The organism is Isoptericola sp. NPDC056134, assembly GCF_042264825.1.
Taxonomy (GTDB): domain Bacteria; phylum Actinomycetota; class Actinomycetes; order Actinomycetales; family Cellulomonadaceae; genus Isoptericola; species Isoptericola nanjingensis.
In genome coordinates, this window is the sequence record NZ_JBHJVM010000008.1 from 1 (window position 1) to 112,070 (window position 112,070).

Annotated in this window: 107 protein-coding genes, 3 tRNA genes, 1 other RNA gene and 1 pseudogene (1 of these 112 running past the window's edge); 57 read left to right on the plus strand and 55 right to left on the minus strand. The window is 74.1% G+C overall.

From position 1 onward, the window contains the following. Positions 1-64: 64 nt before the first annotated feature. The 4 genes from ACFCZN_RS09545 to coxB all read right to left on the minus strand — a co-directional run bounded on the left by ACFCZN_RS09545 (position 65) and on the right by coxB (position 4,236). Positions 65-898, minus strand: coding sequence for an LppX_LprAFG lipoprotein (locus tag ACFCZN_RS09545; RefSeq protein ID WP_430556618.1), 834 nt, complete (start codon positions 896-898; stop codon positions 65-67). A 196-nt stretch (positions 899-1,094) separates the two neighbouring features. After that, a complete protein-coding gene (locus ACFCZN_RS09550; RefSeq protein ID WP_429764282.1) occupies positions 1,095-1,496 on the minus strand; it encodes a cytochrome c oxidase subunit 4 in 402 nt (133 codons plus the stop codon). Then, entirely contained in the window at positions 1,493-3,313 is a 1,821-nt protein-coding gene (ctaD, locus tag ACFCZN_RS09555; RefSeq protein ID WP_430556619.1) for a cytochrome c oxidase subunit I, read from the minus strand. The genes ACFCZN_RS09550 and ctaD overlap by 4 nt, the downstream gene beginning before the upstream one ends. Continuing rightward, positions 3,313-4,236, minus strand: coding sequence for a cytochrome c oxidase subunit II (gene coxB / locus ACFCZN_RS09560; RefSeq protein WP_429764280.1), 924 nt, complete (start codon positions 4,234-4,236; stop codon positions 3,313-3,315). Before coxB ends, ctaD begins: the two co-directional genes overlap by 1 nt. 370 nt (positions 4,237-4,606) lie before the next feature. Between coxB and ACFCZN_RS09565 the strand changes: the two genes are divergently transcribed. Both ACFCZN_RS09565 and ACFCZN_RS09570 read left to right on the plus strand, forming a co-directional pair. Continuing rightward, a complete protein-coding gene (locus tag ACFCZN_RS09565) occupies positions 4,607-5,806 on the plus strand; it encodes a cysteine desulfurase family protein (protein ID WP_430556620.1) in 1,200 nt (399 codons plus the stop codon). Further along, complete coding sequence (locus ACFCZN_RS09570; RefSeq protein ID WP_430556621.1) at positions 5,803-6,075, plus strand: sulfurtransferase TusA family protein; 273 nt, start codon at positions 5,803-5,805, stop codon at positions 6,073-6,075. The genes ACFCZN_RS09565 and ACFCZN_RS09570 overlap by 4 nt, the downstream gene beginning before the upstream one ends. Positions 6,076-6,156: 81 nt before the next feature. Here the strand turns inward: ACFCZN_RS09570 and erpA are convergent, their stop codons facing one another. Together erpA and ACFCZN_RS09580 are read right to left on the minus strand one after the other, a co-directional pair. Then, positions 6,157-6,507: an iron-sulfur cluster insertion protein ErpA gene (gene erpA / locus ACFCZN_RS09575; protein WP_429764277.1), complete on the minus strand. Its 351-nt coding sequence runs from the start codon at positions 6,505-6,507 to the stop codon at positions 6,157-6,159. A 112-nt stretch (positions 6,508-6,619) separates the two neighbouring features. After that, a complete protein-coding gene (locus tag ACFCZN_RS09580; protein ID WP_430556622.1) occupies positions 6,620-7,108 on the minus strand; it encodes a hypothetical protein in 489 nt (162 codons plus the stop codon). Between the two features lie 115 nt (positions 7,109-7,223). Between ACFCZN_RS09580 and nadA the strand changes: the two genes are divergently transcribed. From nadA to ACFCZN_RS09595, 3 genes are all read left to right on the plus strand, one after another. Beyond that, complete coding sequence (nadA, locus tag ACFCZN_RS09585; protein ID WP_429764275.1) at positions 7,224-8,453, plus strand: quinolinate synthase NadA; 1,230 nt, start codon at positions 7,224-7,226, stop codon at positions 8,451-8,453. A gap of 44 nt (positions 8,454-8,497) precedes the next feature. Next, positions 8,498-9,109, plus strand: a complete 612-nt coding sequence (locus tag ACFCZN_RS09590) for a DJ-1/PfpI family protein (protein ID WP_429764274.1) — start codon at positions 8,498-8,500, stop codon at positions 9,107-9,109. Between the two features lie 82 nt (positions 9,110-9,191). Beyond that, positions 9,192-9,728: an acyl-CoA thioesterase gene (locus tag ACFCZN_RS09595; RefSeq protein ID WP_430556720.1), complete on the plus strand. Its 537-nt coding sequence runs from the start codon at positions 9,192-9,194 to the stop codon at positions 9,726-9,728. A 25-nt stretch (positions 9,729-9,753) separates the two neighbouring features. On the opposite strand, the gene ACFCZN_RS09600 is transcribed toward ACFCZN_RS09595, so the two are convergent. From ACFCZN_RS09600 to ACFCZN_RS09610, 3 genes are read right to left on the minus strand one after another with little or no spacing between them, the layout of a single operon-like run. Next, complete coding sequence (locus ACFCZN_RS09600; protein WP_429764273.1) at positions 9,754-10,296, minus strand: hypothetical protein; 543 nt, start codon at positions 10,294-10,296, stop codon at positions 9,754-9,756. Next, positions 10,286-10,792, minus strand: coding sequence for a pyruvoyl-dependent arginine decarboxylase (locus tag ACFCZN_RS09605; protein ID WP_429764272.1), 507 nt, complete (start codon positions 10,790-10,792; stop codon positions 10,286-10,288). Before ACFCZN_RS09605 ends, ACFCZN_RS09600 begins: the two co-directional genes overlap by 11 nt. Then, entirely contained in the window at positions 10,789-13,743 is a 2,955-nt protein-coding gene (locus ACFCZN_RS09610) for a response regulator (protein ID WP_430556623.1), read from the minus strand. Before ACFCZN_RS09610 ends, ACFCZN_RS09605 begins: the two co-directional genes overlap by 4 nt. A gap of 132 nt (positions 13,744-13,875) precedes the next feature. On the opposite strand from ACFCZN_RS09610, the gene ACFCZN_RS09615 reads away from it, so the two are divergent. Both ACFCZN_RS09615 and ACFCZN_RS09620 read left to right on the plus strand, forming a co-directional pair. Then, on the plus strand, positions 13,876-14,262 hold the full coding sequence (locus ACFCZN_RS09615; protein WP_429764270.1) for a response regulator: 387 nt from the start codon (positions 13,876-13,878) through the stop codon (positions 14,260-14,262). Continuing rightward, positions 14,259-14,642 carry an Hpt domain-containing protein gene (locus ACFCZN_RS09620; protein WP_429764269.1) on the plus strand — a complete coding sequence of 128 codons (384 nt, stop codon included), beginning with the start codon at positions 14,259-14,261 and terminating at the stop codon, positions 14,640-14,642. The genes ACFCZN_RS09615 and ACFCZN_RS09620 overlap by 4 nt, the downstream gene beginning before the upstream one ends. A 12-nt stretch (positions 14,643-14,654) precedes the next feature. Here ACFCZN_RS09620 and ACFCZN_RS09625 read toward each other — a convergent pair whose 3' ends face one another. Both ACFCZN_RS09625 and ACFCZN_RS09630 read right to left on the minus strand, forming a co-directional pair. Next, positions 14,655-15,491 carry a hypothetical protein gene (locus ACFCZN_RS09625; RefSeq protein ID WP_429764268.1) on the minus strand — a complete coding sequence of 279 codons (837 nt, stop codon included), beginning with the start codon at positions 15,489-15,491 and terminating at the stop codon, positions 14,655-14,657. Between the two features lie 11 nt (positions 15,492-15,502). Further along, complete coding sequence (locus tag ACFCZN_RS09630; protein WP_429764267.1) at positions 15,503-16,927, minus strand: dipeptidase; 1,425 nt, start codon at positions 16,925-16,927, stop codon at positions 15,503-15,505. 30 nt (positions 16,928-16,957) lie between these two features. On the opposite strand from ACFCZN_RS09630, the gene ACFCZN_RS09635 reads away from it, so the two are divergent. The 3 genes from ACFCZN_RS09635 (at position 16,958) to ACFCZN_RS09645 (ending at position 19,169) form a co-directional block, all read left to right on the plus strand. Next, complete coding sequence (locus ACFCZN_RS09635; RefSeq protein ID WP_430556624.1) at positions 16,958-17,572, plus strand: DUF3043 domain-containing protein; 615 nt, start codon at positions 16,958-16,960, stop codon at positions 17,570-17,572. Between the two features lie 26 nt (positions 17,573-17,598). Next, positions 17,599-18,612, plus strand: coding sequence for an aldo/keto reductase family protein (locus ACFCZN_RS09640; RefSeq protein WP_430556625.1), 1,014 nt, complete (start codon positions 17,599-17,601; stop codon positions 18,610-18,612). 95 nt (positions 18,613-18,707) lie between these two features. Then, positions 18,708-19,169, plus strand: a complete 462-nt coding sequence (locus tag ACFCZN_RS09645; protein ID WP_430556626.1) for a GNAT family N-acetyltransferase — start codon at positions 18,708-18,710, stop codon at positions 19,167-19,169. Between the two features lie 42 nt (positions 19,170-19,211). Here ACFCZN_RS09645 and ACFCZN_RS09650 read toward each other — a convergent pair whose 3' ends face one another. Continuing rightward, on the minus strand, positions 19,212-20,153 hold the full coding sequence (locus ACFCZN_RS09650) for a YitT family protein (RefSeq protein WP_430556627.1): 942 nt from the start codon (positions 20,151-20,153) through the stop codon (positions 19,212-19,214). A 60-nt stretch (positions 20,154-20,213) separates the two neighbouring features. On the opposite strand from ACFCZN_RS09650, the gene ACFCZN_RS09655 reads away from it, so the two are divergent. Beyond that, positions 20,214-21,683 (plus strand): PLP-dependent aminotransferase family protein, encoded by a 1,470-nt coding sequence (locus ACFCZN_RS09655; protein ID WP_430556628.1) that lies wholly within the window; start codon positions 20,214-20,216, stop codon positions 21,681-21,683. Positions 21,684-21,714: 31 nt separating this feature from the next. Here the strand turns inward: ACFCZN_RS09655 and ACFCZN_RS09660 are convergent, their stop codons facing one another. The 4 genes from ACFCZN_RS09660 to ACFCZN_RS09675 are packed head-to-tail and all read right to left on the minus strand — an operon-like array spanning position 21,715 to position 23,886. Then, the gene (locus tag ACFCZN_RS09660; protein ID WP_429764261.1) at positions 21,715-21,921 is read right to left on the minus strand and encodes a hypothetical protein; all 207 of its coding nucleotides are present in this window, start codon (positions 21,919-21,921) and stop codon (positions 21,715-21,717) included. Continuing rightward, a complete protein-coding gene (locus tag ACFCZN_RS09665) occupies positions 21,918-23,027 on the minus strand; it encodes a quinone-dependent dihydroorotate dehydrogenase (protein ID WP_430556629.1) in 1,110 nt (369 codons plus the stop codon). Before ACFCZN_RS09665 ends, ACFCZN_RS09660 begins: the two co-directional genes overlap by 4 nt. Next, entirely contained in the window at positions 23,024-23,530 is a 507-nt protein-coding gene (locus ACFCZN_RS09670) for a hypothetical protein (RefSeq protein WP_429764259.1), read from the minus strand. Before ACFCZN_RS09670 ends, ACFCZN_RS09665 begins: the two co-directional genes overlap by 4 nt. After that, positions 23,527-23,886, minus strand: coding sequence for a hypothetical protein (locus ACFCZN_RS09675; RefSeq protein WP_429764258.1), 360 nt, complete (start codon positions 23,884-23,886; stop codon positions 23,527-23,529). The genes ACFCZN_RS09670 and ACFCZN_RS09675 overlap by 4 nt, the downstream gene beginning before the upstream one ends. 63 nt (positions 23,887-23,949) lie before the next feature. Between ACFCZN_RS09675 and ACFCZN_RS09680 the strand changes: the two genes are divergently transcribed. Continuing rightward, positions 23,950-25,440: a leucyl aminopeptidase gene (locus ACFCZN_RS09680; protein ID WP_430556630.1), complete on the plus strand. Its 1,491-nt coding sequence runs from the start codon at positions 23,950-23,952 to the stop codon at positions 25,438-25,440. A 75-nt stretch (positions 25,441-25,515) separates the two neighbouring features. On the opposite strand, the gene ACFCZN_RS09685 is transcribed toward ACFCZN_RS09680, so the two are convergent. Both ACFCZN_RS09685 and ACFCZN_RS09690 read right to left on the minus strand, forming a co-directional pair. After that, the gene (locus tag ACFCZN_RS09685; protein WP_430556631.1) at positions 25,516-26,268 is read right to left on the minus strand and encodes a class I SAM-dependent methyltransferase; all 753 of its coding nucleotides are present in this window, start codon (positions 26,266-26,268) and stop codon (positions 25,516-25,518) included. Between the two features lie 37 nt (positions 26,269-26,305). Next, complete coding sequence (locus tag ACFCZN_RS09690) at positions 26,306-26,650, minus strand: oxidoreductase (RefSeq protein ID WP_430556632.1); 345 nt, start codon at positions 26,648-26,650, stop codon at positions 26,306-26,308. Positions 26,651-26,901: 251 nt separating this feature from the next. On the opposite strand from ACFCZN_RS09690, the gene sucB reads away from it, so the two are divergent. Next, positions 26,902-28,692 carry a 2-oxoglutarate dehydrogenase, E2 component, dihydrolipoamide succinyltransferase gene (sucB, locus tag ACFCZN_RS09695; protein WP_430556633.1) on the plus strand — a complete coding sequence of 597 codons (1,791 nt, stop codon included), beginning with the start codon at positions 26,902-26,904 and terminating at the stop codon, positions 28,690-28,692. A 78-nt stretch (positions 28,693-28,770) separates the two neighbouring features. Here sucB and ACFCZN_RS09700 read toward each other — a convergent pair whose 3' ends face one another. Then, entirely contained in the window at positions 28,771-30,159 is a 1,389-nt protein-coding gene (locus tag ACFCZN_RS09700; protein ID WP_430556634.1) for a hypothetical protein, read from the minus strand. A gap of 55 nt (positions 30,160-30,214) precedes the next feature. Further along, a complete protein-coding gene (locus tag ACFCZN_RS09705) occupies positions 30,215-31,306 on the minus strand; it encodes a Gfo/Idh/MocA family protein (RefSeq protein WP_429764252.1) in 1,092 nt (363 codons plus the stop codon). Between the two features lie 148 nt (positions 31,307-31,454). Between ACFCZN_RS09705 and ACFCZN_RS09710 the strand changes: the two genes are divergently transcribed. After that, on the plus strand, positions 31,455-31,805 hold the full coding sequence (locus ACFCZN_RS09710; protein ID WP_430556635.1) for a hypothetical protein: 351 nt from the start codon (positions 31,455-31,457) through the stop codon (positions 31,803-31,805). Here the strand turns inward: ACFCZN_RS09710 and ACFCZN_RS09715 are convergent. Beyond that, entirely contained in the window at positions 31,786-34,164 is a 2,379-nt protein-coding gene (locus ACFCZN_RS09715; RefSeq protein WP_430556636.1) for an MMPL family transporter, read from the minus strand. The genes ACFCZN_RS09710 and ACFCZN_RS09715 overlap by 20 nt on opposite strands. Before the next feature lie 36 nt (positions 34,165-34,200). Between ACFCZN_RS09715 and ACFCZN_RS09720 the strand changes: the two genes are divergently transcribed. The 4 genes from ACFCZN_RS09720 (at position 34,201) to ACFCZN_RS09735 (ending at position 37,318) form a co-directional block, all read left to right on the plus strand. After that, positions 34,201-34,713 (plus strand): MarR family winged helix-turn-helix transcriptional regulator, encoded by a 513-nt coding sequence (locus ACFCZN_RS09720; RefSeq protein ID WP_429764249.1) that lies wholly within the window; start codon positions 34,201-34,203, stop codon positions 34,711-34,713. Further along, entirely contained in the window at positions 34,710-35,429 is a 720-nt protein-coding gene (gene lipB, locus ACFCZN_RS09725) for a lipoyl(octanoyl) transferase LipB (protein ID WP_430556721.1), read from the plus strand. Before ACFCZN_RS09720 ends, lipB begins: the two co-directional genes overlap by 4 nt. A 117-nt stretch (positions 35,430-35,546) precedes the next feature. Next, positions 35,547-36,557, plus strand: coding sequence for a lipoyl synthase (gene lipA / locus ACFCZN_RS09730; RefSeq protein WP_429764248.1), 1,011 nt, complete (start codon positions 35,547-35,549; stop codon positions 36,555-36,557). A gap of 11 nt (positions 36,558-36,568) precedes the next feature. Continuing rightward, entirely contained in the window at positions 36,569-37,318 is a 750-nt protein-coding gene (locus ACFCZN_RS09735) for a DUF4191 domain-containing protein (RefSeq protein ID WP_429764247.1), read from the plus strand. A gap of 110 nt (positions 37,319-37,428) precedes the next feature. Here the strand turns inward: ACFCZN_RS09735 and ACFCZN_RS09740 are convergent, their stop codons facing one another. Beyond that, on the minus strand, positions 37,429-37,902 hold the full coding sequence (locus tag ACFCZN_RS09740; protein WP_429764246.1) for an RDD family protein: 474 nt from the start codon (positions 37,900-37,902) through the stop codon (positions 37,429-37,431). A gap of 189 nt (positions 37,903-38,091) precedes the next feature. On the opposite strand from ACFCZN_RS09740, the gene glnA (ACFCZN_RS09745) reads away from it, so the two are divergent. Next, positions 38,092-39,516: a type I glutamate--ammonia ligase gene (gene glnA, locus ACFCZN_RS09745; protein WP_429764245.1), complete on the plus strand. Its 1,425-nt coding sequence runs from the start codon at positions 38,092-38,094 to the stop codon at positions 39,514-39,516. 375 nt (positions 39,517-39,891) lie between these two features. Here glnA (ACFCZN_RS09745) and ACFCZN_RS09750 read toward each other — a convergent pair whose 3' ends face one another. The 5 genes and pseudogenes from ACFCZN_RS09750 to glnA (ACFCZN_RS09770) all read right to left on the minus strand — a co-directional run bounded on the left by ACFCZN_RS09750 (position 39,892) and on the right by glnA (ACFCZN_RS09770) (position 46,327). Beyond that, complete coding sequence (locus ACFCZN_RS09750) at positions 39,892-40,185, minus strand: hypothetical protein (RefSeq protein ID WP_429764244.1); 294 nt, start codon at positions 40,183-40,185, stop codon at positions 39,892-39,894. 54 nt (positions 40,186-40,239) lie between these two features. Beyond that, a pseudogene (locus ACFCZN_RS09755) lies at positions 40,240-40,473 on the minus strand (citrate/2-methylcitrate synthase); the annotation flags it as partial. 175 nt (positions 40,474-40,648) lie between these two features. Further along, complete coding sequence (locus ACFCZN_RS09760; RefSeq protein ID WP_430556637.1) at positions 40,649-41,671, minus strand: DUF808 domain-containing protein; 1,023 nt, start codon at positions 41,669-41,671, stop codon at positions 40,649-40,651. A gap of 121 nt (positions 41,672-41,792) precedes the next feature. Next, positions 41,793-44,993, minus strand: coding sequence for a bifunctional [glutamine synthetase] adenylyltransferase/[glutamine synthetase]-adenylyl-L-tyrosine phosphorylase (locus ACFCZN_RS09765; RefSeq protein ID WP_430556638.1), 3,201 nt, complete (start codon positions 44,991-44,993; stop codon positions 41,793-41,795). Then, complete coding sequence (glnA, locus tag ACFCZN_RS09770) at positions 44,990-46,327, minus strand: type I glutamate--ammonia ligase (RefSeq protein WP_429764241.1); 1,338 nt, start codon at positions 46,325-46,327, stop codon at positions 44,990-44,992. Before glnA (ACFCZN_RS09770) ends, ACFCZN_RS09765 begins: the two co-directional genes overlap by 4 nt. A 118-nt stretch (positions 46,328-46,445) precedes the next feature. Here glnA (ACFCZN_RS09770) and panB point away from each other — a divergent pair, with 118 nt between their 5' ends. Beyond that, on the plus strand, positions 46,446-47,318 hold the full coding sequence (gene panB / locus ACFCZN_RS09775) for a 3-methyl-2-oxobutanoate hydroxymethyltransferase (protein ID WP_430545163.1): 873 nt from the start codon (positions 46,446-46,448) through the stop codon (positions 47,316-47,318). Positions 47,319-47,325: 7 nt separating this feature from the next. Here panB and ACFCZN_RS09780 read toward each other — a convergent pair whose 3' ends face one another. Further along, positions 47,326-48,189, minus strand: a complete 864-nt coding sequence (locus ACFCZN_RS09780; protein ID WP_430556639.1) for an alpha/beta fold hydrolase — start codon at positions 48,187-48,189, stop codon at positions 47,326-47,328. Positions 48,190-48,247: 58 nt separating this feature from the next. Continuing rightward, complete coding sequence (locus ACFCZN_RS09785; RefSeq protein ID WP_429764238.1) at positions 48,248-48,445, minus strand: SPOR domain-containing protein; 198 nt, start codon at positions 48,443-48,445, stop codon at positions 48,248-48,250. 28 nt (positions 48,446-48,473) lie between these two features. Here ACFCZN_RS09785 and ppgK point away from each other — a divergent pair, with 28 nt between their 5' ends. Next, positions 48,474-49,241 (plus strand): polyphosphate--glucose phosphotransferase, encoded by a 768-nt coding sequence (ppgK, locus tag ACFCZN_RS09790; RefSeq protein WP_429764237.1) that lies wholly within the window; start codon positions 48,474-48,476, stop codon positions 49,239-49,241. A 28-nt stretch (positions 49,242-49,269) separates the two neighbouring features. Here ppgK and ACFCZN_RS09795 read toward each other — a convergent pair whose 3' ends face one another. Beyond that, positions 49,270-49,659 carry an STAS domain-containing protein gene (locus ACFCZN_RS09795; RefSeq protein ID WP_429764236.1) on the minus strand — a complete coding sequence of 130 codons (390 nt, stop codon included), beginning with the start codon at positions 49,657-49,659 and terminating at the stop codon, positions 49,270-49,272. A gap of 270 nt (positions 49,660-49,929) precedes the next feature. Between ACFCZN_RS09795 and ACFCZN_RS09800 the strand changes: the two genes are divergently transcribed. The 3 genes from ACFCZN_RS09800 to ACFCZN_RS09810 all read left to right on the plus strand — a co-directional run bounded on the left by ACFCZN_RS09800 (position 49,930) and on the right by ACFCZN_RS09810 (position 53,244). Beyond that, a complete protein-coding gene (locus ACFCZN_RS09800; RefSeq protein WP_430556640.1) occupies positions 49,930-50,943 on the plus strand; it encodes a DUF1990 family protein in 1,014 nt (337 codons plus the stop codon). 172 nt (positions 50,944-51,115) lie between these two features. After that, entirely contained in the window at positions 51,116-51,955 is an 840-nt protein-coding gene (locus ACFCZN_RS09805; RefSeq protein ID WP_430556641.1) for an alpha/beta hydrolase, read from the plus strand. Between the two features lie 113 nt (positions 51,956-52,068). Then, on the plus strand, positions 52,069-53,244 hold the full coding sequence (locus tag ACFCZN_RS09810) for an epoxide hydrolase family protein (protein ID WP_430556642.1): 1,176 nt from the start codon (positions 52,069-52,071) through the stop codon (positions 53,242-53,244). A gap of 3 nt (positions 53,245-53,247) precedes the next feature. Here the strand turns inward: ACFCZN_RS09810 and rnpB are convergent. Next, an RNA gene (gene rnpB / locus ACFCZN_RS09815) (RNase P RNA component class A) lies at positions 53,248-53,638 on the minus strand. Positions 53,639-53,694: 56 nt separating this feature from the next. Next, on the minus strand, positions 53,695-54,078 hold the full coding sequence (locus tag ACFCZN_RS09820; protein WP_430556643.1) for a tautomerase family protein: 384 nt from the start codon (positions 54,076-54,078) through the stop codon (positions 53,695-53,697). 78 nt (positions 54,079-54,156) lie between these two features. Here ACFCZN_RS09820 and ACFCZN_RS09825 point away from each other — a divergent pair, with 78 nt between their 5' ends. After that, positions 54,157-54,993 carry a YaaA family protein gene (locus tag ACFCZN_RS09825; RefSeq protein ID WP_430556644.1) on the plus strand — a complete coding sequence of 279 codons (837 nt, stop codon included), beginning with the start codon at positions 54,157-54,159 and terminating at the stop codon, positions 54,991-54,993. Positions 54,994-55,030: 37 nt separating this feature from the next. Continuing rightward, positions 55,031-55,369 carry a TfoX/Sxy family protein gene (locus ACFCZN_RS09830; RefSeq protein ID WP_430556645.1) on the plus strand — a complete coding sequence of 113 codons (339 nt, stop codon included), beginning with the start codon at positions 55,031-55,033 and terminating at the stop codon, positions 55,367-55,369. A gap of 5 nt (positions 55,370-55,374) precedes the next feature. On the opposite strand, the gene ACFCZN_RS09835 is transcribed toward ACFCZN_RS09830, so the two are convergent. Genes ACFCZN_RS09835 through ACFCZN_RS09850 form a run of 4 tightly spaced genes read right to left on the minus strand, consistent with a single transcriptional unit; the run spans position 55,375 to position 59,588 of the window. Next, positions 55,375-56,070 (minus strand): histidine phosphatase family protein, encoded by a 696-nt coding sequence (locus ACFCZN_RS09835; RefSeq protein ID WP_430556646.1) that lies wholly within the window; start codon positions 56,068-56,070, stop codon positions 55,375-55,377. Further along, positions 56,070-56,819 carry a zinc ribbon domain-containing protein gene (locus ACFCZN_RS09840; protein WP_430556647.1) on the minus strand — a complete coding sequence of 250 codons (750 nt, stop codon included), beginning with the start codon at positions 56,817-56,819 and terminating at the stop codon, positions 56,070-56,072. Before ACFCZN_RS09840 ends, ACFCZN_RS09835 begins: the two co-directional genes overlap by 1 nt. A 22-nt stretch (positions 56,820-56,841) precedes the next feature. Then, a complete protein-coding gene (locus tag ACFCZN_RS09845) occupies positions 56,842-57,813 on the minus strand; it encodes a Nif3-like dinuclear metal center hexameric protein (RefSeq protein WP_430556648.1) in 972 nt (323 codons plus the stop codon). A 26-nt stretch (positions 57,814-57,839) separates the two neighbouring features. After that, on the minus strand, positions 57,840-59,588 hold the full coding sequence (locus ACFCZN_RS09850; protein WP_430556649.1) for a bifunctional 3'-5' exonuclease/DNA polymerase: 1,749 nt from the start codon (positions 59,586-59,588) through the stop codon (positions 57,840-57,842). Positions 59,589-59,727: 139 nt separating this feature from the next. On the opposite strand from ACFCZN_RS09850, the gene ACFCZN_RS09855 reads away from it, so the two are divergent. The 7 genes from ACFCZN_RS09855 (at position 59,728) to ACFCZN_RS09885 (ending at position 69,773) form a co-directional block, all read left to right on the plus strand. Further along, a complete protein-coding gene (locus ACFCZN_RS09855) occupies positions 59,728-61,149 on the plus strand; it encodes a dihydrolipoyl dehydrogenase family protein (RefSeq protein WP_430556650.1) in 1,422 nt (473 codons plus the stop codon). Between the two features lie 134 nt (positions 61,150-61,283). Continuing rightward, the gene (locus ACFCZN_RS09860) at positions 61,284-63,026 is read left to right on the plus strand and encodes a protein kinase (protein WP_430556651.1); all 1,743 of its coding nucleotides are present in this window, start codon (positions 61,284-61,286) and stop codon (positions 63,024-63,026) included. Positions 63,027-63,162: 136 nt separating this feature from the next. Next, complete coding sequence (locus ACFCZN_RS09865) at positions 63,163-64,632, plus strand: efflux RND transporter periplasmic adaptor subunit (RefSeq protein WP_430556652.1); 1,470 nt, start codon at positions 63,163-63,165, stop codon at positions 64,630-64,632. Further along, on the plus strand, positions 64,629-65,384 hold the full coding sequence (locus ACFCZN_RS09870; RefSeq protein WP_430556653.1) for an ABC transporter ATP-binding protein: 756 nt from the start codon (positions 64,629-64,631) through the stop codon (positions 65,382-65,384). The genes ACFCZN_RS09865 and ACFCZN_RS09870 overlap by 4 nt, the downstream gene beginning before the upstream one ends. Next, positions 65,381-66,598 carry an ABC transporter permease gene (locus ACFCZN_RS09875; protein WP_430556654.1) on the plus strand — a complete coding sequence of 406 codons (1,218 nt, stop codon included), beginning with the start codon at positions 65,381-65,383 and terminating at the stop codon, positions 66,596-66,598. The genes ACFCZN_RS09870 and ACFCZN_RS09875 overlap by 4 nt, the downstream gene beginning before the upstream one ends. A 66-nt stretch (positions 66,599-66,664) precedes the next feature. Continuing rightward, the gene (locus ACFCZN_RS09880; protein ID WP_430556655.1) at positions 66,665-67,633 is read left to right on the plus strand and encodes a DUF5666 domain-containing protein; all 969 of its coding nucleotides are present in this window, start codon (positions 66,665-66,667) and stop codon (positions 67,631-67,633) included. After that, positions 67,626-69,773: a biotin/lipoyl-binding protein gene (locus ACFCZN_RS09885; protein WP_430556656.1), complete on the plus strand. Its 2,148-nt coding sequence runs from the start codon at positions 67,626-67,628 to the stop codon at positions 69,771-69,773. The genes ACFCZN_RS09880 and ACFCZN_RS09885 overlap by 8 nt, the downstream gene beginning before the upstream one ends. On the opposite strand, the gene ACFCZN_RS09890 is transcribed toward ACFCZN_RS09885, so the two are convergent. Both ACFCZN_RS09890 and ACFCZN_RS09895 read right to left on the minus strand, forming a co-directional pair. Further along, complete coding sequence (locus ACFCZN_RS09890; RefSeq protein ID WP_430556657.1) at positions 69,765-71,333, minus strand: sensor histidine kinase; 1,569 nt, start codon at positions 71,331-71,333, stop codon at positions 69,765-69,767. The two genes, ACFCZN_RS09885 and ACFCZN_RS09890, sit on opposite strands and share 9 nt — an antisense overlap. A gap of 49 nt (positions 71,334-71,382) precedes the next feature. Beyond that, on the minus strand, positions 71,383-72,171 hold the full coding sequence (locus tag ACFCZN_RS09895; RefSeq protein ID WP_430556658.1) for a response regulator transcription factor: 789 nt from the start codon (positions 72,169-72,171) through the stop codon (positions 71,383-71,385). Between the two features lie 193 nt (positions 72,172-72,364). On the opposite strand from ACFCZN_RS09895, the gene ACFCZN_RS09900 reads away from it, so the two are divergent. From ACFCZN_RS09900 to ACFCZN_RS09910, 3 genes are read left to right on the plus strand one after another with little or no spacing between them, the layout of a single operon-like run. Further along, positions 72,365-73,312: a polyphosphate polymerase domain-containing protein gene (locus tag ACFCZN_RS09900; protein ID WP_430556659.1), complete on the plus strand. Its 948-nt coding sequence runs from the start codon at positions 72,365-72,367 to the stop codon at positions 73,310-73,312. After that, positions 73,309-73,980 carry a DUF4956 domain-containing protein gene (locus ACFCZN_RS09905; protein ID WP_430556660.1) on the plus strand — a complete coding sequence of 224 codons (672 nt, stop codon included), beginning with the start codon at positions 73,309-73,311 and terminating at the stop codon, positions 73,978-73,980. The genes ACFCZN_RS09900 and ACFCZN_RS09905 overlap by 4 nt, the downstream gene beginning before the upstream one ends. 18 nt (positions 73,981-73,998) lie before the next feature. Continuing rightward, positions 73,999-75,672 carry a CotH kinase family protein gene (locus ACFCZN_RS09910; RefSeq protein ID WP_430556661.1) on the plus strand — a complete coding sequence of 558 codons (1,674 nt, stop codon included), beginning with the start codon at positions 73,999-74,001 and terminating at the stop codon, positions 75,670-75,672. Positions 75,673-75,715: 43 nt separating this feature from the next. Here the strand turns inward: ACFCZN_RS09910 and ACFCZN_RS09915 are convergent, their stop codons facing one another. The 5 genes from ACFCZN_RS09915 to ACFCZN_RS09935 all read right to left on the minus strand — a co-directional run bounded on the left by ACFCZN_RS09915 (position 75,716) and on the right by ACFCZN_RS09935 (position 79,348). Next, a complete protein-coding gene (locus tag ACFCZN_RS09915; protein ID WP_430556662.1) occupies positions 75,716-76,813 on the minus strand; it encodes a fatty acid desaturase family protein in 1,098 nt (365 codons plus the stop codon). Positions 76,814-76,951: 138 nt separating this feature from the next. Then, positions 76,952-77,173 carry a hypothetical protein gene (locus ACFCZN_RS09920; protein WP_430556663.1) on the minus strand — a complete coding sequence of 74 codons (222 nt, stop codon included), beginning with the start codon at positions 77,171-77,173 and terminating at the stop codon, positions 76,952-76,954. Between the two features lie 28 nt (positions 77,174-77,201). Further along, a complete protein-coding gene (locus tag ACFCZN_RS09925) occupies positions 77,202-77,576 on the minus strand; it encodes a LapA family protein (protein ID WP_429764221.1) in 375 nt (124 codons plus the stop codon). A gap of 103 nt (positions 77,577-77,679) precedes the next feature. Next, positions 77,680-78,687 carry an acyl-CoA desaturase gene (locus tag ACFCZN_RS09930; protein WP_430556664.1) on the minus strand — a complete coding sequence of 336 codons (1,008 nt, stop codon included), beginning with the start codon at positions 78,685-78,687 and terminating at the stop codon, positions 77,680-77,682. Between the two features lie 79 nt (positions 78,688-78,766). Next, positions 78,767-79,348: a hypothetical protein gene (locus ACFCZN_RS09935; protein ID WP_430556665.1), complete on the minus strand. Its 582-nt coding sequence runs from the start codon at positions 79,346-79,348 to the stop codon at positions 78,767-78,769. 86 nt (positions 79,349-79,434) lie between these two features. Here ACFCZN_RS09935 and ACFCZN_RS09940 point away from each other — a divergent pair, with 86 nt between their 5' ends. Then, entirely contained in the window at positions 79,435-79,770 is a 336-nt protein-coding gene (locus tag ACFCZN_RS09940) for a DUF6221 family protein (protein ID WP_430556666.1), read from the plus strand. Positions 79,771-79,831: 61 nt separating this feature from the next. Here ACFCZN_RS09940 and ACFCZN_RS09945 read toward each other — a convergent pair whose 3' ends face one another. Beyond that, positions 79,832-80,383, minus strand: a complete 552-nt coding sequence (locus tag ACFCZN_RS09945) for a GNAT family N-acetyltransferase (RefSeq protein WP_430556667.1) — start codon at positions 80,381-80,383, stop codon at positions 79,832-79,834. Positions 80,384-80,603: 220 nt separating this feature from the next. On the opposite strand from ACFCZN_RS09945, the gene ACFCZN_RS09950 reads away from it, so the two are divergent. Further along, positions 80,604-81,380: a lysostaphin resistance A-like protein gene (locus ACFCZN_RS09950; RefSeq protein WP_430556668.1), complete on the plus strand. Its 777-nt coding sequence runs from the start codon at positions 80,604-80,606 to the stop codon at positions 81,378-81,380. Between the two features lie 18 nt (positions 81,381-81,398). Beyond that, complete coding sequence (locus ACFCZN_RS09955; protein ID WP_430556669.1) at positions 81,399-82,205, plus strand: lysostaphin resistance A-like protein; 807 nt, start codon at positions 81,399-81,401, stop codon at positions 82,203-82,205. A gap of 219 nt (positions 82,206-82,424) precedes the next feature. On the opposite strand, the gene ACFCZN_RS09960 is transcribed toward ACFCZN_RS09955, so the two are convergent. Beyond that, on the minus strand, positions 82,425-83,651 hold the full coding sequence (locus ACFCZN_RS09960) for an FAD-dependent monooxygenase (protein WP_430556670.1): 1,227 nt from the start codon (positions 83,649-83,651) through the stop codon (positions 82,425-82,427). Positions 83,652-83,753: 102 nt separating this feature from the next. Between ACFCZN_RS09960 and ACFCZN_RS09965 the strand changes: the two genes are divergently transcribed. Further along, positions 83,754-84,404 (plus strand): TetR/AcrR family transcriptional regulator, encoded by a 651-nt coding sequence (locus ACFCZN_RS09965; protein WP_430556671.1) that lies wholly within the window; start codon positions 83,754-83,756, stop codon positions 84,402-84,404. Between the two features lie 95 nt (positions 84,405-84,499). Here the strand turns inward: ACFCZN_RS09965 and ACFCZN_RS09970 are convergent. The 3 genes from ACFCZN_RS09970 to ACFCZN_RS09980 all read right to left on the minus strand — a co-directional run bounded on the left by ACFCZN_RS09970 (position 84,500) and on the right by ACFCZN_RS09980 (position 85,536). Beyond that, positions 84,500-84,576: transfer RNA gene (locus ACFCZN_RS09970), tRNA-Val, on the minus strand. A gap of 68 nt (positions 84,577-84,644) precedes the next feature. Continuing rightward, positions 84,645-85,121, minus strand: a complete 477-nt coding sequence (locus tag ACFCZN_RS09975; protein ID WP_429764205.1) for a peroxiredoxin — start codon at positions 85,119-85,121, stop codon at positions 84,645-84,647. Positions 85,122-85,125: 4 nt separating this feature from the next. After that, positions 85,126-85,536 (minus strand): DUF3052 domain-containing protein, encoded by a 411-nt coding sequence (locus ACFCZN_RS09980; protein ID WP_429764203.1) that lies wholly within the window; start codon positions 85,534-85,536, stop codon positions 85,126-85,128. A gap of 378 nt (positions 85,537-85,914) precedes the next feature. On the opposite strand from ACFCZN_RS09980, the gene aceE reads away from it, so the two are divergent. Beyond that, complete coding sequence (gene aceE / locus ACFCZN_RS09985) at positions 85,915-88,662, plus strand: pyruvate dehydrogenase (acetyl-transferring), homodimeric type (RefSeq protein ID WP_430556672.1); 2,748 nt, start codon at positions 85,915-85,917, stop codon at positions 88,660-88,662. A gap of 93 nt (positions 88,663-88,755) precedes the next feature. Here the strand turns inward: aceE and ACFCZN_RS09990 are convergent, their stop codons facing one another. Then, positions 88,756-89,430, minus strand: a complete 675-nt coding sequence (locus tag ACFCZN_RS09990) for a hypothetical protein (RefSeq protein WP_430556673.1) — start codon at positions 89,428-89,430, stop codon at positions 88,756-88,758. A 99-nt stretch (positions 89,431-89,529) separates the two neighbouring features. Here ACFCZN_RS09990 and ACFCZN_RS09995 point away from each other — a divergent pair, with 99 nt between their 5' ends. The 6 genes from ACFCZN_RS09995 (at position 89,530) to ACFCZN_RS10020 (ending at position 101,548) form a co-directional block, all read left to right on the plus strand. After that, positions 89,530-90,762, plus strand: coding sequence for a PucR family transcriptional regulator (locus ACFCZN_RS09995; RefSeq protein ID WP_429764199.1), 1,233 nt, complete (start codon positions 89,530-89,532; stop codon positions 90,760-90,762). Between the two features lie 96 nt (positions 90,763-90,858). Continuing rightward, positions 90,859-91,839, plus strand: coding sequence for an ACP S-malonyltransferase (locus tag ACFCZN_RS10000; RefSeq protein WP_430556674.1), 981 nt, complete (start codon positions 90,859-90,861; stop codon positions 91,837-91,839). Continuing rightward, positions 91,836-92,861, plus strand: a complete 1,026-nt coding sequence (locus ACFCZN_RS10005) for a beta-ketoacyl-ACP synthase III (RefSeq protein ID WP_429764197.1) — start codon at positions 91,836-91,838, stop codon at positions 92,859-92,861. The genes ACFCZN_RS10000 and ACFCZN_RS10005 overlap by 4 nt, the downstream gene beginning before the upstream one ends. A 151-nt stretch (positions 92,862-93,012) precedes the next feature. After that, on the plus strand, positions 93,013-93,264 hold the full coding sequence (locus ACFCZN_RS10010; protein WP_079574895.1) for an acyl carrier protein: 252 nt from the start codon (positions 93,013-93,015) through the stop codon (positions 93,262-93,264). Positions 93,265-93,368: 104 nt separating this feature from the next. Further along, a complete protein-coding gene (locus ACFCZN_RS10015) occupies positions 93,369-94,622 on the plus strand; it encodes a beta-ketoacyl-[acyl-carrier-protein] synthase family protein (protein ID WP_430556675.1) in 1,254 nt (417 codons plus the stop codon). A 287-nt stretch (positions 94,623-94,909) separates the two neighbouring features. Continuing rightward, positions 94,910-101,548, plus strand: coding sequence for a choice-of-anchor G family protein (locus tag ACFCZN_RS10020; protein ID WP_430556676.1), 6,639 nt, complete (start codon positions 94,910-94,912; stop codon positions 101,546-101,548). Between the two features lie 75 nt (positions 101,549-101,623). Here the strand turns inward: ACFCZN_RS10020 and ACFCZN_RS10025 are convergent, their stop codons facing one another. Together ACFCZN_RS10025 and def are read right to left on the minus strand one after the other, a co-directional pair. Next, positions 101,624-102,124: a DUF3145 domain-containing protein gene (locus ACFCZN_RS10025; protein WP_429732474.1), complete on the minus strand. Its 501-nt coding sequence runs from the start codon at positions 102,122-102,124 to the stop codon at positions 101,624-101,626. A gap of 171 nt (positions 102,125-102,295) precedes the next feature. Then, entirely contained in the window at positions 102,296-102,781 is a 486-nt protein-coding gene (gene def, locus ACFCZN_RS10030; RefSeq protein WP_429764192.1) for a peptide deformylase, read from the minus strand. An 81-nt stretch (positions 102,782-102,862) separates the two neighbouring features. Between def and ACFCZN_RS10035 the strand changes: the two genes are divergently transcribed. Beyond that, entirely contained in the window at positions 102,863-104,044 is a 1,182-nt protein-coding gene (locus tag ACFCZN_RS10035; protein ID WP_429764191.1) for an acyltransferase family protein, read from the plus strand. Here ACFCZN_RS10035 and ACFCZN_RS10040 read toward each other — a convergent pair. Continuing rightward, positions 104,008-104,385, minus strand: coding sequence for a DUF488 domain-containing protein (locus ACFCZN_RS10040; protein ID WP_430556677.1), 378 nt, complete (start codon positions 104,383-104,385; stop codon positions 104,008-104,010). The genes ACFCZN_RS10035 and ACFCZN_RS10040 overlap by 37 nt on opposite strands. A 68-nt stretch (positions 104,386-104,453) precedes the next feature. On the opposite strand from ACFCZN_RS10040, the gene ACFCZN_RS10045 reads away from it, so the two are divergent. From ACFCZN_RS10045 to ACFCZN_RS10060, 4 genes are all read left to right on the plus strand, one after another. Further along, a tRNA-Ile gene (locus tag ACFCZN_RS10045) sits at positions 104,454-104,527 on the plus strand. 44 nt (positions 104,528-104,571) lie between these two features. Next, positions 104,572-104,904 carry an STAS domain-containing protein gene (locus tag ACFCZN_RS10050; RefSeq protein ID WP_429764189.1) on the plus strand — a complete coding sequence of 111 codons (333 nt, stop codon included), beginning with the start codon at positions 104,572-104,574 and terminating at the stop codon, positions 104,902-104,904. Between the two features lie 63 nt (positions 104,905-104,967). Beyond that, on the plus strand, positions 104,968-105,429 hold the full coding sequence (locus tag ACFCZN_RS10055; RefSeq protein WP_429764188.1) for an ATP-binding protein: 462 nt from the start codon (positions 104,968-104,970) through the stop codon (positions 105,427-105,429). Positions 105,430-105,480: 51 nt separating this feature from the next. Then, entirely contained in the window at positions 105,481-105,906 is a 426-nt protein-coding gene (locus ACFCZN_RS10060) for a PLD nuclease N-terminal domain-containing protein (protein ID WP_430556678.1), read from the plus strand. A gap of 30 nt (positions 105,907-105,936) precedes the next feature. Here the strand turns inward: ACFCZN_RS10060 and ACFCZN_RS10065 are convergent, their stop codons facing one another. Next, on the minus strand, positions 105,937-106,785 hold the full coding sequence (locus tag ACFCZN_RS10065; RefSeq protein WP_430556679.1) for a hypothetical protein: 849 nt from the start codon (positions 106,783-106,785) through the stop codon (positions 105,937-105,939). 99 nt (positions 106,786-106,884) lie between these two features. Here ACFCZN_RS10065 and ACFCZN_RS10070 point away from each other — a divergent pair, with 99 nt between their 5' ends. Beyond that, the gene (locus tag ACFCZN_RS10070) at positions 106,885-107,397 is read left to right on the plus strand and encodes a hypothetical protein (protein WP_430556680.1); all 513 of its coding nucleotides are present in this window, start codon (positions 106,885-106,887) and stop codon (positions 107,395-107,397) included. A gap of 52 nt (positions 107,398-107,449) precedes the next feature. Then, positions 107,450-107,522: transfer RNA gene (locus ACFCZN_RS10075), tRNA-Asn, on the plus strand. Between the two features lie 55 nt (positions 107,523-107,577). Here ACFCZN_RS10075 and ACFCZN_RS10080 read toward each other — a convergent pair. Continuing rightward, on the minus strand, positions 107,578-108,546 hold the full coding sequence (locus ACFCZN_RS10080) for a nucleoside hydrolase (RefSeq protein WP_430556681.1): 969 nt from the start codon (positions 108,544-108,546) through the stop codon (positions 107,578-107,580). A 99-nt stretch (positions 108,547-108,645) separates the two neighbouring features. On the opposite strand from ACFCZN_RS10080, the gene ACFCZN_RS10085 reads away from it, so the two are divergent. The 3 genes from ACFCZN_RS10085 to ACFCZN_RS10095 all read left to right on the plus strand — a co-directional run bounded on the left by ACFCZN_RS10085 (position 108,646) and on the right by ACFCZN_RS10095 (position 111,445). After that, the gene (locus ACFCZN_RS10085) at positions 108,646-110,094 is read left to right on the plus strand and encodes an MDR family MFS transporter (protein ID WP_430556682.1); all 1,449 of its coding nucleotides are present in this window, start codon (positions 108,646-108,648) and stop codon (positions 110,092-110,094) included. 239 nt (positions 110,095-110,333) lie between these two features. Continuing rightward, positions 110,334-111,125: an alpha/beta hydrolase gene (locus ACFCZN_RS10090; protein WP_429764182.1), complete on the plus strand. Its 792-nt coding sequence runs from the start codon at positions 110,334-110,336 to the stop codon at positions 111,123-111,125. A gap of 71 nt (positions 111,126-111,196) precedes the next feature. Continuing rightward, complete coding sequence (locus tag ACFCZN_RS10095) at positions 111,197-111,445, plus strand: hypothetical protein (protein WP_430556683.1); 249 nt, start codon at positions 111,197-111,199, stop codon at positions 111,443-111,445. Between the two features lie 16 nt (positions 111,446-111,461). Here the strand turns inward: ACFCZN_RS10095 and dnaG are convergent, their stop codons facing one another. Continuing rightward, positions 111,462-112,070, minus strand: the end of a protein-coding gene (gene dnaG / locus ACFCZN_RS10100) for a DNA primase (RefSeq protein ID WP_430556684.1). It continues 1,347 nt past the right edge of the window; the window shows 609 of its 1,956 coding nt (coding positions 1,348-1,956); the start codon falls outside the window, past its right edge; it ends in the stop codon at positions 111,462-111,464.

The window sequence follows — 112,070 nt, forward strand, 5'->3', positions numbered from 1 at the left end:
GGGCCGCGGTGCTGCGGCCACGTCCCGGCCTCTCTATCTCGGCGAGTCTCTCTATCTCGCGGGATCAGCCCTGACCGAACTCCGAGTACGGGATCACGTCGTCCTCGGCGGGCGCCGTGACGTCGACCGGCTCGCCCCACTTGCTGAACGTGGACTCGACGACCATCTCCTGCCCCTCGACCTCCATCGTGATGTCGGCCTCCACGGGCAGGCCCCGTGGGTCCACCTTGTAGACCGCGGAGATCTCGCCGAGCTGGTCAGCGGTCGACGCGTCGATGCCCGCCGTGCCGTCCTTCACCTTGGACGGGTCGATCGTGGCCGTGTAGACCTGGGTCTCGACACCGTCGAGCGTCTCGGTACCGGTGTGCTCGAACGAGGTCACGGCGTCCGCCATCGCCTCTGCCTGCGAGGCCGCGTCCATGGACTCCATCGAGTCGATCGTGCCTGCGAGGGCCGGGTCCTCCGCCATGTCCTCAGCGGTCATCGACAGGTACTTGCCCTGGGTCATCTCCCCCATGGACAGGTAGATCGTGCCGTCGAGCAGCACGATGTCCATGTCCATGCCCATGACCGCCATGGACATCTGCATGGTCGTCTCGTCGAACGTCGGGCCGTAGGCCACGTCGGCCGACGTGGTGCTCTCGGTCATCCCCGCCGACTCGGCGAGCTCACCCGAGTACGTCAGCTCCATGTGCGCGCTCGACGCCTCTTCCTGCGCGGCCTGCATCTGCCCGGCCAGGTCCGTCATCGTCGAGACCGTCGCGATCTTCGCCGCCGGCTCCTCGGCGGCCTGCTCGCCGGCGGCGGGGGCCGCGGGCTCCTCGCTCCCGCAGGCGCTCAGGGCGAGGGCGACCAGGCCCGCCGATGCCAGGGCCACGGTCTTCTGGGGGACGCGCATGATGCTCCTTCTCAGGGAATCGTGAAGTTTCATTGCATCACGGGATGCACTGCACGGTCAGCGGGTCGGACCGCACCGTCGCGGATCGTTGTCGATCCGTGTCCCGCGCCGTCTCGGCCCTAGGACGCCCCCGGGGGGAACGCCGAAGGGCCCCTCACGCGCGTCGCGTGAGGGGCCCTTCCCGGGAGCAGAAGCCTCAGTGGGCGTGCTGACCGCGGCTGAACTCGAACACCCAGCCGACGAGCCCGATGACCCCGAGGATGAAGCCGATGTAGAGCACCCACCAGCCCACGGCAAGCCCGAGGAACGCGATCGCGGCGGCGGCGGCGATCACCAGCGGCCACCAGCTCCACGGCGAGTACACGCCCTGGTCGCCGGCGCCCTGCTCGATCTCGCCCTCCTCGTCGTCCTCCGGACGGGGGTCGATACGACGGGCGGTGAGCGCGAGGTAGGCGCCCACCATCGCGACGAGCGCACCCACCAGCGGGATGCCGAGGTAGCCGACCGGCTCCTGGAAGTGCGTGACGAAGCCGTAGATCACTCCGACGAGCACGAAGAACGGGGCGAGGAACAGGAAGAGCTTGATCTCGATCTTCACTTGCGGTTCTCCTCCTCGTCGTCGATCACGGTGGTGGTCGACTGGGCAGCCGACGACTGCGCGCTGTCGCGACGCTCCTCGACCAGCTGCTGGTGCCCGCGCCGGTCCGGGTCACCGTAGACCTGGACCAGAGGCCCGTGGCCCGGCGCCTGCTCCATCGCCGCGACCTCGGGGTGGTGCAGGTCGAAGGCCGGCGACTCCGAGCGGATGCGCGGCAGCGAGGTGAAGTTGTGCCGCGGCGGCGGGCAGCTGGTGGCCCACTCGAGGGAGCGGCCGTAGCCCCACGGGTCGTCGACGGTGACCTTCGGCGCGTTCCGCCAGGTCGTGTACACGTTCCACAGGAACGGCAGCGTGGAGGCCGCCAGGATGAACGCGCCGATGGTCGACACCTGGTTCTCCCAGGTGAAGCCCTCCTCGGGCATGTAGTCGGCGTACCGACGGGCCATGCCCTCGACGCCCAGCCAGTGCTGGATGAGGAACGTCATGTGGAAGCCGATGAACAGCAGCCAGAAGTGGATCTTGCCGAGCCGCTCGTTGAGCATCCGGCCCGTGAACTTCGGCCACCAGAAGTAGAAGCCGGCGAACATCGCGAACACCACGGTGCCGAAGACCACGTAGTGGAAGTGCGCCACCACGAAGTACGAGTCGGACAGGTGGAAGTCCAGGGCGGGGCTGGACAGGATGATGCCCGTCAGGCCGCCGAAGAGGAAGGTCACGAGGAAGCCGATCGACCACAGCATCGGTGTCTCGAACGTGAGCTTCCCGCGCCACATCGTGCCGATCCAGTTGAAGAACTTCACACCGGTCGGGATGGCGATCAGCATCGTCATGAAGGCGAAGAACGGCAGGAGCACCGCGCCTGTCACGTACATGTGGTGGGCCCACACCGTCACGGACAGCGCCGCGATCGCGATCGTCGCGTAGATCAGGCCCTTGTAGCCGAAGATCGGCTTGCGGCTGAAGACCGGGAAGATCTCCGACACGATGCCGAAGAACGGCAGCGCGATGATGTACACCTCGGGGTGGCCGAAGAACCAGAACAGGTGCTGCCAGAGGATCGCCCCGCCGTTCTCGGGGTTGAAGACCTGCGCCCCGAGACGACGGTCGGCGCCCAGCGCGAAGAGCGCGGAGGCCAGCGGCGGGAAGGCCATCAGCACGAGGAGGCTCGTGACGAGCGTGTTCCACGTGAAGATCGGCATCCGGAACATGGTCATGCCCGGCGCGCGCATCGTGATGATCGTGGTGATGAAGTTGACGGCACCGAGGATGGTGCCGAAGCCAGCCAGCGCGAGGCCGAACACCCAGAGGTCTCCGCCTAGCCCTGGACTGAACGTCGTGTTCGACAACGGTGCGTACGCGAACCAGCCGAACGACGCGGCGCCCTGCGGGGTGAAGAAGCCCGCCGCCGCGATGAGGCCACCGAAGAGGAACAGCCAGTACGCGAACATGTTGAGCCGCGGGAACGCGACGTCGGGCGCGCCGATCTGCAGGGGCATGATCACGTTGGCGAAGCCCGCGAACAGGGGTGTCGCGAACAGCAGCAGCATGATCGTGCCGTGCATCGTGAAGAGCTGGTTGTACTGCTCCTTGCTCTGCACCACCTGCAGGCCGGGCATGAACAGCTCGGCGCGGATGAGCAGGGCGAGGATGCCTCCCACCGCGAACCAGATGAACGACGTGATGAGGTACAGGTAGCCGATCGTCTTGTGGTCGGTGGAGGTGATCCACTTGACCACGGTGCGACCGAGGTTCTGGCGCTTCGGCGCGAGACCGGGGATGACCTCGACGTCGTGCGCGGGGGCAGTCGTGGCCGCCATCAGTTCTCGACCTCCGGGAGGGTGTCTTCCTGCGGGAAGTTCGCGTCGTGCTGCTGGCGGTTCAGGTCGAGCCCGAGCTCGCCGGTCTGGCCCGCGGCCTCGAGGTCGGCCATGTGGGCGTCGTACTCCGCCTGCGAGACGACCTTGACGTTGAAGAGCATCCCGGAGTGGAACTCGCCGCAGAGCTCGGCGCACTTGCCGGCGTACGTGCCCTCACGGGTCGGGGTGACCTGGAAGGTGTTGGTCCGGCCCGGGATCATGTCCTGCTTGTACAGGAAGGCGGGGATCCAGAACGAGTGGATGACGTCGCGGGAGTCCAGCGTGAACTCGACCGTCTGGTCGACCGGGAGGTACAGCGTCGGGACGTCCTTCGACGTGCCCGGGGCACCGTCGACCTCGTCGTCGATCGTCTGGCCGCCGACGTCGAGCAGGTGCTGCCCGGAGTCGTAGACGTCGGAGTCCAGGTAGTTGAAGTCCCAGCTCCACTGCTTGCCGATGACCTGGATGTTCACGTCCGGCTCGGCGCTGGTGTCCTGCACGGCCGACATGTCGCGGTCCGTGTAGAAGAACAGGACGAGGATCATGATCGTCGGCACGGCCGTGTACATGATCTCGAGCGGCATGTGGTAGCGCGTCTGGATCGGGAGCTGGTGGTCGTCCCGGCGCTTGCGGTACGCCGCGACGCACCACAGCATCAGGCCCCACGTGATCACACCGACGATCAGCGCCGCGATCCAGGAGCCGACCCAGAGGTTCGTGATTCGCTCGGTCTGGTTGGTCACCTCCCCGTCGGCGTAGCCGGGCAGGTATCCGCGCTTGACGGAGTCGCTGGCACAACCGGAGGCCAACACGGCGACGGCGCCGGCGATAGCCGTCGCGCGCAGGATGACCCGCCGGGTGCGGGTGGGGCTCTTCGAGTGCAAGGGAGGCCTTTCACGTCACGTCCTGCCCGACCGCCACGGCCCCTCTGGGCAACAGGCACGCGGACAGGACCTTCGTCCTCGATGAGGTGCAGCCTAGCGCGCCCGGAGCAGGTTCGACGCCGCAAAAGCACCCTCGGGGCGTGACTCTTTCCGCACGGGACGTCCACAACTCCTTCTTGCACACAGACCCCAGGAGAGTGTCAGATCGATCCTCGGGAGTGTCAGATCCTCCGGATCGTCCCGGACCCCGACCGACCGGACCTCGACGCCCCGAAGATGGCACGATCGTGCCCCGGGCGCGCAATCCGCGCCCGCCCGACGCGCCTCGACACGGCGTCGGGACGCACGTCAGCCCCCACGGAGCACGCCTGTGACCGACACCACCGAGCCGACCGGGAACCACTCCCCCGCGGCGCCGCCCACGGCGTCCGCCTCGCGGGTGCACCTGGACAACGGCGGCGGCGCCCCGCTGCACCCGCTCGCGCGGCAGGCCCTCCTGCAGGCGCTCGACGACGGCTGGGCCGACCCGCACCGTCTGCACACGGAGGGACGCAGGGCGGCGCGCCTCCTCGACGGCGCGCGGGAGGCGGTCGCCGCAGTCCTGGGGGCGCGTACGGAGGAGGTGCGCTTCACGGCCGGACACGCGTCCGCGCTGCGCGACGCCCTGGTGGGCACCGCGAAGGCCCGGCGCCGCGCGGGCGGGGACGTCGTCGTGGGCGGCACCGAGCGCGCGGCGGTGCTGCACGCGGCAGCCGCCGCCGCACAGGCCCAGGAGGGCGAGCGCGCGGTGGTCGGCGTCGACCGCCACGGTCGCGTCGACGCGGACGCCTTCGCGGACCGCGTCGCGCGCCCCGGCGTCGCGCTCGCGGCGCTCCAGCACGCCAACGGCGAGGTGGGCACGCGGCAGCCGCTGAGCACCGTGCACGAGGCCACCCGGGTCGCGGGGGTGCCGCTCCTCGTGGACGCGGGCGCATCGCTGGGCCACGACGTCGTGCCCGACGCCTGGGACCTCCTCGCCGCCCACCCGGCCGACTGGGGCGGGCCCGCCGGGGTGGGTGTGCTCGCTGTGCGTCAGCGCGTGCGGGCCGTCCCACCCGCGCCGGAGGACGCCGACCCCTGGGCGCCCGGCGGGGTGAGCGTGCCCGCCGCGTTCGCCGCCGCCGTGGCCCTGCAGGCCACGGAGGCCGACCGCGCCGCGCAGGACGAGCGGCGCCGGCTCCTCACGCAGCGCGTGCGGGAGGCGGCCGCAGCCGTCCCCGACGTCGAGGTGGTGGGCGAGCCGGACGACCGGCTCCCCCACGTCGTCACTTTCTCGTGCCTGTACGTCGACGGCGAGGCGCTCGTGACGGAGCTGGACCGGGCGGGCTTCGCCGTCGGCTCCGGCTCCGCCTGCACCGCGAGCACCCTGGAGCCGTCGCACGTGCTCGCGGCGATGGGGGTGCTCACGCACGGCAACGTGCGGATCGCCCTCGACCGGTCGACCACCGAGGACGACGTCGACCGCTTCCTGGCCGTCCTGCCGGGCGCCGTGCGGCGGGTGCGCGACGTGCTCGGGGTGGGCGGGCTGTGAGCGCCGGCGACGCCGTGGTCGTCGACGCCCGCGGCCTGCGCTGCCCGCTGCCCGTGATCCGGCTGGCCGCGGCGTCCCGCGACCTGCCCGCCGGGACGCTCGTGACCGTGCTGTCGACCGACCCGGCGGCCCGGCACGACGTGCCCGCCTGGGCCCGGATGCGGGGGCACGCGACCGTCGCCGAGGCGGAGGTGACCCCGGACGAGGAAGCAGACGGAGGCACCAGGCGCGTGTGGTCGCTCACCGTGCGGCTGGGCGCCGACTCCTGAGCCGCGACGACACCCGGCCCGCCACGACGACGGCCCGGCCACCCCGTGGGGGCGGCCGGGCCGTCGAGGTCGCTCAGCGGCTCAGCTGAAGGAACCGCCGCAGGCGCAGGAGCTGCCGGCGTTCGGGTTGTCGATCGTGAAGCCCTGCTTCTCGATGGTGTCCGCGAAGTCGATCTTCGCGCCCTCGAGGTAGGGCACGCTCATGCGGTCCACGACGACCTCGACGCCGTCGAAGTCGCGCAGGGCGTCGCCGTCGAGGAGACGCTCGTCGAAGTAGAGCTGGTAGATGAGGCCGGAACAGCCGCCGGGCTGGACGGCCACCCGCAGACGGAGGTCGTCGCGGCCCTCCTGCTCGAGCAGGCTGCGAACCTTGTCGGCGGCGACGTCGGACAGGTCCACGGCGTGCGTGGCGATCTCGGTGGTGTCGGTCATGCTTCCTCCAACAGGCGGACCGGTACGGCTGTTCCCGATCCTACGCGCGAATTCCGTGGGCGCGATGACGCGGGTCACAGGCGCGGCGCGGCAGCCGTCGAGGTCGTGGCGGTCATGCCCAGGACGGCGCCCAGGTCCGCGCCACGCGCGCGGTCGCCGGCACGGCGTCGGCCCCCGTCTCGTGCACGCCGCTCACCCCGGCCCCGGACCACTCGCGCCGCGACACCTCGCTGCGCCCGGCCAGCACCACGACCGGGACGGCGTGCGGGGCGGCGGCCGCCACGGCGGCGGGGACGCTCCCCTCGCGCAGGGTCGTGCCGTCCAGCACGGGGACGTGCACGACGACGAGGTCCGCCGCCGCGGCGGGGCCGGCGAGCGGCCCCTCCTCCGGCCCCGCGACGCTCGACAGCCCGAGGGCGTCCAGGGGGACGAACACGCCCGCGAGCGCGGTTCGGGCCTCCCCGGGCGGCATCGTGTCGGACGGGGTGCCGGGCAGGACGACGGCGGTCACGTCGCACGACGGCGCGGCCTCCCGCCACGCCGTCGCGAGCGCGGGGACCAGAGGGCCGGCGTCCTCGCCGACGCAGAGCAGCACCTGCATGCCGCGATCGTGGCACACCCGGCGGCGCCGCGGACGCTCGACGTCCCGGACGCGACGCCGGCGGAGACGCGGACGCACGGCGCGCCGCGCACGGGCGCTGTGGAAATATGGGCGCGTGACCACCCTGCTGAACGACACCGCGGGCACCTCGACCGGCACCACGGCCGGTTTCGCCGAGCCCGCACCCTCCGCGCTGCTGCTCCTCGGCCAGGGCCGCGACCTCGCCTCCGAGCGGGGCGTCGAGTGCACCGGGGCGCTGCCGTCGCCGTCGGACCCGGACCTGGTGGAGCGGGCCCGCGCCGCGCGGGCCGCCCTGGGCGAGCGCGCGTTCGTGCTCGGGCACCACTACCAGCGCGACGAGGTCATCGACTTCGCCGACGTCACCGGGGACTCCTTCAAGCTCGCGCGCGAGGCCGCCGCCCGCCCCGAGGCGGAGTTCGTCCTGTTCTGCGGCGTGCACTTCATGGCCGAGAGCGCCGACATCCTCACGTCGGACGCGCAGCAGGTCGTGCTGCCCGACCTCGCCGCGGGCTGCTCCATGGCGGACATGGCCGAGATCGGCCAGGTCGAGGAGGCGTGGGCGGTGCTGCAGGACGTCGGGATCGCCGACGACACCGTGCCCGTCACCTACATGAACTCGTCCGCCGCGATCAAGGCGTTCACCGGCCGCCACGGCGGCACCGTCTGCACGTCGTCGAACGCGCAGGTCGCGCTGCGCTGGGCGTTCGACCGGGTGGGCGGCGTGGAGGGCACCGGCAAGGTGCTGTTCCTGCCGGACCAGCACCTGGGCCGCAACACCGCCGTCCTCCAGCTCGGCCTGAGCCTGGACGACTGCGTGGTCTACGACCCGCGCAAGCCGCTCGGCGGCCTCACCGAGCAGCAGCTGCGCGACGCGCGCGTGATCCTGTGGCGGGGGCACTGCTCGGTGCACGGGCGCTTCTCCGCGCGCAACGTCGAGGACGTCCGGGCGAGGGTGCCCGGCGTGACGGTGATGGCCCACCCGGAGTGCAAGCACGAGGTGATCACCGCGGCGGACCAGGTGGGGTCCACCGAGTTCATCATCAAGGCCCTCGACGCCGCCGAGCCCGGCAGCTCCTGGGCGATCGGCACCGAGCTCAACCTGGTGCGCCGTCTCGCCAAGGCGCACCCTGACAAGCAGGTGCACTACCTGGACTCGACCGTGTGCTTCTGCTCGACCATGAACCGCATCGACCTCCCGCACCTGGTGTGGGCGATGGAGTCGCTGGTCGAGGGACGCGTGGTCAACCGGATCGTGGTCGACGCCGACGACGCCCACTGGGCCCGCGTAGCGCTCGACCAGATGCTGGCGCTGCCCGGGATCTGACATGACCGTGGGGCCGCGACGGCCCTGACGACGCAGGAGAAGGCATGAGCACCGACGGCGGGCTCCACATCGGCATCCTCGTGTTCGACGACGCGGAGGAGCTCGACGTCGTCGGGCCGTTCGAGGTCCTCGCGGCCTGGGAGCAGCACTCGAGCACCGAGTCGGGGCCGAAGCCGCACGTGAGCACCTTCTCGCGCGACGGCGACGGCGTGCGCCTCGCCAAGGGCCTGCGGCTCGTGCCCGCCCGCTCCGCGGACGACGTCGGCCCGCTGCACGTGCTGGTCTACCCGGGCGGCTGGGGCACCCGCGCCATGATGGCCGACCCGACCCACCTGGAGTGGCTGCGGCAGGTGCGCGTGCAGACGCCGGTCCTCGCGAGCGTGTGCACGGGCGCCCTGGTGCTCGCGGCGGCGGGACTGCTCGCCGGCCGGCCGGCGACGACGCACCGCGACCACTACGACGAGCTGGCGGAGATCGACCCGAGCGTCGTCGTGGACACCGAGGCGAGGTTCGTCGACGACGGGGACGTCGTGACCGCGGCCGGCGTCTCGGCCGGGATCGACATGGCCCTGCACCTGGTGGCCCGGCTCGAGTCGCCCGAGGTGGCGCGCGCGGTGCGCCGGGGGATCCAGTACGACCCCGCTCCCCCGGTCTGACCCGCGGGTCGTCCGCGCGCGCGGCCGGGCGAAAGGTATCTGATACCGCCGGTCGCCGATATAGCCTGCGCGGGTGACTCGAATGATCCAGCTCACCTGGGCGTCCCTGCGCCCCCGCAAGCCGGTGCCCGGCCAGGGCCTGCTCGACCCGTCCGTGACGCGCATGCGCGTGCACCCCGGCGACCTCGACCTGTACCTGCACGTCAACAACGGCTCGTACCTGCAGATGATGGACGTGGCACGGTCCAACTACATCGCCGACCTCGACGGCTTCGCCAAGATCGGCGACCGCAGGTGGTACCCGGTGGTCGCGGCGTCGACGATGACGTACAAGCGCTCCCTGAAGCTGGGCGACCGGTTCGAGATCACCACGCGCGTGCTCGGCTGGGACGAGCGCGTGATCTACATCGAGCAGGTCTTCACGTGCCGCGGCCAGCTCTACGGCCGCGGCTACGTGGCCGGCCGGTTCCTCGGCCCGGGGAACGCCCGGGTCCCCGCGCCGGACGTCGTCGCGCTCATGGGCCCGGAGGCTCCGGCGCAGAGCCCCGACCTGCCCGACGACGTCGCCGCCTGGGCCCGGGCGCTCGACGTCGCGCACCGGGACCCCGACCGGGCCTGACGCGCGTGGGCGGCAGCGCGCGCCGTCAGTGGAACGTCGTCGCGTAGTAGGTCTGCCGGTCCACGGTCTCGACCGTGACGTCCTGCGTGCGCTCGAGACGGCGGCGCAGGTTGTCGGCGAACCGCAGCGAGTCGTCGTTGAAGCGGGACACGTCGTACGCGCACACGACCCGGTGCTCGGCGAGGTGGGCGACCAGCGCGTCGATCATGTCCATGAAGGTGCGCGTGGCGCGCCGGCCGGGGTGCGCGAGGGTGAAGCCGATGTACCAGACCGCGCCGCGCGCCGCGTGCTCCGGGTAGCGGGCCGCGAAGAACTCCGGGCTCACCCACGGCACCGCGGCCAGGTCCGTCGCGAGCGTCGTCAGGCCGACCGACTCCCCGGCACGGTCGTGCGCGAGGAGCTTCAGCACGCGCGGGTCGGCCATCTCCTCGTCGAACTCCTCGCGGTGCAGCACGTGGCGGGCCGCGGCGCGCGTGCGCAGCGGCTCGAACGCCTCCAGGTAGAGGCGCCAGAAGTCCTCGGCGACCTCACCGGTCACGGTGTGCTCGAAGGTGACGTCAGCGCGCACGGCCCAGCTCCTCCCACCCGGCCCGACGGAACGTCGCCACGACGACGGCGCAGACGGGGAGCGTCTCGCAGGCCAGGCCGGTGATCCGCCGCCCCTCCTGGTGGTACGCGCCCCCGCGGATCGCGGACAGGTCGTCCAGGCTGTGCGTGAGGTCCGTCTCGACCTGCTCGTGCGACGGACCGTCGTGCTCGACGAAGAGCCCGGCGCCGCTGCCGTCGTCGCGCCGCGACCACGCGACCCCGGCCCAGGCCTCGTGGCCGGGCAGCGAGGCATGACCGGCGGCGTACACGCAGTACAGCGCGTCGCCGTGCTCACCCCGGAGCTGGTCGCGCCCGTCCACCTCCAGGACCCCGCTGCCCGGTGGCACGACGGAGCTCAGCCGCACGAGGTTGAAGTCACCCACCCCGGCGGCGACGAGGGCCGCGTCGAAGGCTGCGAGCGTCGTGCGGCCCGTCCCGGTGCCGGTGCTTACGCGGATGGTCAGGGGCTCGGTCATGTGGTCCTCGGGGTCGGGCGGTCGGCGGACCCGTCGACGGTACGTCCCGCGGCGGCGTCCAGGAGGTCCAGGACGGGGCGCAGGACCGCGTCCGGCGCCTCCCGCCCCTTGGTGAGGAAGACGGTACTGCCCAGGCGGAGGTCCTCCCGCTCGGCCGGACCGACCTCGGCGCCCGAGTAGACGACGAGCGGGGTCCGGTGCAGGCGGCCGCTGCGTCGCAGGTCCGCCACGAGGTCGTGCCCGGTGCCGTCGGGCAGGCGCAGGTCGAGCAGCACCAGGTGCGGCTCCCCGCCGTCGTCGAGGGCGGCGCGCGCCTCGGCCAGGCCACGGGCCGGCGTCACGACCAGGCCCGCGCTCTCCAGGACGGTTGTCAGGACGGCCCGGAGGTCGTCGTCGTCCTCGACCACGAGGACGCGCTCGTGGTGCGGGCGCAGCAGGACGACCTCGCGGACGGTCGCCGCGAGGCGGGCGGGGTCGACGGGCTTGACGAGCCAGCCGTCCGCGAGCGCGGCTGCCTCCCGGGCGTCCGACGGGGCGGTGCCCGACACGACGACCACCGGCAGCTCGGCGGTGGCCGCCGAGAGACGCAGCTGCCGGAGCACCTCGGCGCCGTCCGTCCCGGGCATCGCCAGGTCCAGCACGATCGCGTCGGGGGCCTCCGCCTCGACGGCCTCGAGCGCCGCGCGCCCGTCGGTCACCCCGATGACGACGTACCCGCGGGCCTCCAGCACGGCGCGCAGCACGTCGACCACGTACGGGTCGTCGTCGACGACGACGACCCGGGTGCCCGTCGCGACGGCCGCCCCCACGAGCGACGGCTCGGACGCCGCCGTCGACGCGGCGTCGGACGCCGCCCTCGGCGCCCCGGTGCGGGACTGTGCGGGCTCGACCACGCGCGGCAGGGTCAGCCGGAAGCTGGAGCCGTGCCCGTCCCCGTCGCTCTCGGCCCACATCCGCCCGCCGTGCCGCTCGACGATGCTGCGGGCGATGGCCAGGCCCAGCCCCGTGCCGCCGCGCTCGCGCGCGTCCGAGGCGTCCACCTGCTCGAAGCGGCGGAAGACGGTCTCGAGCTTGTCCGGCGGGATCCCCCGCCCCTCGTCGTCGACGCGCACCTCGACGAGGTCCCCCACCGGCCGGGCGGACACCCGCACGGTGCTGCCTCGCGGCGAGAACTTCACGGCGTTGCTGAGCAGGTTGGTCAGGGTCTGGACGATGCGCTCGCCGTCGACGCGCACCAGCTCGGGGCCGTCGTCCGGCGACAGGGTCACCCCGGCGTCGTCGGCCTGGATCGAGACCTGCTCCACCGCGGCGGCGACGAGGCCGTCGAGCCGGTGCTCGGCGAGCTCGAGCTGTGTCGTCCCCGCGTCCATGCGCTCGACGTCGAGGATGTCGTCCACGAGCCGGCCCAGCCGCTCGCTGCTCGTGAGGGCGATGTGCACCATGCGGGCGGCCTGGTCGGAGGACCGGTCGAGCACCCCGCTGTCGAGCAGCCCCAGCGCGCCGCGGATCGAGGTGAGCGGGGTGCGCAGCTCGTGGCTCACGACGGAGACGAACTCGTCCTTGATGCGCTCCACCTCGCGCCGCTCGGAGATGTCGCGGAACACGACGACGGCGCCGCTGATCGCGTCGTCCGTGCGCAGAGGGCTGGCGGCGACCTCGACCGGGACGTCCTTGCCGTCGGGCCGGCGGTAGACGTCCTGCTCCGCGGTCGCGGTGAGCCCGTCGCGCACGGCCTCGGTGATGTAGCAGCCCGCCGCCGGGTACGGGGTGCCGTCCTCGGCCGGCGCGTGGAAGGTCTCGTGCGCGTCGCGTCCCACCAGGTCGGCCGCCGCCACGCCCAGCGTCCGGGCACCGGCGTCGTTGACGAAGGTGACGCGCCCGCTCGAGTCGACGCCGTAGATCCCGTCGGCGACGGACTCGAGGGTGCGCTCCCGCTCGCTCGCCAACGCGCGGAGCTGCGCGGTGCGTTCCTCGACGCGCCGCTCCAGCCCGTGGCGCAGCGACTCGTTGTCGACGACGACGAGGATCTGGCGGACCGCGACCGCGACCAGCACGGCCGCCCAGAGCGCGTTCGCCACCCAGGGGAACTCGTCGTTCGCCTGCCCCACGCGCACGAGCGCCGCCGTGAGGAAGAGCCCGAAGGTGATGACGGTGCCGAGGACGGGCGAGCCGTCGGTCCGCTGGCTGGTCACGGGGCTGCCCGATGCCGCCGGGTGCCGGGCGGCGACCGCGATGGCGAGATAGCCGCCCACCCACCCGACGTCGACAGGGCTGCCGAACGTGAAGCCCCCCTCGGCCGTGAGGAGCGCGAACGCGACGTCGGCCACGGCGTAGAGGACGAACCCGATGCCGACGAGGCCCAGGGGCACCCGTTCGGCCGCGGGCGACCGGGTGAGGACGAGGACGGCCAGCGTCGCCAGGAGCGCGTCCACGACCGGCAGCGCGTACGCGGTGAGCGCCGGCTCGGCCTCGAAGCCGCCGGTGCCCGCCAGGGCGACGCTGAAGACCGCGATGTACAGGACCGAGCCTCCGACGACCACGCTGTCGAGCAGCATGCGGACCAGCTCGTGACCGCGCGGTCGCACGGTCGGGAACAGCGCCATCCCCACCACGCCGAGCAGGAGCGCCGCGATGTAGGCCGTGTCGCCGGTCTCCGGGTCGCCCACCAGACCCGCGTACACGTTGCCGAGGAGGCCGACCGCGCCGCCCAGGGACAGCAGTCCCCACGCACGGCGTCGACGCCCCGTCGAGCGCGCCGCGCGCCAGCCGCAGCTCAGCGCCGCGACCACGCCGGCCGCTGCGATGGCGCCGCGAGAGATCGCAGCCTGCGCGGCCTGGTCCAGGGGGCCCGCCAGGAGCACGACCAGGGCCAGCACCAGCACCGCCGCGACCCAGCACCAGCGCACGAACCTCGCGTGCGCCCGCGCCGTCGCCTGTCGCGAGTCCCCCATGGGCCCGAGGGTAGGAGAGGTTCGCGCGCTCCGCTCCCGATGCCGACGCCCGGAGCGACGAAAGGCGTCCTCGCGTGTCGGGGGGTACCGTCGTGCGGAATCGGAGAAGGGCACTGACAGGAGGCGCAGCACGTGGCGACGGGGGGCCGACGCGTGGTGGTCATCGACGACGATCCGTCGATCAGGGAGGTGGCAGCCGTCGCGCTGTCCGCCGTCGGGGGGCACGAGGTGCACACGGCCGGCGACGGCACGGAAGGCCTGGACGTGGCGCGGCGCGTGCGCCCGGACGTGATCCTCCTGGACGTCATGATGCCCGTGCACGACGGGCCGACCGTCCTCGGCCGGCTGCGTGCCGTCCCCGAGCTGCGCGAGGTACCGGTGGTGTTCCTCACCGCGAAGGTCGGTAGCCAGGACATCTCGCGGCTCGACGGCCTGGGTGCGACCGGCGTGCTGACGAAGCCCTTCGACCCGCTGAAGCTGTCCTCCGACCTCGCTGACGTGCTGGGTTGGGACGCGTGACCGGCTCGCCCGGCACGCCGCACGGCCGACCGAGGACCGGGTCGGACGGCGGGAGCGCACCGGGCCCTGTCGGCGACGGGCTCGACGACGCGGGTCTCGACGACGCGATCGCCGCCCTCGGGCGGCGCGCGCGCGAACGCAACCGGGGACGGGCACGGCGGCTCACCGAGCTCCTCGCGACGGCCGAGACCCGGGACGACCCCGTGGTCCGCGAGGAGGCCGTACGGCTCTGCCACACGATGGCGGGCTCGGCCGCGACGTTCGGCGAGGTAGGGCTCTCCGAGGCGGCCGGGCGGCTCGAGGCGGCCCTGAGCACGGGCGTCGACGCCGACGTCCCGGTCGCTCTCGACGTCCTCCGCGCGGCGGCCGGGGTGAGCTGAGGCTGCGGCGCGTCAGCCGGCCGCGTCGGTCACCAGGGCGCGCGCCTCGTCCGCCGCGGACCTGACGGCCGCGTCCCCCGCCCCGCGGCCGCCGGCGAGCTCGTCGAGCTCGGCGACGAGCTCGACCGCCGCGGCGGGGTCCCCGGCGCGCACCGCGAGCTCGGCGAGGTAGGCCAGCGCGGGCGCGAGCTCGCCGGCGGGCGAGGAACCGTCCGCCGCCCGGGCGCGGCGGACGGCGCCGCCCAGGAGCTTGCGGGCCTGGGCGACGTCGCCGTGCGAGTCCCCGACGACGACGGCGTTCTCCAGCGCTCGCGCCAGCGGGCCGCCGCCTCCCGTCGTCCAGGTGGTCGTGCCGCCCTCCCCCGCGACGACCGGCGCGTCGGGCAGCCGGGTGACCCGCACCCAGTTGCCGGCCGGGTCGATCAGGCTGAACCCGCTGAGCCCCCCGTTGTTCGCCCTCTTCCGCGGCCGGGTCACCCGGGGCGCACCGGACAAGGGCAACCGACCGAACAGCGTGCGCAGACCGGCGGCGAACGACTCGTAGACCGGCGCGGTGTCGGGCACCGCCACGACGCACGTCGAGTGGCTCTGCTCCGGGTCCCAGCCCGGCATCCCGTAGTACTGCAGCTGGAGGCCACCCCGACCGAAGGCCACGATCGGGTTGGGCCGGCGCTGCCGGTAGGTGACCTCCAGGCCGAGCGCCGTCCAGAAGGCGACCAGCTCGTCGAGGTCGGCCTCGTCACCGCCGCAGGGCAGCAGCGGCACCATGATCGCCGCGGCGAGCGCGTCCTCGAAGCCGTCCTCGGAGCCGTCCTCGGAGCCCGGGGGCGTCGCGTCGTCCCGCGTCATCTCGCGGTCCCTCAGCCCTCGAGGTCCGCGACCCGGCGCAGGAGGAGCGCCTCGGCCAGCACGACCTTGCGCAGCTCGCCCAGGTGCACCGACTCGTCGGCGCCGTGCGCGCGGGAGTCCGGGTCCTCGACGCCGGTGACGAGCACGGCGGCCTCGGGGAAGAACTCCAGCAGGTCGGCGATGAACGGGATGGAGCCGCCGACGCCGATGTCCACCGGGTCCGTGCCCCAGGCCGCCGCGAAGGCCGCCCGCGCGGCGCGCATCGCCGCCGAGTCGTCCGCGGCGTGGAAGGCCCGCCCCTGCTCGCCCGGCCGCCACGTGACCCGTGCGCCGAACGGCGCGTGCGTCTCGAGGTGGGCGCGCAGCGCGTCCTCCGCCGCCTGCGGCTCCTGCCCCGGCGGGATGCGCAGCGACAGCTTCGCGGCCGCGCGGGGCGCGATCGTGTTGGACGCGTGCGCGAGGCTCGTGGCGTCGATGCCGATCACCGAGAGCGCCGGCTTGGACCACAGCCGGCCGGCGATGGTGCCCTCGCCCGCGAGCGCGACGCCGTCGAGCACCGAGGAGTCGGCACGGAATGCCGCCTCGTCGTAGTCGACCTCCGGCTCCGGGGCGCTGACCAGGCCCGCCACCGCGACGCTGCCGGCGTCGTCGTGCAGGGTGGAGATCAGGCGGGCGAGGAGCGTGTTCGCGTCGAGCACGGGGCCGCCGAACATGCCCGAGTGCACCGCGTGGCCCAGCGCCTCGACCTCGACGACGCCGTCGACCAGGCCGCGCAGCGAGGTGGTGAGCGCGGGCACGCCCACCTTCCAGTTCGTGGAGTCGGCGACCACGATGACGTCCGCCGCGAGCAGCTCGCGGTGGTCGGCGAGGAACTGGCGGAAGCTCGGGGACCCCGACTCCTCCTCGCCCTCGACGAACACGGTGATCCCGACGGGCAGGTCGCCGCCGCCCTCCTCCGCGAGGGCGGCCAGGGCGCGCAGCGCGCCGACGTGCGCGACCAGCCCCGCCTTGTCGTCCGCGGCGCCGCGGCCGTACAGCCGCTCGCCCACCTGGACCGGCTCGAACGGGTCGGTCGCCCACGCGGCGGCGTCGCCGGGCGGCTGGACGTCGTGGTGCGCGTACAGCAGCACGGTCGGGGCGCCCTCGGGCGCGGGACGGCGCGCGACGACGGCGGGCGCCCCGGGCGTCCCGTCGGGGCGGGCCGAGCGCAGGATCCGCACGTCGGGCAGCCCCGCGTCGCGCAGCAGCGCGGCGACGGCGTCGGCGCTCGCCGCGACGTGCGCCTGGTCGAAGGCCGCGGCCGAGACGCTCGGGATGCGCACGAGACGCTCGAGGTCGGCCTGCAGGGCGGGGAACTGCCGCTCGACGTGCGCGCGCAGGGTGGTGGCGTCGTCGAGGTGCTGGGCGTTGCCGGGGGTGTCTGTCACGCGGCTCACGCTACCTGCGCGCTCGACTACTCTGGGAGCGTGTTCTCCCGCAACAAGCCCGACGCGACGCCGTCGTCCCCCGGCTCCACCGACCCCGTCGACGCGGCCGCCGAGATCGAGAAGGCCGGCACGCCCGGCGGCAAGGGCCGCCCCACGCCCAAGCGCAGCGTGTCCGAGGCCGCGAACAAGCGCCCTCTGGTGCCCGACGACCGCAAGGCCGCGACCAAGGCGGCGCGGGAGAAGGCGCGCGAGCAGCGCAACCTCGAGTACAAGGCGATGCAGACCGGCGACGAGCGCCACCTGCCCCCGCGCGACAAGGGCCCGCTGAAGCGGTACGTGCGCGACTACGTCGACGCGCGCTGGAACCTCGGCGAGTTCTTCCTGCCCGTCGCCTTCGCCTTCATCGTCCTGAACTTCATCTTCATGCAGAACGTGACGATGGCGGCGGTCGTGCTGATGCTGCTGTACGCCGTCGTGCTGCTCACCATCGCCGACGCGTTCCTGCTGTGGCGAGGACTGCGGAAGCGACTGCGGGCGAAGTTCGGCGAGGTGCCGAAGGGCACGATGATGTACGCCGTCATGCGCGCGTTCCAGATCCGCCGCTCGCGCCTGCCCAAGCCGTCGTCGAAGAAGCACGGCGTCTGGCCGGAGTGACCCAGCGCCGCGCCTAGGGTGGGTGCATGGTCAACTACCGGTACCTCGGCAACAGCGGTCTGAAGATCTCCGAGATCACCTACGGCAACTGGCTCACCCACGGTTCGCAGGTCGAGAACGACGTCGCCACGCAGTGCGTGCGCGCCGCGCTCGACGCGGGCATCACGACGTTCGACACCGCGGACGTCTACGCGAACACGAAGGCCGAGCAGGTGCTCGGCGACGCGCTCGCGGGCGAGCGTCGCGAGTCGCTCGAGATCTTCACCAAGGTGTACTGGCCGACCGGACCGGGCGGCCCCAACGACACGGGCCTGTCGCGCAAGCACGTCATGGAGTCGATCAACGGCTCTCTGAACCGCCTCGGCACGGACTACGTCGACCTCTACCAGGCGCACCGCTACGACACCGAGACGCCGCTCGAGGAGACGATGCAGGCGTTCGCCGACATCGTCCGCCAGGGCAAGGCCCTGTACATCGGCGTCTCCGAGTGGACGGCGGACCAGATCCGCGCCGGCGCGGCCCTGGCGAAGGAGCTGGGTTTCCAGCTCATCTCCTCCCAGCCGCAGTACTCCATGCTGTGGCGGGTCATCGAGGACGAGGTCGTGCCCGCCTCGCAGGAGTGCGGGCTGTCGCAGATCGTCTGGTCGCCGATGGCGCAGGGCGTGCTGTCCGGGAAGTACGTGCCCGGGCAGCCGCTGCCGGCCGGGTCGCGCGCGACCGACGAGAAGGGCGGCGCGTCGAGCATCCGCCGCTTCCTCGACGACGACGTGCTCACGCGCGTGCAGGGCCTGCGCCCCGTCGCCGACGAGCTGGGCCTCTCGATGGCGCAGCTCGCCGTCGCGTGGGTGCTGCAGAACGACAACGTCGCGGCGGCCCTCGTCGGCGCGTCCCGGCCCGAGCAGGTCGCGGAGAACGTCAAGGCCTCGGGCGTGACGATCCCGGCCGAGCTCCTGGCGACGATCGACGACGTCCTGGGCGACGTCGTCGTCCGAGACCCGGCCAAGACCGCCGAGAACGCACCGCAGACCCGCGTGGCCTGACCGGCCCGCGGTCCCCGGCGGGACCGACGTCGCGGTGGGTCCTCGTCCTGAGACGCGACGACGACCCACCGCGACGTCGACGCTACGGTGCCGTCGTGCCCTCCCCGACCGTCCGCCCCGCCCGCGCCGCCGACGCCGACGCCCTGTGGCCGCTGGCCCGCGATTTCACGACCAGCTTCCGGCCCCGGCGGGACGCCTTCGACCGCACGCTCGCCGCGCTCCTCGCCCGGGACGACACCCTGCTCGCCGTCGCCACGGACCCGGCGGGCGACGACGTCCCGCGCGGCTATCTCCTCGCGAGCACGCACCTCACCTTCCTCGCGAACGGCCCGGTCTGCTGGGTCGAAGAGGTCATGGTCGCCCCGGCGCACCGCGGCCGCGGGCTCGGCGCCGCGCTCATGGCCCACGCCGAGCGGTGGGCGACGGTGCGCGGCGCGGCCTACGTCTCCCTGGCGAGCCGGCGCGCGGGCGGCTTCTACGAGACCCTCGGCTACGACGCCTCCGCCACCTTCTACCGCCGCACCCTGCCGTCCGGCGGACGAACCGTCGCGCCCTGACGGCCGACGGCGCGAACGATCGCGTGCCGGACGCTGTGCCGGTCAGTGGTCGCGGTGCTCCCGGGCGACGGTGTCGAGCGCGCGGGCGATCTCGCGCGCGCGCCGCGCGACGTCGGCGTCGGCGTCGGCGTCGGTGGGCCGATGGCTCGTCGCGCCGGCGGAGCGGACGGCGGGCGCGCCGGCTCCCGTGAGGCCCGCCGGCACCAGCCACCGCCAGCGCACGGTCGCCTGCACCACGGGGCCGACGCCCAGCGCGAAGGCCACCGTGGCCCAGCCGAACGTCCCGCCGAGCAGGATTCCTGCGAGCACGACGACGACCTCGATGGCGGTGCGCACCAGCCGCACCGACCCGCCGGTGCGCTGCACGAGTCCGGTCATGAGCCCGTCGCGCGGGCCCGGGCCGAGCCGCACGCCGATGTAGGCGGCGGTCGCCACGCCGTTGAGGACGATGCCGCCGACGGCGAGCGCCACGCGGGCGACCGGGCCCGGGTCGGGCACGAGCCACGCCGTGGCCGCGAGGCAGGGCCCGATCGCCAGGCTGATGACGGCCACGTTCGCCACCGTGCCGATGCCGGGCCGCTGGCGCAGCGGGACCCAGGCGAGCAGCACGAGCACGGACGTCAGCGCGACGACCGTGCCGAACCCCAGGCCCGTGCTGCGCACCAGGCCCTGGTGCAGCACGTCCCACGGCATGCCGCCCTGGCCCGCGTGCAGCATCATCGCCATCGACCACGTGAAGCCCAGCAGCCCGAGGACGAGCTGCGTCCCGCGGCGGACGGGCCCCCAGGGCACCGCCGGGGCCACGGCGGGCACGGCGGCGTCGTCGGGCGCGGTGGTCCCCGCGGTCACGGGCGGCGCCGCGGACGTGGCCCGAGGCGCTCCGGGGCGCGGGCTGCGCGCCGTCTGCCGGCGGAGAGGGCCGCGCGGCAGGCGGCGCGCGGGTCGGCGGGACGGACGGCGGACAGGGCGGGCGGTCGTGCTCATGCTCCCACCCTCCGCGCCAATGGCCTTGCAATCCATATCCATTGGGGCGACAGTGGCCCCGTGACCGTCGTCTCCCCACCTTCTGCCACGTCCACGCCGCCCGCCGTCCGGCAGCTCTCCCCTGCCGCCACCGCGCGTCTGCTCGGCGACTGGCGCGCGGGAGGGCCGGCCTATCTCGCACTGTCGGACGCCCTGCGCGCCGCGGTGCTCTCCGGCAGCCTGCCGCCGCTCACCCGGGTACCCAGCGAGCGTGAGCTGGCGACGGCGCTGCGGGTCTCGCGCACGACGACGTCCGGCGCCTACGCCCGCCTGCGCGAGCTCGGCTTCCTCGCGAGCCGCGTCGGCTCCGGCACCGTCACGACACTCCCCCGCGGGGCCGGCGCGACGCGCGGGGGCGTGCCGGTCGCGGCGGGCGACGCCCCCACGGACCCGCACGGCGACACACCCCCCGAGGCCCCCGTCGACCTGGCTCAGGCGACCCCGTCGGCCACCTCCGCCCTGCACGACGCCTACACCGCGGCCCTCGAGGTGCTGCCCGGGTACCTGGCCACCGGCGGCTACGCCCACCTCGGCGTCGAGGCGCTGCGGTCGGCGATCGCCGACCGCTACACGGCACGCGGCGTGCCGACCACGCCGGACCAGATCCTGGTCACCACGGGCGCCCAGCAGGCGATCTCCGTGCTCACCGCCGCGTTCGTCGGGCGCGGCGAGACCACGGTCGTCGAGTCGCCCACGTACTTCCACGCCCTGGAACCCACGCGACGGTTCGGCGGACGGGTCGTCGGCGTCCCCGTCGGCGACGTCGAGACGCTCGCGTCGGCGGTGCGTCGCACCCGCCCCCGGCTCGTCTACCTCGTGCCGGACTTCCACAACCCCACCGGCACGACGATGTCGGCCGAGGCGCGGGCGGCGGTGCGCGACCTCGCGCACCGCACGGGCACGACCGCCGTCGGCGACGAGACCCTGACCGACCTGGCCCTCGACCCCGGCGCGCAGGTACCGGAGCCGTTCGCGGGCGACGGCACCTCCCCGCACGTCGTGACGATCGGCTCCGCGTCGAAGTCGTTCTGGGGCGGGGTGCGCGTCGGCTGGGTCCGCGCCGAGCCCCAGGTGGTGCGCCGGCTGGCGCGCGTGCGCGAGTCGGCCGACATCGCCACCCCGGTGCTCGAGCAGCTCGCCGTCGTGGAGCTGCTGCGCCGTGCCGACGCGATCCTGCCCGGCCGCGTCGCCGAGCTGCGGGCGCGCCGCGACCTGCTCGTCGACCTGGTCCGCGACGCCCTGCCGGACTGGCGCGTACGCGTGCCGGCGGGCGGGCTCTGCCTCTGGGTCGACCTGGGTCGACCGCTCGCGCAGGCGCTCGCGGCCGCCGCGGTGCACCACGGCGTCCTCGTCACGCCCGGGCCCGCGTTCACCCCGGACCGCTCGTCGCGCGACCGCGTGCGTCTCACGTTCACGCGCGAGCCCGACCAGCTCGCGACCGCCGTCCCGCGGCTCGCCCGGGCCTGGGCGCAGGTGGCACCGGGCAGCTGATGCTGATGGCGCGACCCCCGCGGTGGTGCCGTCAGACCGACGGCAGCACCACACCGGGGGTCGCCTGCGCCCCGTCGTGCAGCAGGCGGGCGAGGGTCGCTCCGCCGGCAGCCAGCTCCCGCCAGTGCTCGCCGAGCCACTGCTCGGCGTCGTACTGCGTGGTGAAGACCGGGCTCGGGACGCTCAGCACGCGCCCCTCGGCGTCGTCCAGCGCCCACTCCCAGTGCGCCCGGATCACGCGGCGCTCCCGGTGGAGCCGTTGCCACGGTCGATGCTGCCGGCCGCGACGGACCCGCGGGTGCGCGTCAGGGCGCGGTTGACCCGCGCCGGCCAGAACGGGCCGGAGTAGATGAACGACGTGTACCCCTGGGTCAGGTCGGCGCCGGCGCGCAGGTACGCGCGCACGTCGTCGGCGCTCGAGATCCCGCCGACGCCGATGATCGCCGGGTCGGGCCCGAGGCGCTCGCGCAGCCGGGCGACGACCTGCAGCCCGCGCTCCAGGAGCGGCGGGCCGGACAGGCCGCCGGGGCCGCGGTCGTGCCCGATGGTCGTGTTCACGGCGACGACGCCGTCCAGGCCGAGCTCGGTGACGAGCCCCGCCACGGCGTCGACGTCCGCGTCCGCGAGGTCGGGGGCGATCTTCACCAGGAGCGGTACCCGGCGGGTGCCCGCGGCGGCGGTGGCCTCGTCGGCCGCGGCCCGGGCCGCGGTGAGGATGGGGCGCAGCTCGGCGGTGGTCTGCAGGTCGCGCAGGCCGGGGGTGTTCGGGGACGACACGTTCACCACGAGGTAGTCGGCCCACGGGGCGAGCTCGCGGGCGCACGCGGCGTAGTCGTCGGCCGCGGCCTCCGCGGGCGTCGTCTTGTTCTTGCCGATGTTCGCGCCGACGACGACGGCCCGGCCCGCGGGCGTAGCCCGCAGCTCGCGGAGCCGCGCGGCCGCGGCGGGGGCGCCGTCGTTGTTGAAGCCCATGCGGTTGCGGATGCCCCGCACGTCGAGCTCGCGCCACATGCGCGGCGCCTCGTTGCCGGGCTGCGGGCGCGGGGTGACCGTGCCGATCTCCACGAAGCCGAACCCGAGCATGGTCAGGCCCCGGATCGCACGGGCGTTCTTGTCGAACCCGCCCGCCAGCCCGAAGGGCGCGGGCACGGTGCGGCCGAGCACCTCGATGCTGCCCGGTCCGCCGCTGCCCCGGCCCAGGTACGGCGCGAGGGCGCCCTGGACGACGTCCCGCAGGACGGGGACGCGTCCGGCGAGCGAGATGGCACCGAACGCGAGCTCGTGCGCCCGTTCGGGGTCCATCCGGCGGAAGACGCCGTTGAACAGCAGGGTGTACGGGCTCATCGGACCTCCGGGTCGGGGGCTGCGGGCTCGGTGGGCTCGGGCGTGGCCGGTGCCGCCGCTGCGCCGTCGTCACCGCTCGTACCGCGCGGGCGGGTGCGCCACAGCCACCACAGCCCCACGAACGGCAGCACGAGCGGCACGTAACCGTAGCCCTGGCCGAAGCCGGACCACACGGTCGTCTCGCCGAAGACGTCGGGCGAGACGGCCGAGGCCGCCCCGACCGCGAGGACGCCTACGGCCTCGAAGCCGACGGTCACCCAGGCGACGACGCGCCAGCGGGGCCCGCCCTTGGCGAGGGCGACGGTGGCCAGCACGTACACGACGGCGGACAGCGTGGACAGGGAGTAGGCGACGGGCGCCTCGGAGAACTTGGTGGCCAGCTCGTACGACGACCGGCCGATCGCGGCGAAGGCGAGGATGCCGTAGACGGTGACGAGCAGCCGGCCGAAGCCGGAGCCGGTTCGGCGCGCGCCCGCGGCGGGTGCGGGGTCGGTGCCGCTCATGCCGCCCCCCAGATCTGCCACAGGCGCCAGTCGAGGAAGCCCACGGTGAGAGCGGCCACCGCCAGGACGACCGACGACCACTTGGTGCGCTCCGCGAACGCCCAGATGGCGGCCACCGGCAGCACGACGAGGGCCGTGGCGACGTACCCCCAGAACAGCGGACCGTCGACCGGGTGGTCGCGGGTGACCATGAGGACGCCGGCCACCACCGCCTGCACGACGACGAGCGCCTCGACCACGGCGGCGCCGATCAGCTGCTTGAGGATCACGGCGCGGTCCTGGACGACGAACCACAACGCCCACCCGGCGAGCGCGGCGCACGCCAGCAGGACGACGATGAGCAGGGGAAGGACCACGCCCGCAGACTACCGGCCGTCGGCCGCCCGACGGCGGCCGCGGGACGGCGATAGCATCGGCGCGTGGCAGACCTCACCCTCACCGGCAAGAATCCCAGCTCTCTCAAGGTCGACGTCCTCGTCGTCGGCACCTGCTCCACCTCGGACGGCGTCGCCGTCGTCGCGGACCAGCTCCCCGAGGCGTTCGTGCGCCAGATCGAGACCCTCGCGCCCCGCCTCGGCGTCACCGGCGCCCGCGACGAGGTGCGGCGCGTGCCCGCCGGCGACGGCGTGTCGGCCAGCGTCGTCGTCCTCGCCGGGCTCGGCGAGCGCGCGGCCGACGGCACCTTCCCGCACGAGGTGCTGCGGTCCGCCGCCGGCGCCGCCACCCGCGAGCTCGCCGGCACCGACACGGCCGCCCTCGCGCTGCCCGCGGTGGACGAGGACGAGCTCGGGGCCGTCGTCGAGGGGGCGCTGCTCGGCGCGTACTCCTACACGCGGTACCGCACGGGCAAGGACACCAAGGGCGCCGTCGGCAGCATCCAGGTCGTGACGACGTTCGCGCGCTCGGGCCGGGCCAAGGCCGCGGTCGCGCGCGCCGAGGTGCTCGCCGCGGCGGTGCACGGCACGCGCGACCTGGTCAACGACGCCCCCAACGAGCTGTTCCCGGCCGCCTTCGCCGACGCCGCCAAGGCCGCGGCCAAGGGCGTCAAGGGCCTCAGGATCACGGTGCTCGACGACAAGCAGCTCGCCGCGGGCGGGTACGGCGGGCTCGTGGGCGTCGGCCAGGGCTCGTCGCGCGGGCCGCGCCTCGTCAAGCTCTCGTACACGCCGGCCAAGGCCACCGAGAAGGTCGCCATCGTCGGCAAGGGCATCACGTTCGACACGGGCGGCATCTCGCTCAAGCCGCCGGCCAGCATGCCGACGATGAAGTCCGACATGGCCGGCGCCGCCGCGGTGCTGCACACGGTCCTGGCGGCCGCGCGCCTCGGCCTGCCGGTCGCCGTCACCGGGTACCTCTGCCTCGCGGAGAACATGCCGGGCGGCAACGCCCAGCGTCCCGCCGACGTCATCACGATCCGCGGCGGCAAGACCGTCGAGGTCACGAACACCGACGCCGAGGGCCGCCTCGTCATGGCGGACGGCCTGGTCGCCGCCGTCGAGGACGGGCACGACGTCGTCCTGGACATCGCGACCCTCACCGGCGCGCAGATGGTCGCGCTCGGCAACCGCACCTCCGGCGTCATGGGCACCGACGCGGTGCGCGACGAGGTCAAGGCCGCCGCCGACGTCGCGGGCGAGGCGTTCTGGCCGATGCCGATGCCGGCGGAGCTCAAGGCCGGTCTGAGGTCGACCGTCGCGGACATGGTCAACTCCGCCCCCAGCCGCTGGGGCGGCATGCTCTTCGCCGCGCACTTCCTCGCCGAGTTCGTCGGCGACACCCCGTGGGCGCACCTCGACATCGCCGGCCCGTCGTACAACGAGGGCTCGTCGTTCGGGTACACCCCCGCGGGCGGCACGGGCGTCGGCGTGCGCACGATGCTCGCCTTCCTCGAGGGTCGCGCCGGCGCCTGACGCGCCCCACGACCCGGCCGGACGACGACGGCGCCCGGCCGCCCCACGGGGTGGCCGGCCGCCGTCGTCCGCTCGTCAGGGGGCGACGGCCACGGCCCAGCGGAACGCGTTCGCGAGGCGGTACCCGCCGCCGGGGACCCGGAACGGCGACGCCGCGGCCACGACGACCGGCGCGAGCGCGGCCGTCGTGGCCTCGTCCTCGCCGAGCAGGACGCCGCGCACCAGGCGGTCGTCGTCGGGCGCGGTCCACGGCACGTCGACGATCCCCGCCCCCACGACGTCGAACCCCGCGCCGACGAGGGCGGACTCCAGCCCGCCCGCAGCGCGCAGCGGGCCGTCGGGCGGCACCTCCTCCTCGTACGCCTCCGCGACGGCGCGCTCGACGACGTCGAGGTCGTTGCGCGCCCCCTCGGCCCAGTTCGCGATCCCCACCCGGCCGCCCGGGACCAGCACGCGGGCGACCTCGGCCAGGGCGTCGTCGACGGCGTCGGCGAACTGGAGCGCGTTGACGGCGAGGACCGCGTCGAAGGTGCCGTCCTCGAACGGCAGGTGCTCGACGTCGCCGTCCCGGACCGTCGCACCGGGGTTCCGCTCGCGGGCCGTCCGCGCCATCGCCGGGGCGGGGTCGACACCTGCGGCGACGACGCCGGCGCGCACCAGGTGCCCGACCAGCTCGCCCGTGCCGCACCCGACGTCGAGGACACGCGTCCCCTTCCCGACCTGCGCGGCCGTCAGCAGCGACGGCCAGACCGGTGCCGCGAACGAGCCCCACAGCTCGGCCCACCCGGCGGCCACCGCCGACCAGCGCTCATCGCCCCCGCCGTCCATGACTCCCGGGTCTCCTCCGTCACCCACGCGCCGCGGCTCAGGCCTTGCGGCGCTGCGCCGACGTCCAGTCCCGCATGCGTTGCGGGTATCCGGTGAAGCGCACGTTGTAGACCGGGACGCCCAGCGACCGCGCCACCTCGAACCCCGTGCGCTCGTCCGGCACGCGGCGTCGCGTCCACTCGCCCGTGGTCGCCACGAGGAGGACGGTGGTGGGCGTCTGCGCGTTCGGCGGCTCCACGTACGCCTCCACCCCTACCCGGGTGCGCACGAACTCCTGCAGGTACGCGATCGTCTCGCCCCGCGATCCCGACGACGACGGTGCGCCGGGGGCCGGCGACGACGACCTGCCCAGCAGGCGTCCCAGCGAGGTCCTGAGCGACATGGCGCGAGACTACCGCCGTCGTGGGCATCGTGGTCGGGAGGCCGCCCGGAGGTGTCCTGGAGGTCATGCGGCGGTCAGGTGTACCCAGCGTCACACCAACCCGGACCCCCGAACGATTGGGGCGACCCCCGTGGAGGTGACAAGATGGCAGGCAGTGACCAGAACGCGGCAACCCCAGATGTCGCGGGCCGGCAAACCGGCTCGCCTCGGCTCGTCGCCTGACCCACTGATCGAAGGAGACTCCACAGGTCATGTCTGAGAACGTGCAGCTCCCTGCACTCGGCGAGTCCGTCACCGAGGGCACCGTCACCCGATGGCTCAAGGCCGTCGGCGACACCGTCGCCGTCGACGAGCCCCTGCTGGAGGTCTCGACCGACAAGGTCGACACGGAGATCCCCTCGCCGGTCGCCGGCGTGCTCGAGCAGATCCTCGTCGAGGAGGACGAGACCGTCGAGGTCGGCGCCACCCTCGCCGTCGTCGGCGACGGCTCCGGTGCCGGTGGCGGCGACGCGGCCCCGGCCGCCGAGGCCCCCGCCGCCGAGGCCGAGGCGCCCGCGGAGCCCGAGCAGCCCGCCGCCCCGGCCGAGCCCGCCCCGGCCCCCGAGACCCCCGCACCCGCCGCCGAGGCCCCTGCTGCCGAGGCACCCGCCGCCGGTGGCGGCGAGGGCACCGAGGTGACGCTGCCCGCCCTGGGCGAGTCCGTCACCGAGGGCACCGTGACCCGCTGGCTCAAGGCCGTCGGCGACTCGGTCGAGGTCGACGAGCCCCTGCTCGAGGTGTCGACCGACAAGGTCGACACCGAGATCCCGTCCCCCGTGGCCGGGACGGTGCAGAAGCTCCTGGTGGACGAGGACGAGACGGTCGAGGTCGGCGCCGTGCTCGCGGTCGTCGGCTCCGGCGCGGCCCCCGCTGCCGAGAAGCCCGCCGAGCCCTCCCCGGCCAAGGCCCCCGAGCCCGTCGGTGCGCCCTCGAAGCCCGAGGAGCCCGCCCCCGCGCCCGAGAAGCCGGCCGAGGAGAAGCCTGCCGCCGTGGAGAAGCCCGCTCCGACCCCGCAGGAGCCGGCCCAGCCGGAGCCCGCCGCCGAGAAGCCGGCGCCGTCCGCCCCGGGCAAGGGTTCCTACCTCACGCCGCTGGTGCGCAAGCTCGCCGCGGAGAAGGGCGTGGACGTCTCGAGCCTCCAGGGCACGGGCGTCGGCGGCCGTATCCGCAAGGAGGACGTGCTCGCCGCCGCCGAGAAGGCCGCCGCCCCGGCTCCGGCCGCCGCCGCGCCTGCCGGCGCCCCGGCCGCCAAGGCTCCGGCCACGCTGCCGGTCTCCCCGCTGCGCGGTACGACCGAGAAGATGTCCCGCCTGCGCAAGATCGTCGCCGAGCGCATGGTCGAGGCCCTGCACACGCAGGCCCAGCTCACGACCGTGGTCGAGGTGGACGTCACCAAGGTCGCCAAGCTGCGCGCGAAGGCCAAGGAGTCGTTCAAGGCCCGCGAGGGTGCGAACCTCACCTACCTGCCGTTCTACACGCTGGCCGCGGTCGAGGCTCTCAAGGCGTTCCCCAAGATCAACGCCTCGATCGACCAGGACAAGGGCGAGATCACCTACCACCCCGCGGAGAACGTCGGCATCGCCGTCGACACCGAGCGCGGCCTGGTGGTCCCGGTCATCAAGAACGCCGGCGACCTGAACCTGGCGGGCATCGCCCGCCAGATCGGCGACCTGGGCGCCCGCACGCGCGCCAACAAGGTCGGCCCGGACGAGCTCTCCGGCGCCACGTTCACGATCACGAACACCGGCTCGGGCGGTGCGCTCATCGACACGCCGATCGTCCCCGGGGGCCAGGTCGCGATCCTCGGCACCGGCACGATCACCAAGAAGCCGGCCGTCGTGACGGGTCCGGACGGCGAGGAGACCATCGCCATCCGCCAGTTCGCGTACCTGTTCCTCTCCTACGACCACCGCCTGGTCGACGGTGCGGACGCCGCGCGCTTCCTCACCGCCATCAAGGCACGCATCGAGGAGGGCGCGTTCGAGGCCGAGGTCGGTCTCTGACCTCGCCCCGTCCCTGACCGACGGAGGGCGTCCCGGCTGCGGCCGGGACGCCCTTCGTCGTCCCACGGGAGACGCGGCTCAGGAGACCTCGGTGACCCGCCAGCCGTCCGGCGTCCAGGCGAGCCGCAACGTCGCGGTGCGCACGTCCGTCGCGGGCACGGCGGTGACGGTGCCGTCGGCGGCCACCTGCTCGTGCGCCGTCACGGCATAGCGCACCACGACGTCCGCCGAGTCGTCCGCCGAGCCGCCGGCTCCGGTCCCTTCCGGACGGGCGTCCTCCACCCGCGCCTCGGCTCCGCGCACCCGGGTGCCTGCCTGCGCGGCGTCCTCGAGCAGGGCGGCGTCCGCAACGTGCGCCGGCGACCCGGGCACGTCCACCGTCCCCCACCGCGACGGGTCCGCGTCCGGGTCCGCGATCAGGGAGACCCGCCGACGGGTGAGCTCCGCGGCCGCGGCGCCGGGGTCGGCCCGGTCCCGCGTGGGGTCCTGTGTCGTGCTGCGGTCGGTCTCCGGGATGTCGTCGCCGACCGGCATCGGCGCGGCCGCCGGTGACGCGCCGACCGACGCGACGCCGGTCGCGCCCGACCTGTCCGCGCCGTCGTCGGGCGACCGGACCTGGACCGCGACCGCCGACAGGACCGCCACCGTGGCCACCGCGCCGGCCAGGCCGAGCACGCGTCGCGCGGTCCCGGCGCGGCGCGGGGCGGTCGCGCGCCGCGCGGACCTGCTCGCCGGGCGGCCGGCACTGCTCCCGTCGGCGCGCCGGACCGCCCGCCTCCGGGACGCGCGGGCGGGCGCCTCCTCCGCCGCCGCCGGCACGGCGGACCGCCGGCCCAGCGCCGCGGCCGCCAGCGCCGCGGGCTCCGGGAGCCGCACCGGTTCGGCGGCGACGACCGCGTCCGCCTGGGCCGCGAGGGTGCCCGCCTCCGGACGCACCCTCGCGTCGGGTGCCGCCGCCGGGGCCAGCACGGCGCGCAGCGCGGCCGCGTCGTCGTCGCTGCGGTCGCGGAGCAGGTCGGCGACGAGCGTCGCGAGCGCGTGCACGTCCGCCGCTTCCGCCTCGGCGGGGTCGCTCACGACCGCTCCGGCACCGCCGGGACCGACGACGTCGCCCGCGTCGGCCCGCGGGCGCAGGAGCGCTCCGCCTCCGGGGTCGAGCACCACGTCGTGCGCGCCCACGCTCCCCTGCCGCAGCCCTGCGCTGTGCAGTGCGGCGAGCCCGCGCGCCACGGCGACGAGGACACCCGCCGCCTCCCGCGACGTCAGGCGCCCGCGGACGGCGAGCACGGTGGGCAGGTCGGTCGCGGCGCCGCCGCGCCGCACGGCCAGGGTCCCGTCGTCGCGCACGTCGACGGCCACCACGGGCTCGACGCACGGGTGCCGGAGCGCCGAGAGCGCGCGCACCCGCCCCAGGAGGGCGTCGCGGGCGCCGGCGTCGGTCGGGATCGGCAGCGTCTGGGTGGCCACGGAGCCATCGAACACCTTCGCGGCCGCCCGGCGTCGCCGTCATCCACAGGCCGCGTCAGAGGGTGAGGCGACGCCCCTCGCGCGCCGACACCCGGGCGGCGTCCAGCACCTCGGCGGTGCGCACGGCGTCGGCCGGGTCGACGGGCGCGGGCTCGTCCCCGTGCAGCCACGGCCCCAGCGCCCGGTAGAAGTCGGCGTGGCCGCCCGGTGCCGCGGGCACGGCGCGCCGGTCGCGGCCGCGTGCGAGCCAGCCCACCGAGCCCTCGGGCGCGTCGTCGTCGAGCGCCTCGAGCGGGGAGGCGTCCTGCTCGAAGGTCGTCACCAGGTAGGCGCCCGCCGACCCGAGCACGCGGGTCCGGGGGCCGGGCGCCCCCACGACGGACCCCGCCCAGAGCCGGGACACGACGGCGTGCGGGCTCGCCGCGCGGCCGCCGCCGGCCTCGTGCTCCAGGACGAGGAAGACGTCGTCCTCGGTGGGCGTGGTGAGCCTGCGGGTCTGCGCCCAGACGGACCGGACGCGGCCGAACAGCTGGGTCGCCGAGTCCACCAGGTGCGGGCCGAGGTCGAGCAGCAGCCCTCCGCCGACCGGGTCGTTCTCCTTCCACCGCTGCCGCGGGACCGGCCGCCAGCGCTCCCATCGACGCTCGAACGTGTGCACGTCGCCGAGCTCCCCGGAATCGATCAGGCTCGCCAGGGTGAGCTGCTCGGGGTCCCAGCGCCGGTTCTGGAAGACCGTGAACGGCGTGCCGGTGGCGGCCGCCTCCTCGACGACGGCGCGCGCCTGGTGCGCGTCCAGGCCGATCGGCTTGTCGAGCACGAACGGGATCTCCGCGCGGGCGAGGGCGGCGGCCTGCTCCGCGTGCAGGGTCGTGGGGCTCGCGACCACGACGAGGTCGTAGGCACGGCGGGCGGCGATCAGCTCGTCGAGGTCCGACACCAACCGGGCTCCCGGCCAGTCCCCCGCGGCCTGGTTGCGCCGGCCGGGGTCGCGCGTCACGACCGCCGTCACCGGCAGCCCGGCCTCCGCCGCGAGGCGGGCGTGGATCTCCCGGCCCGCTCCCCCGTACCCGACGATCGCCAGGCGCGGCGGCGGTGCCGCCGTCACGCCGTCGGTCGCGCCCGCCTCTGCCGCCTCGTCCGTGACCATGGCGTCCATCGTGCCCGACGCCGCGCCCCTCGCCCCGGCACCGCCCCGGCGAGCCACGCCGCCGGCGGGTGGTGACCATCCGGCACCTCCCGTAGACCAGGGGTGGGTCGGCACGCGACCCGCGGGCGAGCCGGAGGGAGCCACGACGATGGCGACACGACTGAACCAGCCGGGTCTGGACCAGGCCCGGGCCCTGGTGCGCGAGGGTCGGGTGGTGCGCGACGAGCGCGACGACTGGAGCGAGCACGTTCCGAGCACGGACGCCGAGAACCGCTTCGTCGACCGCGAGGGCTGGACCGAGTTCCGGCACTGGCACCTCGGCGTGGACGACGACGAGAACCCCGAGTCGAAGCAGGCGGTGTCGTTCCCCTACGGCGACCTGTCGAAGGTCCACCGGTGCGCCGTGGTGTCGCTGGAGAGCCGGGCCGGGCAGTACGACCACGGTGACATCCGCGACGCTGCCCGCGCCCTGCTGGAGCTCATCGACTCGACGGCGTGACGACGCGCTCCGGCGCGCGCGTGCCGCGGCCCAGGCGCGACGGCCACCAGACCCGGTCGCCGACGTCGTGCACGAGCGCCGGGACGAGCAGGCTGCGCACGACGAGCGTGTCCACGAGCACGCCGAACGCGACGATGACGGCGAGCTGGGCGAGGAACAGCAGCGGGATGACGCCCAGGGCCGCGAACGTCGCGGCGAGCACCACGCCAGCCGACGTGATGACCGAGCCGGTGACGGCCAGCCCGCGCAGCACCCCTCGTCGCGTGCCGACCCGCAGGCTCTCCTCGCGCACGCGCGTCATGAGGAAGATCGAGTAGTCGACCCCCAGCGCCACGAGGAAGCAGAACGCGTACAGCGGCACAGCCGGGTCCGCGCCCGGGAAGTCGAGCACGTGGTTGAACACGACCGCCGAGACGCCGAGGGCGAACCCGAACGACAGCACGTTCGCGGCCATGAGCAGCACGGCGGCGAGGACCGACCGGAGCAGCAGCACGAGGATCAGGAGGATCACGGCGAGCACGACGGGCACGATCACGCGCAGGTCGTGCTGGCCGGCGAGCTGCGTGTCCAGACGCTCCGCGGCCGCGCCGCCCACCAGCGCGTCCGGGCTGACGTCGTGCACCGCCGTGCGCAGGTCGGCCACCGCCTCGACGGCCGCCTGGCTGTCGGACGGCGCCTCCGTGGTGACGTCGACGCGCACCTGCCCGTCGACGACCAGCGGGTCGCCCTCGGCCGGCATCCCCGGCGCGGTGGCCGGCTGGTCGGTGACGACGGTCGCCGCCGTGATCCCGTCGGAGCCCTCGGCCGCCTCCACGACGGCGTCGGCGTCCGCCTCGGGGGCGATGACGATCGCGGGCTGCGCGGACACGCCCTCGAAGTGGCGGGTGAGCACCTCCTCGCCGTCCACGGAGTCGACCTGTGTGAGGAACACCTCCGAGTCGCCCGTGCCGTTCGCGTCGAGCGTCGGGACGAACGCCGCCCCGGCCGCGAGGACGACGGCGGTGACGACCCACACGACGCGGTCGTGCCGCCCCACGAAGCCGGCGACGCGCGACCACACGCCGTGCCCGGCGACCTCCACGTGCGTGTCGTCGGCCGTGTCACCAGCCGTGTCACCGGCCGTGCCACCGGTCGTGTCACCGCCCGGGTCACCGACCGTGTCACCGGTCGGGTCGACCGGCTCCGGGGCGTCGGGCGCGTCGGAGTGCCTGCCGACCGCGTGCGGCACCCGGGGCCAGAACACCCACCGGGCCCGCCGTCCGCCGACGAGGAGCATCGCCGGCAGCAGGGTCGTCGCCGACAGGAACGCGGCGACGATGCCGATGGCGGCGACCGGGCCCAGGCTGCGGTTCGACGAGAGGTCGGACAGCAGGAGGCACAGCAGCCCGACGATCACCGTGCCCGCGCTGGCCGCGATCGGCTCGATCGAGGCACGGACGGCCCGGCGCATCGCGGTGTACGGGGAGCTGGTGGCCCGCAGCTCCTCGCGGTACCGGGCCACCAGGAGCAGGGCGTAGTCGACGGAGGCGCCCACCACGAGGATCGACAGGATGCCCTGCGACTGGCCGTTCAGCGTCAGCACGTCGTTCGCGGCGAGGTGGTAGACCGCCAGTCCCGCGAGGCACAGGGCCAGGACCGCCGTGAGGATCACGACGAACGGCAGGAACGGCGAGCGGTAGACGAGCGCGAGGATCACCAGGACGGCGCCGAGGGCCACGAGCAGCAGCACGGTGTCGATCGCACCGAAGGCGCTCACCAGGTCCGCGACGAAGCCCGCGGGTCCGGTCACCCAGGCGTCGAGACCTGTACCGGCGAGGCCGCCGTCGGAGGCGTCCGCGGCGACCAGCGCCCGGAGGGCCGCGACCGCGAGCTCGGAGCCGCTCGTCTCGTCGGCGCCGAGGTCCTCGGAGGCCTGCGCGGCGTCGAGCGAGACGACGACGAGCGCGGCCTGCCCGTCCTCGGACGGCACCACGACGGGGTCGGCGATGCTGAGGTCTCCCACCGTGCGCGGCTCGTCGCCCGACGTCCCCTCGAGCGGGGCGTCGGCGATCGAGTCCGCGAACGCCTGGACGTCGGCGAGCTGCTCCCTCGTCAGCTCGGATCCGTCCGAGGTCTCGGCCACGACCAGGGCGGGCAGCGTCTCGGAGTCGGTGAACTCCTCGGCCAGGGCGGCGGCCTGCGTGGACTCGGCGCTCGCGGGCAGGAAGGCCGCGTCGTCGTTGGTCTGGACGCTGCTCAGGCTGCCCTGGGCCTGCCCCCCGAACGCGCCGATCGCGAGCCAGACCCCGATCGCTGCCAGAATGACGAGGCCCCGCAGCAGACCTCGACCCCGATTGCCCCGCGCCCGATTACTCAGCATGCTGAGTATTCTGAGGGCGGACCAGGGAGGAAGCAAGTGCAGCACGACGAAGCGCGTGACGCCGCGGCAGCGCCCGGCACCGCACCCCACGCGTGGCCCGACCCGGTCGACCCCACCAGCGACGACCCGGGCCAGTGGCCCACCGGCCGGCTGCTGTTCACCGTCGTGCGCCGCATCGAGCACGACTGGAACGCCCACCTCGCCGGCTGGAACCTCAACCACGCGGGCTTCCCCGTGCTGCTGCACCTGTTCGCCGGGCCCAGGACGCAGCGCGAGCTCGCGACGCTCAACGGCGTCACCGAGCAGACGATGAGCCGCATCGTGGCGAGGCTGGAGCGCGCCGGCTACGTCACCCGCGGCGCGGACCCCCGCGACCGGCGCCGCCGCGCCGTCGCGGTCACCGACACCGGCCGCCGCGCAGCTGCCGAGGCCGGCCGGCTGCAGCCGGCGGAGGACCTCACCGCCCGCGGGCTCGCCGACGACGACGTGGGCCGGCTGCGTGAGATCCTCGTCACCCTCGTGCGGGCGCAGCGCGACGCCGACGACTGACCGCACGGCAAAGGACTAGCCTCGGCCGGGTGGACGTGATGACGCTGCCCGGACTGACCGACTACCACGAGGCGTGGGAGCTCCAGCGCCGCGTGCACGCCGACGTCGTCGCCGGCGACCGCCCCGACACGCTGATCGTCGTGGAGCACCCCGACGTCTACACGGCCGGGCGGCGCACCCACCGCGACGAGCGCCCCACCGACGGCACACCCGTCGTCGACGTCGACCGCGGCGGCAAGATCACCTGGCACGGCCCCGGGCAGCAGGTGGTCTACCCGATCCTGCGGCTCGCCGAGCCCATCGACGTCGTCGCGTACGTCCGGGCGCTCGAGGAGGCCGTCATGGAGGTGTGCGCCGGGTTCGGTCTCGCGACGATCCGGGTCGAGGACCGGACCGGCGTCTGGTTCGCCGCCGACGGCGACCGCCTCGAGCGCAAGGTCTGCGCCATCGGCGTCCGCACCGCCAAGGGCGTGACGATGCACGGCATCGCGCTCAACTGCGACCCCGACCTGAGCCGGTTCGACAGCATCGTGCCGTGCGGCATCACCGACGCCGACGTCACCTCGCTGACCATCGAGACCGGTCGGCACGTCACGCTCGACGACGTCCGCGCGCCGCTCGTCGACGCCCTCGCCCGCCACCTCGACCCGCTGCGCGCCGCACCCACGTCGGCCGTCGCCGCGCCGGGTGTTGCTGAGGTCACGTCCACACGGTGAGCAGGTCGCGGCGCCGGGACGCGCCGCTCACGTACTCTGACGAGGTCCGGCGGTCAGGGTCCGCACAGGCCAGTCACGCCGGACGTCCACCTGCTCGACGACGACCGGGAGACACCCGTGACGATCGCACCCGAGGGCCGCCGCATGCTGCGCATCGAGGCCCGCAACGCCGCCACCCCCATCGAGAAGAAGCCCGAGTGGATCAAGACGAAGGCCACGATGGGCCCCGAATACCGGGAGCTCAAGGGCCTGGTCAAGGGCGAGGGCCTGCACACGGTGTGCGAGGAGGCGGGCTGTCCCAACATCTTCGAGTGCTGGGAGGACCGCGAGGCCACGTTCCTCATCGGCGGTGACCAGTGCACCCGACGCTGCGACTTCTGCCAGATCGACACGGGCAAGCCGGCCGACTTCGACGCGGACGAGCCGCGCCGCGTCGCCGAGTCCGTGCGGACGATGGGCCTGAAGTACTCGACGATCACCGGGGTCGCGCGCGACGACCTCGCCGACGGCGGCGCCTGGCTGTACGCCGAGACCGTGCGGCAGATCCACGCGCTCAACCCGGGCACGGGCGTCGAGCTCCTCATCCCCGACTTCAACGCGATCCCCGAGCTGCTCGACGTCGTCAACGAGTCGCGGCCCGAGGTCATGGCGCACAACGTCGAGACCGTGCCGCGCATCTTCAAGCAGATCCGCCCCGCGTTCCGCTACGAGCGCTCGCTGTCCGTGCTCACCCGGGCGCGCGAGGCCGGCCTGGTCACCAAGTCGAACCTCATCCTCGGCATGGGCGAGACGATCGACGAGGCCCGCGACGCGCTGCAGGACCTGCACGACGCCGGCTGCGACCTCGTGACGATCACGCAGTACCTGCGCCCGTCGCTGCGCCACCACCCGGTGGACCGCTGGGTGCGCCCGGAGGAGTTCGTCGAGCTCTCCGAGGCGGCCGAGGAGATGGGCTTCCTGGGCGTCATGGCCGGGCCGCTGGTGCGCTCCTCGTACCGCGCCGGCCGCCTGTGGGGTCAGGCGATGACGCGCCGCGGCCTGCCCATCCCGCAGTCGCTGGCGCACCTCGCGGAGCCGACGACGTCGCGCCAGGAGGCCGCGAGCCTCCTTGCCCCGCGAGCCCACTAGACTTGACGACCATGGCCCGCACCAAGTCCGACGCCGGCGCGCCCGCTGACGCCACCGGCAAGCAGAAGAAGCCCAAGAAGCAGCGCTGGTACCACCAGGTGTGGGCCGCGTACCAGATGACGCGCAAGCAGGACCCCACGGTGACGTGGCTGCTCCTCGGCGTGTTCGTCGGGATCCTCGCGGTCGTCGCCGCGATCGTGCTGCTGCTCGACCTGCCGACCGGCTTCCAGATCCTGTACATCGTCGTCCTCGGCCTCCCGTTCGCGGCGCTGGGCGCGATGTTCGTCCTGACCCGCAAGGCCGAGAAGGCCGCATACACCCAGATCGAGGGCCAGCCCGGCGCCGCCCGTGCGGCGCTCGGCACCGTCCGCGGCGGGTGGGAGTTCGCGGACGAGCCGGTCGCGATCAACCCGCGCACCCAGGACTTCGTGTTCCGCGGCGTCGGGCGACCGGGGGTCGTCCTCGTCTCCGAGGGCCCGTCGCACCGGGTGCAGCGCCTGCTCGAGGACGAGCGCCGCAAGACGGCGCGCGTGCTGCCGAACGTGCCGATCACCCTCATCCAGGTCGGCAACGAGGAGGGGCAGGTCCCGCTGCCCAAGGTCGCCAAGAAGGTGCAGAAGCTCAAGCGGAGCCTCACCAAGCCCGAGGCGGAGCAGGTCAAGAAGCGCCTCAAGGCGCTCGGCGGCGCGCGCCTGCCGATCCCCAAGGGCGTCGACCCGATGCGGGCGCGCCCGGACCGCAAGGGGCTCAAGGGCCGCTGACCGGCGCCGCTCCCACGAGATCGACCCACCCGCCGCGAGAACGACCCACCGAGGGTCGACGTCGCGACGGGTGGGTCGATCTCGTTGCGCCCGGTGTGGTCGTGGCGGCGTCAGCGGCGGACGAGGACGGTGCCGGCAGCACGGTCGTGCAGGCCGCGCCCGTCGCGGTCCCACACGACGGCGGGGATCACGAGGCACAGCAGCAGGGTGCGCACCGCACCGCGCGCGAAGCCCGGCGCGACGCCGTCGGGGGCGCCCAGGGTGCGCACCTGCATGCCCAGGAGGCGGTGGCCGAGGGTGAAGCCGACGGTGCTGACCAGCAGCAGGTTCTCGAGGGCGAAGACACCGAGGGTGACCCACGAGTTCAGCTCGGCGAACGACACCGGGCTCGTCACCAGGTAGGCGATCAGCGTCGCCACCGCCCAGTCGACGACGAGGGCCACGGCCCGACGTCCGAGCCGCGCGAGCGACCCGGGGCCGGCGTCGGGGAGGCCCAGGCGTCCGCCGCTACCGGCCGCGTCCCGACGCCCGCCCTCGAGCCACGACCCGACGTCTTCTCTCGAGATGTCCTCCGGCGATGCCATGCGTCAAGGCTACGCGGCGCCGGGAGCGCGACCGCCGTAACGTGTTGGAAACAATCGCGCCATGCCGGAGAAACGCCGTCACCCTACGGTCGTGGACGTCGAGCGGCGAGCACAGGCCCGTCGCGCCCGTCCTTCGGAACCGTCCGGCGGCACCGACCGAACGGCACCATCCACGCAAGGAGTGCATGCATGTTCACGAACGCCGAGGAGGCCATCGCCTTCACCCGTCGCGAGGGGGTGGAGTTCATCGACGTCCGCTTCATCGACCTGCCGGGCGTGATGCAGCACTTCAACATCCCCGTGGAGCAGTTCTCGGAGGACTCCTTCACCGAGGGCCTCATGTTCGACGGTTCGTCGATCCGCGGCTTCCAGGCGATCCACGAGTCGGACATGAAGCTCGTGCCGGACGTCACCACGGCGTACCTGGACCCGTTCCGCAAGCGCAAGACGCTCATCGTCAACTTCTCCATCGTGGACCCGTTCACGGACGAGCCGTACTCGCGCGACCCGCGCACGATCGCCGCCAAGGCCGAGGCGTACCTGAAGTCGACCGGCATCGCGGACACCGCGTTCTTCGCGCCCGAGGCCGAGTTCTACGTCTTCGACGACGTCCGCTTCTCGACGAACCAGCACGAGAGCTTCTACAGCGTCGACTCCGTCGAGGCCGCGTGGAACACCGGGCGCGAGGAGGAGGGCGGCAACCTCGGGTACAAGACCCGCTACAAGGGCGGCTACTTCCCCGTCTCCCCCAACGACCAGTTCGCCGACCTGCGCGACGAGATGTGCGCGGTCCTGGCCGAGGTCGGGCTCGACGTCGAGCGCGCGCACCACGAGGTGGGCACCGCCGGCCAGCAGGAGATCAACTACCGGTTCAACACCCTGCTGCACTCGGCCGACGACCTGATGAAGTTCAAGTACGTCATCAAGAACGTCGCCTGGCAGCACGGCAAGACCGTCACCTTCATGCCGAAGCCGATCTTCGGCGACAACGGCTCGGGCATGCACTCGCACCAGTCGCTGTGGCTGAACGGCGAGCCGCTGTTCTACGACGAGAAGGGCTACGGCGGCCTGTCCGACACGGCCCGCTGGTACATCGGCGGCCTGCTCAAGCACGCCCCGTCGCTGCTGGCCTTCACCAACCCATCGGTGAACTCCTACCGCCGCCTGGTGCCCGGCTACGAGGCCCCGGTCAACCTGGTCTACTCGGCCCGCAACCGCTCCGCGTGCATCCGCATCCCGGTGACCGGCTCCTCGCCGAAGGCCAAGCGCGTCGAGTTCCGCGTGCCGGACCCGACGGCCAACCCGTACCTCGCGTTCGCCGCGCAGCTCCTCGCGGGCATCGACGGCATCAAGAACCGCATCGAGCCGCCGGCGCCGATCGACAAGGACCTGTACGAGCTGCCCCCCGAGGAGCACGCGCAGATCGCCCAGGTGCCCGCGTCCCTCGAGGAGGCCCTCGACAACCTCGAGCGCGACCACGAGTTCCTCACGCAGGGCGACGTCTTCTCCGAGGACCTCATCGCCACCTGGATCGACTACAAGCGCAGCAACGAGATCGACCCGATCCGCCTGCGCCCGCACCCGCACGAGTTCGAGCTCTACTACGACATCTGATCGGCGGCCCTGCGAGGGCCCGCTGACGTCGCCCGGACGGCGGCCCACCCTTCGGGGCGGGCCGCCGTTCGGCGTCACCGGAGACGCGGACGGGTGCAGGTCCGGGCCGTCCGCTGCCGTCAGGGCATATGCCCGATCGGTGGTACCCGCCCGTCCGTCGGCCGGTCCCGCCCGCAGCGGGCGCAGAGCAGGTACTGGGAGTCCTCGTTCTGGCGCCGCTGCCACTTGTGCATGCCGAGCATGCAACGCACGTCCTTCATGACGTGCTCCCCTCGCCGACGCGGACGTGGCGACGGCCGCCACGGGTCGCAAGTCCCAGGCTAGGCCGCGGTCGGCCGGCTCGACAGCCGCGCGACGGCTCCTGCGCGATGCCCCCTACCGCCGGGTGACCGCACCCGCCCACAGCCAGACGAAGCCCTCCCGACCATGGGAGTCGATGTAGCGCACGTGCACCTGCGCGTCGGTCCAGGCGGTCGCCTCGCCGTCGACGAGCTGCTCGCCCGACTGGCGCGACGTGATCCAGGCCCGCACGGGGATCCCGCGCTCGGGGCGCGTGACGTGCGCGCCGTCGCGCGACCGCCCCGGCGCGCCCTCCGCCGCGTCGCGCAGCGGCACCCTGTCGACCGCGCCCGACGACCCGCCGGCCTCGTCCCGTCGCCTGCTTCCCACGCGAGCAGGATAGCCCTGATTCGAACATGTGTTCTTCCCGCGGCGCGGTGCCATCTACTCCGCCTGCTCCACCTCCCGGGTCGCGGCCGCGAGCGCGGCGTCGCCGGGCACGTAGCCGTCGACGTGCCGCTCGGGCACGCCGTCGTAGGCGCTGAGCGGCCGGATGAGCGCGTTCGAGGCGAGCGGCTCCTGGACGTGCGCCGTCCAGCCCGCGATGCGCGAGGCGACGAATCTCGGGGTGAGCAGCTCCGTGTCGAAGCCGATGAGGTGGTAGGCCGGGCCGGACGGGTCGTACCGCACCGAGAAGGACATGCACCGGGTGGCCAGGATGATCCCGCTGCTGCACGGTCGCGACGAGCGAGCTCGGCGCCAGACCTGGCGGCGTCCAGGGTCGCCGCGGAGGAGGTGACCTCCCGCTCGTGAGCCCGTCGCCCGCCCTGGGGAACCCGAGGCGGACGGCGGCTCAGGCCTGCGGCTCGTCGGTGGCCGCCGCCTCGCCCTCGGCACCGTGCTCGGCACCGTGCTCGGCACCGTGCTCGGACCCGTGCTCGGACCCGTGCTTCTTCCCAAAGGGCAGCACGTGCATGACGGCGACGACGACGGCGCCCACGATCACGCCGACCAGGGCGGAGAAGAACGTGTTGACCAGCCAGCCGAGGAACCCGCCGATGCCGGGCACGGCGTGCGCGACGGCCTCCTCGAGGTGGTGCACGAACTCGTAGGGCGCGTGCCACCCGAGCTCGTCGGTGCCGGTCAGCAGGATGTGACCGCCGACCCACAGCATCGCGACGGTCCCCACGACGGAGATCACCGCGAGCACCTTGGGCATCCCGGTCACGAGGGCACGTCCGACGCGCTGGCTGCCCCGGGAGTCGCGGCCCGCGAGCGCCAGGCCCATGTCGTCCATCCGGACGATGAGGCCGACGACGCCGTAGACGATCACGGTGATGGCGAGCGCGACGACCAGCAGGATGACCAGCCGCGAGAAGAACGGCTCGTGCGCCACCTCGTTAAGGGCGATGACCATGATCTCGGCGGACAGGATGAGGTCGGTGCGCACGGCGCCGGCGACGAGGCTCTTCTCCGCGTCCGGTCCCACCGTCGCGGCAGGCTTGTCGTGCCCCTCGTGACCGCGCAGGCGCCCCCAGATCTTCTCGGCGCCCTCGAAGGCCAGGTACGTGCCGCCCAGCATGAGGATCGGGGTGAGCAGCCACGGCGCCCACTGGCTGAGGATCAGCGCCACCGGGAGGATGTAGAACACCTTGTTCCGGATCGAGCCCCAGGCGATCTTCTTGACGATGGGGATCTCGCGGTTCGCGGCGACGCCGTGCACGTACTGCGGCGTCACGGCCGTGTCGTCGACGACGACGCCCGCGGCCTTCGCCGTCGCCTTCGCGGCGGCGGCCCCGACGTCGTCGAGCGAGGCGGCGGCGAGCTTGGCGATCGCCGCGACGTCGTCGAGCAGCCCGAGCAGTCCGGCGCTCACGCCACCGCTCCCGAGGGTCGGCGGCGAGCGGTCGGCGCGCCCGCGGGCGACGGCGATGACATCAGCATGGACATATCGTGCCGCATGCCGCGGCGCAGGGGGACCCGCGCTCGGCAGCGCATCACTCCTCGCCGTAGAAGACGCGCTCCACGACCGTGCGGGCGCGTCGGGCGGTGCGGAGGTAGAGCTCCTCGAGCTCTCCCCCGGTGCCCACGTCGCCGAGCAGGGCGGCGACGCCGGCCAGGTCGCGCGAGTCGTGCGGCAGCCGGTCGGTCTGCGCTCCCGTGGTGCGCCCGGACCAGAGCACGACGGCGGACCGCACGCGCGAGGCGAGCACCCACGCGTCGCGCAGCTGAGCGGCGTCCTCGGGGTCCAGGAGGCCCGCCGCGGTCGCGGCGTCGAGCGCCGCGACCGTGCCGGTCGTGCGCAGTGCCGGCACCTCGCCCGCGTGCTGCAGCTGGAGCAGCTGCGCCGTCCACTCGACGTCCGCGACGCCGCCGCGCCCGAGCTTGAGGTGGCGCGCCGGGTCCGCGCCCCGGGGCAGCCGCTCCGCCTCGACCCGCGCCTTGATCCGCCGCACCTCCCGCAGGCGGGCGTCGTCGAGCCCGCCGGCGGGATAGCGCAGCGGGTCCACGAGCGCCTCGAACCGGGAACCCAGCGAGCCCTCTCCGCCGGCGTCGCCCGCCACCGGCCGGGCACGCAGCAGCGCCTGGGCCTCCCACACGCTCGACCACCGCCCGTAGTACTCGGCGTACGAGTCGAGGGTGCGCACGAGGGGCCCCTGCCGGCCCTCCGGGCGCAGGTCCGCGTCCACCGGCAGGGTCGGCTCCGGGCCGACCTCCGACAGCAGCGCGCGCAGGCGCGTCGCGGCGCGCGTGGCGAAGTCCTGCGCGAGCTGCGGCGCGGCGCCCGGCACCGGCTCGTGCACGAACATCACGTCGGCGTCCGAGCCGTACCCCATCTCGCGTCCGCCGAGCCGCCCCATCGCGACGACGAGCAACCGGGTGGGGTTCGCCTCCGACGACTCGCCCAGCCCGAGCTCGGTGCGCGCCGCGTGCTCGGCGGCGCGCAGGCCACCGGCCAGGACCATGTCCGCGGCGTCCGAGACCGCGGCCGCGGCGTCCACGGGCGGCAGCAGGCCGAGGACCTCGGCGGCCCCGGTCCGGGCCAGCTCGCGACGGCGCAGGGCCCGCAGCCGCTGGGCGGCGGACGTCGGCTCGTCGGCCCGCGTGAGGATGGCGTCCGCCTCCGCGGCCAGCCGCTGCGGGCCACGGGGCTCGAGGCCCGACGTGTCCGCGAGCCAGCGCACCGACTCGGGCGACCGTGCCAGGGCGTCGGCGAGGTACGTCGACGAGGCCAGCAGCCGGCTCAGGTGATAGGCGGCGTTCTCGGAGTCGCGCAGCAGCCGCAGGTACCAGGGCGTGGCGCCCAGCTCGTCGGACAGCTTGCGGAACGCCAGCAGCCCGCCGTCCGGGTCGGCGCCCTCGGCGAACCAGCCGAGCAGCACCGGCAGCAGCTGCCGCTGCAGCGCCGCCCGGCGCGACGTGCCCGACGTCAGCGCCACGACGTGCCGCATCGCGCCCTCGGGGTCGCGGTAGCCGACGGCGGCGAACCGCTCGCGCGCGACGTCCGGGGACAGCGACAGCTCGGCGTCCGACAACTGCGCCGAGGCCGGCAGCAGCGGCCGGTAGAAGACCTCCTCGTGCAGGGCGCGCACCTCGCGACGCGTCGCCCGCCACCGCTCCAGCAGTCCCTTCGCGCCCTCGGCGCGCATGCCGAGCGACCGCGCGAGGCGGCGCAGGTCCCCCTCCGCGGTGGGCAGCAGGTGCGTCCGTCGCAGCCGGAACAGCTGCACGCGGTGCTCCAGCGCGCGCAGGAACCGGTAGCAGACCGCCATCCGCGCGGCGTGCTCGCGCCCGACGTACCCGCCGGCGGCCAGGGCGGCGAGCGCGGACAGCGTGTGGGGCGAGCGGATCTTCGGGTCTGCGCGACCGTGCACGAGCTGCAGCAGCTGCACGGTGAACTCGACGTCGCGCAGGCCGCCCTTGCCCAGCTTGATCTGCCGGTCCGCCTCGGCGGCGGGGACGTGCTGCTCGACGCGGCGGCGCATCGCCCGGGCGTCCTCGACGAAGTGCTCGCGATGGACGGCCGACCAGATGAACGGGTCGACGGCCGCCCGGTAGTCGCGGCCCAACCCCGCGTCGCCGGCCACGGGGCGCGCCTTGAGCAGGGCCTGGAACTCCCACGTCTCCGCCCAGCGCTCGTAGTACGCGAGATGGCTCGCCAGCGTGCGTACCAGGGGCCCTTGCGCGCCCTCGGGCCGCAGCGCGGCGTCGACCGGCCACAGGGCGGGCTCCGCGGAGGTGGCTGAGCACACGCGCTGCAGCCCGGACGCGAGACGGGTGCCGACGGCGAGCGCCGTCTCCTCGTCGAGGACGCCGCCGTCCGGCAGCTCGCCCGGCTCGCACACGTACACGACGTCGACGTCGGAGACGTAGTTCAGCTCGCGGCCGCCGGTCTTGCCCATGCCCAGGACGGCGAGCCGCACGCCCGCGCCGTGGTCGTCCAGCTCGGCCCGCGCGACGGCGAGCGCGGCCTCCAGGGCGGCCGACGCCAGGTCGGCGAGCGCCGCCCCGACGACGGGCATGCGGGTCAGCGGCTCGCTCGCGGTGAGGTCGTCGGCGGCCAGCGCCAGCAGCCGGGCGCGGTAGGCCCGGCGCAGCGCGTCCGTGGTGGTGGCCGCGCCCGCGTCCGGCCAGCCGACGCCCGGACCGGCATCCGGGTCGGCCGCGACCGGCATCGCGGCGGCCGGGTCGGCGCCCACGGCGCGCAGCAGCGCGGCGCGCACCTCGGCCGGGCCCGCCACGGTGCGCGGGCCGGGGTCGCCGCCGTCCTCTCCCTCGCCGTCGCCGTCGCCGTCGCCGTCGCCGTCGATGTCGATGTCGTCCGTGTCGAGCGCCGCCCCGTCGGGCACCGCGAGGACGTCGAGCAGCTCGGGACGGCGCACGACCTCGTCGCCCAGGGCCGACGACGCCCCCAGCACGGCCAGGAGTCGGGTGCGCGCCCGCGGCGGGGCGCCCTCGTCGAGCAGCGCCCCGAGCCGCTCGCGGGCATCGGGGTGCTCCGCGAGCCGCACCAGCTGCAGGAGCGCGAGGTCCGGGTCGGCGCAGGTCCCGACCGCCGCCAGGAGCGCGTCCGCACGACCGGGCTCCGCGAGGGCCTCCTGCAGCGCCGGGTCGGACCAGAGCGACGCCGACCTGGTGAGGTCAGCGAAGCCCGCGTGCAGCAGCCGGCTCGTGAGGGTCGGCGGGCGGGCGGTCACAGGTTCTGCAGGAACCGGCGCAGCTCGTAGGGCGTGACCTGCGCGCGGTAGGCGTCCCACTCCTGCCGCTTGTTGCGCAGGACGAAGTCGTAGACGTGCTCCCCGAGCGTCTCCGCCACCAGCTCGGAACGCTCCATGAGCTCGATCGCCTCGTCGAGCGACTGCGGCAGCGGGGCGATGCCGAGGGCACGCCGCTCGCGGTCCGTCAGCTCCCAGACGTCGTCCCCCGTGGCCTCCGGCAGCTCGTAGCCGTGCTCGATGCCCTTGAGACCGGCAGCGAGCAGCACCGCGAACGCGAGGTACGGGTTCGCCGCCGAGTCGAGCGCCCGGTACTCCACGCGGGCGGAGTTGCCCTTGCCCGGCTTGTACATGGGCACGCGCACGAGGGCGGACCGGTTGTTGTGGCCCCAGCAGATGTAGCTGGGCGCCTCGGCGCCGCCCCACAGCCGCTTGTACGAGTTGACGTACTGGTTGGTCACGGCCGTGATCTCGGCGGCGTGCACCAGCAGGCCGGCGATGAACTGCCGGGCCGTCTTCGAGAGCTCGAACTGGGCGCCCGGCTCGTGGAAGGCGTTCTGGTCGTCCTCGAACAGCGACAGGTGCGTGTGCATCCCCGAGCCCGGCTGGTCGGCCATCGGCTTGGGCATGAACGACGCGAACACGCCCTGCTCGAGCGCGACCTCCTTGACCACCGTGCGGAAGGTCATGAGGTTGTCCGCCGTGGTCAGCGCGTCGGCGTACCGCAGGTCGATCTCGTTCTGGCCCGGCCCGGCCTCGTGGTGGGAGAACTCCACCGAGATGCCCATCGACTCGAGCATCGTGATCGCGGCGCGGCGGAAGTCGTGCGTGCTGCCGCGGGCCAGGTGGTCGAAGTAGCCCCCGTTGTCGACCGGGACCAGCGGGTCCTCCGGCGCCGCGAGCTGGTTGAACAGGTAGAACTCGACCTCGGGGTGCGTGTAGAAGGTGAAGCCCCGGTCGCTGGCCTTGGCGAGCTGCCGCTTGAGCACGTTGCGCGAGTCCGCGAGGGAGGGCTCGCCGTCCGGCGTGAGGATGTCGCAGAACATGCGGCCCGTGCCGTGCCGCTCGCCGCGCCAGGGCAGCACCTGGAACGTCGTGGGGTCGGGCTTGGCGATCATGTCCGCCTCGTAGACCCGCGTCAGCCCCTCGATGGAGCTGCCGTCGAAGCCGATGCCCTCCGTGAACGCCTGCTCGAGCTCGGCCGGGGCGACCGCCACCGACTTCAGCACCCCGAGCACGTCGGTGAACCAGAGCCGGATGAAGCGGATGTCGCGCTCCTCGACCGTGCGGAGCACGAACTCCTGCTGCCTGTCCATGAGCCCATCCTGCCCGAGAAGTGTTAACGGGGTATGTCCTGGCACCTCCCCTGCGCGCGCCGGGCCCCGACCTGGACGGATACCCGGTACCGCGCGTCGGAGGCATAGGCTGGCCGCCATGTCCAACCCTGGTCACGACGCCGCCGCCGACGTCGCCGCAGCCCCCTCGCCCGCCGCCGACCTCACGCGCCGCCGCCGCGTCCGGGTCCACCACCTGGCCGAGGCAAAGGAGCGCGGGGAGAAGCTCACGATGCTCACGGCCTACGACGCCGTGACGGCACGGATCTTCGACGCCGCGGGTCTCGACCTGCTGCTCGTCGGCGACTCGATCGGCAACACCATGCACGGGCACGCGACCACGCTGCCGGTCACCCTCGACGACATGATCCCGCCGGCCCGCGCCGTCGCCCGGGCCGCCGAGCACGCGCTCGTCGTCGTCGACCTGCCGTTCGGCACCTACGAGGCCGGGCCGGAGCAGGCCCTCGCCTCCGCGGTGCGGGTCATGAAGGAGACCGGCGCCGCCGCGATCAAGCTCGAGGGCGGCCGCCGGTCGGCGGCCCAGATCCGCGCGCTCACCGACGCCGGCATCCCCGTCGTCGGCCACCTCGGCTTCACGCCGCAGTCGGAGAACATCCTCGGCGGCCCGCGGGTCCAGGGCCGGGGCGACGACGCCGCGGAGGCGCTGTGCGAGGACGCGCTCGCCGTGCAGGAGGCCGGGGCGGTCGCCGTCGTGCTGGAGATGGTGCCGGTGGAGGTCGCCGCGCGCGCCACCGAGATCCTGCGCATCCCGACCATCGGCATCGGCGCGGGCCCGCGCGTCGACGGGCAGGTGCTGGTCTGGACCGACATGGCCGGGATGACGGACTGGTCGCCGCGGTTCGCGCGCCGGTTCGCCGAGGTCGGCAACCTGCTGCGCCAGGCGGCGCAGGACTACGCCGCCGAGGTGCGCGGGGGCACGTTCCCCGACGCCGCCCACTCCTTCGAGCGCTAGCCCGGCATCAGGCGGCGCCGGGGTCGCCCGTCAGGGCGAGCATCGCCGCCGCGACCCGGCCGGCGGCGGCGTCGGGGACCGCCGTCGAGGCCTCCTCGAGGATCAGCAGCCTCGCTCCCGGGATCTCGCGGGCGAGCACCTCCCCGTTCCCGACCGGGAAGAACGGGTCGCGGCGGCCGTGCACCACGAGCGTCGGGACCGCGACGTCGCCGAGCCGCTCGCGCCAGCGAGGCGTGCAGTCGAGGGCGGCGAAGACCATGCCCTGCTGGTTGGCCGCGTGCACCGCCGGCGCCGTCCCCAGCGTGCGGTCCCAGACCCGACCGGCGACCACGCGCGCCGCGGCAGGGTCGTCGCCGAGGATCTCGGCGCCTCGGGCGGCGTGCTCGGCCACGGCGTCCCGGTCGGACCAGTCCGGCTCCGCCAGCGCGAACAGCCGCCCCATCGCCCCGCCGTCGTGGTCGGGCAGGTCGTCGTCGACCGGGCCCGGCGCGACCGGGCGGGTGCCGACCAGGGTCAGCGCCGCGAACGCCTCCGGGTGGTCGAGCGCGGCGACCTGGGCGACCATCCCACCCACGCCGATGCCCGCCAGGTGCGCGGGCCGGTCGTCGAGCTCCCGGGCGAGCGCCGCGGCGTCGGTCGCGAGGTCGCGCAGCGTGTAGGCCGGCGCCACGGGGTCCGCGGTCGTGGACGCCCCGGCGTCGCGCAGGTCGTACCGCACCACGTGGCGTCCGCCGCGGGCGAGCGCCGCGCAGAGCGCGTCGGGCCAGGAGAGCATCGTCGTCCCGCCCGCGCAGAGCACCAGAGGGGCCGCCTCGTCGCCGAAGTGCGCCACGCCGTGCGTGACGCCGTTCGCCTCGATCGTCGTCGTCATGCGGGGCCGACCCCGGTCGGGGCGGGGACTCATCGGTGCGCCGCGCGGGGCTCCGCCGTTAGTCCTTCCCGCGCCAGTCGGCGTCCTCGCCCTCCCACTCGTCGTTGCGTCGCTGGGCCGAGTCCAGGGCGTTGCGGGCCGCCTCGCGCGAGGGGTAGGGGCCCATGCGGTGGCTCCAGCTGGAGCGGTCGCGGCTCTCCTCGACCTCACCGGTCTTGGTGTTGTACCAGTACTGCGCCGGGCTTGTGTCGCTCATAGGACGATCCTGCATCAAGATGGGGCCCATGGTGGAGGCAGCGCAGCCGGTCGCGTTCGGCATCGACATCGGCGGGTCGGGCATCAAGGGGGCGCCGGTCGACCTGGCGACGGGTGAGTTCGCGGACGAGCGGCGCCGCATCCCGACCCCGGAGAGGTCCACCCCGGACGCCGTGGCCGGCGTGCTCGCCGAGCTCGTCGACTCGTTCGAGCTGCCGCCCCACGTGCCGGTCGGCGTCGCCTTCCCCGCCCCGATGGACCACGGCGTCGTCCGGTTCATCGCCAACCTGCACAAGTCGTGGAAGGGCGTCGACCTGCCCGCGCTGGCCAGCGAGGCCACGGGCCGGCACGTGACCGCCGTCAACGACGCCGACGCCGCCGGCGTCGGCGAGCAGCGGTACGGCGCCGCCCAGGGGCGCGACGGCGTCGTCCTCGTGGTCACGCTCGGCACCGGCATCGGCTCGGCGCTGCTCGTGGACGGCGTGCTCGTGCCGAACACGGAGCTGGGCCACCTCGAGATCGACGGGCACGACGCCGAGTCGCGGGCCGCCGAGTCCGCCCGCGAGCGCCACGACCTGTCGTGGCACGAGTGGGCCGCGCGGCTGCAGCGCTACTTCGAGACGGTCGAGATGCTCCTCGCGCCCGAGCTCATCGTCGTCGGCGGCGGCGTGAGCAAGCACCACGAGAAGTTCCTGCCCCTGCTGAACCTGCGGGCGCCGATCATCCCCGCCACCCTGCGCAACCGCGCGGGGATCGTCGGCGCCGCCGCGCTCGCCGCCAGCGGTCGCGACCACTGACGCGCTGCTGACGCTCCGTCGTCCCCCCTCAGCCGGCGAGGCTGTGCGGCGCGGCGGGGGTCGGTGCCGTCGGGGTCACGGGACGGTCGAGGACGGTCGCGTCCGGGGGGACGTCGAGATCGAGCATCCGCAGCACGTCGAGGACCGCGGCCGGCGGCCGGTGCAGCGACACCCGCAGGCCCTCGTCCCGGCCGATCCGGCAGAGCTGGACGAGGAAGGCGACGCCGGCGGAGTCGATGAACGTCACCCGCGACGTGTCGACGACGACGGGGAGGTCGCGCTCGAACGCCCTCGCGAGCGCCGCGCTCGCCTCGTTGCGCAGGGCGATGTCGATCTCGCCCCACATGTCCACCACGCTCACGTCGGTCCGCTCCACCAGGGCGATCCCCCCGGCCTGCGCCTCGTCGGTGAAAGTCACTGCCACACCTTCGTCCCACGTCCTGCGTCCCTGCGCGCCGCTGTCTCGAGCGCTGCGATCCGGACTCGCGACCTCGTCGTCGCGACGCCCGCCACGCTACACCTCTCCCAACCCGGAACGGAACCTCGGCATAGGAACTCTTTACGCACTGTTCACAGACGCGGAACCCTCGGGTCGGCCCCCGCCCCGCCTGCAGCGGGCTACGGACCCCGAGCGTGCCATGACCTCCGCCTCCACGCTCGGCACGCCCGGGTACGGCACCATGACGGGGTGCGTGCGACATCGCGGGACGACGGCGTCTGGTTCACCCTGCGGGACGACGCCTCGAAAGCAGCGCAGGAGGCCGCGATCCGGGCGGCGCTGAGCGCGCAGCGAGACCGTCTGGAGCGGGTGGAGATCGACGTTCTCTCGGACGATGAGTGGCCCGGCGAGGCGTGCGCCGCCGTCCGCGTCGCGGAGGCCCGCCTCGCCGCGCAGCGACGGCGCAGCACGTCGCTCACCCTCGACCCCCGGTCCGACGAAGACCTCGGCCTCGCGATGGCCCTCGCACCGCACAGCATCGGCGGTTCGGCGACCGACGACACCGGCGCGCTCGTCTGGGACGCCAACGACACCGGGACGAGCGCGGCGTTCCGGCTCGCCTCGTCCGAGGTGGCGGCGGTGCGCGCCGCCGTGGAGCGAGCCGGCGGGGGGCGCGACGACGTGGTCACGCTCGTGAGCCACCACCTGGGACGCCGGAGGCTCGGCTATGACGTCGTGGGCGCCACGGCACCGGGCGAGGAGGCGTGGCGGCCACCCAGCCGCTGGCGGGCGTACGAACGCACGGTCCGGCTGGGCGCAGGACCGGAGCTGTGGGAGGAGGTGTCGACGTCAGTCGTGTCGTGGGAGGTCAAGGCCCGCAGCGGGTTCAGGGTCGATCCGCCCCTGCACGGCCTGCCACCCCGGGCCGGGGACCGCTGCTGGCTCGTCGCACGGGCCGGTCCGTTCCGGCTGCGCGAACCGGTGCAGGTGATCGAGACCGTGTCGTCCGACCGCCGCGCCGCGCTCGCGTACGGCACCCTCGACGGTCACCCCGTCACGGGCGAGGAGGCCTTCATCGTCCACCGCGAGGACGACGGGACCGTGATCCTGACACTGCGCTCGCTCACCCGGCCCGGCCGAGGGTTGTGGCGGGTGCTCTTCCCCGCGATCCTCGTGGCCCAGCGGCTCTACCGCCGTCGGTACCTGCGCGCGCTCGTTCCGACCGCGCCGGGTGCCGGGCAGCAGGACTCTGCGGACGGGTGAAGTTTCGCGCCCGGCCGCGCCGCTGTGGGAGCGCTTCCCTATCGTGTGCTCCGGGCCGGCACCGACGCACGCCTCCTGACGATCCGGGCAGCGGACACGCCTGCCCGACACCGACCGCGACCGGCTGCACGCGGATCCTCTGGCGACCATCGACTCCCTGAGAGGCCATGCCATGAGCGACACGACCGGAACCACCGCGCCCGACACCGTCGTCCTCGTCCACGGACTGTGGATGACACCCCGCAGCTGGGAGGGCTGGGTCCAGCACTACCAGCAGAAGGGCCTGACCGTCGTGACGCCCGCCTACCCCGGGTTCGAGATCGAGGTCGAGGCCCTCCGTGAGAACCCCGAGGTCATCGCCGACCTCACCGTCCCCGAGACCGTCGAGCACCTCGCCGGCATCATCACCGCCCTGGACCGGCCGCCGATCATCATGGGCCACTCCTTCGGGGGCGCCCTGACCCAGATCCTCCTGGCCCGGGGCCTCGGCGCCGCCGGGGTGGTCATCGACTCCGCCCCGACCGAGGGCGTGCGGGTCAACCCGCCGTCACAGGCGAGGTCGCTCTTCCCCGCGCTCAAGAACCCCGCGAACCGGCACCGTGCCGTCGGGTTCACCCCCGAGGAGTTCCACTACGCGTTCACCAACACCCTCTCGGAGGAGGAGTCCCGGGCGGTGTGGGAGCGCTACGCGATCCCGGCCCCGGGGCGCTGGGTGTGGGACTACGGCCTCATCGCCAACTTCAAGCCCGGCCACCAGGAGACCTGGGTGGACTTCGGCACCGACCGCGCGCCGCTCCTGTTCATCGGGGGCGAGCTCGACCACATCATGCCGCCGTCGGTGAACCGGTCGAACGCCAAGCACTGGGAGAAGTCGCCGGCCGTCACCGAGTACTACGAGTTCGCGGGCCGGGACCACTGGACCTGCGCCGCGCCGGGCTGGGAAGAGGTCGCCGACCACGCCCTCGCCTGGGCCCTCGAGCACGCGCAGGGGGCCGAGCGGGCCACGGCCTGACGCCCGACGCGCGGGCGGACGCGCCGGGCCCCCCGGCGTGTCAGGGCCGCTTGGTAGAACCGTGAGGTCGGCTCCCGACGGCGGAGCCGGCCTCGCGACGACCAGGAGCCCCCATGCCCCATCCGTCCAGCGACGTCCAGGCGTTCGAGTGTCGCGCCACCGACGCCGACCTCGACGACCTGCGCGCGCGGCTCGCCGCGGCACGGCTGCCGGAGCCCGAGACGGTCCGCCGCCCCGCGCCCGACCCGCGCCGGTGGGACCAGGGGGTCCCCCTCGCCGACCTCGTGGACGTCGTCGACCACTGGCGCACCGGGTACGACTGGCGGGCGTTCGAGAGTCGCCTCGAGGAGATCGGCCAGTTCCGCACGACCGTCGACGGCCTGGGCATCCACTTCCTGCACCGCCGGTCCCCGCGCGCGGACGCCACGCCGCTGATCCTGACCCACGGCTGGCCCGGCAGCGTCGCCGAGTTCGTCGACGTGGTGGACGAGCTGGCCGCCCCGCCGGACGCGGGCGCGCCGGCGTTCCACGTCGTCGTCCCGTCACTGCCCGGCTTCGGCTACAGCGACAGGCCGGCCGTCGCCGGATGGGGCGTCGAGAAGACCGCGGCCGCGTGGGTGGAGCTGATGGGACGGCTCGGCTACGACGAGTTCCTCGCCCACGGCGGCGACTGGGGCGGCAACGTCACCGCGGTCCTCGGCGGGAGGTTCCCCGCGCACGTGCTCGGCATCCACACCACGCTGGCCCTCCCACCGCCCGGGATGACGACGGACGGTCTGACGGGCGAGGAGCTCCGGCACGCCGAGGAGACCCGTGACTTCTGGCTCCACCACCGGGCGTACGCGACGCAGCAGGCGACCCGGCCGCAGACCATCGGCTACTCGCTCGTCGACTCGCCGGTCGGCCTGCTCGCCTGGCTGCTCGACAAGTTCGCCGAGTGGTCCGACACCGAGGACAGCCCGTTCGAGACGATCTTCCGGGACAGGATCCTCGACGACGTCACCCTGTACTGGCTGACCCGGACCGGCGCCTCGGCGGCCCGCATCTACGCCGAGAGCCCCGGCTCCCTGGACCCCGACCTGCGGGTGGACGTCCCCTGCGCCATGACCATGTACCCCGGCGACATCGAGTCGCGCACCCCGCACGCCTGGGCCGAGCAGCGCTACCGGCGCATCGTCCGGTGGACCGAGCCCGAGCACGGCGGGCACTTCCCGTCGCTGGAGGTCCCCGACTACTTCGTCAAGGACCTGCAGGACGGCCTCGCGGCGGTGCTGGCCGCGAGCAGATGAGGGCGGACGAGCCGGTCTGTACGCCGGGTTCTGTTCCCCGTGCCCGGTTACCCCGGCACGGGCGACGGTCATCCATCTAGGCCCTGCGTTGCCGCAGGGCTCGAGCGGTCTACCCGGGAGCATCGGGCGGGCAACCCTCGAACGCTCCCTGTCTGACCTTGCTCCAGGTGGGGTTTACCGAGCCACGACCGTCACCGGCCGCGCTGGTGGTCTCTTACACCACCGTTTCACCCTTACCGCCACCGGTCGCCCGGCGACGGCGGTCTGCTTTCTGTGGCACTGTCCCGCGGGTCACCCCGGGTGGCCGTTAGCCACCACCTCGCCCTTCGGAGCCCGGACGTTCCTCGGCGACGGCGCCCGAGGGCACCGCCGACGCGACCGTCCGACCGACTCGTCCGCGTCGCACAGTCTATGCGCGGCCGAGCCGGTCGGACGCCCACGTCGGTACGGTCACACGTCGACCTTGTAGCTCAGGGACAGCTCGTCGCCCGACCGGCCGCGGATACCCCAGCTCTCGGCGGGCGACTCGATCACGACGAGCTCGACGTCGTCGGTCGCGACGCGCAGCGCGGGAGCGACGTCGTCGTAGACGCGGCGGATCAGCTCCCGCTTGGCCTCGCGCGTGCGGCCGATGAAGGCGACGATCTCGATCAACAGGTAGTCGTCGGAGCGCGGCGCGACGAGGTCGCCGTCGTCGAGCAGCAGGAACCGGTGGAACCGCTTGTCCTCGGGGATCTTCCAGGCCCCGACCAGCGCCGCGTGCAGCGCGTCGGAGACCTCCGCGCGCCGCTGACCCCACACCCGTCGGTTGCCGTAGATCTTCACCTGGACCACGCCCGACGACGCTAGCGGTGACCGACAGCACTGTCACCAGGGGGTCCGCGCGTCGAGACCCGACCGTAGGGTGTCCGGGTGCTGATCTGCCTCCCGCCCTCCGAGGGCAAGACGCCCGCACCCGACGGCGCCTCCCCCGTCGACCTCGCCGGGCTCACGGGGGCCGGGCAGCTCACCGGTCAGCGGCTGGCCGTGCTCGACGCGCTCGCCGCGGCGAGCGCGCGGCCGGACGCGACCGAGGTGCTCGGCGTCGGCGCGTCGCTCGGCGCCGAGGTCGCCCGCAACACCGAGCTCGTGGCCGCGCCGACGGCGCCCGCCGCCCGCGTCTACACCGGCGTCCTCTACGCCGCGGCCGGCCTCGCAGACCTGCCCGGCGCCGCTGCCCGCCGCGCCGCCGACGACGTCCGCGTCTTCTCCGGCCTGTGGGGCGCCGTCTCCCCCGCCGACAGGATCCCCGCGTACCGCCTCTCCATGGGCGTCGACCTGCCCGGCGTCGGCAAGCTCGCCACCGCATGGCGGCCGCACCTGTCCGCGGTCCTCGACGCCCGCGCCGCGGGTGACGTCGTCGTCGACTGCCGCTCGGCCGCGTACCTCGCCGCGTGGAAGCCGGCCACCACCGGTGACTCCGCCGCGGACTGGGTGACCGTCCGCGTGGTGCGCGAGACGGACGGGAAGCGCGCCGTCGTGTCGCACAACGCCAAGCACACGCGCGGCGTGCTCGCGGGCCACCTGCTGCGCCGCTCCGGCCCCGCGCCCACCACCGCCGCGGAGCTGCTCGACGCCGCCCGCGAGCTCGACGGCCAGGTCATCGGGACGGAGGTCGGGACGGGTCTGTCGTACCGGATGGTCGAGGCGACGCTGCACGACGCCGCCACCCGCCGCGGGCCGCGCACCCTCGAGGTCGTCATCGCCTGACGGGCGGGACACCCCACACCCGGCGCACACCGGCCGCATGGCCTACGACGAGGTGCTCGCCGCCCGCGTCCGCGACGCCGTCGCCGAGCGCGCCGACGTCGTCGAGCGGCGGATGTTCGGCGGCGTCGCGTTCATGGTGAACACCCACATGGCCGTCGGAGTGGGCGGCGACGAGCTCATGGTGCATGTCGGCACGGACGGCTACGACGCCGCGCTGGCGGACGGCGGGCACGAGCTGCGCATGGGCGAACGCGTCATGCGCGGCATGGTCGGGGCGCCGGCGTCGGTCACCTCCGACGACGACGCGCTGCACGCGTGGGTGGCCCGCGGCGTCGACCTCGCGCTCGCGCTCCCGCCCAAGCCACCCAAGCGCTAGCCGCGTCAGACGTCGGTCGGGAAGCCCGCCGTGGTGACCTCCGCGAGCGCGGGCTCGCCGTCGTCCCCGAGGCCGAAGCGCAGCACGGTCAGCGAGCACGGCGGCACGCGCAGCAGCCGCCACGACGACGCCGGCGCGCCGAGCGACCGCCCGGCCAGGGCGCGGATCGTCACGGTGTGCGCGACGACGACGCTCGCCGCGCCCGGCTCCGTCGCGGCGACGACGTCGCGCAGCCCGGCCCACGCCCGCTCGCCCACGTCGGCGTACGACTCGCCGCCGGGCGCCCGGTCGGTGCCCGTCGTCGACCAGGCGGCGAACTCGTCGGGCCAGCCGTCGGCGATCGCGTCGGGCGTGAGGCCCTCCCAGTCGCCGAACACGCACTCGGCGAACCGGTCGTCCGGGCGCACGTGCTGGCCGGTGCGGCGCCCGACCGCCGCGGCGGTCTCGAGCGTGCGCACCAGGGGCGAGGCGACGAGGGCGCCGGCGCGCGGCAGGTCCGGCCACAGGTCCTTGCCGAGCCGGAAGACGGCGTCCGCGGCGCGCGCCGCCTGCACACGGCCCCGCGAGGTCAGCGGCGGCCCGGGGACGCCGCCGCCCGAGTAGGCGCGCGCCTCGGTCAGCTCGGTCACGCCGTGCCGCACGAGCACGACGGTGCGCAGGTCCGCGCCAGCCGCCGGGCTCGCTCCGGACGGCCGGGCCATCAGGCCGCGGCGCCGTCGTCCGCCGGGCGCACGAGGATGCGGCCGCACTCCTCGCAGCGCACGACCTGCTCGGGCGCCGCCGCCTTGGCGGCGGCGAGGTCACGCGGGTTGAGGTCGAGGCGGCAGCCCTCGCACCGGCCCCCGCGCAGCGCCGCGGCGCCGACGCCGCCGAGCTGGGCGCGCAGCTTGTCGTACAGGGCGAGGAGGCCGGCGTCGAGCCCGGCCGCGGTCGCCTCCCGCTCCGCCTTGACCTTCGACCCGGTCGCGTTGATCTCGGCCCAGGCCTCGTCGCGCTCGGCGGTCGCCTTCGCCTTCGCCGCCTCGAGCTCGGCGTGCGCCGACTCCACCTCGGCCAGCGAGCCCTGGTGCGCCTCCAGGCGCTCCATGACCTCGATCTCCGCGTCCTCGAGCACCGACTGGCGGCGGGCGAGCGACTCGAGCTCGCTCACCAGGGCCTGGGAGTCCTTCGCCGACAGGGCGCCGGAGTCCAGCTTCTGCTGGTCCCGCTCGGCGCGCGTGCGCACCTGGGCGACGTCGGACTCCGCCTTGGCGAGCTCGCGCTCCAGGTCGGCCACGGCCGTGCGCGAGTCGACGAGCGAGGTGTGCAGGTCGCCGATGCGGCCGTCGAGCTCCGCGATGGTCGCCAGCGCCGGGTGGTTGCGGCGCTGGTGGACGAGCTGCTGCAGCCGGGTGTCGAGGGCCTGGACCTCGAGCAGTCGGCGCTGGTCCTCGGGGGGTGCAGTGGCCACGGGCGGGTCCTCTCGCAGTGATTCAGCTGGTGGGGCGGTCGGTCGCGCGCACGCTGCTCGCCACCCGCGCGGTCCACGGGTCGGTGCCGATCGTGCTCACCCTCGTGGTCACCGTACCTTCTCCGGAACCGTCCCCGGTCCCGCCTCCGGCCCGCTCCCCGAGCCGCGCGACGACGTCCTCGGCGGCGTACGCGAGCCACGGCCACTCGCTCGCGAAGTGGGCCACGTCCACGAGGAACGGCGTCGCCGCCCCGGTGGAGGTCCGGGACTCGAAGTCGGCCCGCTCCCGCAGCTCCGACGCGGGGTGGTGGCGCAGGTCCGCGGTCACGTACACGTCGACGGCGGCGGCGCGGACGGCGTCGAACAGCGAGTCCCCGGAGCCGCCCACCACGGCGGCGGTCGCGACCGGGGCGTCGAGGTCGCCGGCGACGCGCACGCCCTGCGCCGTCGCCGGCAGCACGGCCGCGACGTGCTCGGCGAACGCGCCCAGCGTCGTGGGCTCGGCGAGCCGGCCGACGCGCCCGATCCCCCGGACCGCACCGGCATCGACGCCGTCGGGCCCCACGACCAGCGGGCTGCGGTCGGTGATGCCGACGAGATCGGCGAGCGCGTCCGCGACGCCGCGCGGGGCGGCGTCGGCGTTGGTGTGCGCCACGTACAGGCCGCAGCCCGCGCGCAGGAGCCGGTGCACCACGTCGCCCTTGAACGTCGTCGCCGCGACCGAGTGCACGGGCCGCAGGAACAGCGGGTGGTGCGTGACGAGCAGGTCCGCGCCCCAGGCGACCGCCTCGTCGATCACTGCGGCCACCGGGTCGACGGCGAACAGGATCTTGCGCACCGGCGCCGCGGGGTCCCCCACCACCAGGCCGACGGCGTCCCAGCCCTCCGCCGTCGACGGCGGGTACAGGTCCTCGAGGGCGGCGACGACGTCGTGCAGCCTCGGCGGATTCTCCGGAGTGCGCGGTGCCGCGGTGTCTGTGGTCCCGATGGTCATGGCACCGACCCTAGAGCCGGGGCCGGTCACTTGGCGTCGGCGTAGGAATCGACCGCCGCGACGGTGAGCGGGAAGTCGACCGGGAAGTCCCCGAACAGCAGGCGGCCCGCCTCCTCGGCGGCGGCGCGCACCTCGGCGGCGACCACATCGGCGAGCTCGCGCGGAGCGTGCACCACCACCTCGTCGTGCAGGAAGAACGCGAGGTGCGGGCGGTCGGCGAACGGGGCGGGCGCCAGGCCCGGCCGCGCGCCGTCCGCGACCCCGAGCGCCCAGAGCCGACGACGGATCGACGCGAGCCAGCACAGCGCCCACTCCGCCGCGGTGCCCTGCACCACGAAGTTGCGGGTGAACCGCCCCCACGACCGGGTGGCGGACCGGGCGCGGGCCGCGGCGTCGGCCCCCGCGTCGTCGGCGAACGCGCCCGCCTGCGCCTCGTCCCACGCGGAGCCCGGGGCCGGGGACGACCGGCCGAGCCACGTCGTCACGACGCCCCCGCGCTCCCCCGTGCGGGCGGCCTCCTCCACCAGCGCGATCGCCCGCGGGTACTCCCGCCCCAACCGCGGCAGCACCTGGGCGCTCGCCCCGGTGGTGCCCCCGTACATCGCGCCGAGCATGCCCACCTTGGCCAGCTCCCGGGTGGGCACCGCCCCGGACGCGACGATGCCGGCGTAGAGGTCGCCGGCGCGGCCCGCCGTCGCCATGGCCTCGTCACCCGCCATGCCCGCCAGGACGCGCGGCTCGAGCTGCGCGACGTCCGCCACGACGAGGCACCAGCCCGGGTCGGCGACCACCGCCCGTCGCACGCCCTTCGGCAGCTGCAGCGCCCCGCCACCGGTGGACGCCCAGCGGCCGGTCACCACGCCGCCCACCACGTACTCGGTGCGGAACCGGCCGTCGGTCACCCACTCGTCGAGCCAGTGCCAGCCGTTCGCCGTGAGCAGGCGGTAGAGGTTCTTGTACTCCAGCAGCGGAGCGACGACGGGGTGGTCGAGCTTTTCCAGCTCCCACTTGCGCAGGCTGCGCGTCCCGACGCCGGCGTACTGCATCGCCTTGAGCAGGTCAGGGTGCGAGTCGGGGTTGAGCGACGGCGGAGCGTCGAGGGCCGTGCGGATCTGTCGCGCGAGCTCCTCGAGCCGCGCGGGACGCTGCCCCTCGGGCGGCCGGGGACCGAGCGCGTCGGTGAGGATCGCGTCGTGCACGTCCGCGCGCCACGGCAGCCCGGCGTGGTGCATCTCGGCCCCGACCAGCGCACCCGCCGACTCCCCCGCCGCGAGCAGCCGCAGCCGCCCGGGCGCCGACGAGCCGCGCACCGCGTCCTCCTGGCGCCGCAGCTCCGCCACCGGGTCGACCGCCCCGGCGCCCTGCGGGGCCGGGGCGGACCGCTCCGGCGCCGCGAGGTCGAAGAGCGCCTCGCCCTGCGGCACGCGGCGGGCGCCCACCGGCGGCGCCGCGCCCGCCGGCGTCGGGGTCATCGCGTCCCACGCGCCGACCCCCGCCGCCGAGAGCTCCGAGCCCGCGGTGGCCGTGGAGTGCCGCAGGATGCGGTGCACGAGCCGCAGGTCGTGCGACCGCTCCACGCGGACGCCCGCCCGCAGCAGGCCGGGGTACCAGCGGTTCGTGTCGTCCCACGTCCAGCGCGGCACGGCCGCACTGCCGTGCACCCCGCCCTCCGCATCGGCCACGAGCGCGGGGAGGTCCGCGGCGGGCACGGCGCGCTGCGTACCGTCGTGCAGGCGGACCGTGCCGCCGGGCTCTCGGGTCAGGACGACGTGCACGCCGCCATCCTGCCGTGCGCCACCGACGCACGATCGACGCGCCGCACCCGCGCCGCTCGCCGCGCGACGAGACCGTCGATATGGTGCGCTGGCCGGGGTCGGCGCACCCGGCCGCCCACCCGCGCCCCAGGAGGATCGCATGACGACCGAGCAGCCCGTCGAGAGCGTCGAGACCGTCGACGTCGTGGTGATCGGCACCGGCCCGGGCGGGGAGGACGCGACCGGCCGGCTGGCCCGCGCGGGGCTCGACGTCGTGGCCGTCGAGGCGCGCCTCGTCGGCGGCGAGTGCCCGTACTTCGGCTGCATCCCGACGAAGATGATGGTGCGCGCGTCGGACGCGCTCGCCGAGGCCCGCCGCGCGGCCACGCTGGCCGGGCGGGTCGACGTCGCGCCGGACTGGGCGCCCGTCGCGGCGCGCGTGCGCGACGAGGCGACCGCCGACTGGGACGACACCGCCGCCGTCGAGCGCCTGGAGAAGGCGGGCGCCCGCGTCGTGCGCGGCCGCGGCCGCCTGGTGGGTTCGGGCGAGGTCGCCGTGGCGACCGCGGACGGCGAGCGCCGCTTCCGCGCGACGCGCGGCGTCCTGCTCAACCCCGGCACCGAGCCCGCGGTGCCGCCGGTCGACGGCCTGGCCGACACCCCCTACTGGACCAACCGCGACGCCGTGCGCGCCACGGAGGCGCCGGCGTCGCTCACCGTGCTGGGCGGCGGCGCCATCGGCTGCGAGCTGGCGCAGGTCTTCGCCCGGTTCGGCACGGCCGTCGAGGTGGTCGAGGCGGGCCCACGCCTGCTGGCGCTCGACGAGCCCGAGGCGAGCGCGCTCCTCGCCGGCCGCTTCGCCGCCGAGGGCATCGGCGTGCGTACGGACGCGAAGGTCTCGTCGGTCTCGCACGACGGCGGCGGGTTCACCCTGACCCTCGGCGACGGCACGCAGCTGGTCTCCGAGCGGTTGCTGGTCGCCGCGGGCCGGCGCACCGACCTGAAGGCGCTGGGCGTCGCGACCGTCGGCATCGACGACTCGGGCCGCACGATCCCCGTCGACGACCGGATGCGCGCGGCGGACGGCGTCTGGGTCATCGGGGACGTCACGGGCAAGGGGGCGTTCACGCACGTGTCGATGTACCAGGCGCGCATCGCCGCCGCGGACATCCTCGCGGCCGGGGGCGGCGGAGACCGCGACGACGACGAGCGGGCCGACTACCGCGCCGTCCCGCACGTGACGTTCACCGACCCGGAGATCGGCGGCGTCGGGCTCACGGAGGCCGCCGCCCGCGACGCCGGGCTGACGGTGCGCACCGGCCTCACCGACCTCGCGGCGTCGTCGCGAGGGTTCGTGCACGGGCCCGGCAACGAGGGCCTCATCAAGCTGGTCGAGGACGCGCACGCCGGTGTGCTCGTCGGCGCGACGGCCGCCGGACCGGCCGGCGGCGAGATCCTCGCCGTCCTCACGCTCGCCGTGCAGGCGCGGGTGCCGGTCAGCGAGCTGCGGCACCTGATCTACGCCTACCCCACGTTCCACCGCGCGATCGAGAGCGCGCTGGCGGACCTCCAGGAGGCGTGACCGGGCACACTGCAGCACGCGTGGCCACCACTTATCCTGTGATGGCCCATGACTGAAATGACCGAGTTCGCCGCCCCGATGCCCTCCCGCCCAGGCCTCCGCCTCGACGCCCCGCACTCGCCGCGGTGCCCGGCATGACGCCGAAGGACCCGGCCGACGAGCCGGCGGGCGGGCACGTCGTGCTCGGCGGGAAGTACGTGCTGGGGGACATCCTCGGCACGGGTGGCACGTACACCGTGTACGAGGCCTCGCGCCTGCCCGGCGAGTCCGACGAGACGGGCGACGCGACGGGCGACGAGACCCCGCTCCTCGTCAAGGTGCTCCACCCGCACCTGGTCGACGACGAGGCGGCGCGCGCCAGCCTCGCCCGCGAGGTGGCGGCGTCTGACCTGATGGACCATCCGGGCGTCTCGAAGGTCCTCGACACCGGGGAGGACGAGGTCGCGGGCGCGAACGTCCCCTGGCTGCTCATGCGACGCCTGCCAGGCACTCCCCTGTCGGAGCTGGCGGCCGGCACCGGCATGCCCTGGCCCGAGGCGCTCACCGTGGTGGCCGGGCTGCTGGACGGCCTCGCGGCCGTCCACGAGGCCGGGCTGGTGCACCGCGACGTCGGCCCGCGCAACGTGGTGGTCGACCGGCACGACGACGGCAGCATGACCGTCGGTCTGCTGGACCTGGGCCTCACCGCGCCCGGCGGAGGCGACGGTGACGGCGAGCGCGTCGCCGGCTCGGCGTCGTACATGTCCCCCGAGCAGGCGCAGGGTCGGCCGCTCGACGGCCGCAGCGACCTGTACTCGGTCGGGGCGCTCGCCTACTTCGCGCTCACGGGCCATCCCCCGTACGAGCGTGCCCGGCCGGGCGACGTCCTGCTCGCCCACGTCGGGGCGCCCGTGCCCGCGCCGTCGGCCCGCCGCCCCGCCGTGCCGTCCGCCGTGGACCGGTTCGTCGCCCGCGCGATGGCGAAGAGCCCGGCCCGGCGGTTCCCGACCGCGGGCGCGATGGGCCAGACCGTCGCCACGCTGCTCGGCGGAGCGCCGCCGGCGTGGGCCGCGCCCGCCACGGCAGGGCCGGAGACCCCCGACGGCGACCAGACCATGACGATGGGCCAGATCGTCGCCGAGGACCCGCACCGGACCGCGGCGATCGGCGCCGCCGGCCTCGCGGCCGCCGCGGCGGCGGGCGCCGAGGCGGAGCTCCAGCGCACCCGGATGCTCGGTGCCGTCGACGCGACCGAGGCTCTGACACCGGACGACGGTGCGCCGACGGAGCCCCTCGCGACCTCCGGCGACGAGCCGACCGAGGTGCTGGGCGACCCGCCGCCCGAGCCGCCCGCGGACACCCCCGTCGGCGGGGTGCCCGCGGCCGAGGAGCCCGAGCCGTCCCGCCGGCGTCGGATCCTCCTGATCGTCCTGGCCGCGATCCTGGTCGCTGCCCTCGGCGCGGGGGCGTTCTGGCTCTTCGGCGACACCGACGGCAGCGGCCCGGTCTCGCCGGTCACCCCCAGCCCGTCGCCGTCGTCCACCCCGTCTCCGACGCGCAGCACGACCGCCCCCACGACACAGGCGCCGGCCGAGCCGACGTCGCGCCCCGAACGGACGTCGACACCCACCCCGACCAGCACCCCCACGCCCAGCGAGACGCCGTCGGAGACCCCGACGCCGACCGAGACCCCCACGTCGACCCCGACGCCGACGGACGAGCCCACACCGACGGACGAGCCGACCGACGAACCCACCTCGTCGCCGACACCCACCGACGAGCCGACGGAGCCGGACCCGGAACCGACGGACGAGGAGACGACTCCTCCGGCCGAGCCCGAGCCCAGCGGCGGACCCGACGACAGTGCCGGGGGCACCGGCTCGACCCCGGCCTCCTGACCGGCCCACGCCCGGCGCCCACGGCGCGATGGTTCACAGGAACCGCATAGCCACGCGCTCAACGCGTCCCAGGCGCGCTCCCTAGCCTGCGGATCACCCGTCGCCTGCCCGGCGGCACCGATCCAGGGAGTCGAGGGTGTTGCTCCAGCGCTCACGGTCGTCCGCGACCCCACCATCGTCGGGAAGCCCCGCCGACCCGCCCGCGCCCGACGAGACCGCGTCGGGAGCCGGCGGCCACGACGACGGCAGCCCCGACGACCCCGGGAACGGCGGCCCGGCGACGCGCCGCGGTCGCGTCGCCCTGCGGCTGCGCGGGCGACGCCCCGGACGCCGCGCGATCCTCGTCGGCGCGGTCGCCGTCGTCGTGGTGGCCGCGCTCGTCGTCTGGTTCACCGTGCTGCGCCCCCGCGCGGCCGAGCCGGCGACGGCGGCCGCTCAGACGACCACCGCCCAGGCGAGCACCGCGACGTTCGAGCAGGCCGTCACGACCACCGGCACCCTGACCCCGAGCGTGCAGGAGGACGTCTCCTTCGAGGCCTCCGGCACGGTGCAGAGCGTCGAGGTCGCCGAGGGCGACACGGTGACGAAGGGCCAGACCCTCGCGACCATCGACACGCTCCAGCTCGACGCCGCCCTCGCCCAGGCGAAGGCCGACCTGGCCCAGGCCGAGGCGGACCTCGCCGACGCCCGCGACGCCGACGACGGCTCCGACGCCGCCGAGGCGGCCGTCGAGGCGCGCGAGAGCGCGGTCGCCGTCGCGCAGCAGTCGGCCGACGACGCCGACGCCGCGATGTCGGACGCGACCCTCAAGGCGCCCGCGGCGGGGGTCGTGACGTCGGTCGGCGTCGCCGTTGGCGACACGGTCGGCACGTCGTCAGGCAGCGGCTCGACCTCCGACCAGGGCGGCGGGTCGTCGGTGCCGAGCGCGTCGGGCGGCTCCGGCGGCGGCGCGTCGTCGGGCACGTCGGGGTCCTCGGACACCGCGGACACCGCGGAGTTCACGATCGTCGGCACCGACGCGTGGACGGTCGACGTGAGCGTCGGCGAGGCGGACGTCGCGTCGATCGCGAAGGGCGACCAGGTCGAGATGACCTCGGACGACCTGACCGACACCGTCTTCGGCACGGTGAGCGAGATCGGCCGGCTGCCGTCGACGTCGCAGGGCGCGGTGGCCTACCCGGTCACGGTCGCGGTGACCGGTGACCCGGAGGACCTGCACGACGGCGTGAGCGTGGACGTCTCGATCGTCACCGAGCGCCGCAGCGACGTGCTGTCCGTCCCGGCGGCCGCCGTGAGCACCGGCGACGACGGCGCCTCGACCGTCACGCTCGTCGGCGACGACGGCTCGACCACCGAGCAGGCCGTCGAGACGGGCGACACGTCCGGCCAGCTCGTCGAGATCACCTCCGGGCTGTCCGAGGGCGACACCGTCCAGTACACGACGTTCACCCCCGGCGCCGGGCGCGGCCAGGGCGGCGGACAGGGCGACCTGCCCGAGGGCTTCGACCCGTCGCAGCTGCGCGGCGGCGGCCAGGGCGGTCTCCCCGAGGGCTTCGACCCGTCGCAGATGGGCGGCCCCGGCGGCGGCCGGGGAGGGAACTCGTGACCGCGCCGACCACGGCAGCCGCCGTCGGCCTCGCAGCGTCCGCGCCCACCGCCGGCCCGGTCATCGACCTGCGCGACGCGCGCAAGACGTACCGCACGGGCGACCTGGAGTTCGAGGCCCTGCGCGGCGTCGACCTGCGCATCGAGCGGGGCGAGTACGTGGCGATCGTGGGCCCGTCCGGCTCCGGCAAGTCGACGCTCATGAACGTGCTGGGCTGCCTCGACACGCTCACCGCCGGCACCTACCGGATCGCGGGCGACGACGTGGACGACATGGACGAGACCGACCTCGCGAGCGTGCGCAACGAGCAGATCGGCTTCGTGTTCCAGCAGTTCAACCTGCTGCCCTCCTTGTCGGCGCTGCGCAACGTGGAGCTGCCGCTCGTCTATCGCGGCGTCGCCCCCGTGGAGCGGCGCGCTCGGGCCGCGCAGGCGCTGGAGCGCGTCGGGCTCGGCGACCGCACCGCGAACCGGCCCGGCCAGCTGTCGGGAGGCCAGCAGCAGCGCGTCGCGGTCGCCCGTGCCCTGGTGGGCGAGCCCGCGCTGGTCCTCGCGGACGAGCCGACGGGCAACCTCGACTCGCGCTCCACGGCCGACGTGCTCGACCTGTTCGACGCGCTGCACGCCCACGGCCGCACCATCGTGCTCATCACGCACGAGCACGAGGTCGCCGAGCGCTCGCGCCGCGTCGTGCGGGTGCTCGACGGGCTGATCACGTCCGACGCCCCGAGCGGCCGGGCGGTGGCGCCATGAGCTGGGCGGAGACCCTCGCCACCGCGTGGCACGCGATCCGCGCGCACACCATGCGCTCGCTGCTGACCGTGCTCGGCATCCTCATCGGCATCGCGGCGGTCATCCTCACGGTCGGCCTGGGTCTCGGCACCCAGAAGGACGTGTCCGAGGACATCAGCTCGCTGGGGTCGAACCTGCTCATCGTCACGCCCGGGTCGTCCACGGACTCCTCCGGGGTCCGCGGCGGCTTCGGCTCCGCCTCCACGCTCACCGTGGCGGACGCCGAGGCCCTCGGCTCGGACGTCGCGGTCCCGGACGTCGCCGCGGTCACCGCGGAGAAGGAGTCGTCGCAGTCCGTGGAAGCCGGCGACACCAACTGGACCACGACCGTCACCGGCGTCACCGGCGACTGGCTGGGCGTACGCTCCCGCGAGCTCGCGTCGGGAGAATTCGTCGACGCCGGCTCCACCGACGAGGTCGTGCTCGGCCCCGAGACGGCGACGGAGCTGTTCGGCTCCACCCGCGTCGTGGGGCGGACCGTGAGCATCGCCGGGACGACGTTCGACGTCGTCGGCGTCCTCGAGGCCGCCGGGTCGAGCGCGTCGACCAACCTCGACGACACGGCCGTCGTGTCGATGACCGCCATGACGTCCGGCATCACCGGCGGTACGGACACGTCGGTCAGCACGATCTACCTCAAGGCGACCGACACCGACGCCGTCTCCGCCGCGTACCAGGAGGCGCAGTCGCTCCTCCTCGCGCTGCACGGCGCGACGAGCGCGGACGCCGCCGACTTCACGATCGACTCGCAGGACTCGCTCGTGTCCACGGCGACGTCCGTCTACCGCACCCTCACCGTCCTGCTCGCCGGCGTGGCGGGCCTGTCCCTCCTGGTGGGAGGCATCGGCGTCATGAACATCATGCTCGTGTCCGTCAGCGAGCGGACCCGCGAGATCGGGCTGCGCAAGGCCCTCGGCGCTCCGCCCGGGGCGATCCGGCGGCAGTTCCTCACGGAGGCGTCGATCCTCGGCGTCACCGGCGGCCTGGTCGGCGCCGGCCTCGGCGTCCTCGCCGCCGTGACCCTGCCCGGCGTGCTCGGCTCGTCGATCGTCGTGTCCCCCGTCGCGGTGGCCGGCTCGCTCGCCGTCGCGCTCGCCATCGGGCTGGTGTTCGGCGTCTACCCCGCCGTCCGTGCCGCCCGCCTCGCCCCCATCGACGCGCTCCGCAGCGAGTAGCCGTGCCCCGCGACCAGCCACGAGCGGCGACCGGCCGCGCCCTTCCCCCACGTCCCGGAGAACCCCATGAACACCCGTCCCGCACCCTCCCGCACTCCCCTGGCCCGCACCGCCGCCCCCGCCCCCGCCCGACGCCCGCGCGCCGCGCTCGCCTCGTTCGGCATGGTCGGCGTCGTCGGCCTCGCGCTCGCGCTCGCCGGGTGCTCGTCCTCGGACGCCGCCACGTCCGACGGCACTCCCGCGGCCGAGGGCCAGCAGCAGGGCCAGCAGCAGGGGCGGGGAGCGCCCGACGGCGGCGGCCGCGCCCCCGGCGTCTCGGGCGAGGTCGCCGCCGTCGACGGCACGACGGCCCAGGTGCAGGGCGACGACTCCCAGACCGCCGTCACGTGGACGGACGACACCACGATCACGGTCACCGTCGACGGCTCGCTCGACGACGTGACCGTGGGCTCGTGCGTCGTCGCGACGACGGGCGGGATGCCCGGCGGGGGCGACGCGGCCGACGACTCGGGCTCCGCCGACGAGGGCTCCGCGGCGTCGTCCGTCGCGGTGAGCGAGCCGGTGGACGGCGAGTGCACCGGCGGCTTCGGGGGCGGCCTCCCCGGCGGCGGCGGTGGCGGCGAGCGCCCGGAGGGCGCTCCGTCCGACATGCCGACCGACATGCCGTCGGGGATGCCGACCGACATGCCGTCCGGGGGTCCGGGCGGACAGGGCGGCTTCGGCGGCATCACCACCGGGAAGGTCACGGCGCTCGACCGGTCCACCCTCACGGTGACCACCACCTCTCGCGACGGCGAGTCGGCCGAGGAGACCGTCACCGTCGACGACGCCACCGCCTACACCGTGCAGCAGGGCGGCTCGGCCGACGACGTCAGCGTCGGGCAGTGCGTCACGGCGCAGGGCGAGGAGGACGACGGCGGCGCGCTGACCGCGACGAGCCTCACCGTTTCCTCCCCCGGCGACGACGGCTGCTCCACCGGGTTCGGCGGCCGCGGCGGCTTCCCCGGCCGCTCGGGCGGTGACGGCGATGCGTGACGCGGCCGTGCGCCGGCGCCGCGCGACGCGACGCCGGCTCGTCGCGGCGGGCGTCGTGGTGGTGGTGCTCGGCGCCGGAGGCACGGCGTTCGCGCTGCGGCCCGCCGACACCCGCTACCGCACGGTGGAGGCCACGACCGGTGACGTCGCGCAGCACGTAGCCGTCAGCGCCACGGTCGCTTCGGCGAGCCGCGCGGACACGACGTTCGGCGCGTCCGGCACCGTCGCGTCGGTGCAGGTGGCCGCGGGCGACGAGGTCGAGGCGGGCGACACGCTCGCCACGCTGGACGCGGACGAGCTGCAGGAGGCCGTCGACGACGCCTCCGGGTCGCTCGCGGACGCGAAGCAGACGCTCGCCGACGACCTGGAGGCGCAGGCCTCCGGGACCGCCAGCACGTCGGGCAGCACGACGTCCACCCCCTCGTCCGACGCGGCCGGCTCGGGCGACGTGCAGCCGAGCTCGGCGGCCACCGGCACCTCGACCGGCACCGGCACCGCGACGGTGCAGCTCGTCAGCGCGACGAGCACGACGTCTCGCGTCACGGCGGGCGCGGCGGCGTCCCCCGCCACCGCCGGCGACACCGCCGCCCTCGAGCAGGCGGTCACGGACGCGCGCGCGGCGCTCGCCGCCGCCCAGGAGGACGTGCAGTCGGCCCAGGACGCGCTGCTCGACGGCTACGAGTCCGTGGAGGACGCGCTCCTCGACGGCGCGACGGCGCTCAGCGCCTCGGGCGACGCCGTCAGCGCGGCGACGGGTGACGACAGTGCGTGCGCGGCCGTCCTCGCCGCAACCGACGCCGCAGGCGACGGGGCGGGCGACGGGGCCGGCGACGGGGCCGGCGACGGGGCCACGGACGACGACTTCGCCGCCTGCGTGGACGCGATCGTCTCCGCCCAGGAGGCGCTCGTCGCCACCGACACCGCCCAGCAGGCGACAGGACAGGCCGAGAAGGCGCTCACGGACCTCGTGGCCGACCTGGAGGACGCCGTGACGACGCTGGGCGAGAAGGCAGACGCGCTCGACGACGCGGTCCAGGCCCTCGAGGACGCCGACACGTCCGGCTCCGGTGGCGGGGCCACCGGCGGCGACACCCCCGCGGGCCAGGCGCCCGAGGCGGAGTCCGGCACCGGCGACACCCCGCAGGGCGACGCGCCGAGCGGCACCGACGACGGCTCGACGCCCTCGGGGTCCGCCGGCTCGGGTGACCTGCCGAGCGGGTCCGGCGGATCCGGCACCTCAGGCATGGGCGGCGCGCCGTCGGGCGGTACCTCGGGCACGGACGGCGGGTCCGGCACCGGCGCGCTCGGCGGCGCCGCGGCGACGTCGGGCACGGTCACGGCCGAGCGCATCCTCGCCGACCGCGCCGCGGTGACGGTCGCGCAGAGCGAGGTCGACATCGCGGAGGCGGCAGCCGCGGCGGGCACCCTCACGGCTCCTGTCTCCGGCACGGTCGCGCAGGTCGACGCCTCGAGGGGCGCGAGCGTCAGCGCGGGCGACGCGGCCGTGACGATCCTCGGCAGCGGCGGCCACGTCCTGTCCACGACGCTCGACCTTGCCGAGGTCGGGTCGGTCGAGGTGGGGCAGCCCGTCACCGCGACGGTTCCGGCGACCGGCGGCGAGTACACCGGCTCGGTGAGCAGCGTGGGGATCCTCGACTCCTCCGAGACGTCGACCCCTGCGTACGCGGCGACGATCGCGCTCGACCCGTCGGACGACAGCCCGTCCGACGACGGCTCGAAGGACGCCGACGCGGAGGGCGACCTGCCCGAGGGCGCCTCGGCGTCGGCGACGATCGAGGTCGCGACCGTGGACGACGTGCTCGTCGTGCCGACGTCGGCCGTGAGCGCGGACGGCTCCGCGCGGACGGTGCGCGTGCTCGACGGAGACGCCGTCCGCACCGTCACGGTCACGACCGGCGCCGTCGGTCCTGAGCGCACCGAGATCACCGACGGGCTCGCCGCCGGCGACGAGGTCGTGCTGGCCGACCTCGACCAGCAGCTCGTGCAGGACGACGACGAGGAGGGATCGGGCGGGCTCGGCGGGCTCGGCGGCTCCGACGAGCAGACCGGGCCGCAGAGCGGCTTCCCGGGCGGCGGGTTCCCCGAGGGCTTCCAGCCGCCCTCGGGTGGCTCACGCTGAGCGCGGGGCGGCGTCCCCCGTGCGCCCACGCGGCAGGCGGACGGTGAACGTCGTCCCCGTCGCACCCGGCAGACGTTCGCCGGCCGTGGCGGACCGGACCGCGATCGTGCCACCGTGGGCGGTGACGATCGCGTCGGCGATCGCGAGGCCGAGGCCGGTCGAGCCCCCGGCCCGGTGGCGCGACGCGTCCCCCCTCGTGAAGCGGCGGAACAGCGCCGGCCGCAGGTCGGGCGTGATGCCCGGCCCGTCGTCGGCCACCTCGATCTCGACGGCGTCCGGCCGGTCCACCAGCCGCACCGCCACGCGCGTCCCCGCGGGCGTGTGCGTGCGGGCGTTCGCGAGCAGGTTCGCCAGCACCTGACGCAGGCTCGCCTCGTCGCCGGTCACGACCAGCGCGTCCTCGCCCGGCTCGGCGTCGTCCCGGGCGACGCCGCCGTCCTCGCCGCCGTCGCCCGGCAGCGCCAGCGCCCACTCGTGGGCGGGACTCGCGGCGTGCGCGTCCATCACCGCGTCGACGGCGAGCGACGCCACGTCGACCGGCTCCAGGTCGAGCGGCCGGCCCGCGTCGAGCCGGGCGAGGAGCAGCAGGTCCTCCACGAGGCCGGTCATGCGCACCGCCTCGGACTCGATCCGGTCGAGCGAGCGCGCCGTGGCGCCGTCCTGCTCGTCGGGGGCGCGGCGCACGAGCTCGGCGTAGCCGCGGATGGTCGCGAGCGGTGTGCGCAGCTCGTGGCTCGCGTCCGCGACGAACCGGCGTACCTGCTGCTCCGACTCGTGCCGCACCTGCAGCGAGACCTCGACGTGGTCGAGCATCCGGTTGAGCGCGGCGCCCACCTGCCCTACTTCCATCCGCTCGTCCGTGAGCTTCTCGGGCACGCGCGGGATGCCGGCGACCGCGCCCCGGGAGAGCTCGAGCTCGGACACCCGGACCGCGGCCTCGGCGACGTCGTCGAGGGGACGCAGCGAGCGCCGCACGAGCCACGCTCCCCCGACGACCGCGGCCGCCAGGCCCGCCGCCCCGAGCGCCACCTGCACGAGGACGTAGCCCTGCAGGGTCGCGGCGACGGTCGCGGTGCTGGCGGCGACGACCGCGTCCTCGCCGTCCTCGCCGGTCCGGTGCACCGCCCGGAACGCGCCGAGGTGCGGCACGTCGACGGCGTGCGCCCGGCCGTCCGCGGGCACCGCCTGGAGGGCAGCGACCTGCGCGTCGTCGAGGGTCGTGCGCTCCAGCGCGTCCGACACGTGGTCGGCGAGCTCCAGCTCGCCGTCCACGGAGCGCACGACGGCGCTGCCCGGGCCGAAGCCCGCGGGGAAGTCCGACGGGTCGTCGGTCAGGGCGGGCGGCGGGGCGGCGTCCTGGCCATCGGCGCCGTCCGCACCGTTCGCACCGTCCGCGCCGTCGACGCCGGGCGGCCGGGGCCCCGGGCCCTCGACGAGGCGCAGGCTCGCCTGCTCCAGCCGCTGGTCGGCCTGCGCGACGAGCTGGGAGCGCAGCACCGCCGTCGAGACCGTCGCGAGGCCGACCGTCACGACGACGACCACCGCGGCGAGCACGACCACGAGGCGCCGTCTCAGCGTGACGGGCCTCCGACCCGCCCGCCCACGACGGTCACCCACGGACGCCACCCTCGTCCGGGGCCGCCGCCGGCCTGAGCACGTACCCCACCCCGCGGAGCGTGTGGATCATCGGCTCCCGCCCCTTGTCGATCTTGCGGCGCAGGTAGGAGACGTACAGCTCGACGATGCTGGACTGGCCGCCGAAGTCGTAGTTCCACACGCGGTCGAGGATCTGGGCCTTCGACAGCACCCGGCGCGGGTTGCGCATGAAGAACCGCAGCAGCTCGAACTCCGTCACCGTGAGGTGCAGCTCCACGCCCCCGCGCCGCACCTCGTGGGCGTCCTCGTCGAGCTCCAGGTCGCCGACGACGAGCACCCCGTCCTCGGACCGCGTCACCGCGCCCGCGCGGCGCAGCAGCCCGCGCACCCGGGCGACGACCTCCTCCAGGCTGAACGGCTTCGTCACGTAGTCGTCGCCGCCCACCGTGAGGCCCGCGACCCGGTCCTCGACGGCGTCGCGCGCGGTGAGGAACAGCACGGGCATCCGGGCACCCTGCGCGCGCAGCCGTCGCAGCACCGTGAACCCGTCCATGTCCGGGAGCATCACGTCGAGCACGACGAGGTCGGGGACGGTCTCCCGCGCCAGGCGGAGCGCCGACGCGCCGTCGGGCGCGGCGGCGACGTCCATCCCCTCGAGCCGGAGGGCGGTCGTGAGGAGCTCGGCGAGGTTGAGCTCGTCGTCCACCACGAGCGCGCGGACCGGCGCCCCGTCCGGTCGGGCGAGGAGCGGCTGGTCGGGGCGCCCGACGGTCGTGAAGGAGGGCACGGAGGACGACGTCATGGCGCCAGCCTGCGGCCCCGACCCCCGCGCTCCCTGTGCCGAACCTGTGAACCGCCTATGTCTTCGCCCGCGAACCCGCAGATTACAGCCAGCACATAAGTTGCCCCGCCAGCCTGCAGGCTCCTGATTGTTCACCTGCCGGACGGCCGTGGTTCACCCGCGGACGCACCGGCACCGGCGAGAGGAGCTTCCCGTGCGACGTCGGTCCCGACGTACCGAACCCCGTGCGACGCCGAGCGACACCGAGCCGGACCGCCCGGCAGGGTCCGCGAGCTCGGCACGCACCGCCACCGCGAGCCGGCTGCACGCGTTCAACCGGTTCGAGATCAAGTACCTCGTGCCGCAGCACCAGGCCGAGGAGCTCCGCACCGAGCTGCGCCGGCACATGGACGACGACGCGTACTCCGGCGACCGGGGCTACCCGATCACCAGCGTGTACTACGACACCGACCGGCTGAAGTTCTACTGGGAGAAGATCGAGGGCCTGAAGTTCCGGCGCAAGCTGCGCGTGCGGCACTACGGCACGGCCGACGACCTGACGCCGGACTCGAGGGTCTTCGTCGAGATCAAGCAGCGCGTCAACCGCGTCACGCAGAAGCGCCGGGTCGTGCTGCCGTACCGGGACGCGCTGCGGCTCTGCTCGCCCGAGGGCTACGAGCCCGTGGGCGAGGTCGGCGCCCGGGAGCGTGCGTTCCTCGCGGAGGTCGCCACGCTCGTCGGCGAGCTCGACCTGCGCCCGACGGTGACCACCGGGTACCACCGCGAGGCGTGGGTGGGCCGGGAGGCCGACCTCGGCCTGCGCGTCACCCTCGACCACCGCCTGCGCGGGCGGGACCGCGACTTCCACCTCGCGTCCGAGGCCCCCAACCGGCTCGTGCTGCCCGCCCGCCTGTCCGTGCTCGAGGTCAAGGCCAACGAGCGCGTTCCCGCGTGGGTCACCGACCTCACCGCGCGGATGAGCCTCGACGTCGTGCGGATCTCCAAGTACTGCCAGAGCGTGCAGGCCTTCGGCCTCGTGCCGCGCTCGACCATGCACGCCCCGGACGAGCTCGACGCCGTCCTCGGCGACCCCGCCACCGAAACCACCACCCCGACCGGCGTCGCAGACGCCCCCAACCGAAAGAGTGTCCTCGTCCGATGAACCTGCAAGATCTGAGCGGAACCTTCTCCGTCTTCGACGTCGCGATGACGCTGGTGCTGTCCTTCGTCCTGTCCTCGGCCATCGGCTGGGTGTACAAGCGGACGCACCGGAACATCTCCTACAGCCAGTCCTACGTCCAGACCCTCGTCATCATCGGCATGGTCGTCGCCGTGATCATGCTGGTCGTCGGGTCGAACATCGCCCGCGCGTTCGCCCTCGTCGGCGCCCTGTCCGTGATCCGGTTCCGCAACGCGATCAAGGAGACCCGCGACGTCGGGTTCATCTTCCTCGTGATGGCGATCGGCATGGCCGTCGGCACGCGCTTCTACCTGCTGGCCGCCGCGGCGACCGCGATCATCCTGCTCGTCGTCTTCCTCATGCAGCGCTTCGACTGGTTCAAGCTCGACATCCAGCGGCAGGTGGTCAAGGTCCAGGTGCCACCCGAGCCGCGGTACCAGCAGGACGTCGCCGACGTGCTGGTCCGGCTGACGCAGGAGTTCGAGCTGGTGAGCGTCGAGACCGTGCGCGGCGGCGCCCTGACCGAGCTGTTCTACTCCGTGCGCCTCAAGGGCGGCATCACGACCGCCGAGGTCATCGAGGAGCTCGGTGCGATCAACTCCGGCCAGAAGGTCACGGTCCTGACCGGGTACGACCAGTCCGACATGTGAGCGGGTGACCCACCGACCATGAGCCTCGCAAGCCTTCGCAAGCGCCTCCCGATCCGGTTGCGTCAGCACTGGAAGCCCCTCACCGCGGGGGTCGTCGGGGTGGCCGTCGCCCTGACCTTCTTCGGTGACATCACGATCCGCCCCTACTCCACGAGCTCGGCCGCCGTGAGCGACGAGGAACGCATCACGCAGGACGTCACGGGGACGGTCGACCTCTTCGACGACTCCGTGGACCACGAGATCTCGCTGTCGTACACGCAGGAGCGCTACGACGAGATGCTCGACGCCTATTTCGCCGACGGCGAGAAGGAGTGGATGTCCGCCGACATCACCATCGACGGCACCACGATCCAGGACGTCGCCGTGCGCCTCAAGGGCAACTCCACGCTGTCGTCGCTGGTCGACGACCGCGAGGGGTCCGACACCGAGGGCGAGCGCGCCCCGGGCGGCATCGGCGGAGGCATGGGCGGCGAGGGGGGCGAGGGCGGCGGCATGCCGCAGCCTCCCGAAGGTATGGAGCCGCCCGAGGGCATGGAGCTGCCCGAAGGCGGCGAGATGCCGGAGGGCGGCATGCCCGGCGGCGGTGACGGCGGCGGGTTCGCCGGCACGGGGGTCTCGCTGACCACCGACGAGCCGGAGAACCTGCCGCTGCTGGTGAGCTTCGACGAGAACGAGCCCGGCCGCGCGTACCAGGGCAGGACCGAGCTGTCGCTCCGTCCCGCGAGCGCGTCGAGCACCTCCTCGCTCAACGAGGCTGTCTCGCTCGAGCTCACCAAGCAGTCCGGGCAGCCCACCCAGGACTACTCGTTCACCACCTACACCGTGAACGACCGGCCGACCACGACCCGGCTCGTCGTCGAGAACCCGGACCCGCAGTACGCCGACGGGCTGAAGGGCGACGGGGTGCTCTACAAGCTGCTGTCCACGAGCTCGTTCGAGTACCAGGGGAACGACCAGACCGAGTACACGGACGACTTCAAGCAGGTCAACCTCGTCGGGAGCCAGGACCTGCAACCGATCGTGTCGTTCCTCAGGTGGCTCGACGGCGCGTCGGACGAGGAGTTCGCGGACGAGCTCGACCAGTGGGTCGACGTCGAGTCCTTCGCCACGTACCTCGGCACGCAGGAGGTGCTCGACAACTTCGACACCATCTCCGGGCCCGGCAAGAACGCCTACCTCTACTACGACCTCGACACCGGCCTCATCAGCGTCGTGTCGTGGGACCTCAACCTCGCCCTGGGTGGGATGACCGGTCCCGGTGGCGCCGGCGGCGGCACGATGCCAGGCGGTCGCGGCCAGGGCGGCGACGAGGCCGGTGCCGACGCCGGTGGTGGAGCGGCACCCGACGGCACCGGCGCCCAGGGCCCGCCCGACGGCATGGAGGGCGGCCCCGGAGGAGGGGGTGGCGGCGGCATGGGCGGGATGATGAGCCAGAACGCGCTCGTCACCCGGTTCGAGGAGAACGCCGACTTCTCCGCGAAGACCGACGCCGCCGTCGACGACCTGACCGCCGAGTGGATCGACAGCGGGAAGGCCGCGGAGCTGGTCGACGAGGTGGCGGCCCGCGTGCCCGCCACCGAGGGCGTCGACCGGGCGACGATCGACGCGGACACGCAGTCTGTCCGTGCGAGGCTCGCGCGCGACGACGGTGCGGACGACGCGGGTGCCGCGGACGGCGCCTCAGGCGGGTGACCGGTGGGCGGGGGCGGCGCGCGGCCGCCCCCGCCCACCGGCCTCAGTAGCCCCGCATGCTCTGCCGCAGGGGGCAGTCGAACGGGTCGCGGGCGGCCAGGCCGACGCGGTTGAGATAGCCGACGACGATGGCGTACGACCGCACGAGGCCGGTCTCGGTGTACGGGAGGCCGTTCGCGGCGCAGTGCTCGCGCACCAGGAGACGGGCGCGGGCCAGGTGCGGGCGGGGCATGCTCGGGAACAGGTGGTGCTCGACCTGGTGGTTGAGGCCGCCCATGAGGGCGCTCGTCCAGGCACCGCCGCGGATGTTCCGTGAGGTGAGCACCTGCTTGGACAGGAAGTCGAGGCGGCTGCCCTCGGGGACCATCGGCATGCCCTTGTGGTTGGGCGCGAACGACGCCCCCATGTACACGCCGAACACGGCGAGCTGGACGCCGAGGAAGGCGGACGCCATGCCGAACGGCAGCCACCAGAACACGACCGCCCTGGCGAGGACCAGCCGCAGGCCGATGGTCACGAGCTCGCGCACGCGAGCGCCCCGGTCGGCGTCGGTGCCGTGCAGGAGCGAGCGCACCGACGTCAGGTGCAGGTTGAGGCCCTCGAGGGTGAGGAGGGGGAAGAACAGCCAGCCCTGGTAGCGCGTGATCAGCGCGAGCAGGCCGCGGTGCTCGCGGGCGCCCTCCTCGGTGAACACGATCGTGTCGTTCGCGACGTCCGGGTCCTTGCCCACGTGGTTCGGGTTCGCGTGGTGGCGGGTGTGCTTCGACATCCACCACGAGTAGCTGATGCCGACGACGACGTTCGCCACGACGCGACCGACCCGGTCGTTGACGGGCCCGGTCGCGAAGACCTGCCGGTGCGCGGCCTCGTGCGCGAGGAACGCGAACTGCGTGAGGATCAGCCCGAGCGCGCCGGCGACGAGCAGCTGGAGCCACGAGTCGCCGAGCAGCACGAACCCGCTGGCCGCGGCCCCGAGCGCCAGGACGAGCAGCCCACCCGTCCACAGGTAGTAGCCGTACGCGCGCCGCAGCAGCCCGGCCTCCCGCACGGTGCGGGACAACGCGCTGTAGGAGCTGGTGTGAGGGGCGCCGGAGAGTCGGGCGGCTGCCGCCGAGCCGTCGACGACGGTGGCTGTGGTCATCTGGTCCTCGCAGAGATCGAGGTCGACTTCCCAGCCGTGGGGTGAGCGGTCACTCGATCGTGCGGATGTCTCGAGCCTACGGGGTCAGCGGCTCAGGACAAGGGGGCTGTCCCCCGAGCGTGCTCCCGTCCGGCACGGTCAATGCGCCTCGACGGTCGACGCGCCCGCGCCGACCCGCCGGTTCCAGGCCGTGACCGCGGCGTCGAGCCGCGCCCTCGCCGTCAGGTAGCGCGAGAGGTCGATCGCCAGGCCCCCGTCGACGACGGAGACCACGTCCTCCACGGCCCATTGCGCGGCCGCGAGCTCGCCGAGCAGGTCGTGGCGTCGGCCCGGCCTGGAGGTCAGGGCGTCGTGGGTCACGGTGCGCCTCCCTCCACGGCGCGGCGGGTCATGCGCCGCGGTGCAGGCGACGACGCAGCTGGGTGATGCGGACGGTGCCGATGATCAGGGCGATGATGCCGACGCCGACACCCGCGATGAGGAGGGCGACGGCGAGCGGGACGGTGCCCTGCATGCCCAGGAAGGAGACCAGGACCAGCTGGGTGTTCTGCAGCATGAAGACGATCAGTGCGACCAGCAGCAGGGCCGCGACGCAGATACCGACCCAGACGGCTCCGGCGCGGCTGCGCGGAGCCCTCCCGGGGAGCTCGCCGCTGCTCGTGCGGGTGACTCGGGGAGCCCGGGTCGTGCCGGTCACCTTCCTGCTGGGGTTGCCGTTGGTCGCGGAGGCGAGCGGCGGGGTGGGGGTCGGGGTGGTGGCCATGACGGCCTCCTCGCTTCTCCGGACCCACGTACCTCAGCTGGGGGACGGTCGTCCCGGATACCTCGACTGTACGCGCCATTCGCCCCGTTCGGGCGAAAGTCCGCTACCGCCCGAGCTGCGCCGCCAGGGGGCACTCGAACGGGTCGCGCGCCCTGTGGTCGACGTCGTTGAGGTAACCGACGACGATCCGGTAGGAGACGAAGAAGCCGACCTCGGTGTACGTGACCCCGAGGGTGGAGCAGTACTCCCGCACGAGCGGCTGCACGCGCCGGAGGTTCGGCCGCGGCATGCCCGGGAACAGGTGGTGCTCGATCTGCCGGTTGAGGCCGCCCATGAAGAAGTCGACGACGACGTTCCCCCGGATGTTGCGGGACATCAGCACCTGCCGACGCAGGAAGTCGACCTCCGCGTCCGCCGGGACGATCGGCATCCCCTTGTGGTTGGGCGCGAAGGCCCCGCCCAGGAGGACGCCGAACAGGCCGAGCTGGACGGCGAGGAAGGCGCCCGCCATCGCGGGCGGCAGCAGGAGCGCGAGGACGGCGACGTTCAGGACCAGGCGGGTCAGCAGGACCGGGACCTCGACGCCGCGGTGGACGACCGGACCACGGCCCAGCACCGTGCGCACGCTCGCCACGTGCAGGTTGAGTCCCTCGAGCGCCAGCAGCGGGAAGAAGAACCAGCCCTGCCTGCGGGCGAACCACCGGCGCCACCCGTGCCGGCTCGCGAGGACCGCCGGCGTGAACGCGATGACCCCGGGTGAGATGTCCGGGTCGTGCCCCTCGCGGTTCGGCGCCCCGTGGTGCGCGTTGTGCTTCGCGGTCCACCACACGTGACTCAGCCCCACGAACGCGTTCGCCAGCACGCGGCCGGTCCAGTCGTTCCAGGCCCGCGAGCGGAAGATCTGCCGGTGCGAGCTGTCGTGCCCGAGGAACGCCAGCTGTGCCAGGACGACCGCCAGGGCCGCGGCGAGCACGAGCTGCCACCAGGTGTCGCCCAGCAGCACCACCCCGGCCCACACCAGGGCGAACGCGACGACCGTCACGACCAGCCGCGACCAGTAGTAGGCGTAGCGGCGGCTGTGGAGGCCGGAGTCCCGCACGACCTTGGCCAAGGCGGCGTAGTCCCTCGTGACGCGCCTCGCGGGGCGACGGACGCCGTGGGGTGCAGGGGCCGGCGCGGGGGTCGGAAGGTCACTCGAAACGGACACGGTCTGCCTCAGCCTTCACCCGGGCGGCGCGCACCGCTTCCGCCTCGCTCCACCGCACCCGCTCGTCGTCGCGCCGTTCACGGGCCGTCACGACCTGCTCCTCCACGTCCCGGAGGAGCGCCGCGACCTGGGAGGCGAGACCGCTCGCGAGCGTCGCCAGGTTCGTCCCCGAGATCTCCAGGCGGCGGTCCGCGACCTTGAGCCCCACCCCCGGGTACCCGCGCGCCGCCAGCGTGGACCGGGCGTCCGGCCCCTCGATCAGCGCGCGTTCCTCCGGGGCGACCTGGCGCGAGAAGATCGCGGCGACCGTGTAGCGCTCCGGCTCGGCGTCCGTGCCGAGCTCGTGCGGGAGGGCGGAGTCGAGGATGCCGCGCAGGAAGAGACCGCCCGCGGGCGTGTCGGCCCCGGGAGCTGTGGCTGCGTCGCGGTCGGTGTCGTCGGGCTCGTAGCCGCCGTCGTCGTCCCAGCGCGCCTCGGACGCCATCTCGTCGGTGCCGGAGGACCGAACCTCCGTCGGCGAGCCGTCGTGATCGGCCTCGTGCGGGCCGATCCGTCGATCACCCACCTCTTCACGGTACGCCCCCTCGGAGGCCGCTCGGGCCACCCCGTGCCGAGAAGCTCGTCGCCGCGGCTCCGCCGTATGCTGCCCCTGTGACCCTGACCGAGTTCCTGACCGCACGGCTGGACGAGGACGAGGCGAGGGCGACGGCCGCCGCGCTCCGACGGCGCGAAGGTCCCGACGCGACATCGTCGAGCGAGCTCGATCGGGCGTTCACTCCGGCGCGGCTGCAGGCAGAGGTCAAGGCCAAGCGCCAGCTCGTCCATCTTGCCTACGAGGCGACCGGCCTCGACATGGACAAGGACCTCGACCGGGACGTCGACGCACGGGAGGTCAGCGGCATCGAGTTCGTGGGCGAGCGCATGCTCCGGGCCCTCGCGCTCCCCTACGCCGACCACGCCGACTACCGCGAGGCCTGGCGGCTCTAGCGAGCGCCGACGGCGCACGGGACGGGAGCGGGCAGCTCGACGTGCGGCCCGCTCCGGCCCGTCAGGCGGCCAGTCCTCGCCAGTAGCGCAGGCGTCGCACGAGCCTGGGCCCCGAACGGACCGTGTCGTGGACGCCGTCGTGCTCCCACCCCTGCCGCTCGTAGAAGGCGCGCGCACGCGCGTTGTCCTCGAGCACCCACAACGCCGCATGGAGATATCCCCCCGCAGTGGCGGCGTCGACGGCCGCACGCAGGAGCGACGTGCCGGCGCCGCTGCGCCAGCTCGACGGGACCGTGTACAGAGCTCCGATCTCCGCCACCTGCGCCGGGTCGAGATCGAGGTCCTCGCTCGGGTACCACCGGACGTAGCCGAGGATGTCGTTCTTGTCGCCCTCGCCGTCCTCGACCAGGCACAAGGTGTTCGCGCGATCTCCGTCGCGCTCGCCGAGCCGGTCCACCCACCTCTCGCGCAGAGTCTCCAGCCGGAGCCCGGCGAGCTCGGCGGGATCGAGCACGTCCTGGAACGCCGCAGTCCACGACCGGAGCTCCACCATGGCGAGGCTCTCGAGGTCGCTGGTCAGGGCAGCCCGGCAGATGCGGGTGTTCGACGTCACGGTGCGCGAGTCTGCCACGGCGCGTCCCACCGCCCGGAACCGCGGGCTGTCGGGGTCCGGACGTGTCCCGCCCGAGTTCGGTGGCGGCTCTGGTGTGCCCCGGCGTGCCGGAGCCATTCGACCGGGTCGGGCGTTGCGACGCCGCGCGGTCTCCGCGAATGCCTGCGAGGCTTGGCCCGGTTCTGGACCGATGTGTGGCTGTCGAGCAGAGGGAGTCGGGATGCGCGTACGTCCTCGGGCATGGGTGGGTCTGGCCGTGTGGGTCCTGTACGGCGTGGTGGTGGTCGTGCTGCAGAAGTCCAGCGGCGTCCCCTACACCGACTTCGGTGACTCGCCGTCGAACCTGTGGCGCGGTGCCGTCGTGTCGCTGGTCGTCGGGGCCGCGGTCCTTGCCGTGGTCACGACGTGGCTGGGCTGGTGGCGGCCCGCGCTGCACGAGCGCCGCACCACGAAGGCGAAGTGGACGGTCATCGCGCCGGGACTGCTCGCGGTGGCCGTGATCGGCAACCTCGCGGGCACGACGTGGTCGGCGGTGAGCCTGGACTTCGTGCTCGCCGCCCTGGCGCTGGGAGTCTTCGTCGGGTTCACCGAGGAGCTGACCACCCGCGGCGTGCTGCTCGTGGGACTGCGCGGCAGCGTCGCCGAGGTCTGGGCCGTCCTGATCTCGAGCCTGTGCTTCGGCCTGATGCACGGGATCAACATCTTCCTCGGGCAGTCGGTCGCCGCCACCGTGCCCCAGATCGGCCAGGCGTTCCTGCACGGGCTGACGTTCTACATCCTGCGCCGGGTGATCGGTTCCCTGATCGGGGCCATGGTCCTGCACGGCGCGTGGGACTTCTCGGTGTTCAGCCTCGAGCAGGCCGGCGGGTCGAGCCCGCTGGCGGTGCTGGCGATCGTGGCCGGCGTGCTGGCACTGATCTTCTTCTGGTTCGCCGCCCGCGACGCTCACGAAGCCGTCGGAGACCGGGCACCCGATCCCGCAGCGGCGAAGGCCTGAACCCGGGAGATGAACAGCATGCCGGTCGATCCTCCGGGCACCACCAGCACACGGGACGAGGCCGAGGACGTGCGCGTCAGGCCCACCGTTCTCGTCGGCCTCGCCGTGGTCGTGGCCTACGCCGTCCTCATCACGATCGACGACCTGCTGCCCGGCGGCGGCGACGGCGAGATCACCGATCCCACTCTCGCGTTCCTGCGCACGCACGTCCTGCCCCTGACGATCATCGCCGTCCTGCTGGTCGTGTTCGTGCGCCGCGCGGGCTGGTGGGCTCCCGTCTGGCACGAGACTCCCCGTCAGCGGGTGCCGCCGTGGTGGTGGGCGTTCCCGGCCGTCTATCTGGTGGTCATCGCCGGGAACCTCAGCCAGGTCGACTGGACCCAGGCCCCCAGCTATCTCGTGGTCGTGGCGGCCGGTACGCTCCTGGTCGGGTTCACCGAGGAGCTCGCACTGCGCGGGATCCTGCTCACCGGCGCCCGCGGCTCGTGGTCCGAGCTGCCCGCGTTCTTCCTGACGTGCCTGGTGTTCGGAGCACTGCACACCCTGAACCTGCTGCACGGCGCCCCGCTGGTCCCCACCCTCATCCAGGTCGCAGTCACGTCGTTCCTCGGCGCCGTCTACTACGCCGTCCGGCGCGCCGCCGGGGGCCTGTGGCTCGCCATCGCGCTCCACTTCCTGGCCGACTTCGCGCTCTACGCAGCCGGCTACTCGGACTCCAGCAATGGCAATCCGCCCTTGTGGGGCGCCATGGCGCTGACGCTCCTCGGGGTGCTGAGCATTCCGCTCATCGTGTCGGTCGGCCGCCGGGCGCGACAGCCACGCTGAACCACGACGGTTCCGCGACGTCACCGAGCCTGCGAATGGCAGCCGACCGACTGCCACCACCTCAGGATCCTCACAGTGCGGGCCAGCTCACGCGAGCGCAGCTTGACCGCTGGCCGCCTGCTTCTCCTCCGCGCTGGGCGCTCACCCGGGAGTGTCCGATGGACGGTTGCGACAGAAGCATGGGCGGCCCCGGCGCTGGTGGGTGACTCGGCGGTCCGGTCACGGCGCGGCGATGTCGAGGGACTTCTCCTTGAACTTGGTGGCGATCGCGGCCCGCATGAGTCGGTTGGTGAGCTTGTTGCTGGTGACCTTGGACATGACGTTGCGGGTGGCGAGGTCACGTCGGGTCTGGGGCACGAACATGGACAGTCCGTCGGTGCGACCGGAGCGCTGCTGGACGTCGACGAAGGGGCGCAGGCGCTGCTCCCACTCGCGCAGGGCGCGGGTGGTGTTGCCGGGGTTGCGGGCGAGCGTGGTGCCGAGCAGGTCGGCGCCGGCCAGGCCCAGGGAGGCGCCCATGCCCGAGTAGAGGGTGAGGCACCAGGCGGAGTCGCCGACGAGGACGACGCGGTCGGTGTGCCAGGTGGGCATGTCGACCTGGTGGACGGAGTCGAAGAGGCTGTCGTCGGCCGCTTCGAACTGCTCGAAGAGGTTCTCGAGGATCGGGCCCGCCGGTTCAGGGCCGTAGGCGGCTCGCAGGGACTCGATGGGCTCGCGGCGGAACTCGGCGTCCTCGTCGTCGGTGCGGTAGGAGAACAGCACGCCGGGTGCGTGGTCGGCGAAGGGGAACACCCAGGCCGAGCGCCCTTCTTCGGCGAGGGTCAGCCCGTCGGTGGGCCGGAATCCGGGCACCTGTTCCTTGAGGAGGGTCGCGCCGATGATGTGGTTGAGCGGGCGCAGCAGCTGGGAGTCGGGCCCGAACGCCAGTCGGCGGACGGTCGAGCGCAGGCCGTCGGCGCCGACCACGAGGTCGAACCGTTCGGTGGTCTCGGTCGTGGCCCATCCAGGGCCGGCGCCGGAGGTGGTGCGCAGCGTGACGTCGACGCCGTCGTCGTGCTCGTCGATCGCGACCGGGGTGGTGCCGTACCGGATCTCTGTGGTGGCGGCGATCTGGGGGTAGAGGGCGGCCTCGATGTCGCCGCGCATGATGAGGCGCGGGTCGCCGGGCAGGTCGCCGTACCCCATGCTCGGGCGGCGTCGGGTGCCGGACCTGTCGACGTCGTACGTCTTGCCGTCCGGGTCGGCGCGGTTGCCGATGGCGTCCAGCACGCCCATGCGCTGCGCCGTCGCGCGGCCGGTCTCGAACAGGCCGACGAAGTAGCCGGCCGGGCGGCGTTCGGGCGCGCGCTCCACGAGCAACGGCTCCCAGCCGACCTCTCGCAGCCGCATGGCCGTGGCCAGTCCAGCGATACCCATCCCGACGACCAGTGCTCGCGGTGCGCTCATTCCTCATCACTCCCAACAAGCGGAGACCTGTTCTCCGTTTCTGCGACGGAGCGTATCACGAACCGGAGCCGCCGCCTCCGTTTCATTGCTAGGCTGGGATGCATGAGCACGTCATCAGCCCCGGACGCCAGGCCGTTGCGCGCGGACGCCGAGCGCAATCGTCAGCGCCTGATCGCCTCCGCCCGTGACCTGTTCGCGAGCCGCGGGCTCGACGTCACGCTCGACGACGTCGCACGGCACGCGGGCGTGGGCGTGGGCACGGCCTACCGGCGGTTCGCGAACCGCAGCGAGCTCGTCGCGGCCGTCCTGGACACCGCGGTGCAGCGCGTGGTCGAGCGTGCGGAACAGGCCCTCCTGCTCGACGACCCGTGGGAGGCGTTCGAGCAGTTCTTCCTCGCGGCGACCGCCGACTTCGCCGAGAACCGCGGCCTGCGGCAGATCCTCCTCGAGGGCGGCCATGGCACCGGCGTCGCGTTCGACATCGCGAGCGAGCGACTCTCGCCCGCCGTCGAAGGGCTCATCGTTCGCGCCCAGGAGGCCGGGCAGCTACGTACGGACATCGAGCCGTCGGACTTTCCGCTGATCCAGCTCATGCTGGGCGCGGTCACCGAGCGCAGTCGCGACGTCGCGCCCGACCTGTGGCGGCGCTACGTCAGCCTCTTCCTGGACGGCCTACGAACACGGCGCGACTCCCCCACCCCGCTCGCCGCACCCGCGCTCACCAACGACGAGTTCGACCGCAGCCTCACCTAGCGGAGGGTCTGCATGGCCCTGTGGAGGTAGGGCTGTCCGCTCAAGTCCACGAGCGGTCGGCGCAGCGATGCAGGTCAGGGCCACAAGACAAGGGATGGTGGGCCCGGAGGGACTCGAACCCCCGACATCCACGGTGTAAGCGTGGCGCTCTGACCAGCTGAGCTACAGGCCCTGGGCAGCGCAGCAAAGAATACCCGGCGAGGGGCGCCCCACCGGACACCTGCGCACCCCTGCTCCGAGTCAGATCTCGGCGAGCGCCTCGCGGTATGCCTCGAGGTCCCGCCGTTGGCCACGCGGGTTGACGACCGACCACCGCACGATCCCGTCGGCATCGACGAGGAAGGTGCCGCGCAGCGCGTGGCCGCTCGTGGGGTCGAAGACGCCGTAGGCGTCGGCGACGGCGCCGTGGGGCCAGAAGTCGCTGAGCAGGTCGAAGCCGAAGCCCTCCTGCTCGTGCCAGGCCTTGAGCGTGAAGACCGGGTCGGTGGAGACGGCCAGCAGGCGCACCCCGGCCGCCTCGAAATCCTCGATGTTGTCGCGCAGCTCGCACAGCTCACCGGTGCAGATGCCTGAGAACGCGAACGGGAAGAACACGAGCAGCACCGCCTCGCCGCGCAGGTCGGCGAGGTGCACGGGAGTGCCGTGCGTGTCCGGCAGCGTGAAGTCGGGCGCGGGGTCGCCCGCACGCCACCGCACCTCAGGGGCCGTGCTCGTCACCAGGTCAGCGTCCGCGGCCGCGGTTGGCCAGCTTTGTGGCCGACCAGTCGGGCGCGACGGCGAACGTGCTCGTGGCGTGCAGGCCGGCGGTGGTCGCGGCCTCCTGGATCTCGTCGTGGCCGACGTGGCCGTCGCGACCCGGCTTCGGCGTCAGCAGCCAGATGAGGCCGCCGTCGTCGAGCACCGTCAGGACGTCGACGAGCATGTCCGTGAGGTCGCCGTCCTCGTCGCGCCACCACGCGATGACGCCGTCGGTGACGTCGTCGTAGTCCTCGTCGACCAGCTCGCTGCCGACCGCGGCCTCGACCTCGGCCCGCAGCGCGTCGTCGACGTCGTCTCCCCACCCGAACTCCTGCACGACCTGCCCGGGCGTGAACCCGAATCGAGCTGCCGGGGATTCCGCCTGCTTACCCACTTTGGACCTTCGTTCCTCTCCGTCTGACCATCACCGACGCGTACGGACGCGCGCGGGGCGCACGTCTGTGTGTGCGCCAACGTAGTCCACCGGAAGGACGTCCGCCCGGCAACCCCCGCCCGCCCGTGGTTTGCTCGGAGCGGGGCTGCACAGTGACCTCGGCAACATCGGCGACCCGCGGCATGACGTAGATCACGGATCCTTGACCGCCCGATGGTGTTCCCCCGGCCCGTCTGGGGACACAATGAGTGATGACCACCCGTTCGGGGGCCGCACCGCCGCGACCACGCCACGCGGTGCCTTCACGACGGGATGCCTGACACGGACCGGGGCGGCGACCATGTGCCGCACGCCGTCCGAAGATGAGAGAGGTTGCTGGTGGCTTCGTACGACGAGACCGGACCGTTGATCAACGGCCTGCTCAGCGCCGTCCCGGACATCGACCCCGCCGAGACCGGCGAGTGGGTCGAGTCGTTCGACGGTCTGATCGACGACAAGGGCGGCCCGCGGGCGCGCTACGTCATGCTCAACCTGCTGCGTCGCGCGCGGGAGCGCAACGTGCACATCCCCGCGACCGTGGCGACGCCGTACGTCAACACGATCGCCGTGCACGACGAGCCGTACTTCCCGGGCGACGAGGCGATGGAGCGCCGCTACCGCTCCTGGATCCGCTGGAACGCGGCCGTCATGGTGACGCGCGCCCAGCGCCCCGAGATCTCCGTGGGCGGCCACATCTCCTCCTACGCGTCGGTCGCGACGCTGTACGAGGTGGGCCTGAACCACTTCTTCCGCGGCAAGGACCACCCGGGCGGCGGCGACCAGGTGTACTTCCAGGGGCACTCCTCCCCCGGCCAGTACGCCCGCAGCTTCCTCGAGGGCCGCATGTCGGCCGAGACGCTCGACGGGTTCCGCCAGGAGAAGTCGCACGCCGGAGGCGGCCTCCCCTCGTACCCGCACCCGCGCATGCTGCCGGACTTCTGGGAGTTCCCGACCGTCTCGATGGGCCTCGGCCCGGCCTCGGCGATCTACCAGGCCTGGACCAACAAGTACCTGCACAACCGCGGCATCAAGGACACGAGCCAGCAGGACGTCTGGGCGTTCCTGGGCGACGGCGAGATGGACGAGCCCGAGTCGCGCGGCATGCTGCAGCAGGCGGCGCACCAGCAGCTCGACAACCTGACGTTCGTCGTGAACTGCAACCTGCAGCGCCTCGACGGTCCGGTCCGCGGAAACGGCAAGATCATGCAGGAGCTGGAGGCCCAGTTCAAGGGCGCCGGCTGGAACGTCATCAAGGTCGTCTGGGGCCGTGAGTGGGACGCCCTGCTCAACGCGGACAAGGACCGCGCCCTGGTCAACCTCATGAACGCCACGCCCGACGGCGACTACCAGACGTACCGCGCGGAGTCCGGCGCGTTCATCCGTGAGCACTTCTTCGGCCGCGACCCGCGGACCAAGGCGCTCGTCGAGAACATGACCGACGACGACATCTGGAACATGAAGCGCGGCGGTCACGACTACCGCAAGATCTACGCGGCGTACTCCGCGGCCCGCGCCCACACCGGCCAGCCGACGGTCATCCTCGCGCAGACGGTCAAGGGCTACGCCCTCGGCTCCAGCTTCGCCGGCCGCAACGCCACGCACCAGATGAAGAAGGTCAAGAACTCCGACCTCAAGGCGCTGCGCGACAACCTGCACATCCCGCTGACGGACGAGCAGATCGACGCCGACCCGTACCTGCCCCCGTACTACCACCCGGGCATGGACGACGAGGCGATCCAGTACATGCTGGAGCGCCGTCGCCACCTGGGCGGCTTCGTGCCCGAGCGCCGCTCGACGCCGAAGCCGCTGACGCTGCCGGAGCCGAAGGCCTACGAGATCCTCAAGATGGGCTCGGGCACGCAGCACGTCGCCAGCACGATGGCCTTCGTGCGCCTGCTCAAGGACCTCATCAAGGACAAGGAGTTCGGCAAGCGCGTCGTGCCGATCATCCCCGACGAGGCCCGCACGTTCGGTCTGGACGCGATCTTCCCCAGCGCCAAGATCTTCAACACGCAGGGGCAGAACTACCTCGCCGTGGACCGTGAGCTCATGCTGAGCTACAAGGAGTCCGAGTCGGGGCAGATCATGCACACGGGCATCAACGAGGCCGGCTCCGCCGCGGCCTTCCAGTCCGTCGGCACGTCGTACGCGACGCACGGCGAGGCCATGGTGCCGGTCTACATCTTCTACTCGATGTTCGGCTTCCAGCGGACCGGCGACCAGTTCTGGGCGGCCGGCGACCAGCTCGCCCGCGGCTTCATCATCGGCGCCACCGCCGGTCGCACCACCCTGACCGGTGAGGGTCTGCAGCACGCCGACGGCCACTCGCCGCTCATCGCCGGCACCAACACGGCGATGGTGCAGTACGACCCGGCGTACGGCTACGAGATCCGCCACATCATGCGCGACGGCATCGAGCGCATGTACGGCGACGGGTCCGACGGCCGCGACCAGAACGTCATGTACTACCTCACGGTGTACAACGAGCCGATGATCCAGCCGGCGGAGCCGGAGGAGGTGGACGTCGACGGCATCCTCCGCGGCATCCACCGGATCGCGACGTCCGACGTCGAGGGCCCCAAGGCGCAGCTCCTCGCCTCCGGCGTGGGCGTGCCGTGGGCGCTCGAGGCGCAGCAGCTCCTCGCGGAGGACTGGGGCGTGTCGGCCGACGTGTGGTCGGTGACCAGTTGGAACGAGCTGCGTCGTGACGCGCTCGCCGCGGAGAAGGACGCGCTGGTCGACCCGACGGCCGAGCCGCGCGTCCCGTACCTGACACAGAAGCTGTCGGGCGCCCAGGGACCGTTCGTCGCGACCAGCGACTACGACCACCTGGTGCCGGACCAGATCCGCGCCTGGGTCCCGGGCGACTACGCGGTGCTCGGTGCGGACGGCTTCGGCTTCTCCGACACCCGCGCGGCCGCGCGGCGCTTCTTCCTCATCGACGGCCCGTCGATGGTCGTGAAGACGCTGCAGCAGCTCGCCCGCCGCGGCGAGGTCCCGGCCGACGTCGTCGCCAAGGCGGTGGAGAAGTACCGCCTGCTCGACGTCAACGCCGGCACGTCCGGCGTCGCGGGCGGCGACAGCTGACGTCACGCCGCACAGCACGAAGGCCCCGAGCCGCACGGCTCGGGGCCTTCGTGCTGTCCCCGGCGGAATCGTCGGGGCGACGTCGGCGGGGTGCTACGTCGGCGAGGTCTGCTCGCGGGCCGCGACGACGCGGTCCAGCTCCGCCCGCAGCTCGGCCGTGCCGGGGTGCTGCGCGAGCGACTCCAGGTGCTGGCGCGCCTCCGTGACGCGCCCCGCCTCGAGCGCGGCGAGGACGAGCTGGCGCCCCACCTCGGGGGTGTGCTCGCGGGCGCGCCAGTGCCCGATGCCGAGACCGAGCGCCTCGGTCGCCATGCCGGCCTCGCGCAGGATCGCCAGGCCCTCGGCCAGGGCCTCGCCGCCAGGGTCTCGTTCGGCGGCGGTGGCGAGCCGGCGGGCCGCGCCCTCCGGGTCGTCGGCCACGGACAGTCGTCCGAGCTCGAGCAACGGGCGCCAGCCGCGCGGATGTCCGGCGAGCTCCTCCGCGAGCGACCACACGGCGAGGTCGGCGGCCCGCTGCACCGCGGCCTCGTCGGAGGGTGCCGTGAGCGGGTCCTCGGCGTTGGGCGACTCGGCCGCCCGTCGGCGCACGATCTCCGCGAGCGCGCGGAAGGCCGGCGCGTCGTTCGGGTCGTCGGTGAGGATCGCCCGCAGGGCGTCCTCGGACTGCCTGTCCCCGTGCTCCCGCGACGACGACGGGCGGCGCGCCGCGACCGTGGAGGCGGAGAACGGCCGGCGCAGCAGCTGCCGGAGCCGGGGCATGAGGGCCATGGACCGACACTATCCAATGACCCCCGCCGCGGCCGGGGCCCCGCTCCGCCCGTCCGGACGTTTGTGCACTCCCCACAACCACGCCCGTATCCTCGACCCATGACGAGCAGCGGCACGCCGACCTCCACGACCGACGGGACCGCCGTCCCGGAGGGCGGCACGGACGGCGCACCCGTCTCCCGGGGCGAGAACGTGCAGCGCGTGCGCGAGGGCATGGGGCTGCTCACCTCGACCGCGATGCGCCGCCTCGAGGAGGAGGTGCACTGGTACCGGCACCTCCCGGCGGAGGACCGGTCGTACGTGGCCCTGGTCGCGCAGTCCGGCATCAACGCCTTCGTGAGCTGGTTCGCCGAGCCCACGCCCACCCCGCACGGCGTGGGCGAGATGTTCGCCGCCGCGCCGCCCGAGCTCACGCGCTCCATCTCCCTGCAGCACACGCTGCAGCTCGTGCGCCTCATGGTCGACGTCGTGGAGCAGCACTCGGACGAGATCGCGGCCCCCGGGTACGAGCGGGAGCTACGGGAGGCGGTGCTGCGCTACTCCCGCGAGATCGCCTTCTCGGCCGCCGAGGTGTACGCCCGCGCCGCCGAGGTGCGTGGCGCGTGGGACGCCCGTCTCGAGGCCCTGGTCGTGGACGCGCTGGTGCGTGGCGACGGCGACGACTCGCTCCGCTCGCGGGTGTCGGCGCTCGGGTGGAGCGGCCGTGGCCAGGCGCTCGTGATGGTGGGCGAGGCGACGACGCGGCTCGACGACGTCCGCACGGCCGAGCTCCGGCGGCTCGCCCGCCGCGCGGCCGGCGACGCCCTGGTCGGCATCCACGGCGACCGGCTGGTGCTCGTGCTGGGCGGCGAGGGCGACCTGGTCGCCGCCGCCACGTCCCTCCTGGACCGCTTCGGTCCCGGGCCCGTGGTGATCGGCGGCGTCGTGCCCGACGTCTCCGACGCGGCGGCGTCCGCGGCCGCCGCCCTCGCCGGTCTGGCCGCGGCACCCGCGTGGCCGCAGGCGCCGCGCCCCGTCCTCGCCGACGAGATCCTGCCGGAACGCGTGCTGACCGGCGACGTCACCGCACGCCGCACCCTCGTGGCCCAGGCCTACCGCCCCCTGCAGGAGGCGTCGGGCTCGGTGCTCGAGACCCTGTCCGCGTACCTGGGCACGGGCCGGTCGCTCGAGGCCGCCGCACGCCGCCTGTACGTGCACCCGAACACGGTCCGCTACCGGCTGCGCAAGGTCTCCGAGATCACCGGCTGGGACCCGCTCGACGCCCGCGAGTCGTTCGTCCTCCAGATCGCCCTGGCCCTCGGGCAGCTCGAGGGGGACCCGGGCGTCGTCTGAGTACCCGCCCTCTTGGAGGATTCCCACAATCGCTTTCGACGAGGTTCGTGCGCGTCGCGACGACGCACCCCCCGCGCGAGGTGACACCGTGGGCACGTGCTCGCCGTCGTCTGCCCTGGACAGGGCTCTCAGACCCCCGGGATGCTCAGCCCCTGGCTGGAGCTGCCCGGCACCGCCGACCTGCTCGACTCCTTCTCGGCCGCGGCCGGGACCGACCTCGCCCAGCACGGGACGACGTCGGACGCGGACACGATCCGCGACACGGCCGTGGCCCAGCCGCTGATCGTCTCGTCGTCGCTCCTCGCCCTGCGCGCCATCCTCGACGGCCGTCCCACGACCGAGGTCGTGGACGTCACCGCGGGCCACTCGGTCGGCGAGCTCAGCGCCGCAGCCGTCGCGGGCGCGCTCGACGACGCCGGCGCCGTCGGGCTGGTCTCGCACCGCGCCCGCGCGATGGGGGAGGCCGCCGCGGCCGCGCCGTCCGGCATGAGCGCCGTCGTCGGCGGCGACCCGGACGAGGTCCTGGCCGCGATCGAGGCGGCCGGCCTGTTCCCCGCGAACGTCAACGGGGGCGGCCAGGTCGTGGCCGCCGGCGACCCGGAGCGCCTCACCGCACTGGCCGCCGACCCGCCGACCCGCGCACGCGTCATCCCGCTGCAGGTCGCGGGCGCGTTCCACACCCCGTTCATGGAGTCGGCCCGCGTCGCCTTCGAGCAGGTCGCGACCGGCTGGCTCGCCACCGACCCGCGCCTCCCGCTGCTCTCGGACGCCGACGGCGCCACCTACGACACGCTCGCGGCCGGCTCCCACGGGCACGGCACCGCCACGGACGTCCTCGCGCGCCTCGCCGCGCAGGTCACCGCCCCGGTGCGCTGGGACCTGTGCCAGGCGACGCTCGCGGATCGCGGCGTCACCGGCATCCTCGAGCTCGCCCCGGGCGGCGTCCTCACGGGCCTGGCCAAGCGCGCGCTCAAGGGCGTCGAGTCCGTCGCCGTGAAGTCCCCCGACGACGTCGAGGCGGCGCGCGACCTCATCGCGCGCCACTCGGTCGTGGGCGGCGCGGAGGCGTCCGCGTGACCGACGGGTCCAGCGGCGCGCGCCGCGCGCTCCGCCAGGCCGAGCCGGTCCGCTTCTCGCGGATCCTGGCCGTCGCCGGCGAGCGGGGCGAGCGCGTCGTGACGAACGACGACGTCGCCGGCCCGATCGACTCCTCCGACGAGTGGATCCGCCAGCGCACCGGCATCGTCACCCGGCGGTACGCCGCCGCGGACGTCGACGTGCTCGACCTGGCCGAGGCGGCCGCCCGCAAGGCGCTCGACGCCGCCGGGATCACGGGCGCCGACGTGGACGTGGTGATCCTGTCGACGGTGACGTACTTCCACCAGACCCCGGCGGGTGCCGCCGTCCTGGCGGAGCGCCTCGGCGCCACCCCTGCCGCCGCCTACGACGTCTCGGCCGCCTGCGCCGGCTACGCGTACGGGATCGGCCAGGCGGACGCTCTCGTGCGGTCGGGCGCCGCCCGGCACGTGCTGGTGATCGGCGCCGAGAAGATGTCCGACTTCGTCGACCCGACCGACCGCTCCATCTCGTTCCTGCTGGGCGACGGCGCGGGCGCGGCCGTCGTCGGGCCGTCGGACACCCCCGGCATCGGTCCGACGGTGTGGGGCTCGGACGGCGCGAAGTCGCAGGCCATCTCGCAGACGCGCGGCTGGGCGGACCTGCGGGCGGAGCCGTCGGCCGGCTGGCCGACGCTGCGCCAGGACGGCCCGACCGTCTTCAAGTGGGCCAGCTTCCAGATGGCCCCGATCGCGGCGAAGGCGATGGCGGAGGCGGGCGTCGAGCCCGAGGACGTCCAGGTCTTCGTGCCGCACCAGGCGAACATGCGCATCATCGACCAGCTCGTCAAGCAGCTCCGGCTGCCGGACAGCGTCGTCGTCGCGCGTGACATCGCCGACACCGGCAACACGTCCGCCGCGTCGATCCCGCTCGCCACGGAGCGGCTGCTCGCCGAGGGGCAGGCCCGCTCGGGCGACCTGGCCCTGCAGATCGGCTTCGGCGCGGGCCTCGTCTACGCGGCCCAGGTCGTGGTGCTGCCCTAGCCTCTGGTGCGACCCTGGCACTCGGTCGCGCGACAGGTCGCGCGACCGGCCGCCCGGGGTCGTGACCGACCCCCGTGGTGCGGGACAATCGCACCGCAACACCCCACGGTGCCGGACGGCCGGTACCCCGTTTCAAGGAGAGACGCACCCCATGGCTTACACCTCCCAGGAGATCCTCGAGGGCCTCGCCGAGATCGTCGCCGAGGAGACCGGTCTGCCCACGGACGCGGTCGTGTCGGAGAAGTCGTTCACGGACGACCTCGACATCGACTCGCTGTCGATGATGACGATCGTGACCCACGCCGAGGACAAGTTCGGCGTCCGCATCCCCGACGACGAGGTCAAGAACCTCACCACGGTCGGCGACGCCGTCTCGTACATCGAGGGTGCGCAGGCCGCGTGACGCCGCGGGGCGCTCGCCCCGCCGCGCGGGCGGGCCGGTGAACCCCGGCCCGCCCGGCAACCTGAACCAGCCGTTCCCGCTCTCACCTCAGGAGTGACCCACCCATGACTGCCGCACCCGCCTCGCGCGACGTCGTCGTCACCGGCCTCGGCGCCACCACCCCGCTCGGTGGCGACGCCCCCAGCACCTGGGCTGCCGCCCTCGCGGGAGAGTCGGGCGCGCGCACCCTCGACAACGACTGGGCGGAGAAGTACGGGATCCCCGTCACCTTCGCCGCCACCATCAAGGTCACCCCCGACCAGGTGCTGTCCCGGCCCGAGACCAAGCGCATGGACCCGTCCACGCAGTACGCGATGGTCGCCGCGCGCGAGGCCTGGCAGGACGCCGGCGCCCCCGAGGTCGACGGCGAGCGGTTGGGCGCCGTGGTCTCCTCCGGCATCGGCGGCATCTGGACCACGCTGGACGGCTGGGACACGCTCCAGGAGCGCGGTGCCCGCCGCATGCTCCCGATGACCGTCCCGATGCTCATGCCCAACTCTCCCGCGGCCTACGTGTCGCTCGAGTTCGGCGCGAAGGCCGGGGCCCACGCCCTCGTGTCCGCCTGCGCGTCGGGCGCCGAGGCGATCGGCTACGGCGTCGACATGATCCGCGCCGGCCGCGCCGACGTCGTCGTGTGCGGCGGCACCGAGGCGACGATCCACCCGATGCCGATCGCGGCCTTCGCCGCGTCCCGCACGCTGTCGCTGCGCAACGACGACCCGCAGGGCGCCTCCCGCCCGTACGACGTCGACCGGGACGGCTTCGTCATCGGCGAGGGCGCCGCGATCGTGGTGCTGGAGAGCGCCGAGCACGCGGCCGCCCGCGGGGCCCGCGTCTACGCGAAGATCGCCGGCGTCGGGCTCTCCGCCGACGCCTTCCACATCACCTCCCCGGACCCCGAGGGCACCGGGCAGGTCTCCGCGATGCGCCGTTCGCTCGAGGACGCGGGCGTCACCGCCCGCGACGTCGTGCACGTCAACGCGCACGCCACGTCCACCAAGGTCGGCGACCTCACGGAGACCGCGTCGATCCGTACCCTCATGGGAGGCGAGGCCGACCACGTGCGGCTCTCGGCCACCAAGTCCATGACGGGCCACCTGCTGGGCGGCGCCGGCGCGCTCGAGACGCTCTTCACCGTCATGGCGGTGCACGAGCGGCTCGCCCCGCCCACGATCAACGTGGCCAACCCGGACCCCGAGCTCCAGGTGCCGCTGGTGCGGGCCACCCCGGAGAAGTTGCCCGACGGCGACATCGTCGCGCTCAACAACTCGTTCGGCTTCGGCGGCCACAACGTCGCCCTCACGGTGACGAGCGCCTGAGAGGTCCGCTCCGCCCGCGTCGCACCGTCCGCAACACCTGTCCCTGATGCCCGGAGTCGTCGTCCGGGTCGGTTTGTCCCTCGTGATGCCTGCGTGATCCGGGCAACCTATGTTGGCGCCCGAGGCCACCAACGTAGGTGAGCCGCAGTGAAGGTCCGAGGGGGAGACCAGTGGCACGTGCGCGCCGTCATGCGAAGCAGGGTCGATCGACAGCTCACGGGAACGGGGCGGCTCCCCCGCAACGATCCCGACGGCGCGGCGACGCTCTGCGAAACCTCACCGCCGGTGTGACCTCAGCAGCCGTGCTCGGGGCGCTCGCCTTCGCGGGCGCTCCGAGCGCGGCCGCCGTGCCTACCGACGCGTCGGAGTCCCTGGGCAAGTTCCTCGGCGGTGACGTGGTCCTCGGGAACGTGGACCTCGACTCGATCGCCGAGGTGGAGGGGGCCGACGCCGCGTACCCGTCGGGCACCTCTCCGGACACCAACCCGCTCGCAGCCGACGTGCTCAACACGCTCGACGTCGACCTCACCGACACGCTCCAGCTCTTCGGCCCGGGCGGCATCGTGGAGCTCGGTGCGGTGAACCAGTACGCCGGCGCCGACGAGGACGGCTCCACCTCCGCCTCGGGCGCCGTGACCGACCAGGGCGCCATCTCGTTGGGCGGCTCGGAGCAGTTCCCGGCCGACGCCACCGTGTCGTTGACCCCGCTGGTGCCCGAGGCCCTGCGCGACTCCACCGTCTCGCAGCTCGACCTGTCCCTCGGCGCGCTCTCCGCGACGGCCCAGGCCGAGCCTGGCTCCGACCCGACCGGCGACTACCAGATCGCGGGCGCGACCCTTGACCTCACCAGCCCCCTCGTCGGCAACGTCTACACCCAGCTTCAGAACGCCATCACCCCGGTGCAGTCGTCGCTCGACGGTCTTGAGGGCACGCTCACCACGGCGCTCGACGGCCTGATCAACGTCAATCTGGCCGTCGCGCGCTCGACCGGTGCCGTGGACGTCGCGGTCCCGGACCTCACGCAGGCGCTGCCCACCGGTTTCGTGGGCGACGGCGCCGTCCAGGTCAACCTCGAGACCGGCGAGGTCAGGGTCGACCTCGAGCAGCTGCTCGCGGACGACCCGGACCTGCCCGACCTCGACGAGCTGCCGGCGAACTACGAGATCCTCAACGGCGACGTGGTCGCTGCGATCTCCGACGCCGTCACCAGCACGATCACGTCGGTCGTGCAGGACGTCGCCGACGGCGTGCACGCCGCCGTCGAGGCCACCGCCGTCAGCGTGGACATCGACTTCCAGGTGTTCTCCGTGCTCACGTGGACGGACGTCCTGAGCCTCGACCTCGACGCCAGCCTCGCGGAGATCGACGCCGGCACCGCCACCGCGGACATCGACGTCCTCGGCAGCACCGCGCTCGTCAACACCCTGCTCGGCGCTCTAGGGCTCGGCTCCACGCAGGCGCTCGCGTCTGCGGTCGTCAACGCCCTCCTCGCGCCGGTCGGTGCGGTGTTCACCCTCCTCGACACGATGGAGAGCACGCTCGACGGCATCACGGGGCCCCTAGCGACGGAGGTCGTCGGCCCGGTCCTCGACGTCCTCACCGGCGTCGTGTCGCTCACGGGCAACGTGCAGGAGCAGCCGGGAGACCTCCCCGACCACGACCCGTCGGGGGCAACCTCGTTCACGGAGCGCGCGCTGTCGGTGCGCCTGCTCTCGCTCGGCACCGGCGACGACCTGGCCACCGTCAACCTCGCGTCGGCGACCGTCCGCGCCGTGGCGGCACCGACGATCGCCGCCGACCCGGCGACGGTCCAGGCCGATGCCCGGACGACGATCACCGGCGCCGGCTTCGCGCCCGAGACGCCGCTGACCGTCCGGCTCACCGACGCAACCACGGGCGACCCCGTCGGCGACCCGGTCTCCGTCACGTCGGACGGCGACGGAGCGTTCAGCGTTCCGCTGCCGGTCGGTGCGGACACCGCGCCGGCCGACTACACGGTCACGGCGACCGGCGACCCGTCCGGCGTCGTCCCGTCCGCCCCGCTCACGGTCACCGCCGCGCCGAGCATCGCCGCCGACCCCGGCACCGTCCCGGCCGGCGGCAGCACCACCATCACCGGCGAGAGCTTCACGCCCGCGGGCGACGTCACCGTCCAGCTCGTCGACGAGAACGGTGACGCCGTGGGAGACCCGGTCGCCACGACCGCCGACGACGCGGGCGCCGTCGAGGTCGCCCTGCCCACCGGTGCGGGCACCGCCCCGGGCGCGTACACCGTCGTCGCCACGGACGCGGGGACCGGTGCGACCGCGGAGGCGGACCTCGCCGTGACCGCGGCCCCCGCGATCACGCTCGACCCGACGACCGTGACGCCGGGCGGGACCACGACGGTGACCGGGACCGGGTTCACCCCCGGGTCCGAGGTCTCCGTCCAGCTCACGGACGAGAGCGGCGAGCCCGTCGGCGACCCGATCACCACCACGGCCACCGACGCGGGCGCCATCGGGGTCCCGTTCGTCGTCCCCGCCGATGCCGCGACGGGCGACTACTCCGTGGCCGCCACGGACGTCACGGGTGCCACCGCCACGGCGGACCTCACGGTCATCGACCCCGCCGTCACCACCGACCCGGGCACCGTCCCGGCCGGCGGCACCACCACCGTCACCGGCAGCGGCTTCACGCCCGGCGGGGAGGTCACCGTCCAGCTCACGGGCCCCGGTGGCACCCCGGTCGGCGAGCCGGTCACGACGACGGCCACGGAGGCGGGAGCCATCGAGGTCGCCCTTCCGACGGCTCCGGGCACGGCCCCGGGGACGTACGCGGTGGTCGCGACCGACGTCTCCGGCCTCACCGCCGAGGTCCCGCTCGAGGTCACCGAGACGCCGACCATCGTCGTCGACCCCGGCACGGTCCCGGCGGGCGGCACCACCACGGTCACCGGCGACGGGTTCACGCCCGGAGGCGAGGTGACCCTGCAGCTCACCGACGCCGACGGCGACCCGGTCGGCGACCCCGTCACCACGACCGCCGGGGACGACGGCGCCATCGAGGTCGACGTCCCCGTACCGGCCGACACCACGCCGGGCGACCTCGCCGTCGTCGCCACGGACCCCTCGGGCGCCACGGCCGAGGCCCCGCTCGAGGTCACCGAGGCGCCGACCATCGTCGCCGACCCGGGCACCGTCCCGGCAGGCGGCACCACCACCGTCACCGGCGACGGGTTCACGCCCGGAGGCGAGGTGACCCTGCAGCTCACCGACGCCGCGGGCGACCCGGTGGGTTCCCCGGTGACCGTGGCGGCCGGGCCGGGCGGCGAGGTCAGCACTCCCCTGACGGTGCCGTCGGGCACGCCGAGCGGCCCCACCACCGTCGTCGCCACCGACGCCACGGGCGCCACGGCCGACGCCCCGCTCGCCGTCACCGGGCCGCCCTCGGTCGCCGTCGACCCCGGCACCGTCCCGGCCGGCGGTACCACGACCGTCACCGGCGGGGGCTTCACGCCGGGCGAGGACGTGACCGTGCAGCTCACGGACGAGGACGGCGAACCGGTCGGCGACGCGGTCACCACGACCGCCACCGACGCGGGCACGATCGAGGTGGAGCTCACCGTTCCGGCCGACGCCGCGCCGGGCGATCACACGGTCGTGGCCACCGACTCCTCCGGCGCCACGGCCGACGCCCCGCTCACGGTCACCGCGGCACCGACCGTCGCCGTCGACCCTGGCACCGTGCCGGCCGGCGGCACCACCACCGTCACCGGCGCCGGCTTCACGCCCGGCGAGGACGTCACCGTCCAGCTCACCGACGACGCCGGGAACCCGGTCGGCGACCCCGTCACCACCACCGCCGACGACAGCGGCGCCGTCGAGGTCGACCTCCCGGTTCCCGCGGGCACCACCCCGGGTGGCTACACGGTCGTCGCCTCCGACGTCACGGGCGCCACCGCCGAGGCTCCGCTGGCCGTCACCGCCGCCCCGACGATCGCGGCCGACCCCGGCACCGTCCCGGCCGGCGGCACCACCACCGTCACCGGGGAGGGCTTCACCCCCGGCGAGGACGTCACCGTCCAGCTCACCGATGCCGACGGCGAGCCCGTCGGTGACCCGGTCACCACGACCGCCACCGACGCGGGCGCGATCGAGGCCGTCGTGCCGACGACGGCCGGCACGCCGCTCGGTGACCACACCGTCGTCGCCACCGACGTCAGCGGAGCGACGGCCGAGGCCCCGCTCGTGGTCACGTCCGCCCCGACGATCGCCGTCGACCCGGGCACCGTGCCCGCCGGCGGCTCCACCACGGTCACCGGCGACGGGTTCACCCCCGGCGAGGACATCACCGTGCAGCTCACGGACGCCGACGGCGACCCGGTCGGCGAGCCCGTCACCACCACCGCCGGGGACGACGGCGCCATCAGCGTCGATCTCCCGGTCCCGGCCGACACCACCCCGGGCGACCTCACCGTCGTCGCGACGGACTCCTCCGGCGCCGCCGCCGAGGCCCCGCTCGAGGTCACCGCGGCGCCGACCATCGTCGTCGACCCGGGCACGGTCCCGGCGGGCGGCACCACCACCGTCACCGGGGAGGGCTTCACCCCCGACGAGGACGTCACCGTGCAGCTCATGGACGCCGACGGCGACCCGGTCGGCAGCCCTGTCACCACCACCGCCGGGGACGACGGCACCATCAGCGTCGGCCTCCCGGTCCCGGCCGACACCACACCCGGTGACTTCACGGTCGTCGCCTCCGACGTCACGGGGGCCGCCGCAGAGGCGCCACTGACGGTCACCCCCGCCCCCGCCCTCGTGGCCGATCCCGGCACCGTGCCCGCCGGCGGCGCCACCACGGTGACGGGCACCGGCTTCACGCCGGGGTCGGACGTCGCCGTGCAGCTCACCGACCCTGACGGGGAGCCGCTCGGTAGCCCGACCACGGTGACGGCGGGCGACGACGGCGGCTTCGAGGTCGACATCCCCGTCCCGGCCGACGCCGAGCCCGGTGACCACTCCGTGGTGGCGCAGGACGTCACCGGGGCCACGGCCCAGGCGCCGCTCGAGATCACCACGGCCCCGACCATCACCGTCGAGCCCGGCACCGTGCCCGCCGGCGGCACCACCACCGTCACCGGCGACGGCTTCACCCCCGGCGCCGACGTGGTTGTCCAGCTCACCGACGACGCCGGAAACCCGGTCGGCGACCCGGTCTCGGCGACCGCCGGGGACGACGGCACGATCGAGGTCGACCTCCCGGTCCCGGCCGACACCACCCCCGGTGACCTCACCGTCGTCGCCATCGACTCCTCCGGCGCCACGGCCGAGGCGCAGCTCGAGGTCACCGCGGCGCCGACCATCGTCGTCGCCCCCGGCACCGTCCCGGCCGGCGGCACCACCACCGTCACCGGGGAGGGCTTCACCCCCGGCGAGGACGTCACCGTCCAGCTCACCGACGCGGACGGCGACGCGGTCGGCGACCCCGTCACCACGACCGCCGACGACGACGGCGCCATCAGCGTCGACCTCCCGGTCCCGGCCGACACCGCCCCGGGCGACCTCACCGTCGTCGCGACCGACTCCTCCGGCGCCGCCGCCGAGGCTCCGCTCGAGGTCACCGCCGCCCCGACGATCGCCGCCGACCCCGGCACGATCACGGCGGGCGACGCCACCACCGTGTCCGGCGACGGGTTCACGCCCGGAGGCGAGGTGAGCGTCCAGCTCACCGACGCGGACGGCGACCCGGTCGGCAGCCCCGTCACCACCACCGCCGACGACGACGGCGCCATCAGCGTCGACCTCCCGGTCCCGGCCGACACCGCCCCAGGTGACCTCACCGTCGTCGCGACCGACTCCTCCGGGGCGGCGGCGGAGGCCCCGCTCGTCGTGACCGCTCCCGAGCGGCCGACGCTCACCGCCGACCCCGGCAGCGTCCCGGCCGGCGGCACGACGACCGTGTCCGGCGGCGGTTTCGTCCCGGGCGACGCGGTCACGGTGCAGCTCGAGGACGCCGCGGGCGCGCCGGTGGGCGACGCGATCGACGTCGTCGTCGGTCCGGACGGCACCTTCACGGTCGTCCTCCCCGTGCCGGACGACGCCACCCCCGGCAACCACACGGTCGTCGCGACCACCTCCGACGGCGGCACGGTGGAGGCGGACCTGATCGTCACCGTGGGCGCGCCGCAGGAGCCGATCATCGACGTCGACCCGGGCTCCGCCGCCCCCGGCGACACCGTGACGGTCACCTGCGACGGGTTCGGCGGCGGCACCGTGAGCGTCCAGCTCGTGGGGCCGGACGGGGAGCCGGTCGGCGACCCTGTCGAGTGCGTGCCCGGTGACGACGGGAGCGGCACGGTCGAGCTGCCGGTGCCGGACGACGCCGAGCCCGGCGACCACACCGTGGTCGGCACGGGCCCCGACGGCACGACCGCCGAGGCGCCGCTGACCGTCACGGATCCCGGGACCGCACCCGGCGAGCGCGAGCTGCGCGCCTGGTTCTCCGAGGACGTGGTCGGCCGTGGCGACGTCCAGACGTTCCAGGCCTCCGGGTTCGACCCGGGCGAGCAGGTACGGGCCGTCGTCGCGTCCGAGCCGGTGAACCTGCCGGTCACGGTGGCGGACGCCGACGGGGTCGCGACCTGGACGTTCGACGTCCCGGCGGACTTCGAGCTCGGCATCCACACCGGCACCGCCACGAGCGTCGAGGCGGGCGACTCCGCCGCGGCGACGTTCCGCGTGGTCCTCACGGACGCCGGGCTCGACCCCGAGTCCGGCGGCGCCCCCGGCGCGCCGGACGCCGGACCCACCACGCCAGGTGCCGGCACCCTGCCCCGCACGGGCCCAGGGGACCTGCTCGCGCTGAGCCTGCTCGCGCTGCTGCTCCTCACTGCGGGTGCGGCGACCGTGGCGACGACGCGGCGACGGGCGACGCCGAAGGGCTGACCGCCCGCGGGCACGACGACGCCCCGTCACCTCCCAGGAGGTGGCGGGGCGTCGTCGTGCGTGTCGTGGGTCCGCTCAGCCCACGCGGTGCAGCCAGCGCACGGGAGCGCCGGCGCCGGCGTAGCGGAAGGGCTCGAGCTCGTCGTCCCAGGCGGTGCCCAGGGCGAGGTCGAGCGCCTCGCGCACGCCGCGGCCGTCGTGCGCGGACTCCATCGCGGCCCGGACACGATCCTCCGGGACGACGACGTTGCCGTGCACGTCGGTCATGGCGTGGAAGATGCCGAGGTCGGGCGTGTGCGACCACCGTGCGCCGTCGGCGCCGTGGCTCGCCTCCTCCGTCACCTCGTAGCGCAGGTGGTCCCAGCCCCGCAGGGCAGAGGCCAGCCGGGCACCCGTTCCCTGGGCGCCTTGCCACGAGTACTCGGCACGGTAAAGTCCGCGCCCCGCCGGCTGGGCAGTCCAGTCCAGCGACACGCGTCCCCCGAGCACGTTGCCCGCCGCCCACTCGAGGTGAGGGCAGAGCGCACGGGGTGCCGAGTGCACGAACAGCACACCGCGAGTGATCGCACCAGCCATGTTGTCCTCCCTGGTTCCGAGGTCCGTCTTCCCCTACGTCCTCGAACCGGTGGGCCTGCTGGTCGGCGAGCTCTGACGGTGTGTCGTCTTGACACATCCTGCCCGATGGCGGGCGAGGGTGCGAGAGGAAACGCAGACTTCATGCTTCCTCTTGAGCACCCCTTGAGGAACTCAGAGGCGCTCGCGCAGCTCCCGCATGGCCTTCTTGCGTGCCGTGCGCTCGAGGCGGTCCAGGTAGAGCTTGCCGTCCAGGTGGTCGCACTCGTGCTGGAGGCATCGCGCCATGAGGCCGGTGCCCTCGACCACGAGCTCGTTGCCGTCGACGTCCATGCCGACGACGCGGGCGTACCACGCACGGGTGGTGGGGTACCAGAGCCCCGGCACCGACAGGCAGCCCTCGTCGCCGTCCTGGGTCTCCTCCGAGAGGTCCACGATGCGCGGGTTGAGCACGTAGCCGATCTCGTCGTCGACGTTCCAGGAGAACGCCCGCAGGCTCACGCCGATCTGGTTGGCCGCGAGGCCCGCCCGGCCGTCGGCGTCGACGGTCTCGACGAGGTCCTCCACGAGGGAGCGGACTCGATCGTCCACGGTGGTGATCTCGTCGCAGGGTGTGCGCAGCACGGGGTCGGGCAGCACCCGGATCTCTCGCATCGCCATGGCCCGCATTCTCCCACGTCGTGAGCCGGTGGAGGCGCCGAATATCACGGTTTGATAACGTGCCGAGCGATGCTACGACCGATGACCGAGTCAACCACGCCCCCCGCCCCCGCACCGGGGCGGGCAGCCGCCCCCGCTGCGGGACGCCCGCGCCTCGCCGCCCTCGACGGGATGCGGTTCGTCGCGGCCATGGCCGTGCTCGCCTACCACTATCTCGCCGTCAACCACTCGGCCTGGGGCCCGCGCACCGACGAGGCGTTCCCGAACCTCCAGCCCGTCGCCGTCTTCGGGTCTTTCGGGGTCCAGCTCTTCTTCGTGGTCAGCGGGTTCGTCATCCTCATGTCCGCCTGGGGCCGCGACGTCCGGTCCTTCACCGCCTCGCGCGTGGGCCGCCTCTTCCCGGCGTACTGGCTGTCCGTGGCCGCCGTCGTGCTGCTGCTCGTGGTCGTCGCACCCGGCCACAAGGAGGTCGGCATCCCCGAGACGGCGGCGAACCTCACGATGGTCCAGCGCGCGTTCGGGGTGCAGGACATCGAGACCGTCTACTGGACCCTGTGGGCCGAGCTGCGCTTCTACGTCCTCGTCGGCGTGCTGCTCGCCTTCGGGATGACCCGCAACCGGCTCGTGGCCTTCGCCGCCGTGTGGCCCGTGCTCGCGGCCGTGGCGGTCCAGTCGGGCAGCACGCTCTGGATCACCGTGCTGGTGGGCACCGACGCCCCGCTGTTCGCCGGGGGCATGATGCTCTACCTGCTGACCAAGGAGCGCCGCTCGCTGGTGCTGTGGCTCGTTCTCGCGCTCAACATCGCCCTGGCCGGCGTGATCTCCGGCCACAGCCAGGCGTTGCGGATCGCCCACAGCACCGACGTCACCATCAGCCCCCAGACCTCCTGGGTCGCCATCCTGGTCTGCTTCGCCCTGGTCGCGCTGGTGTCGCTCACCCGCCTCAACCGGCTGTCGTGGAAGTGGCTCACCCTCGTCGGCGCCCTGACGTACCCGCTGTACCTGCTGCACTCCTCGTGGGGCCAGTGGCTCATCGGCAAGGCGAGCCCGCACGCGCCGGCGGCCGTGACGTTCGCCGTCGTCACCGTCGTCATGCTCGCCGCCGCCTACCTCGTGCACCGGTTCGTGGAGCGGCCGTTCGGCCCGCGCCTGAAGCGTGCCGTCGCGCGCGACCTCGAGCGCGCCGGACGCGCCCTCGGCCACGCGCCGGCCAGGACGACCCGCGCTCAGGCCCCCGAGGCGGAACCGGTCTCGTCCAGGTAGGCCTCCAGCACGTCGCGCAGCACCAGCGCCTGGTTGTGCTCCGTGTCGCGCGCCGAGAACACCAGCGTCAGGCGCCGGTCCCCCGCGCCCAGCCCCGCCAGCTCCGGAACCTCCGGGTTGTCCACGAGCTCGGCGCGGTAGCGGCGTTCGAACTCCTCGAACCGGTCCGGGTCGTGGTGGAACCAGGTGCGCAGGTCCGTCGACGGCGCGACCTCCTTGCACCAGCGGTCGAGGTGGGCGTGCTCCTGGGAGATCCCGCGCGGCCAGAGCCGGTCCACGAGCACCCGCGCGCCGTCGTCCGGGGCCGGCTCCTCGTACACGCGCTTGACGGTGATGGTCACTCACCCATGACACCGCGGCACGGGGGCCACCGCACGCCCCGGCCACCGCGCCGGTATGCTCGCCGCGCGCCCCGTTAGCTCAGCTGGTCAGAGCAGTCGACTCATAATCGATCGGTCGCCGGTTCAAGCCCGGCACGGGGCACTCCGAGACGGCGACGCCGGCAACAGAGCGACGAAGGTGGATGTGTGAGTATCAGCTCGGGTGGGGCCACCCTCGAGGACGGTGGCAGCACGTGGATCGTCTGGGGTGAGGTCGACGTCGCCGTCGCCCAGGACGTCGGCGACACGCTCAAGGCGTCCCTGGACGGACGACCCAAGACGATCGACCTCCGCCGGGTCACCTTCCTCGACTCGTCCGGCCTGCGGCTCCTCCTGCTCGGAGGGACCGCCGAGGAGGGGCCGCTGCTCGTCGGCGCCCCGGCCGCCGTCCGCGACGTCATCACCCTCACCGGTCTCGAGCACACGGTCCGGTTCGCCGAGCCCGACAGCACGCCGACCTCCGGCGACGACGACTCCTGACCCATCCCGCCGCCCTCACCCCGGCGGCCGCCTGACCTCGCGCTGACCTCTGGAGGAGAACCCTTGGACGACACCGTCATCCCGTCCGTCGTGTCCGGCGTGCCGATGGCACCGCCGCCACCGGGGTACGCCCCGGTCGCGGAATGGGTCCTCGCCGACTCCGAGGAGCTCAGCCGGCTGCGGTCCGCCCTCGCCCGCATCGTCGGCCCCTCGGGCGACGGTGCCACCGCGATGCACGACACCGCGGAGAAGATCGTCCTGATCGCCTCCGAGCTGGCGACGAACGCCCTTCTGCACGGTCTTCCGCCGACCGTCGTCCGCCTGCTGCGTGACGAGCGCACCTGGCTCCTCGACGTCGTCGACCACGACGTCGCCGGGGTGCCGGCCGTCGACGGCGACCGCCCCCCGGGCCACGGCGGGCTCGGCCTCCTCATCGCCGAGCGCCTGTCGGCGCGCGTGGGGTGGTACACCTCCGGCCCGGCAAAGCACGTGTGGGCGTCCTTCCCGTTGAACCACCCCGGCTGACCTGCGAAGAGGCGGTGACGAGGCGCACTCGAGCCGCTATCCTCCAGGGCCATGCTCCGCGTGCTGCCGATGCTGGCCTACCTCGCGCTCGTCGTCTACGCCCTCGTCGACGTCGTCCAGTCCGACGAGGAGGACGGCGGCGGCATCCAGAAGGGCTTCTGGATCCTCATCGTCCTGCTGCTCCCGTTCGCCGGGTCGATCGCGTGGCTCGTCGTGAGCCGCAGGGTCCGCGCGGACCGCGGGCCCGCGCCGCGGACCGGATACCCCGCCGGGCCCGTGCCGCCGGCGCAGTACCCGGGGCGTCGGCGCACCTGGGAGACGGACGAGACCGCCGCCGCCGAGCCCGACGACGACCCGGAGATGCGCTGGCTGCTGGAGCAGGCGCGGCTCAAGCACGAGCGCGAGCGCGAGCGCGAGCAGGCCGCGCGGGACGCACCCCGTCCGGTCGACGACGAAGGACGCACCGCCGCGGGCTGATCACACGGGGAGCGGGACGACCGCCCTCGCTCAGCCCGCCCAGCGCTGGAAGGCGTCGTCGGGCATCGGCACGGCCGTCGCCGCCAGGGCCGCCACGTCCGCATCGGGCGCCGGCCGCGACTCGACGACCACCAGCCACCCCTCGGGGACACCGGGGACCGCGCACCGCACATCCACACCGGGCACCTCCGGCGCGGTCGAGTGGACGTCGCACGGCGACACCTCCGGAGGCAGCGCGATCGACCCGGGCGGGTAGGTGAGCACGGTGACGGAGATCCCGGGCGCCGAGTAGGTCGCCGACGAGTTCTCCTCCCCGACGACGACGTCGTACGGCTCGAGGTACGGGACGTCGAGCACGTACGGACGGGTCAGCGCAGCCTGCGCCTCCTGCCACGACGCCTGCTCGGCCGCGCGGTGCGAGAGCCACCCGGCGACACCGAGCACGACGAGGACGAGCACGCCCGCGAGCCTCCAGGCCCGTGGCAGCGCCAGTGCGGCCACCGCGCCGGCGAGCAGGGCGGCCACCGCGCCCACGAGGACGGGCGGCGCCGGAGCGAACAGCGACGGAGCGAGCGAGTGCACGGCCCACGCCACGGTCGCGACGACCGGCGCGAGTCCGCCCACTCCCCCGGCGCTCGGGCTCGCCGACCGCATCACGGCCCGGCAGACCCAGGAGGCCAGGCCGACCGGCACCGCCAGCAGCAGGAGGCCCGCTCCCCCGACGCCGGTGCTCAGCGCCGCCACCACGAAGACGTAGTACACGAACGGGAGCGACAGGGCGGTCGTCGCCACGACGACCAGCAGGCGTGTCGCCGGTGCCGGGGGCGACGGGGTCGCCACCGTGCTCCCTGTCCCCGTCTGCGGCCGCGTCGGCGTCATGCGCACATCCTGCCGGGCTGCCGCCACCGCGACCAACGGTTCGGCCGTCGTGGGTCGCCGACGACCCGCGGACGGCGGCCGGATCGATACGGTGGCGCCATGTGGTTCCGCCGCTCCCCTCTGCCCGACGACGTCCGTCGCACGCTCCCCCTGGCCCGGGGGGAGCGCGTCCTCGCGTCCGCGCAGCTCCCCGACGACCGGTGGGCCGTGGCGACGACGGCGGACCTCGTCGTCGTCGGACCGGGCGTCGGCGAGGTCGTGACGCGGCGCCCGTGGTGCGACGTCGACCGCGGCGTGTTCGACCCCGAGCGGTCCGAGCTGGCGATCGAGTGGGTGGACGCCGCCCCGGACACCGTGCTGCGGCTCGTGGACGCGGAGCGCACGTCGTTCCCCCAGGCCCTGCGGGAACGCGTCCAGTGGTCGGTCGTGCTGGCCGAGACGGTGGCGGTGCCCGGCGGCGACGTGAAGGTCGCCGTCCGGCGGACGGCGGACGGCGAGCTCTTCTCGCAGGCGATCGCCGGGCAGGGCGTCGATCTCGACGACCCGCGGGTCGCCCGAGTGGTGGACGCCACGGAGTCCAGGGTCCGGGGAGCGTCCGGACTACCCGTGTGAGCCTGGTAGTGTTCTTCCCGGTTCGAAGGCCACCGGCCGGACGACCACGCGATCCCGCGTAGCTCAGCTGGCAGAGCATCCGACTGTTAATCGGACGGTCGTTGGTTCAAGTCCAACCGCGGGAGCATCGAGAAAGGCCCCTGACCTGCAGTGCAGGACAGGGGCCTTCGTCGTGACCGGTCAGAGGGTCAGCAGGCGCTCCATCAGGTGCGGGGTGAGCGGCGCGTCGGTGGCGAGGACCACGCGGGTGCGCGCTCCGGGCACGTCGGGGTATCCGGCGTACCGGCCACGCAGGTCGCACACCGTCTGGCCGCGGCCGGGGCCGGCGGTGGCGTCGACGACGACCGGGACGCGCGGCGCGAGCGTCGGCGTCACGCCGCCGGTCGCGATCGCGGCGGCCAGCGGGTCGTGCAGGGCCGAGCAGCGGCGGCCGAACGTGTCCACGTGGAACCCGAAGTACAGGTCGAGCACCTCCCCCAGCCACGGGGCCAGCGCCGTGCCCGCCTCGAGCAGCGCCTTGCGGTCGGACTCCTCAAGCACGTCGGCCATCGTGACGTCGAGCGGCACGAGGGTGACGTCCCAGTCGGCCGCGAGCACCTCGGCGGCCGCCTCCGGGTCCTTCGCGATGTTCGCCTCGGCGACCGGCGTCACGTTCCCCGGGTGCAGGGCCGCCCCGCCCATGATCGTCAGGTCCCGGACACGCGCCGGGAGCGTCGGGTCGGCGCGGAGCGCGAGGGCGAGGTTGGTGAGCGGACCGACGGCGACGACGCGCAGGGCGCCGGCGTGCTCGTGCGACAGGCGGAGCAGCAGCTCGACGGCCGACTCCGCCGCGACCTCCCGCCCGGACGGCGGCAGCGCGACGTCACCCACGCCGTTGCGGCCGTGCACCGACGGCGCGCCGCCGTCGTAGCTGCCCGCCAGCGGGTCATGGGCCCCCACGGCGACAGGGACGTCGGGCCGGCCCGCGAGCGCCAGCAGGTCGAGCGTGTTGACGGCGCCCTGCCGGGCGTCGATGTTGCCGCTGACGCTCCCGACACCGACCAGGTCGGCCTCGGGCGAGGCGAGCAGGTAGGCGAGCGCGAGCGAGTCGTCGACACCGGTGTCGCAGTCGAGGTACAGCGGGGTGGCGGAGAGGCCGGGCAGGGTCACGGGGCGTCCTTCGAGGTCGTGGGGATACACCCCCAGTCTCTCGCAGTCGACCGGCGGGTACCGGGAATACCCGCCACGGCCTGCGGGCTTGTGCCTCACGTGCCCACGACCGGTCATGTCTCTGTCGGCCTGCGCTCCGAGCGCGGCCCCATCCTGCTGTCGCTGATGCTCTCGACGGCGCTCGTCGCGCTCGACGCCACGATCATCGCCACGGCGTCGGCGACCATCGCGCGAGAGCTGGGCGGGTTCGACCAGCTGCCCTGGCTGTTCTCCACGTACCTGCTCGCCCAGGCCGTGAGCACCCCGGTGTTCGGGCGGCTGGCCGACGTGCTCGGCCGCAAGCGGCTGATGCTCGTCGGTGTCGCGCTGTTCTTCGCGGGGTCGGTGCTCGCCGGCGCGGCCCCGACGATGGGCGTGCTGATCGCCGGGCGTGTGGTGCAGGGGCTCGGCGCGGGGGCCGTCATGCCGGTGTCGATGACGATCGCCGCGGACATCTACACGCTGGAGGAGCGGGCGAAGACCCAGGGCTACCTCGCGTCCGTGTGGGCGATCTCCGCCGTCGTCGGGCCGACGCTCGGCGGCGTGTTCTCCCAGTTCACGAGCTGGCGCTGGATCTTCTGGGTGAACATCCCGCTGTGCGCGCTCGCCGCCTGGATGCTGGCCCGCCGGTACCACGAGGCCCCGCGCACCGGCGAGCGCGAGCCGATCGACTACCTCGGCGCCGCGCTCCTCGCGGGCGGCAGCACGATGCTGCTGCTCGGCCTCCTCGAGGGCGGCACGCGGTGGGGCTGGGGCTCGCTGCCGTCGGTCGTGGTCTTCTCCGTCGCGGTGCTGCTGCTCGCCGCGTTCGGCGTGCAGGCGCGCCGCACGAGGCACCCGATCGTGGACCTCGCCATCCTGCGCCGCCGGGTGGTGGGCGTGTCGACCGCGGTCTCGCTGCTCGTGGGCGTCGTCGTGCTCGGCCTGTCGACGTACGTGCCGATCTACGCCCAGGGCGTGCTGGGCACCGGACCGCTCGTCGCGGGCTTCGCGCTCGCCGCGATGACCGTGGGCTGGCCGCTCTCCGCGTCCAACGCGGGCCGCCTCTACCTGCGCATCGGCTTCCGGTACACGGCGATGATCGGTACGTCGCTCGTCGTGGTGGGCACGGCGCTCACGCTGCTGCTCGCGTCCGGCTCGTCGGTGGTCGCCGTCGCGGGCGCGTGCTTCGTCATCGGCGCGGGCATGGGCCTGACCGCCGTACCCACGCTCATCGCCGCGCAGTCGCAGGCGTCGTTCACCGAGCGCGGCGCGGTGACGGGCACCAACATGTTCGCGCGCTCTCTCGGCTCCGCCGTGGGCGTCGCCGTCTGCGGCGCGATCGTCAACGCGCGCACGACCCTCGGCCCGGACGGCACGCCGGTGGGCCCGGGCCTGATGTCCGCGATCCACCTCGTCTTCGTGCTCCTGGTGGCCGTGGCCGTGGTGCTGGTGGTGCTCGCCGCGCTCATGCCCGCCGACCTGCAGTCGGCCCGCGAGCGCCGCGCCCGCGCCGAGGCCGCCGCCTGACCCCTCGCGGCAGGGCGGGAGGAGTCCACCCCCGTGCCGCGGACGCCGCGGCCGGAACGGCACCGAAAACGCCTGGAGGGGACGCGGCGGCCGCTGCTAGCCTGCCGGAGGCCGTGCGAGTCGGAGCAAGGAGGTGGTACCGGTGAACGTATCGACACAGGTGCTCCTCCGCGGAGTCATGGTCGGGCGATAGGTCGTCCGGGAGCGCCGTTCGCTCAGCACTCCCGAGAGGCACGACCATGAACGTCACACCCAGCTCGACACCGGGCTCGACACCGGGCGCCGCCCTGGCCTTCACCGCCGAGCAGCAGCTCGACGACGGCGTCCTCGAGCGCCGCTTCACCCTCGACGGCATCCCCGGCATCCTCTGGACGCCGCCGTCCGCCACGTCGTCGGACCCCGCTCCCCTGATCCTGCTCGGCCAGCCCGGCGGACTCGGCACGGACCGGATGTACCCCCGGCTGGTGGGTCGCGCCCGGCACGCCGCGTCCGACGGCATCGCGACGGTCGCCCTGGAGGGACCCGGCAGCGGCGGCCGGCCGCCGCTCCCCGGCGCCGACCAGGCGCGCGCGGACCTGCGGACGGCCCTCACGGCCGGCGAGCCGGTCTCCGACGACGTCGTCGACCGGCTCGTCCTCCCGCTGGTCGACCAGGCTGTCCCGGAATGGCGGCGCGCTCTCGACGCGCTCCTCGCCCTGCCCGAGCTCGGCGGGCCCGTCGGGTACTCGGGCGGCGTGATCGCCGTCGGCGTCCGGCTGGCGGTGGTCGAGCCCCGCGTCGTCGCGGCCGGGCTCTTCGCCGGGAGCTACGTGCCCCGGGCCACGTTCGAGGAGGCGCGACGCGTCACGATCCCCGTGCACGTGCTGCTGCAGTGGGACGACGAGGGCAACGACCGCCAGGCGGCCCTGGACCTGTTCGACGCCTTCGGCTCGACGGAGAAGACGCTGCAGGCCAACCTGGGCGGCCACACCGGCGTCCCGGCGTACGCCGGCGAGGACGCGGGGCGGTTCTTCGCGCGGCACCTGAGGTGATGTCCGGGCTCCCGTCCGCCGGCCGCTACGGTCGGCGGACGGGAGTCCTGTCGGCGCGGAGGCCGCAGACCGTGCTCGAGACCGACCGGCTGCTCCTTCGCCCGTGGCGCGTCGCGGAGGCGATCGTCCAGCGCCAGCTGTGGGAAGAGCGCGTCCCGCCGCACCGACGCCTCGACGAGGCGGGCCGGCCCACGCTCGACCAGATGACGGCGTCGCGACGGAGGCCGCGGGTGCTGGCCGAGGTGGGCTTCGTGGCGTCCGGCCGCGTGGAGCCGGACGCCGTCCACGGCGACTCGCTGTTCCTGACGAGGAGCCTGTGACCGTCCAGGGAGGACGTCAGGACTCGCTGCGCTCCCGCAGCGTGCGTCGCTGCTGCTCGATGGCGAGCAGGTCGGTGAACGCCTGCTGGTAGGCCGCCGGGTCCTTCTCCTGGTCGAGCCGCTGCAGGCGGCTCTTCGCGTCCGCGATCCGGCGCGTGAGGCCGAGGTCCACGAGGGCGCGCACGACGTCGGCCACGTACGCCCCGATGACCGCCTCGCGGTCCTCGGGCACGGGCGCGACCGCGAGCTCCGTGACCAGTGGCACGACCGTCTCGGGCGCCTGCTCGGTCACGGTCTCCACCCACCGGCCACCGCCCACCTCACGGCCGGCCGCGACTCCGCCCGCGGCGCGCACGGCGTCGTGCACCGCGCGCCAGGCGGGGACGCCGAACGCGTCCTCCCCGAGCTCGTCGAACGACGCCGGCACGTGCTGCGGGTACTGCAGGACGACGATCAGCGCCTGTCGCTCCAGCCGGGCCACCGGGTCGCGCGGGTCGGGCGCGGCGAGGACGGGCGTCGCTGGGACCGCCTCGGGCTCGGGGCGCGCGTCCCGGCGCTGGTCCTGGCGCTGGTCCTGGCGCGAGCCGCGCGACGGCGCCGTGGCGGCCCGGGCGACCTCCCGGCG

Coding starts and splice junctions, on each gene's coding strand:
- ACFCZN_RS09545 (WP_430556618.1), bottom strand. CDS start 898: ATGCGCGTCCCCCAGAAGACCGTGGCCCTGGCATCGGCGGGCCTGGTC.
- ctaD (WP_430556619.1), bottom strand. CDS start 3,313: ATGGCGGCCACGACTGCCCCCGCGCACGACGTCGAGGTCATCCCCGGT.
- erpA (WP_429764277.1), bottom strand. CDS start 6,507: ATGACCGACACCACCGAGATCGCCACGCACGCCGTGGACCTGTCCGAC.
- ACFCZN_RS09580 (WP_430556622.1), bottom strand. CDS start 7,108: ATGCAGGTGCTGCTCTGCGTCGGCGAGGACGCCGGCCCTCTGGTCCCC.
- ACFCZN_RS09590 (WP_429764274.1), top strand. CDS start 8,498: ATGAGCACCGACGGCGGGCTCCACATCGGCATCCTCGTGTTCGACGAC.
- ACFCZN_RS09595 (WP_430556720.1), top strand. CDS start 9,192: ATGATCCAGCTCACCTGGGCGTCCCTGCGCCCCCGCAAGCCGGTGCCC.
- ACFCZN_RS09605 (WP_429764272.1), bottom strand. CDS start 10,792: ATGACCGAGCCCCTGACCATCCGCGTAAGCACCGGCACCGGGACGGGC.
- ACFCZN_RS09610 (WP_430556623.1), bottom strand. CDS start 13,743: ATGGGGGACTCGCGACAGGCGACGGCGCGGGCGCACGCGAGGTTCGTG.
- ACFCZN_RS09625 (WP_429764268.1), bottom strand. CDS start 15,491: ATGACGCGGGACGACGCGACGCCCCCGGGCTCCGAGGACGGCTCCGAG.
- ACFCZN_RS09640 (WP_430556625.1), top strand. CDS start 17,599: ATGGTCAACTACCGGTACCTCGGCAACAGCGGTCTGAAGATCTCCGAG.
- ACFCZN_RS09650 (WP_430556627.1), bottom strand. CDS start 20,153: ATGAGCACGACCGCCCGCCCTGTCCGCCGTCCGTCCCGCCGACCCGCG.
- ACFCZN_RS09665 (WP_430556629.1), bottom strand. CDS start 23,027: ATGAGCCCGTACACCCTGCTGTTCAACGGCGTCTTCCGCCGGATGGAC.
- ACFCZN_RS09670 (WP_429764259.1), bottom strand. CDS start 23,530: ATGAGCGGCACCGACCCCGCACCCGCCGCGGGCGCGCGCCGAACCGGC.
- ACFCZN_RS09685 (WP_430556631.1), bottom strand. CDS start 26,268: ATGGACGGCGGGGGCGATGAGCGCTGGTCGGCGGTGGCCGCCGGGTGG.
- ACFCZN_RS09690 (WP_430556632.1), bottom strand. CDS start 26,650: ATGTCGCTCAGGACCTCGCTGGGACGCCTGCTGGGCAGGTCGTCGTCG.
- sucB (WP_430556633.1), top strand. CDS start 26,902: ATGTCTGAGAACGTGCAGCTCCCTGCACTCGGCGAGTCCGTCACCGAG.
- ACFCZN_RS09705 (WP_429764252.1), bottom strand. CDS start 31,306: ATGGTCACGGACGAGGCGGCAGAGGCGGGCGCGACCGACGGCGTGACG.
- ACFCZN_RS09710 (WP_430556635.1), top strand. CDS start 31,455: ATGGCGACACGACTGAACCAGCCGGGTCTGGACCAGGCCCGGGCCCTG.
- ACFCZN_RS09715 (WP_430556636.1), bottom strand. CDS start 34,164: ATGCTGAGTAATCGGGCGCGGGGCAATCGGGGTCGAGGTCTGCTGCGG.
- ACFCZN_RS09735 (WP_429764247.1), top strand. CDS start 36,569: ATGGCCCGCACCAAGTCCGACGCCGGCGCGCCCGCTGACGCCACCGGC.
- ACFCZN_RS09740 (WP_429764246.1), bottom strand. CDS start 37,902: ATGGCATCGCCGGAGGACATCTCGAGAGAAGACGTCGGGTCGTGGCTC.
- glnA (WP_429764245.1), top strand. CDS start 38,092: ATGTTCACGAACGCCGAGGAGGCCATCGCCTTCACCCGTCGCGAGGGG.
- glnA (WP_429764241.1), bottom strand. CDS start 46,327: ATGGACAGGCAGCAGGAGTTCGTGCTCCGCACGGTCGAGGAGCGCGAC.
- panB (WP_430545163.1), top strand. CDS start 46,446: ATGTCCAACCCTGGTCACGACGCCGCCGCCGACGTCGCCGCAGCCCCC.
- ACFCZN_RS09780 (WP_430556639.1), bottom strand. CDS start 48,189: ATGACGACGACGATCGAGGCGAACGGCGTCACGCACGGCGTGGCGCAC.
- ACFCZN_RS09785 (WP_429764238.1), bottom strand. CDS start 48,445: ATGAGCGACACAAGCCCGGCGCAGTACTGGTACAACACCAAGACCGGT.
- ppgK (WP_429764237.1), top strand. CDS start 48,474: ATGGTGGAGGCAGCGCAGCCGGTCGCGTTCGGCATCGACATCGGCGGG.
- ACFCZN_RS09805 (WP_430556641.1), top strand. CDS start 51,116: ATGAGCGACACGACCGGAACCACCGCGCCCGACACCGTCGTCCTCGTC.
- ACFCZN_RS09810 (WP_430556642.1), top strand. CDS start 52,069: ATGCCCCATCCGTCCAGCGACGTCCAGGCGTTCGAGTGTCGCGCCACC.
- ACFCZN_RS09830 (WP_430556645.1), top strand. CDS start 55,031: ATGGCCTACGACGAGGTGCTCGCCGCCCGCGTCCGCGACGCCGTCGCC.
- ACFCZN_RS09835 (WP_430556646.1), bottom strand. CDS start 56,070: ATGGCCCGGCCGTCCGGAGCGAGCCCGGCGGCTGGCGCGGACCTGCGC.
- ACFCZN_RS09845 (WP_430556648.1), bottom strand. CDS start 57,813: ATGACCATCGGGACCACAGACACCGCGGCACCGCGCACTCCGGAGAAT.
- ACFCZN_RS09855 (WP_430556650.1), top strand. CDS start 59,728: ATGACGACCGAGCAGCCCGTCGAGAGCGTCGAGACCGTCGACGTCGTG.
- ACFCZN_RS09860 (WP_430556651.1), top strand. CDS start 61,284: ATGACGCCGAAGGACCCGGCCGACGAGCCGGCGGGCGGGCACGTCGTG.
- ACFCZN_RS09875 (WP_430556654.1), top strand. CDS start 65,381: ATGAGCTGGGCGGAGACCCTCGCCACCGCGTGGCACGCGATCCGCGCG.
- ACFCZN_RS09880 (WP_430556655.1), top strand. CDS start 66,665: ATGAACACCCGTCCCGCACCCTCCCGCACTCCCCTGGCCCGCACCGCC.
- ACFCZN_RS09885 (WP_430556656.1), top strand. CDS start 67,626: ATGCGTGACGCGGCCGTGCGCCGGCGCCGCGCGACGCGACGCCGGCTC.
- ACFCZN_RS09895 (WP_430556658.1), bottom strand. CDS start 72,171: ATGACGTCGTCCTCCGTGCCCTCCTTCACGACCGTCGGGCGCCCCGAC.
- ACFCZN_RS09905 (WP_430556660.1), top strand. CDS start 73,309: ATGAACCTGCAAGATCTGAGCGGAACCTTCTCCGTCTTCGACGTCGCG.
- ACFCZN_RS09910 (WP_430556661.1), top strand. CDS start 73,999: ATGAGCCTCGCAAGCCTTCGCAAGCGCCTCCCGATCCGGTTGCGTCAG.
- ACFCZN_RS09915 (WP_430556662.1), bottom strand. CDS start 76,813: ATGACCACAGCCACCGTCGTCGACGGCTCGGCGGCAGCCGCCCGACTC.
- ACFCZN_RS09925 (WP_429764221.1), bottom strand. CDS start 77,576: ATGGCCACCACCCCGACCCCCACCCCGCCGCTCGCCTCCGCGACCAAC.
- ACFCZN_RS09950 (WP_430556668.1), top strand. CDS start 80,604: ATGCGCGTACGTCCTCGGGCATGGGTGGGTCTGGCCGTGTGGGTCCTG.
- ACFCZN_RS09955 (WP_430556669.1), top strand. CDS start 81,399: ATGCCGGTCGATCCTCCGGGCACCACCAGCACACGGGACGAGGCCGAG.
- ACFCZN_RS09960 (WP_430556670.1), bottom strand. CDS start 83,651: ATGAGCGCACCGCGAGCACTGGTCGTCGGGATGGGTATCGCTGGACTG.
- ACFCZN_RS09965 (WP_430556671.1), top strand. CDS start 83,754: ATGAGCACGTCATCAGCCCCGGACGCCAGGCCGTTGCGCGCGGACGCC.
- ACFCZN_RS09990 (WP_430556673.1), bottom strand. CDS start 89,430: ATGGCCCTCATGCCCCGGCTCCGGCAGCTGCTGCGCCGGCCGTTCTCC.
- ACFCZN_RS09995 (WP_429764199.1), top strand. CDS start 89,530: ATGACGAGCAGCGGCACGCCGACCTCCACGACCGACGGGACCGCCGTC.
- ACFCZN_RS10010 (WP_079574895.1), top strand. CDS start 93,013: ATGGCTTACACCTCCCAGGAGATCCTCGAGGGCCTCGCCGAGATCGTC.
- ACFCZN_RS10015 (WP_430556675.1), top strand. CDS start 93,369: ATGACTGCCGCACCCGCCTCGCGCGACGTCGTCGTCACCGGCCTCGGC.
- ACFCZN_RS10025 (WP_429732474.1), bottom strand. CDS start 102,124: ATGGCTGGTGCGATCACTCGCGGTGTGCTGTTCGTGCACTCGGCACCC.
- def (WP_429764192.1), bottom strand. CDS start 102,781: ATGGCGATGCGAGAGATCCGGGTGCTGCCCGACCCCGTGCTGCGCACA.
- ACFCZN_RS10035 (WP_429764191.1), top strand. CDS start 102,863: ATGACCGAGTCAACCACGCCCCCCGCCCCCGCACCGGGGCGGGCAGCC.
- ACFCZN_RS10060 (WP_430556678.1), top strand. CDS start 105,481: ATGCTCCGCGTGCTGCCGATGCTGGCCTACCTCGCGCTCGTCGTCTAC.
- ACFCZN_RS10065 (WP_430556679.1), bottom strand. CDS start 106,785: ATGACGCCGACGCGGCCGCAGACGGGGACAGGGAGCACGGTGGCGACC.
- ACFCZN_RS10070 (WP_430556680.1), top strand. CDS start 106,885: ATGTGGTTCCGCCGCTCCCCTCTGCCCGACGACGTCCGTCGCACGCTC.
- ACFCZN_RS10090 (WP_429764182.1), top strand. CDS start 110,334: ATGAACGTCACACCCAGCTCGACACCGGGCTCGACACCGGGCGCCGCC.